We start from the raw sequence: 115,343 nt of genomic DNA, 5'->3' as shown, positions 1-115,343 counted from the left end.
TTTCCAACATAGATTTATTTTACCTCAATCCTTTTTTTCAGCTGGATTACCAGTACACCAAAGAAAACTGTATAGCCTAGCACAACCAAGGCAGAAAGAATATTAAATTCATGGTGTTCCAAATAAGTAGAGACGACCTGCATCAGTTGATAGGTTGGAGTCAGCTTTCCAAGGGATTGGAGCCATTCTGGGAAGGAATCCAAGGGGAACCACAGTCCACCTAGAACAGCCAAAGCAATATAGGCAATATTTCCAACAACCGTCATCAGTTGAGCACTGGGTAGCAAGCTCACCAAGACCCCCATGCTGATAAAGACCACGCTTCCGATCAGCAAAATAGCACCAATTACCATCCAGTCAAGCCAAGGCAGAGTCACTCCACGGACAAAATGACCAACTGAAAAGACAACTGTAATTGATAACAAGAAAGTCAGTAGGGTACTGAACAGTTTTGATACATAATATTCTACCATAGATACGGGAGAATGTTGAATCAATTTTTGCCAGTTGTTTGTCTTATCAGACTCGAGTGTGCTTGGGATACTGAAAAAAGCACTTGACATGATACTAAAGAGCGTCATGGCAAAAAGATAGGCTTGAAGAGCAATTTCTGGAATATCTGATCCTGACATCATACCAGAAAAAATAAGGTAAAACACACTTGGGAGTCCGATGGATAGCAAGTAGTAGACGGCTTGCCGTTTCATCAGAATGATTTCCACTTTCATGAGACTTGTCATATTTTTCATCGTCAATCTCCTTTAGTCTTGAGTCGTTTCGAAAATACTGTCTAAGAGAGTTCGATTGCGAACTTCAATTTCTTCAATCGTGCAGCCCTGATCTTGCAAGACTTTCCATACCTGGCTGGCTTCTTTGGTGGTGAAAGAAAGAGCATTTTGCTTGATTTCAATCTCTTGAACCTGGTCCAAAGTGCTGATAACTTCCTGATAAGTTAGAGGTACCGTAAAGTGTTTTTCTTGTTCTTCACCACGCATGGCATAAGGCGTCGTATCGCGAATCAATTCTCCCTTATGGAGGACCAAAATGCGGTCCGCCGTATGCTCCACCTCTTCGATATAGTGAGAAGAGTAGACAATGGTGACACCATTTTTCTTTAACTGATTGACAATTTCCCAAAAATGCTGACGTGTCGAGGTATCCATGGCAGCAGTTGGTTCGTCCAAAAATAGAATTTTCGGACGACCTATTAGTGCCAACACGAAAGAGAACAAACGTTTTTGCCCACCAGACAACTTGCCCGCTAGCTGATTTTTCTGTTTGTCCGAAAATCTCAGCAAGTCATCAATTTCTTGATTGGAGAGACTGTTTGGATAGATTGATTGAAAGAAGGATAAGAGTTCTTTCACTTTCAAGTCTTGAACCACCGTATTTTCTTGAGGTAAGATAGAAATAAGCTGCTTTAATCGAGGATCTGTTGGTGCAAAGCCTTGAATAGCTATCTGACCTGAGCTCACGAACTTGTCGCCCAAGAGGCAATCAATCAAGGTCGTCTTACCTGCTCCGTTAGGTCCGATCAAGGCGACACATTCACCATCGTTGATTTCAAAGGAGATGTTCCGCAAGATCTCCTTGTCTTTTATTTTCTTACTCAATTTCTCAACTTTAATCACAGTCATGAGATTCTCCTTTCAACCACTTCATTCCCATAGGGAAAACGACAAAAATCATAAATCCAAAACCCCAAGCACCACGAATAAATTGGCGAAGCAAGGTTTGGTCAAACCACCCAGTAAACATTTCCACTAACCATACCAAGAGTGACAGGCCGATAAAGAAATAGATGATTGCTTTTTTCATTCCTCAAACTCCTTTTTCACATCTCTGACTAATTTCAAACCCTCTCTGACAAGCCAAGACATCATTCCAAAGCCAGCAAATAGCTCCCAAGGAAAATGATAGAAACCCTCGTCCAATCCTGAAAACATGAGATAGGTCATAACTCCTGCTGCTACTAAGCTCACTGCGACAATCATTTTATTTTTCATTTCTTCTTCCTCCATTTCATACTTCAATTATAGTCTTTTGAAGTTAGCGGAGCTAGATGCTTCTGTCACTAGGAAATATGACAAATGTCATAAAAAAAGAAAGCTGTAAAATCAACTTTCTTTTTTATCTATTAAATTTTATTCCACACTGAAAAGATATGGATATACAGGTTGTTGACCTTGGTGAATCTCTACTTCAACATCTTCAAATTCTTCTGCGATTTCTTGGGCAATTTCATTGGCAAGTTCTTCGCTTCCGTCTTCACCGACATAGAAAGTCACGATTTCACTATCTTCGTTCAACATATGTTTCAATGTTTCTGTCAAGGTTTGGTGCATGTCAGGATTTGACACAAGGATTTTCCCATCGACCATACCAAGATTGTCATTTTCATGAATCTCTAAGCCATCAATCGTTGTATCACGAACGGCTGTTGTTACACTACCGCTGATAACATCACCAAGGGCTGCAGTCATACGTTCTTTGTTTTCTTCGATTGATTTGCTTGGATCAAAGGCAAGAAGACTGGTCAACCCTTGAGGAATTGTGCGTGCTTCTACCACAACAGCAGGTTGTTCAAGCACTTCAGCCGCAGATTGAGCTGCCATAAAGATATTTTTGTTGTTTGGCAAGAAGATAATGTTGCGAGCATTGACCTGTTCAACAGCCTTGATAAAGTCTTCTGTTGAAGGGTTCATTGTCTGACCACCTTCGATGACATAATCCACACCTTGGGCACGGAAGATATCTGCTAAACCTTGACCAGCTACTACTGCGATAAGGGCATACTCTTTTGTTTCAACAGGCTTGTTGCCTTGAGTTGCTTCTTTTTCAACTTGCGCTTCGTGTTGATTACGCATGTTGTCCACTTTTACTTTGATCAAGCTACCATATTTGAGACCTTCTTGCATGACAAGACCTGGATCTTCTGTATGGACGTGAACTTTGACGATTTCATCATCATTGACAACAAGGAGCGAGTCACCGAGTTCATTCAAGTAGTTACGGAATTCATCGTAGTCAAAGTCCTTAGAATAAGTTGGACCTTGTTTGAGAGCTACCATAATCTCTGTACAGTAACCAAAGGTAATATCCTCAGTTGCAACATGTCCAGCCACAGACTTATGGTGCTCTGCATTGATCATTTCACTCATGTTAGCAGGAGTCGCTACAAAGTCTTCAGAAGCACTGTATTCACCAGTAAGAGCTGAAAGGAATCCTTCGTAGATGAAGACCAAACCTTGACCACCTGAGTCTACCACACCAACTTCCTTAAGGACTGGAAGCATTTCTGGTGTCTTAGCCAAAGCTGCTTTTGCACCTTCCAAGGCTGCACGCATGACCTCAACAGCATCATCTGTCTCCTCGGCTTTTTTCTTAGCCCCAATAGCCGCTCCACGAGAAACAGTCAAAATGGTCCCTTCAACTGGTTTCATAACCGCTTTATAAGCTACTTCGACACCGGATTGGAAGGCAAGAGCCAAGTCTTGACCTGTTAATTCATCTTTTTCCTTGATAGCCTGAGAGAAGCCACGGAAGAGCTGAGAAGTGATAACCCCTGAGTTCCCACGCGCACCCATCAAGAGACCTTTAGCAAGAATGCTCGCTACTTCTCCAACTGTAGAAGCAGGCTTGTCTGCTACTTCTTTCGCACCATTTTCAATGGTCATTCCCATGTTTGTCCCAGTATCTCCATCTGGAACTGGAAAGACGTTCAATGAATTGACATATTCTGCTTGCTTATTCAAACGAGTTGATGCAGCCTGCACCATCTCTTGGAATAAACTGGTAGTAATTTTTGACACGATTATTCTCCTACAACTTTGATATTTTGAATGTAGACATTCACAGTCTGAGCAGTAATTCCTAGTTGATTTTCTAGACTAAAACGAACACGCTCTTGAATGTTTTTTGACACTTCGCTTATCTTTATTCCGTAGCTCAACACGGTATAAACATCAACTGCGATGCTACCATCTTCGGCTGCCTTCACGACAACACCCTTAGAATAATTTTCCTTACCAAGGAGGGCTTGGAAATTGTCTTTGAGGGCATTTTTACTAGCCATACCGACCACTCCAAAAATCTCAGTTGCGGCACCACCTACTACGGTTGCAATCACTTCATCTGTCAGTTCGATTTGACCATCTTTTGTATTAATTTTTACAGTCATTTTTTTTACCTCAACTAGTTGATACTCTATTTTATCATATTTCAGCCCAAGTGTAAAAGCAGAATGCTGTATCGGCGGATATTTACTCTATTTTTCAAATGGTTTTATCTCTAGAGCAAAAGAAAAAGACCTAAGCGGTCTTTTCATTTTTATTAAACGCGTTCAACTTTACCTGATTTCAAAGCACGAGCTGAAGCCCAAACTTTTTTAGGTTTACCATCGATAAGAACAGTAACTTTTTGAAGGTTTGGTTTTACGGCACGTTTTGTTTGGTTCATCGCGTGTGAACGGTTGTTTCCTGATACAGTCTTACGACCTGTAAAGTAACATACTTTAGCCATTGTGTTTTCCTCCTATTAGATCTAATATAGCGGATGTGCTAGCACCACATACCGTACTATGTTATCACACTTTCTCTATTTTGGCAAGGAAATTAGGAGACTTTTTTTATTTAACGTAAACAACTCCAAGTTTACCAAAGGCTACTTCTCCACGGATAATCAAGGTTTTGTTTGTTGGCGCTACAGGAGCGTCTGCCTTAGCTGCACCAAAGGAGGTTTCTACTTTCAAATCTACACGCCAGTGTTGTGGGACATAGACTGTTGCATTACCAAAAGCCACTTCGATATTCAAAGTAGCAAAATCACCTAACATCTCTGCGTTATCATAGTAGATTTTTGCATCTCCAAAAGCGACTTCAACTTGGTCATCTACAATATCTTGATCTTGCTTATAGAAAGTACCGCTTCCAAATACGACTTCCTTATCCGTAATGACTGTTTTTTCTCCATTGTACCACCATTTTTTTTCATGCCAGAACTTACTTGAATGTGTCAGATAACCAACACCGAGTACTACCAAGATGCTAGCCCAGATGAGAGAATGATTTGTAACTGGCAACAAGTCATAAGCGTAATTTGCAATGATGAGCGCCAGTAAACCTGTAAAAACTGCCGAAGTTAGATGGCGTCTAAGGATGGACTCAATGGACTTATAAGCAAAAAAAACAATTCCTAGCAAAGGCCATATCTTACCATCCAAAGAAGGAATGCCAAAATTTCCTTGCAGCAAGATCCAGGCTGCTAAAATCAATAAAACAATACCAAATGCTTTCTTTTTCATGTCTTTTACCTCATGTTTCTTAGATTTTCTTTTAGGAGGGATTGGTAATGCCGTGAGACATGAACCTCCTTGTGCGTCTGATAAAAGGAAATGGTGCCCGTTCCTGAAAAGGACTTGTCCACCGAGTATATCTGACGGATGTTTGTGATCGTTGACTTGGACACTCGACTAAAATAGCGAGGTAAGATGGACTCCAACTCATAGAGTTTGAGACGTACCTCATAGGCTTCCTTCTGGGTATGAGCGTAAATCTTGCTCCCTTCTGTTTCAAAGAAGAGAATTTCTGACAGGTCTAGATAATATTCACCTGTCCCCTTGTAAAAAGTCAACCTCGGAGCCTTTGACTCTTGCAAAAGTCGTTGCAAATCTGCAATTTCATCTGTCAAAGTGGGTGTCTTGATGACAATTTCAGTCTCCTCTAAATTGTCGTCAATCTCAATTCGTAACTTCATCACATCTCCTTTCTGACTCTACTATATCAAAGCTAAGTTAGGAATACAAGGGTAAAAAAGCAAGTGGTCAATATGAAGCAGTAAGTGGTTGTAGGACCAGTCTAACTTACATGTCAGAATAGGAAGAAAAGGAACCCCCACAACAGACCGCAGACATAGCCAACCAAGACGTCCTTTGGATAATGCACACCACCTAATACTCGGACCAAGGCTAAGACTCCTGAGCAAATAAGCAAGATCATTCCGATCAAAGTCCAAGCATGGAAATAGGCCATGGAGATGATAGTTGCCGAAAAGACATGACGACTAGGCATAGACTGTCCCGAACTATCCTTTTCAAGCAGGGGACGGATATCCCAAGTTTCGTAGGGGCGTGGGTGATTGATTTTCTTACGAAAAAGAGACAAGATCACAAAACCTGATGCAGGAATAAGCACATAAACCTCAACTTGCTGACCCAGTCCTAGTTTCAGGTAAGTGGTGACTAGCAAAATCAGATAGACCAAGGGCATGGCGACTGTCATCAAGCGATTAAAACTGCGTAACAGAAATAGAAGGGTGGGATGGCTGGTGAGCCTGGAGTTGATATTTCGATACCATTCTTGATAATTTTTCATTAAATTTCTCATTCATTACCTTGTTTTTGTCTACAGGTGAGACGTTTGTCTTCTAGTATAGTCCAGAAAAAGAAGGCCGTCAAGCCTTCTTTTGTTTTATTCTTCTGCTTCGTCTTCTGTAAATTGACTATTGTACAAGTCAGCGTAGAAGCCACCTTGCGCCATCAGCTCCTCATGGTTTCCTTGTTCGATGATATTGCCATCTTTCATGACAAGAATCAAATCTGCATTACGGATAGTTGACAAGCGGTGGGCGATGACAAAGGAAGTTCTACCCTCCATCAAACGGTCCATGGCTTTCTGAATCAATTCCTCTGTACGTGTGTCAACTGAGGATGTCGCTTCATCCAAAATCAAGAGCGGTGCGTCCTTCAGCAAAGCACGAGCAATGGTTAAGAGTTGTTTTTGTCCGACAGACAAGGTCACTGTATCGTCCAAGATAGTGTCATAACCGTCTGGCAAAGTCATGATAAAGTGGTGGATTCCCACAGCCTTGCTGGCTTCCATCATCCGCTCATCGCTGATGCCTGTTTGATTGTAGATGAGATTATCTCGAATGGTTCCTTCAAAGAGCCAAGTATCTTGCAAGACCATTGAAAAGGCATCGTGTACTTCTGAGCGCTTCATATCCTTGGTATCGACACCATCGATACGGATACTTCCCTTATCAATCTCATAGAACTTCATCAAAAGATTGACAATGGTTGTCTTACCAGCTCCAGTCGGTCCAACGATTGCGACCTTTTGACCTGCATGAGCTGTTGCAGAAAAGTCATGGATGATGGTGCGCTCTGGTGTATAACCAAAGGACACATGATCAAAGACCACTTCCCCTTTCATGTCAGTCAATTGTCTTTCCTTATGGGATTCATCCTGCATCTCAGCTTCACCTAGAAATTCAAAGACACGTCCCATGGCTGCACTGGCTTGTTGCAAGCTGGTAATCCCTTGGGCAATCTGTGACAGGGGTTGGGAGAAGGTCCGTACGTAAACCATAAAGGCTACAATAATCCCTATAGTGATATGCCCTTCTAGAGCAAGCGCGGCCCCAACGATGATGACCAAAACATAGCTAAAATTCCCAACAAAGAACATGGCTGGCATCATGATACCAGAGATAAACTGAGATTTCCAGATGCTGTCGTGCAAGTTCTGATTCAAACCTGCAAATTTCGCTTTAGAGGTGTCTACTGCGTTGTAGCTCGTTACAACATTGTGTCCCGAATACATTTCTTCTACATAACCATTGACAGCCGCCAAGTTGTTTTGCTGAGCTCTAAAGTACCCTTGTGACTTAGCCATAATTACGGAAACTGCCGCAAAACCAACAAGCGTAGAAACAACCGTTACCAGAGCTAAAATCCAGTTCATGCTAAACATGGTCACCAAAACAGCAATCAACAAGAAGCTAGCTGAGAGTACTGTTCCCAAACTTTGATTGAGAGATTGAGCGGCCGTATCAACGTCATTGGTCACGCGCGAAAGGGTATCTCCTTGAGAATGACGATCAAAATAGCCAAGGGGCAAACGATTGATTTTTTCAGCAATTGCCGTCCGCAAGCGTTTTGAAAAATGTTGGATACTTGTTGAAAAGATATAGGCCTGTGTATAGTTAAGGATAGCACCAAGTACATAGAGAATCACTAAAAAGCTAGCAATACTTGAAACAGCCTCTAGGTCAATTCCCGTCATCAAACCATCTGAGATTAAGTTGGTGATTTCTTTTATCTTAGTCGGTCCATAAACCGTGATGATGCTTGAACATACAGCTGCTACAACCGCTACTAGTAGGGGAAGTTGGAGACCTGCTAGAAAAGGTTTAGAGTGTTTCCAAAAAGACATTTTCTTATTTTCCATGTTCCAATTCCTCCTTCGATAGTTGTGAGTAGGCAATTTCTTGGTAGACTTCATTGGTAGCTAGAAGTTCCTTGTGGGTGCCTTGCCCCACGACTTTACCTTGATCCAATACTAAGATCAGGTCGGCATCCATGATGGTAGAAATCCGCTGTGCTACGATGAGCTTGGTCATAGATTTTGTTTTCTCTGCTAGCTCTTGGCGCAAGATCCGGTCTGTCTTGTAGTCCAAGGCTGAGAAAGAGTCATCAAAGATAAGAATCTCTGGCTTACGAGCCAAGGCACGCGCAATGGCCAAACGCTGTCTTTGACCTCCTGAGAAGTTGGTTCCGCCTTGGGCTACTTCAGAGGCCAGACCTGCTTCCTTATCCTCGATAAAGTTTTTAGACTGGGCTAATTCCAGAGCTTGCCACATAGCAGCTTCGCTTAGAGGAGTTTCTTTGCTCTTACCAAAATCTAGATTGCCCTTAACATCTCCTGAGAAGAGGACTGCTTTCTGCGGAATATAGCCAACCTTATTGCGCAAGTCTACCAAGTCGTAATCTTGCACATTAACACCATCTACTAGAATTTCTCCCGCGGATACATCGTAAAAACGAGGTAGTAGGTTGACCAGAGTAGATTTACCAGAACCAGTTGAACCGATAAAGGCCACAGTTTGACCCGCTTCTGCTTTGAAAGTGACATGTTCCACGACTGCTTCAGAGTTTTTAGAGTAGCGGAAAGTCACATCATGAAATTCCACTTGTCCTTGAACTGAAGGGTCCACTGTCTGTGCATGACTAGGATTTTCAATAGAAGAATGCAAATCCAATACTTGATTGATACGTCCTGCAGAAACCAAGGTACGAGGAAGAACGATAAAGAGTGCTCCCATGAGAAGGAAGCCCATCACGACCTGCATAGCATAGGACATGAAGACCACCATATCACTAAAGAGTGGCAGACGTTCTGCCAAACTTGCATCGTTGATGATATAGGCACCAATCCAGTAAATGGCTAAGGTCAAACCGCTGGAAATCGCCATCATAATAGGGTTCATAATCGCCATCAATCGATTGACAAAGAGATTGAGACGAGTCACCTCATCATTGGCTTCTTCAAATTTCTTATCTTGGTAATCCTCGGCATTATAAGCACGAACAACCCGAATCCCAGTCAAACTTTCGCGAGTGATGCTATTGAGTTTATCTGTCAATTTTTGAATGACAGATTGTTTTGGAAAAGCTAGAGTAATGAGAACAGTGGTCATCAAGACATTGACAATGACGGCCACCACTACTGCCCAGAGCCAGTATTCCGACTTCCCAAGGATTTTTCCAATGGCCCAGATGGCCATGATAGGCCCACGAGTCACTACCTGTAAGCCCATAGTAAAGAGCATCTGAACCTGCGTAATATCATTGGTCGTTCGAGTCAAAAGACTGGGGATTGAAAAACGTTTGATTTCCGTTTGCGAAAAATCTAGAACACGATTAAAAATATCTCTTCGCAAGTGAGTCGTGTAAGACGCTGCAACACGAGAAGCAAAAAATCCAACTGTTACAGAAGACAGAAAGGCTAGGAGAGATAAGCCCATCATCTTAGCAGCAGGAGACCATAGTTGTCCTAACTCCGTACCCGGTGTTCCAATCAATTCTGTTATTTCTGAAATATAGGTCGGCACTTCTAACTCGAGATAGACCGAGAAACAAGTGAAAAGAACAGTGAGTAGGATCATCCCCCACTCTTTTCCTGTAATACGTTTAGCAAGTTTCTTCATTCTCTCCTCCTATCTTCTCAACATTTTCTTGCAACTGACAGAGGACCTTTTCAAAGATTGCCAAGTCTGACTTTGAAACACCCTCTAGCAGACTCTGATTGATCCGATCAAAAAAGGCCTTAACTTCTTGCATCTGCGAACGCGATTTATCCGTCAAGCGAACAAACTTTGCCCGCTTATCACTCGGGCTGGCCTCTAGTTCAACCAAACCATTTTGTACCATGCGCTTGACTAGATTACTCGCAACAGATTTAGTAATATTGAGTTCCTGCTCGATATCCTTAATTAAGACCAGATTTTCAGACTGTTCTTGGCAATCTAAAAAACGCAGAACCTGCCCCTGCGGTCCACCCATAAATTCAAGGCCACATCGCTTGGCTTCTTTCTGTATCATCAGATGAGCCTGGTATCCAAAACGTTTAAACATCAACATCGGCTTGTCCATGATTGCTCCTTTCTCACGATTAAATATAGTTCTCTGGAGAACTAATTACGTTTCCATGAGAACTATTTTATCACTTTCAGAAGAGATGTCAAGAAAAAAGTTTCCTAGAGAACTATTTTAGTCTGAATTGACATTGGAGAATATTTTCTCTATAATAAGCACTAGCTACCGTGGATAGGAATCCATTCACTTGATGAAGGGAGAAAACGTTCAAATGAAACCAGAAGAACAAAAAGTTTTAGGGATTTTAGCAACCATTTTTGGAGCCATCGCACTTTTAGGATCTTGGATCCCGTTTATTAACTATCTATCGTTTTTCATCGCTATTGTCGCGTTGATCTTAGGTATTATCGGACTTATTGCCAATCTCAAAAAACGGAAAACAATGGCCATTATCGGAACATCCCTCGCAGTTGCTTCTGTTGTACTTTTCTTTACGACCCAAATGTTGTATGCTAATGTCTACAAAGAGTTTGTCAAAGAGTTTAACCGTTCCTATAGAGAAGCTAGCTCCTCAATGGAACGCGACTTGACAGATGATACCATTGATTCACTCCCCGAAGATGAGGAAGAAGACGATACCTTCACTTGGACACAAGAACAGTTCGACGCTTTAATTGAAGGTGACCTTGATAACAAAGGAAAAGGTGGTACCAACTACAAGGATATTATCAAAAAACACGGACTGCCAGACTCCGAGTTTGATTCCACTATTGAGGGCTACGACACAAAGAAAATTACCTATATTGGCATTGATGATAGAATCAAGACCGTTACTCTAACCTTTGTAAAACAGGATAATGGTCAACTCTTACTAGTTCATAAAATAGCTGTAGGCCTAGGAGAAAGCCAGCAGCAAAGAGATTCTGGAACCAGAATCTAATCTCAAATATAAAAAGCGAACAGCTAGCAAGTCTGTTCGCTTTTTTATTAGAATCCATCGACATTCGTGTAAATCTTTTGGACGTCCTCATCATCCTCAAGAACGCTGTAAAGTTTTTCAAAGGTTTCCAAATCTTCACCTGACAGCTCAACTTCTGACTGAGGAATCATTTCCAGTTCAGTAACTTGGAATTCTTCGACACCTGACTCACGAAGGGCAACGATAGCCTTGTGAAGGTCAGTTGGAGCTGTGTAAACAGTGATTGTTCCTTCTTCCGCTTCTACATCATCCACATCAATATCTGCTTCAAGCAACAATTCAAAGATAGCATCCGCATCATCACCAGCAAATACGATCACACCCTTGTTGTCAAAGAGGTAAGAAACCGAACCTGAAGCTCCCATGTTTCCGCCATTTTTACCAAAAGCAGCACGAACGTTCGCAGCTGTACGGTTGACGTTTGAAGTCAAGGTATCCACAATCAGCATAGAACCATTTGGTCCAAATCCTTCGTAACGTCCTTCTGTAAAGGTTTCGTCTGTGTTTCCTTTTGCCTTATCGATAGCCTTATCAATAACGTGTTTTGGCACCTGCGCTTGTTTAGCACGATCGATAACGAATTTCAAAGCAGTGTTTGATTCTGGATCTGGTTCCCCTTTTTTAGCTGCTACATAGATTTCTACACCAAATTTTGCATATACTTTAGAGTTAGCTCCATCTTTAGCCGTTTTCTTGGCTACGATATTGGCCCATTTACGTCCCATTAGGAATCTCCTTTTTTCACATTTTAATCTTTCTTATTATAACACAAGTCTAGCTGATTTTCACTAGAGGAAATGGATTTTCTTTTGCAAAGCAAGCTAGGCTTTCCCTCCGACTGCCACGATTTTCTTGCCTTCTTTTATCCAAGGGTGTCGGGAAAGGGAGAAGCAAAGTTGGACAGTCATCACAACCCAGAGTAGCGGTTCACAGAGAATAACACCTGTATAGCCGGTCCAAGGAATAATCCAAGCTACGAAAATAATTTTCCCAAACAACTCGATAAAGCTAGATATAAGTGGCAAAAGTTTTTGCCCTAGTCCCTGCAAGCTATTTCTATAAATCAATAAAAGACTTAAAAATGGATAAAATACAGAACTGATACGTAAGTACAAGGTCCCGTTTTCTACCAAGTAGCTGTCTGTCGAACTCGCCAAGAAAGAAACTAGGCTAGGACTGGCAAAAAATAGGAAAATACAGGCAAAGGCTGCCCAAGACATACTCAAATAGCTCCCTAAACGAAGGCCTTGAACAATACGTTCGGGACGTTTCGCCCCAAAGTTTTGAGAGATAAAAGTCGTCATCGATGCTGAAATAGCTGTCATTGGCAGCAAGGCAAAGGCCATGATTCGCCGTGCTGCCGTTTGAGCACTGATAATGACTGCACCAAAACTATTGACAGAGGATTGCAAAATGACACTTCCGATAGAGACGATTGACCCCATCAGACCCATGGCTAACCCCTGCTCCAAGAGATCCACATAGAGAGCCTTATTCCATTTGAAATGTTTGAGACCCGGAAGAAGCTCTGGAACACTCTTACGAATATAAAAATAACAGAGAATAGCTGACAGACCTTGCGAGATAATAGTGGCAAGACCAGCAGACTGAACACCCAGATGCAGTTGCGTAATAAAATACAAATCCAAGATCACATTAACGATAGCTGAGAAGATAAGAAAAGCAAGAGCCGCAAGGCTATCCCCAATCGAGCGCAGTAAGCCTGCAAAAAGATTGTAAGCAAAACTAACCCCTACACAGGTAACAATCATGGAGATGTACTCGTAGGATTGAGGAAGGATTTCTACAGGTGTCTCTAAATACTGCAAGAGTGGATAAAGACCAAAGAAGCCCATCAGCATGACAAGAGCACTCAGGATGGCACCCAGAAGCCAAGTTGCCGCAACAGCCTCTTTAATCTTAGCAAAATTACGAGCCCCATAATAGCGAGCAATGACAATCCCCATGCCATTGCCAACACCAAGCGTAAAGCCTATAATCAAGTCAAAAACGGCCGTTGTCGCTCCTACTGCTGCTAAGGATTCTTGTCCAAGGAACCGCCCTACAATCAAGACGTCAGCTGTATTATATAGTTGTTGAAAGATATTGGACAACAGAATTGGAAGGGCAAAGCTCAAAAGTGAGGGAAGAATGGGGCCATGAATCAGGTCCACTGTTTGTTTTTTATTCATAAAGATATTATATCAGCTTTCCAGAGGACCGACAAGATTCTTTAACGAATACCGAAATCAATTGCTTACAGAGAGACAATTTGCTATAATCAAGAAAAGGAGGTCATTTATGAGTTTGACCAGTCAATTAATAACCGATGTGTTTCCAGATCTTGATAAAGTTGAAAAGCTAAATAACGAAGCTTTCCCCGAGGAAGAACGGGTCCCCCTTTCTGAGTTTTTGCGCTATCAGGACCGAGATGACGCCCACTTTTTTGCTTTTTATAACGAAGAAGAATTTGTTGGCTTTGCTTTTGCCATCTCCAACCAAAAGGCCTTCTATATTAGCTTTTTTGCCATCATGCCTCACTTAAGAAGTCATGGGTATGGGAAGGAAATTATCGACAAACTAACTGATTTTTACCAGCGAACCATGTTGCTTGAAGTAGAGCGACTGGATGAAGAATGCGATAACTTGGAACAAAGAAAAGCTCGTATGAGCTTCTATCAACAAAATGGCTTCAAAACAGCTAACGCTTTTCTAGAGTATGATGGCTTGAGTTTTGAAATTCTCTACCGCGGTGACCATTTCGACGAGGAAGCCTATCGCGACATCTTCCAAAAATTACAAGATGAACATTATTTTGACTTTCACATCAAATACAGGCGCTTTAGTGATCATTAGTTGTTTCAAGGAAGAGAAATCTAGAGAGTTTTCTCACGATAAAAACGCATAATACCAAGGTTCTGAATACCTGATATTATGCGTTTTTATGATTTTGAAAACTTTCCCTAGTTTTATCTTTAATCTTCAATTTCGATTTCAAGTCCATCACCTAGGTCAAGCGTCACTTCTTGGTTAGGTGCCAAATCTTCAGCGACAGAAGTAGGAGTGGATCCCTCTTCATCTTCAATCAAACCATATTGAACACGAACCTGATGGTCAATCTCATCAAAAATCTCTGGGTGATCTGCCAAGTATTTCTTAGCATTCTCCGATCCTTGCCCGATTTTTTCACCCTTGTAAGAGTACCATGCTCCTGCTTTTTGGATGATATCGAGATCACTTGCGATCTTCAAGAGTTCACCAGTCTTAGAAATCCCTTCTCCGTACATGATTTCAACGAAGGCTTCCTTAAATGGTGGAGCCACCTTGTTTTTCACGACCTTGATCTTGGTTTCTTTACCGACATTGGTATCTTTTTGGTCACCAGTTCCTTTGATTTGTGTGCTTCCACGAACATCCAAACGGACTGAAGCGTAGAATTTCAGAGCACGTCCACCAGGTGTTGTTTCTGGATTTCCAAACATAACCCCAACTTTTTCACGCAACTGGTTGATAAAGATGGCAATTGTTTTGGTTTTATTGATAGAAGCACCAAGTTTACGCATGGCCTGGCTCATCATACGAGCCTGCAAACCAACGTGGCTATCTCCAATATCCCCATCAATTTCTGCACGAGGTACAAGGGCCGCAACTGAGTCGATAACGACAAGGTCAACTGCACCTGAGTCAATCAATTTTCCAGCAATTTCAAGACCTTGCTCTCCTGAGTCTGGTTGTGACAAGAGCAATTCGTCAATGTTCACACCAAGGGCTGCAGCATAGGCTGGGTCAAGAGCATGTTCCGCATCGATAAAGGCTGCAATACCACCTTCTTTCTGTGCTTGCGCGACAGCATGAAGGGCAACCGTTGTCTTACCAGAAGACTCTGGTCCATAGATTTCGATGATGCGTCCCTTAGGATAACCACCTGAACCAAGAGCAATGTCAAGAGCCAAGGACCCTGAACTCATGACTTGCACTTTTTGCTCCGCGCGCTCACCCAAACGCATGATTGATCCCTTACCAAAGTCTTTCTCAATCAATTTAAGAGCATCGTTCAAGGCTTTTTCACGATCCGCTCCAAACTTTTTTGAAATTTCATCTAATTTTTTTGGTTTTTTCGCCATTCTGTTCTCCTATATTCTACTGGTCCTTAGACCTATCTACTATTATATCAAAATTTAGTCACTTAATAAAGCCTTACGAGCTAGGTTAAAGGCATGCATAACCGCGATGTGACGTACATCTGCTCGACTCCGTCCTGCGATATTAGCCTTGATCACCTCTGTCCCTTTTGCATGTGCCAGTCCAATAAAAACTGTGCCGGCGGGATGCCCCTCTAGGCTATCTGGCCCAGCTACACCTGTCAGACTGACTCCATAATCAGACTGAGTCTTGAGCCGTGCCTGCTCTGCCATTTTTCGAGCCGTAAACTCAGAAACGACCCCGTGTTCTTTTAGCTCTTGCTCGGAAATATCCAACATCTTGGACTTTTCTTCTAGGCTGTAGGTGACAAACCCTCCATTAAAGATAGCTGAAACACCTGAAAAGTCTGCTAAAGTAGCCTGAAAGAGACCTGCCGTCAAGCTTTCTGCCGCAGTAATGCTTTTCTGTCTCTTCTTTAGCTCTTCTACAACGACACTTGCGAGGCTGGTTTCTTCCCCATATCCATAACAGATGTCGCGCAGAGAAATTCCCTCAAAAGTCTGGCGATCCAAGATTTGATTTTCTAAGATATCCAGTACTTGATCAGCCTTTTCTTGACTAACTGCTTTTGTAGACAGGCGCAAAGTCACTTCTCCCGTCTTGGCATAAGGAGCCAAGGTCGGATCCGTTTGCTGGTCAATCAAGTCCGCCAAAATGGTCACCAACTGACTCTCACCAATTCCAAAGAAACGAAGCACTCGGGAATATAGTTTGGTGCCTGTCATCAGCTTGGGTAAAAGTTGATTTAAGACCATGGGTTTCAACTCACTTGGCGGTCCCGGAAGGACCACGTAGGCTACGCCATCCACTTCTAAGATTCCTCCAACAGCCAATCCTGTTTCGTTTGGTAGTGGAGTCGACCCTGCTACAAGTTGAGCTTGTCTTTCATTATTTGGTGTTCTCGCATAGTCTGGTCTCTGAGCAAAAAAGACATCCAACTTTGCCTGCGACTGAGGATCGAAGGCTAATTCTTTCCCTAAAAATTTAGCTAGAGTTTGTTTGGTCAAATCATCCTCAGTTGGTCCCAAGCCCCCTGTCAAAATCACAAGATTACTACGTTGGCTCGCAATCTCAAGCAAGGACAAAAGACGAGCTTCATTGTCTCCGACAGCTGTTTGGAAGTAGACATCTACCCCAATTTCGGCTAGCTTCTCTGATAAAAACTGAGCATTGGTATTGACGATTTGCCCTGTTAAAATTTCTGTTCCAACAGCAATAATTTCTGCTTTCATATTTCCTCCTACTTATCTATTCGAATTCTTTTTGAAAAAATCGCAGGAAATTTCCCACGATTTGATTCTTTTCTTATTCTGCTTCTTCGTTTGAAGCGTTAGTACTGGTTGAAGGCGCTGTCCGACCAAAGGCTGTTTCGTACAGTACCGCATTGGTTTCCAATTCTGTCACTGGCTCTTTACCTAGTGAACGACGCAAGAGATTTTGCATCTCGAGCATATGTTCTGAAGTGACAATCTGATAAGAAATTCCCTGTAGCTCAGCATCTTCCCCACGCAATTGATGCGTTTCGATATTCTTGAAAGAATCTTGATAGCCGAGCAATTGTGGAATACTCTTGGCTGAAAGATCTACGTTGGTCTGCATATTGTTGCTCAATGCTTTGAGGATGCCTTGATAGTGGCTCACACTGTTTAGGCTCAAAACTTTCTCAACGATTTTTTGAATGACTTCACGTTGACGTTTTTGACGACCATAGTCTCCTTCAGGGTCTTGGTAACGCATCCGTGAATAAACCAACGCTTCCTCACCATTCAAGGTTTGTTCTCCAACACCGATGGAGATCTTATTAAACTCTTCTTGGTCAGTTATGGAAATTGGGAAACCAAGTGTATTGTTGACGGTGATTCCACCAACTGCATCCACCAATTGTTGAAGGCCTTGCATGTTGACCATTACATAGCGGTCAATGTGGATATTCATCATCTTTTGAATAGTAGAAATTGCAAGCTCCGCACCGCCATTGGCATAGGCCGCATTGAGTTTGGCTTCCTGAACTTGGCCATTTCCACTCTCGATCTTGGTCAGAATATCCCGTTCCAAACTCATCATAGTGGTTTTCTTTGTTTTTGGATTAACCGTCAAGAGAATCATGGAATCACTATTCCCTGCCCACAGATCTGTACGTTCCGAATTTCCCGTATCTACCCCCATTAGGAGAATCGTTAGAGGCTCAGTTGCTTCGATAACGTTGGTTTCTTCACCGATTTTTTTGTAAGTTTTTTGACTCAGGGTTGCAGTTCCCTGCTGATAGATTGTGTAGGCATAAATTCCTACACCTACAACTGTTACGGCCAGGAAACCTAGCACCATTCCAATTAATTTTTTGATCATCTCGTTATTTATCTATCAATTTGCCCATCAGACAAACATCTAAAAATATCCCTTCTGCTAAATAGGCTCCTCTTTCTTGCAAGCCTTCTGTGATAAATCCCATTTTTGAATAGAGGTGGATAGCAGCCTCGTTTCGTTTTTGTACACTGAGTTGCAAGCGGCGCAAGACACCACTGGCTTTAGCCCACTCGATGCCTTCTTCTAGAAGTATTGTAGCCAAGCCTTGGTTCCAAAATTTCTTGCGAACTGCTAGAAAAACATCTCCAATATGCCGAACTCTTAAATGTTGATCCGATGTGATATTTAAGATACCTGCAATCTCATCATTCAGTAAGGCGAGAAGAGTAATTTGATTCTCCGATGCAACTTGTTTTTCGATAAAAAGAGCCATTTCAGACGCTGTCATCATGATACCATTTTCATCTAGGCTAGTGAGGTCTGTTTCTTGACCGACACAATCTAAAAATGCAATCAAAGCTGTAGCATCTGAAGTCTCTGCCTCACGAATGCACAACTCATACTCCATCATGAAGCTCCTTGATGAGTTGTTCAGCCCGAGGGCCATGAGCCGTAAAATGAAGACAACGACCCTCTGCTTCTTTCAAAATTTCCAATTCCAAATAGGAATCTGGTAAATCCTCACCCAAAAGATGCCCCCACTCAATAACAGTCACACCGCCACCAAAGAGAAACTCATCCAAATCAATAGAATCAGCGTCCCCTTCGATACGGTAGACATCCAAATGGTAAAGTGGCAGACGCCCTTCATACTCTCTCACGATAGTATAAGTTGGACTTTTAATCATCTGACGGATATCCAAACCCTTAGCAAGGCCTTTTGTAAAGGTTGTTTTACCCGCACCCAACTCTCCCGTCAAGATCAGAACATCGTCTTTTTGAAGCAAATGACCTAATCTTTCTCCGAGAGCTAGAAGCTCTTTTTCATTTTTTGTGTACATGCTACTATTATACCAAAAAGTTTCCTTTTGTGTGAATTTTCTTTATAGACTTACTATGCTAAATTTACAGTTTTCCTTGCCTTTCTTAGAAAAAGGTAAAAATACAAATAACAAATAAAACATCGCGAATCACATGTCCATAAAATGAAATTTCCCTTTGCACGGATTTTGGAAAGAGGAAACGCGCACATAAAAAACCGAGACCGATATAAAGGAGAATGGAGGAGATTGTTACGGGATTTCTCAAGAAAATAATCGTGCCTAAAACGGAAATCACAACCGTTCTCTTCTTGTTCAGATGGTTGTCCATATCCCGAATATATTTATCAAAAGGTAAGAAAATCCATAGATCTACTCCCAGCAAGAAAAAGAATGAAGGCAAAAAGAGGTCAACCAGATCCTGCTGCAATTTGCTAGTAGTTTGGATGCTTTCTGTGAGAACCAGACAGGTTGCCAGAAGATTGACTACTAAAAGAAGGCTATAAACAAGGCTTACTTTCTTTTGAACACGCAAAATACTATGACTTTTCTGACCCAAGGTATGGAAGTAATTAATCCCGGCACAAAAGCCTGAAACTCCCACTATGAGAATTAAAAAATAGACATTTCCTTCTCTTAAAGATAAAAATGATTCCTTCCACAATAAACAACTTCCAAATAAAATTTGAGCGACAGCTAATAATAATAAAACACGAATTGATTTCATCATTTCCTTTTCTTCCTCCGTATAAGAAATTATACTCTGACAGGATTAGAAAATGATAAATGACTTCCAAAATGTCACATTCCGACGCTGAACGGTACAAAAAACAGTTCCGTCATTCACAGAACTGTTCTCTTCTAATCTAATCCCTAAACCAGAGAGCGATTTCTCGTTTAGCTGACTCTTCTGAATCTGATCCATGTACCACGTTTTGAATGGCTTGATTTTCTCCTGCCGCCTTAGCAAAATCTCCCCGGATGGTTCCTGGTAGTGCCTCTTCTGGACGAGTGGCCCCCATCATGTCACGCCAGCTTTCAATTACCTTGGGACCTGAAATGATTCCAACAATTATTGGGCCTGAGGTCATAAATTGACGGATAGGAGGATAAAAACTTTTTTCAACTAAGTCGCGATAGTGTTGGTCAATCAAATCTTCTGAAACTGTTGAACGTAACTCTAATTTTTTGAGTTTGAAACCACGTCGCTCAATTCTTTTCAAAACCTCGCCAACTAGACCTCTCTTCACACCATCTGGCTTAATGATAAAGAATGTTTGTTCCATATAAATCCCCTTGTCATTTTAGTTCTTCTATTCTACCACACTTTATGGAAAAATTGGAAAATTTTCTGAAACAAAGAAAAGAGAACCCGGAGGTTCTCTTATTTGCTTTTATTCTACAGTTTCTTCAGATTGGATTTCCACAGTTTCATCTACTGGAGTAAGTTCTGCCTCTTCTTGTTCAGGAGCCAGATATTCTGCGTCATTGATTGCCTGTGGTTCAAGGTTACGGTAGCGAGCCATACCAGTACCTGCTGGGATGATCTTACCGATGATAACATTTTCCTTAAGTCCAAGGAGATGGTCTTTCTTACCACGGATGGCTGCATCTGTAAGGACACGAGTTGTTTCCTGGAAGGAAGCCGCTGACAAGAAACTGTTTGTCTCAAGCGAGGCTTTGGTGATTCCCATAAGGACTGGGCGACCTGTCGCTGGGACTCCACCGGCGATAAGGACATCTTTGTTCGCATCTGTAAAATCGTTGATGTCTAAAAGGGTACCCATGAGAAGATCTGTATCACCTGGATCCATGACACGGACTTTACGGATCATTTGACGAACCATAACCTCGATGTGTTTGTCACCGATTTCTACCCCTTGGCTACGGTAAACTTTTTGGACTTCACCGAGAAGGTAAGTTTCAACTGACAAGACATCACGAACAGCAAGGAGATGTTTTGGTTGGATAGAACCCTCTGTCAATGCTGCACCACGAGAAACTTGGTCTCCAACTTCAACACGCATACGTGCTGTAAATGGAACGACATATTCTCCTTCGCCAGTTTCACCCTTAACAAAGACTTTCTTCGTACGAGTTGACGCGTCTTCTTCGATGGCTGTAACTTGTCCTTTGACCTCTGTAATAACCGCTTCCCCTTTTGGATTGCGGGCTTCAAAGATTTCTTGGACACGAGGAAGACCTTGAGTGATATCGGTATTTGAGGCAACCCCACCCGTGTGGAAAGTACGCATGGTAAGCTGTGTCCCAGGTTCCCCGATAGATTGGGCAGCGATTGTACCAACTGCTTCCCCAACTTCAACCGCATCACCAGTCGCCAAGTTGATACCGTAACAGTGACGGCAGACTCCATGACGAGTGTTACATGTAAATACGGAACGGATAGTCACCTCTTCCACACCAGCATTGACAATCTCGCGCGCCTTGTCTTCTGTGATTAACTCATTTGGACCAATGATAACTTCGCCAGTTTCTGGGTGTTTAACAGTTTTCTTCGTGTAACGACCGTTGAGACGTTCTTCGAGTGACTCGATCATCTCTTTTCCTTCTGCGATAGAGCGGATTAAGAGACCACGGTCTGTTCCACAGTCGTCCTCACGGATGATAACATCTTGGGCAACGTCGACCAAACGACGAGTAAGATAACCTGAGTCGGCTGTCTTAAGGGCCGTATCGGTCATACCTTTACGGGCACCGTGAGTTGAGAAGAACATTTCGAGTACTGACAAACCTTCGCGGAAGTTTGAAAGGATTGGCAATTCCATGATACGTCCGTTCGGAGCGGCCATCAGACCACGCATACCGGCAAGTTGTGAGAAGTTCGAGATGTTACCACGGGCTCCTGAGTCCATCATCATAACGATTGGATTCTTCGGATCTTGGTTGTCGACCAAGCGTTTTTCCAATTTCTCACGAGCTGCACGCCATTCAGCTGTAACGGCATTGTAACGTTCATCATCAGTGATCAAACCACGACGGAACTGTTTTGTGATTTGCTCTACACGCTTATGAGATTCTTCGATGATTTCAGCCTTGTCTTCAACCACTGGGATATCAGCAATCCCCACTGTCAATCCAGCAAGTGTTGAATGATGGTAACCTAAGTTTTTCAATCGGTCCAAGAATGCAGAGGTTTCTGTTGTACGGAAACGTTTGAAAATCTCAGCGATGATATTTCCAAGGTTTTTCTTCTTGAATGGAGGATTGAGTTCAAGGTTGCGAATTGCTTCCTTGATATCGCCACCTAGTGGCAAGAAGTACTTAGCTGGGAGTCCTTCTGTCAAGTTCGCATTATTCGGTTCTTGCAAGTAAGGCAGACCCTCTGGCATGATGTCGTTGAAGAGGATTTTACCAACTGTTGTCAGCAAGACCTTGTGTTTTTGCTCTTCTGTCCATGGTTTGTTGAGGCTGTCTGTCGCGATACCAACACGTGAGTGGAGGTGAACATAACCATTACGGTAAGCCATAACAGCTTCATCACGGTCTTTGAAAACCATTCCTTCACCTTCACGACCAGCTTCTTCCATGGTCAAGTAGTAGTTCCCCAAAACCATATCCTGAGATGGAGTAACAACTGGTTTACCATCTTTCGGATTCAAGATGTGCTCAGCAGCAAGCATCAAGATACGAGCTTCTGCTTGAGCTTCTTCTGAAAGCGGTACGTGGATGGCCATTTGGTCCCCGTCAAAGTCGGCATTGTAGGCTTCACAGACAAGTGGGTGCAAGCGGAGGGCCTTACCATCAATCAAGACTGGCTCGAAAGCTTGGATACCCAAACGGTGAAGGGTCGGTGCGCGGTTCAAAAGCACTGGGTGTTCTTTGATTACTTCTTCAAGGATATCCCAGATACGTTCGTCTCCGCGTTCCACCAAGCGTTTAGCTGCTTTGACGTTTTGCACGATATCACGAGCGACGATTTCACGCATGACGAATGGTTTAAAGAGCTCAATAGCCATTTCACGTGGCACACCACATTGGTACATCTTAAGAGTTGGACCAACGGCGATAACGGAACGTCCTGAGAAGTCAACACGTTTACCGAGCAAGTTCTGACGGAAGCGTCCTTGTTTCCCTTTGAGCATGTGGCTCAATGATTTCAGTGGACGGCTACCTGGTCCTGTGATCGGACGACCACGACGACCATTGTCAATCAAAGCATCAACCGCTTCTTGAAGCATACGCTTCTCATTCTGAACGATGATACCTGGTGCATTCAACTCAAGCAAACGAGCCAAACGGTTGTTACGGTTGATAACACGGCGGTAAAGGTCGTTCAAGTCAGATGAGGCAAAACGGCCACCATCCAACTGCAACATTGGACGAAGATCTGGTGGAATAACTGGAAGGATGTTGAGAACCATCCATTCAGGTTTGTTTCCAGACTTGTAAAAGGCATCCAAAACATCCAAACGACGGATGGCTTTGACACGTTTTTGTCCAGTAGCTGTTTTCAACTCTTCTTTGAGTTCAGCAATTTCTTTTTCAAGATCTACTTGTTTCAAAAGGTCTTGGATGGCTTCGGCACCCATCTTGGCAACGAATGATCCATAACCATATTCACGCAAGCGCTCACGGTATTCGCGCTCTGTCATGATAGACTTGTGCTCAAGTGGTGTATCCTTAGGATCAATCACCACATAAGCCGCAAAGTAGATCACTTCCTCGAGGGCACGAGGGCTCATATCAAGGGTCAACCCCATACGGCTTGGAATCCCCTTGAAATACCAGATGTGAGATACAGGAGCTTTCAACTCGATGTGTCCCATACGCTCACGACGAACTTTTGTACGCGTTACTTCAACCCCACAACGGTCACAAACAATCCCTCTGTAACGAATGCGTTTATACTTACCACAAGCACATTCCCAGTCTTTTGTAGGACCAAAGATGACTTCGTCAAAGAGTCCTTCACGTTCTGGTTTCAACGTACGGTAATTGATTGTTTCAGGTTTTTTGACTTCTCCATAAGACCATGAACGGACTTTGCTTGGAGAAGCTAGGGTGATTTGCATACTTTTAAAACGATTTACATCAACCACTATTTCTTCCCTTTCTATTCTAAGTGAACTGCTTATTCTTGTTCAGCAGTTTCTTCTGTTGCTTCCGCTTTTGCTTCTTTCTCAGCTTCTTCAGCTTCAAAGGCTGCTTTAGCCTCTTGAGCTGCTTTTTCGCGGGCTTTTTCAAGGTCATCTACGTGGATGACATCTTCGTCCATTCCTTCATCCAAGTCGCGAAGTTCCACTTCTTGGTCATCTTCGTCAAGGACACGCATGTCAAGACCAAGAGATTGCAATTCTTTCACAAGAACTCGGAATGATTCTGGAACACCTGGTTTTGGAATTGGTTTTCCTTTTGTAATAGCTTCATAAGCTCTCAAACGTCCGTTGATATCGTCAGATTTGTAAGTCAAGATTTCTTGAAGGACATTTGACGCACCGTAGGCTTCAAGGGCCCAAACCTCCATCTCACCGAAACGTTGTCCACCAAACTGAGCTTTACCTCCAAGTGGCTGTTGAGTAACGGTTGAGTAAGGTCCGACTGAACGCGCGTGCAATTTATCATCAACCATGTGGTGGAGTTTGATCATGTACATGACACCAACTGATACACGGTTGTCAAACGGCTCACCTGTACGTCCGTCGTATAGGATTGTCTTAGCATCGCTATCCATACCTGCTTCTTTAACAGTGTCCCAAAGGTCTTCAGAACTTGCTCCGTCAAAGACTGGTGTTGCGATGTGGATACCAAGAGTACGGGCTGCCATACCAAGGTGGAGTTCCATAACCTGACCGATATTCATACGTGATGGCACCCCAAGTGGGTTCAACATGATATCGACTGGAGTTCCGTCTGGAAGGTAAGGCATGTCTTCTACAGGGACGATACGAGAGACAACCCCTTTGTTTCCGTGACGTCCGGCCATCTTATCTCCGACCTTGATCTTACGTTTTTGAGCGATGTAGACACGAACCAGCATGTTAACTCCTGATTGCAACTCATCTCCATTTGCACGTGTAAAGATCTTAACATCACGAACGACACCATCGGCACCGTGTGGTACACGAAGAGAAGTATCACGCACTTCACGAGACTTGTCTCCAAAGATAGCGTGCAAGAGACGTTCTTCAGCTGAAAGGTCTTTTTCACCTTTAGGCGTTACTTTACCTACAAGAATATCCCCTTCTTTAACCTCGGCACCAATACGGATAATCCCCATTTCGTCAAGGTTTTTAAGGGCATCTTCACCAACGTTTGGAATCTCACGAGTAATTTCTTCAGGCCCAAGCTTTGTATCGCGCGTTTCTGATTCGTATTCTTCAAGGTGGACAGATGTGTAGACATCGTCTTTGACCAAGCGTTCGCTCATGATAACGGCATCCTCGAAGTTGTAACCTTCCCATGTCATGTAGGCAACGATTGGGTTTTGTCCAAGCGCCATTTCCCCTTTTTCCATAGAAGGTCCGTCAGCGATAAAGTCGCCTTTTTCAACGACATCCCCAACTTTAACAAGCGTGCGTTGGTTGTAGGCAGTACCTGAGTTTGAACGACGGAATTTTTGGATGTGGTAGACATCCAATGAACCATCTTCACGACGTACTTCTACCTTGTCCGCATCTGCGTAGGTAACTTTACCGTCATGCTGAGCAATAACTGCAGCTCCAGAGTCATGAGCTGCTTGGTATTCCATACCAGTACCAACGTAAGGTGCTTTTGGATCAATCAATGGCACAGCCTGACGTTGCATGTTGGCACCCATGAGGGCACGGTTGGAGTCATCGTTTTCCAAGAATGGAATACATGCAGTCGCAACGGCAACTACCTGTTTTGGTGACACATCCATGTAGTCAACCACTTCTGCTGGATACTCTTGGTTGACCCCTTGGTGACGTCCCATGACGACTTTCTCAGCAAAAGTACCATCTTCGTTCAATTTTGAATTAGCCTGTGCTACAGTAAATTCATCTTCTTCATCGGCTGTCAACCAAACGATTTCGTTTGTGACTACACCAGTTTCACGGTCAACCTTACGGTATGGTGTTTGAACAAATCCATACTTGTTCAAGTGTCCGTATGATGACAAGTTATTGATCAAACCGATGTTAGGTCCTTCAGGTGTTTCAATTGGACACATACGACCATAGTGAGTATAGTGCACGTCACGTACTTCATATCCAGCACGGTCACGAGTCAAACCACCAGGTCCTAAGGCTGACAAACGACGTTTGTGAGACAACTCAGAAAGCGGGTTGTGTTGGTCCATGAACTGGGACAATTGTGAGGAACCAAAGAATTCTTTGATCGCAGCTGTCACAGGGCGGATGTTGATAATTTGTTGCGGTGTCAAAACTTCATTATCCTGAACAGACATACGTTCACGGACATTACGTTCCATACGAGAAAGTCCAAGACGTACTTGGTTTGCAAGCAATTCACCAACTGCACGGATACGACGGTTTCCAAGGTGGTCGATATCATCCACACGTCCGATACCTTCTGCCAAGTTGAGGAAGTAGCTCATCTCTGCAAGGATATCCGCAGGAGTTACAACACGAACCTTGTCGTCTGGATTGGCATTTCCGATGATGGTTACGACACGGTCTGGATCCGTTGGGGCAACAACCTTGAATTTTTGAAGGACAACTGGTTCTGTCAAAACAGCTGCATCGTTCGGAATATAAACGATCTTGTTCAAGTCGCCATCCAAATGACTCTCGATACTTTCAATCACACTGCGAGTCATAACGGTACCAGCTTCTACCAAGATTTCACCAGTTTCAGGGTCTACCAATGGCTCCGCAATGGTTTGGTTGAGCAAGCGTGTTTTGATGTTCAATTTTTTATTAATCTTGTATCGACCAACAGCTGCCAAATCGTAGCGACGTGGATCAAAGAAACGAGCTACAAGCAAGCTACGTGAACTTTCAGCAGTCTTAGGCTCACCTGGACGAAGGCGTTCGTAGATTTCTTTCAAGGCTTCGTCTGTACGAGAGTCCATTGGATTCTTGTGGATATCTTTTTCAACGGTGTTGCGAACCAATTCGCTGTCACCAAAGATATCAAAGATTTCATCATCACCTGAGAAACCAAGCGCACGAACCAAGGTCGTAAATGGAATCTTACGAGTACGGTCGATACGAGTATAAGCGATGTCTTTTGAGTCGCTTTCAAGTTCCAACCAAGCTCCACGGTTAGGGATAACAGTAGAACCGTAACCCACTTTACCATTCTTGTCTACTTTATCGTTAAAGTAAACACCTGGTGAGCGGACCAACTGAGAAACGATAATACGTTCACCACCATTGATGATGAAAGTACCCATTTCGGTCATGATTGGGAAATCACCAAAGAAGACTTCTTGAGTCTTGATTTCGCCTGTTTCTTTATTAATCAAGCGGAAGGTTACAAAAATGGGTGCTGAGTAGCTAGCATCGTGGATACGAGCTTCTTCGAGCGTGTATTTTGGTTCCTTGATTTCATAGCCAACAAATTCCAACTCCATTGTGTCTGTGAAGTTTGAAATTGGCAATACATCTTCAAACACTTCCTTAAGTCCGTGATCTAGGAAATCTTTGAATGAATCCGTTTGAATTTCAATCAAATTTGGTAAGTCAAGAACTTCTTTGATTCTTGAAAAACTACGACGGGTACGATGTTTCCCGTATTGAACGTCATGTCCTGCCAAGATGATTCTCCTTTGTAAATAAATTCCAAGCCTTGTCAATCAGGCTTTTCTAATCGTCATATGGTTTTTAAAACCCCTATCACCGTGTCCCTTTGACGAATTTTCAGAATCTTTAAATCTTTGTTACAAACACTCGAAAACCTGAAAAAAAGCACAAAAAGAGCAGCTAAATCTGACTTTTTCAGAAGATTTAACTGCTGTGAGCCTTGTCTGGACAATATTTCAGACAAAACCTACGACAAATGATTATTCATATTATACCTTATTTAGCTAGACTTTTCAAGGTTTTTTTACTATTTTTTAAACAATCTTTTCCTATATATTATTTTAAAATTTTAAGAGAATGAAGCATTATATTTTCTCTCAAAAATTAGGAAAACGCTTGCACTAATGTTTACCTCGTGCTATACTGATAAGGAACAACTACACAAGGAGAATTGTGATGAAAAAGATCCCATCTCAAACTGAGAAAAAAATGATTTACGGTATCCGTTCCTTGAAGAACGGAACTGGTTCTGTCCTTATTGGTGCAAGCATTATCCTGCTTTCTGCTGCAATGCCAACTATTTCGGCTAACGAAAACCTTCCTCAAACTCAGGAAAATACCAGCGCTGTGACCAAGGCCCCTACTGAGACTGAAACGAGTCAAACTCAAAAGGAAACGCCTATTTCTGAACAAAAGAATGCAAACGCTTCCCTCAATTCTAAAAAGGAAGCTCCAGCTGCGGAAACTACTACAGCACCAGAAACACCTAAAACAGAAAATGCTACTACAAGCCAAGCTAACAGCAAGGAAGAGAAAGTAAATGCCAGCACTTCGACACCAACTTCAGATCAAAAACCACAAGCTGATACATCCTCTGAAGAACCCATCGCAGACAACCACTTCCGCATCCATGTAAAAAAACTCCCTGAAGAAAACAAAGAATCTCAAGGTCTTTGGACTTGGGATGATGTTGAAAAGCCGTCTGAAAACTGGCCCAATGGTGCCAAGTCCTTTAAGGATGCCAAGAAAGATGACTATGGCTATTATCTAGATGTCAAACTCAAAAATGAGCAAGCCAAGAAAGTCAGCTTCCTTATCAACAATACCAAAGGGGATAACCTGACAGGGGACCGTTCAGTAGAGCGCCTCTCTCCAAAAATGAATGAGGCCTGGCTAGATGAAAACTACAAGGTATACAACTATCGTCCTCAGCCAGCGGGAACTGTCCGTGTCAACTACTACCGTACCGACGGGAACTATGACAAAAAATCTCTTTGGTATTGGGGCGATGTTAAAAACCCAAGCAGCGGAGAATGGCCTGACGGTACTGACTTTACCGCAACTGGAAAATATGGCCGTTACATTGATATCCCACTCAATGAAGCTGCGAGAGAATTTGGATTTTTATTACTAGACGAAAGCAAGAAAGGCGATGATGTGAAAATCAGAAAAGAAGATTATAAATTCACTGATCTAAAAAATCACAGTCAGATTTTCCTCAAAGATGATGACGAAACCATCTACACTAACCCCTACTATGTGCACGATATCCGCATGACTGGTGCCCAACACGTGGCTAAGTCTCGTATCGAAAGCAGCTTTTCTACCCTAGTTGGAGCTAAGAAAGACGATATCCTCAAACACTCCAGCATCACTGATTACCAAGGGAATAAAGTAGATATCACAGACGTGGAAGTGGATGAGGCAGGTAAAAAAGCGACCTATATCGGCGACTTCTCTGACACTCAACACCCGTACACTGTCAGCTACAATTCAGACCGATTTACCACACGTTCAAGCTGGCGCCTCAAGGATGAGTCCTACAGTTACGACGGTCCACTCGGCGCAACTCTAAAAGAAGATGGCAAGCGTGTTGATCTCACCCTCTGGTCTCCAAGTGCTGATAAGGTTTCCGTTGTCGTCTATGACAAGAAAGACCCTGAAAAGGTAGTCGGAACTGTCGCCCTTGAAAAAGGAGAAAAAGGAACCTGGAAACAAACTCTGGACACAAACTCTGGTCTCGGTATCAGCAACTATACTGGCTACTACTACCACTACCAGATCGAGCGCCAAGGTAAAACCGTTCTCGTTCTTGACCCTTATGCCAAGTCACTAGCAGCTTGGAACAGTGACCTAGCAAAAACAGATGTCGCTCATAAGGTCGCTAAAGCTGCCTTTGTCGACCCATCCAAACTAGGACCGCGAGACTTGACCTATGGGAAGATTCGCAACTTCAAATCGCGTGAAGATGCCGTCATCTATGAAGCTCATGTACGTGACTTCACTTCGGATCCTGCCATCGCAAAAGACTTGACCAAGCCATTTGGTACCTTTGAAGCCTTTATAGAAAAATTGGACTATCTCAAAGACTTGGGTGTGACCCACATCCAGCTCCTTCCAGTCTTGTCTTACTACTTTGTCAATGAATTGAAGAACCAAGGACGTTTGTCTGCCTACGCTTCAAGCAACAGCAACTACAACTGGGGATATGACCCTCAAAACTACTTCTCCTTGACTGGTATGTACTCAAGCGATCCTAAGGATCCAGAAAAACGTATCGCAGAATTCAAAAACCTCATCAACGAAATCCACAAACGTGGCATGGGGGCTATCTTGGATGTGGTCTACAACCATACTGCCAAGGTTGACATTTTTGAGGATATTGAGCCAAACTACTATCACTTTATGGACGCAGACGGAACTCCACGTACTAGCTTCGGTGGCGGTCGTTTGGGAACTACCCACTACATGTCTAAACGTGTCTTGGTAGACTCTATCAAGTATCTGGTTGAAACTTACAAAGTAGATGGTTTCCGCTTTGATATGATGGGTGACCACGATGCGGCTTCTATCGAAGAAGCGTACAAAGCTGCACGCGCCCTCAATCCAAATCTTATCATGTTAGGTGAAGGCTGGAGAACCTATACTGGTGATGAAAATACGCCTGTACAACCTGCTGACCAAGATTGGATGAAGAAAACAGATACTGTCGCTGTCTTTTCAGACGACATCCGCAACAACCTCAAGTCTGGCTATCCAAACGAAGGTCAACCTGCCTTTATCACAGGTGGCAAACGCGATATCAATACCATCTTTAAAAATCTGATTGCCCAACCAACTAACTTTGAGGCTGACAATCCTGGAGATGTTATCCAGTATATCGCAGCCCATGATAACTTGACCCTCTTTGACATCATTGCCCAGTCTATCAAAAAAGATCCAAGCAAGGCTGAGAACTATGCTGAAATCCATCGTCGTTTGCGACTTGGAAACCTCATGGTCTTGACCGCTCAAGGAACTCCCTTTATCCACTCTGGTCAGGAATATGGACGTACCAAACAATTCCTTGATCCAGCCTATAAGACTCCTGTTCCTGAAGATAAGGTTCCAAACAAGTCTCACTTGTTGCGCGACAAGGACGGCAAGCCATTTGTCTATCCTTACTTTATCCATGACTCTTACGACTCTAGTGATGCTGTCAACAAGTTTGATTGGACCAAGGCAACAGATGGTAAAGCTTTCCCTGAAAATGTCAAGAGCCGTAACTACATGAAAGGTTTGATTGCCCTTCGTCAATCGACAGACGCCTTCCGACTCAAGAGTCTACAAGATATCAAAGAGCGCGTCCACCTCATTACTGTTCCAGGACAAAATGGCGTTGAAAAAGAAGATGTGACCATCGGCTACCAAATCACTGCTCCAAATGGAGATATCTACGCTGTCTTTGTCAATGCGGATGATAAGGCTCGTGAATTTACTCTAGGAACTGCATTTGCTCACTTGAGAAAGGCTGAAGTCCTGGCAGATGAAAATCAAGCCGGACCAGTAGGAATCGCTAATCCTCAAGGTCTCGAATGGACTGAAAAAGGCTTGAAATTGAACGCTCTCACTGCCGTTGTTCTCCGCTTGTCTCAAGGTGGTGCTATTGTCGCCCCAGTTGTGGAAGAAAAACCAGAATTTGATCTTTCTAGCTTGGAAGTTGAACCAGAACAAGGCCAAGCTCAAGACCTAGCAGCCAATCCTGAAACTCAAGAAACTGCTGCAGAGGCTCACTCTCAGAACCTCCTTCCAAACACAGGAACTGAGAGCAAATCCCTCCTTGCCCTTGCTGGATTCAGCATCCTTGCCCTTCTCGGACTTGGATGGTTGATAAAAAACAAGAAAAAGAACTAACACTCAATGAAAATCAAAGGGTAAACTAGGAAGCTAGCCACAGGCTGCTCAAAGCACAGCTTTGAGGTTGTTGATAAGGCAAAGCTGACCTGATTTAAAGAGATTTTCAAAGAATATAACCTAGCCCTCCTATAAAGAAAACACCCCATGATTAGAAGACTCTTCTAGTCAATGGGGTGTTGTTTTTATGATACACTTATCTATCAAATCATATATTCTACGCTATAGGTGGCATCTGATAAGATACGAGCCAGGAACTGCTTGGTTCGTTCTTCTTGTGGACGACTAAAGAAATCGTGGGGATTGTTCTCCTCTACGATACGGCCTCCATCCATGAAAACAACGTGGTTAGCGACATCCCTAGCAAATCCCATTTCATGCGTGACGACCACCATGGTCACACCTTCTCCCGCCAACTGTTTCAGAACATCCAAAACATCTCCAACCAACTCAGGATCTAGTGCAGATGTTGGTTCATCTAGCAAAATGACCTCGGGCTTGACGGCAATAGCACGCGCAATTCCTATTCGTTGTTGTTGTCCTCCAGATAGTTGTGAAGGGTAGTAGTCCTTATAAGCAAGTAAACCAACTTTTTCCAAGGCAGATTCTGCACGTTTGAGCGCTTCTTCCTTTGGAACTTTACGAGCCACGATTAGCCCTTCTAGAATATTTTCCAGAGCAGTTTTATTTGCAAAAAGATTGTAGTGTTGAAAAACAAAGGCTGTTTTTTGGCGAATTTCTAGAATGTCTTTCTTGCTTAATTTGGCTAAGTCATAAGTCTTTCCTGCCAAGATCAAACGGCCACTGTCAGCTTTTTCTAAGTGGTTGAGACAACGGAGAAAGGTCGTTTTCCCCGAACCTGATGGTCCTAAAATGACGACTACATCCCCTTGGTTGACCTGGAGATTGACATCCTCCAGCACCTGCCTCTCACCAAATGTTTTTGCAATATGTTCTACTTGTAACATCCTGTCCTCCTATACAAAACGCGCGCTAGATGCTTTCGCTCTCTTTTCTTTTTTCTCATAGCCTTTTTCTAATACAGAAAAGCCCCACTGAATCAAACCACAGATCAAAATATACTGCAAAAAGATCACAAAATAAGACTCAAAATACTGGTAGCCATAGGACGCTTCCACACGAGCAATAGCGGTGATATCCTTGATAGTCATAACAAAGACCAGGGAGGTCCCTTTGACGATATTGATCACCAGATTGGCCAAGTTAGGCAAGGCTGAGCGCAAGGCTTGAGGAAAAACAATCCTTAGATAGGCCTGGGTCGTAGTCAAGCCAATCGCATGCGCTGCCTCCAGTTGTCCCTTGTCCACCGTCAAGATCGCTGAACGCAAAATCTCCGATAAACTCCCGACTGTCATCAAACTATAAATGATAAAAGCATAATAGAGAGGATCAAGTTTGAAAATATCAAAGTCACTTCCTATGCTTTTGAGAAATTGATTCAGCAAACTTGGAAACAAACTATAAAAGAAGAGAATCAATAAAATCGGAGGAGTCGCTCGGATAAACGCCAGATAGACCAGAGAAAAACTCCTCACCCCTCGAACCTTGTAAATCTGCCCCAAGGCCAAAAATAGAGCCGGTAAAAAGCTTAAGACCATAGCCACAATCATGATAACCAAGGTGATTGGCACACCCTTCAAGGTCTCTAGAAAGGTCTTTACAATATAGTCTATATCCATTTCTTACCTCCCTTTTGTTTCCAAAGACATCTCAAGCAAACGACTCAAGCTAGAAATAACTAAGGCAATCCCCCAATAAAGAAGCGCAACTGCCGTATAGGTTTCCAGCGAGTAGTTCCCTAAATTGCGACTGATCAAGAGATTGCCTGCACCCATAACATCAACGAAACCAATCGTATAGGCCAAGGCAGCATCCCGCATGAGATTGAGAATAGCGGTCGTTATATTGGGAAGAGCAACCTGAAAAGCTTGGGGAAAAATGATTCTCCAAAAAGTCTGACTTGGAGTCAAACCAATACTAAGCCCGGCCTCTGTCTGCCCCTTTGGAATAGCTTGATAGGCCGCCTTGAAGACCTCGGCAACAATAGCCGCAAACAAGAGAATCATCGTCAGGAGAACAAAAATAGTTTTAGACCAGTTGTTGATATCCAAACCAAGCCACCATTTCAGAAATTCTGGCAAGCCATAAAAGACTAGAAAAAGCAAGACAATCGGCGGTGTACAACGAAGGGTGAAAATATAGCCTTTGGAAATCGCTGCAAAACTCTTGTCTTCTCCTACTTGTGCCCAGGCCAAGAGACCTCCAAAAAGCGAACCAAGAAGAGTGGTAAAAAAGAGAATGGACAAGGTCATAGGAAGTGCCTGCCATAAGGTCGGCAAAAACTGAAAGACCTTGGAAAAATCATAAGAAACCATGCAAAACCCTTTCTAGTCTTGGAATTTCTGGTCTAGTCTTTGTCTACGTAACTAAAGACATCTTCTTTAAAGTATTGCTGAGATAGCTTAGTAAGCGTGCCATCTTCTTTCAAGTCTTTGATTGCTTTTTCGTATTCTTTAGCAAATTTCTCACCCTTTTCATCACGGTGAATCAAGGGATAAGTTGGAATGCCCTTATATGGGAACCAGCTGAGTTTGTCCGCATATTGGTGGTAAGGGCCATCTTCTGCGGTAACTGCTTTTTCAAAGGACAGTTTGATATCAAAGAAGGCGTCATAACGTCCTTCCAAGACCCAGGCATAGGCATCTGCCACTTTAAAAGATTCAGCTGCTGTCAACTCAATAGGTGCATTCTGATGTTTTTCATTATAGCTGGTGATAACATTCCATTGAGCATTCTGTGGAGAGATGGGAACCAATTTCCCTTTATTCTTAGCAAAGTCATCAATGGTTTTGTATTTCTGTTCATCTTCTTTTCTGACAGTAAATCCGATGATGCTCGCTCCGACTGGTTCAGATGGAATGACAAACTTTTTAGCTCGTTCATCTGTGTACCAAGCTCCCTTGGTTCCAATGTCATACTTACCTGATTCCAGACCAATCAAGAGGTCGTCATCACTGGTACCCGTATATTCAAATTTATAGTTTGCCAACTTCTCATCAACAGCCTTCAAAACAGCTACTTCATAACCATCTGATTCCCCTTTTTCATTGACAAAATCATATGGCACATAGTTTTGTGTATGGGCAACCTTCAAGGTTATGACTTCAGCAGACGAAGCCGTTTCTCCCTCCTTGGCTGGAGCGCCAGCTAAACTTCTCCCGATAATCGTTGCCCCAATTACTGCAACAACTGCTACACCACCGATAATCCATGCTTTTTTACTCATTTTTTTCTCCTTTAGTTTTCAAGCGCTTCTCTCACCCACTGGATACGTTCAACTGCGATATCACTTGGAATGGTACAATCTGCCCCAAGTACCAAGCCCTGTTCCCCAGCTTCTGCAACTAGTTTCTTTGCCTCAGCCTGAATGGCATCCTTGCTACCAGTATACAGCAAGCCTGTTTTGCCATTTTCGAATCCTCCAAGAACCGTACGTCCCTTGAAAATCTCACGACCTTCCTTGAGAGTGATTCCCTCTGGTCCTACAGCCCAGTTAAAGACTTGGGCTGGATAATCTGCAAAAAGATGAATATCATTTCGCGCCCCCTCGTAGCCACAGATATGAAGAACAGTGACGCCACCAACAGCACTAGCCGCTTCTAGAATAGTTATCTCGCTAGGTGCAATGGCAACTTGATAATCTGCTGCCGACACTCGTTGATCTTGGATGCTTTGCACGCTGAGATAGATCCCATCTGCACCAGCCTCTTCGATGACAGCTCGGCTGAGACTAGCAATATCTTCTGCAATCACATCCAACACCTTCTTCAGGGCTTTAGGATCTTCCACCAAAAAATCTGCAATAAGATCATCCCCACCAGACACTTCCCCCAGCAGCCACTTGAGATAGGTCACAGGAGCAAAAATATTGTAAATCGCAACGATATCTTCTGTGAACTCTTGCTTGATTTTCTGAACCAAGTCCACCTGCTCTTTTATCCAAGCGTGATCTGGTCCGAGTGGTTGAATGGTCGCCAATTCTTGAAGTGATTTTCCTTTGGCAATCGCTGGATTTAGATAAGCAAAGTAGCCATCACTCATGAGTTTGATAAAGTCCGGCTGAACTTCTCGGATAAAGCGTTTATGGCCCTCGATATTCTTCTCGATAATGGCTGGATTTGAGAAACCGTGTAGCCATTCGTCTTCGGATGTGAAATGGTGCCAAAAACCAACTGGCACACGATCAACCTTTTCACCTCTAAATGCTTTTAAAACCCATTCTTTTTTTTCTGACATTCTTATTCTCCATTTCTTACTTTTTCAACTAATAAACTGCTTGCGATATCATTCGAGCGTAGAAAGGGGAGACTGGACTTGGAAAAATCCTGAACTCCACGACATCTCTCTCCATTTTTGCAGTGCCCATTTTTTACGACACTTATGGCGATCAAGGCCAGCAAACCGACAACTGCAATGAAGATGCCCCATCTTTTACTTTTCATAGCTCCTCCTTTTAGAGAACCGCTGCCTGCCGAATCCAGTCCAATCTCTCTAAGTCAAAGTCATCTGGAACAGTACAGTCAGCTCCCAGAAGAATACCTTTACTACCCGCTTCAGCCAGCAACCGCCTTGTTTCATTTTGCAATTCCGCCTTGGAACCTTGATAAAGCAAGCTTTTCTTGCCATTTTCAAATCCACCTAAAACAGCCTTGCCTCGAAACAACTCCTGACCCTGTGTCAAACTAACATCCTCATGGTGGGTCGCCCAGTTGACAACTTGCGCTGGATAGTCCTTAAATATCGTCACATCATTGCTCGCACCTTCAAAACCACAGATATGGAGGATATTGGTCCCACCAACCTGATTGGCTGCCTCCAAACCTGCTATATTGCTCGGTTCGATATAGGTTTGATAGAGTGCTGGTGTGATGCGCTCATCTTGAATTTCCTGGGTGCTGAGATAAATCCCGTCAACACCGCCTTGCTGGATGATTTTCTGAGTTAGAATAGCAATATCTCCTGCAATCACATCTAGAATCGCTCTGAATTGCTCAGGATTTTCAAGTAATAGATCAGCCACTTCCCTATCTCCTCGAGAAGTTTCTGTACGAAACCAGCGCTTGAGGTAGGAGATCGGTGAAAAGATATTGTAGAAAGAAGCAATCTCTTCGGTAAAGGTCTCTCGAATCGCTTGTACCACTTCCACCTGTTGCTGAATCCATGGGTGTTCCTCACCAATCGACTCAATAGAAGTCAGCTCCTGAATGCTTAAAATCTTAGGATTATAGACATTACTTGGATAAAGGAAAAAACCGTCGCTCATAATTTTGACAAAATCAGGACGAATCCTTTCCACATAGTTGCGATGCCCATCAACACTCTTTTGAAAGATACGTGGATTATTTAATCCCTGCCCCTTTTCTTCGAGTGTTACAAAATGAAACCAAAATCCGACAGGAACTCTTTCCACTTCATCACCTCGAATCGCTCTAAAGACTAGATCTCTTTTACTTGCCATACCTTTCTCCTTCCATTTGGATTGAAACCATCTTACCACTCCTTTTCCCCTTTTCCCAATATATATTGACTATCAACTCGATTAGAAATTTTTATATCTATAAAGAAAAAAATCCCTGAAAAGCTTGATGTTACTAGCCTTTCAAAGATTCTCTTTATTTTTATCTATTTTTCAAAAAGGAACTGATATAGATTTTCTATCAAGCCGATTGAATTTTTTTATATACAACTTCATTCCCAAATTAAGTACATAATTTTATCCTAATACCGAATTACTACTGAAAAATTTCTTTTCTCTCGATATTTCCTTGCACAAATCCCATGAAAACGCTACAATATTAATAGACTATTATTAGGAGGATGGGATTATGAAAATATCCAAAGTTACCATTACAATTGCTTCTACACTTGCTTCCGTCATTTTACTGACTGGCTGTGGCACAAATTCGGCAAATTCACAGACAACACAAAGTAGTACATCTGATAATCAGGTTACCATGACCTATGATCAGTTGCGTTCAAGAGAGAACACTATGTCAACTCTTTGGTATCAAAAAGCAGCTGAAACCAAGGCACTCTATCTACAAGGCTATAATGTCGCTACTGATCGTTTGAAAGAACTACTTAAAACACAGACAGATAAACCCTACTCTATCGTTTTGGACTTGGACGAAACAGTATTAGACAACAGTCCTTATCAAGCTCAAAATGTCAAAGACGGAACAGCATTTACCCCAGAAAACTGGGATGTCTGGGTAAAAAAAGCCGCAGCCAAGGCTGTACCAGGTGCTAAAGACTTTCTCCAATTTGCAGACCAAAACGGTGTCCAAATTTACTATGTATCTGACCGCACGATAGATCAGGTAGATGATACGATCAAAAACCTAGAAAATGAAGGAATCCCTGTACAAAGCCGCGATCATCTCATGTTCTTAGAAAAAGGCGTCAAATCTAAAGAAGGTCGTAGACAAGCAGTCCAAGAAAAAACCAACTTAGTCATGCTACTAGGGGACAATCTTGTGGACTTTGCAGAGTTTTCAAAGACCTCTGAAACTGAGCGCGACCAAAAATTAGAGGAATTACAAAAAGAGTTTGGTGAGAAATTCATCATTTTCCCTAACCCAATGTATGGATCATGGGAAAGCACTGTTTACAATGGTAATAAATTGGATGCCAAGGGTCAAACTGAAGAGCGCCAAAAAAACTTACAAGGTTTTGATAAATAAAATAAGGGAGCTATCTACCAGTTTACACCAACCACAAGATATCGTATTTGCGAGAATAGCGAAAAAAGACGACTTCCAAGCGGAAATCGTCTTTTTTACTATTTTATCTTGTACTTGGTATAAACTAGTATATATTCCGCTAGATAGTATGCTCTATCGCTTGTACCACTTCCACCTGTTGCTGAATCCATGGGTGTTCCTCACCAATCGACTCAACTGATTGAATTTTTTTATAACTCCTCTTTCATAGAAAAGTAAGCACGTATTTTCGGCGCCACTTGTGTGCCGAAGAGTTCAATAGCTCTCAGAACTTGATCATGAGGCATAGAACCAAGCGGTAGATGGAGCATGAAACGGTCCAAACCTAAATCCTCAATCATGCGAATCAATTTTTCTGCGACCTGGTCTGGATTTCCCACAAACATGGCACCATTTGGACCAACTTGCTCCAAATATTGCTCATAGGTCAACTCCTGCCAGTGTGGACGGTCCTTAGAAATCGCATCCACCACTTGCTTGGTCGGATGGAAATAATCTTTGACAGCCTGCTCGCCATCTTCAGCAATCCAGCCCCAAGAATGAGCCCCCACTTTCAGGTCTTTATCCGCATGACCGGCTTCCCTACCAATCTCACGATAAGCTTGAATCAGCTTTTTAAAATAACGCGGATTACCACCGATAATGGCATAGACAATCGGCAGCCCTGCCCGAGCAATCTTCACTGTTGATTCGACATGGCCACCTGTCGCCACCCACAATGGCAATTTGTCCTGAACTGGACGGGGATAGACTTCTTTTCCAGCAATGCTTTGGGTCAATTGCCCCTGCCAGTTCACTTTGGTGCTTTCATTTGCCATCTGAAGCAGATCTAACTTTTCATCAAAGAGAGCTTCATAGTCTTTCAAGTCATAGCCAAACAGTGGGAAAGACTCGGTGAATGAACCACGCCCTGCCATAATCTCTACACGTCCATTTGACACCGCATCAATGGTGGCATATTGTTGGAACAAGCGAATCGGATCCATACTCGAGAGAATGCTGACCGCACTAGTCAAACGAATCTTCTTGGTATTAACAGCACCAGCTGCAAGGACAATCTCTGGCGCCGATACCGCAAAGTCCTCCCGATGATGCTCCCCAATCCCGTACACATCCAAACCAACCTTATCAGCCAACTCAATTTCTGCCACCAACTGACGAATGCGTTCATCATGACTGTAAATCTGCCCGGTCGCTTCTAGAGCTGTTGTTTCACCAAATGTTGAAATTCCTAATTCTACCATCCTGTTTCCTCGCTATCTCTTTTAGTTTTAGGGTATTTTATCACTAATTAGTTTTATTTTCAATAAATTTGCTCATTATAAAAAGTCTAGATGAACTAGACTTTCTTAGTTTATTCTACTGTTACCGACTTGGCAAGATTACGAGGTTTGTCCACATCAAGACCACGGTGCAGGGTCGCAAAGTAAGCGACCAATTGTGTTGGTACGACCATTGAGATTGGTGAGAGGTAAGGGTGGACGGTCGTAAGGACAATATCGTCTGTATCTTTAGCAACATTTTCCTCTGCGATAGTGAGAACCTTGGCGCCACGGGCTGCGACCTCTTGGATATTTCCACGAGTATGGTTGGCAAGGACTGGGTCTGACAAGAGGGCCAAGACAGGTGTCCCCTCTTCAATCAAGGCAATGGTTCCGTGCTTGAGTTCTCCTGCCGCAAAGCCTTCACATTGGATGTAAGAAATCTCTTTAAGCTTGAGACTGGCTTCCATGGCTACATAGTAGTCTTGACCACGTCCGATGTAAAAGGCATTGCGAGTGGTTTCAAGAAGGTCACGAACCTTGGCATCAATGGTTTCTTTTTCTGAAAGAGTTGATTCGATAGACTGAGCTACGATTGACAACTCATGAACCAGGTCAAAGGCTTTCGCTTTGGCATTGCCGTTTGCTTCTCCGACTGCTTTTGCAAGGAAAGCAAGGGCTGCGATTTGCGCTGTATAGGCCTTGGTTGATGCCACAGCAATTTCAGGACCCGCGTGAAGAAGCATAGTATGGTTAGCTTCACGAGAAAGAGTTGAACCTGGCACGTTTGTCACTGTCAAGCTTGGGATACCCATTTCATTAGCCTTGACCAAAACTTGACGGCTATCCGCTGTTTCACCAGACTGGCTGATAAAGATGAAGAGCGGTTTCTTGCTGATAAGTGGCATACCATAGCCCCACTCAGATGAGATTCCAAGTTCAACTGGCGTATCTGTCAATTCTTCTAGCATCTTCTTAGAAGCAAATCCTGCATGGTAAGATGTTCCAGCTGCAAGGATGTAGATGCGGTCTGCATCTTGAACAGCCTTGATGATAGCTGGGTCTACGACTACTTGACCAGCCTCATCTGTGTAGGCTTGGATGAGCTTACGCATAACTGTTGGTTGCTCGTCGATTTCCTTGAGCATGTAGTAAGGGTAAGTTCCCTTACCGATATCTGACAAGTCAAGCTCAGCAGTATAGCTAGCACGCTCACGGCGATTGCCATCATAGTCTTGCACTTCGACGCTATCAGCCTTGACGATTACCAACTCTTGGTCATGAATTTCCATGTATTGATTGGTCTCACGAATCATAGCCATAGCATCTGAGCAGACCATATTATAACCTTCTCCAAGACCAATCAAAAGTGGAGATTTGTTCTTAGCAACATAGATGACATCTGGATTTTCAGAGTCAATCAAGGCAAAGGCATAAGAACCACGAATGATGTGAAGGGCTTTTTTGAAGGCTTCAAGAACTGAAAGACCATCTTCTTCAACAAATTTCCCAATCAAGTGAACAGCGATTTCCGTATCGGTTTGCCCCTTGAAGTGGTGACCTGCAAGGTATTCTTCCTTGATTTCAAGGTAGTTTTCAATCACTCCATTGTGCACCAAGACAAAACGTCCAGTCTCAGAGCGGTGTGGGTGAGCATTGTCTTCCGTTGGTTTCCCGTGAGTCGCCCAACGCGTATGACCGATACCAGTTGTTCCCTCAACACCAGCTGTCTTAGCAGACAATTCTGCGATACGACCGACAGCCTTGACTAGATGATTTTCAGCACCACCTAGGACAAAAATCCCCGCAGAATCATAGCCACGGTATTCAAGCTTTTCAAGCCCTTGAATCAAAATATCAGTTGCATTTGCGTTTCCAACAACACCAACAATTCCACACATAGTATATACGACACAGACCAGCTGTGCTTTCCCCTTAAATTGGTATAGTCTGATTTCCCTTTTACAGAATCAGCAAAGACAGTATATACTTGTTTTTCTCACTTGTCAAGAATAAAAATTGGTATAGTTTTTCTATCTGGTGTTTTATCAAGATTTCACTTAATACCTGACAAGTCAGCATCAATTACTTATAATAAAAAGAGGAGGTATTTGCCATGTGGTTTTTCTTCGCACTTTTATCAGCTATCTTTGCAGCCTTAACGTCAATTTTAGCTAAGATTGGGATTGAGGGAGTTCCATCCAATCTAGCAACTGCTATTCGTACAGTCGTCGTCATTCTTATGGCCTGGGCCATGGTTTTCTTGACCAACAGTCAGACCGAAATTGTCAACATCAGTAGAAAAAGTTGGCTCTTTCTCATCTTATCTGGTTTAGCCACTGGCGCCTCTTGGCTCTGCTACTACAAGGCCCTACAGATGGGCAATGCGACTGAGGTATCTGCTGTCGATAAATTCAGTCTCGTCATTACCCTTGTTCTAGCCTTTTTCTTTCTACAAGATATCCTGACGTTTAAAACAATTGTTGGCTGTATCCTGATTACGATCGGAACCTTGGTGATGATATTGTAATAAAAAGTGAGATGAACACCATCTCACTTTTTTTATTCTTAAAATCCATTATGGTCGCTAAGTTCTTTGAACCAGTGGCCTGATTTCTTCAGGCGACGTTCCTGTGTTTCCAAGTCAAGCTCAACCAGACCATAGCGATTTTTATAGCTGTTGAGCCATGACCAGCAATCGATAAAAGTCCAGATCAAGTAGCCTTTACAGTTGGCACCATCTTCAATCGCACGATGTAGTTCACGCAGATGTCCTTTTATAAAGTCAATACGATAGTCATCTTGAATCATCCCATCTTGACGGAATTTTTCTTCCCCTTCAACACCCATGCCATTTTCGGTCAGCATCCACTCAATATTACCATAATTTTTCTTGATATTTTGAGCGATATCATAAATCCCCTGCTCGTAGATTTCCCAACCGCGGTGAGGATTAATTTTACGTCCCGGCATGACATAAGGTTCGTAGAAATGCTCTGGCAAAAGAGGGCTGTCTGGATGTTTAGCAAAACGCGGCGCCATAACACGCAAAGGTTGGTAGTAGTTGACTCCAAGGAAGTCCACAGTATGATCGCGAATGAGCTCCAACTCTTCAGCTGTAGAATCCGGCAGCAAATCTTGCTCTGCTAAAATCTCTACTAACTCTTCTGGATAAGCTCCCAAGACAGACGGGTCTAGGAAAGATTGTGCTTGGAAGAGATCCGCAATGCGAGCAGCCTTGACATCCGCGGGGTGCTGGCTACGTGGGTAAGCTGGTGTCAAGTTAAGGACAATCCCAATCTTAGGATCAGGCAAAATCTCATGACAGGCCTTAACCGCAAGACTGCTAGCCAATTGCGTATGATAAGCAACCTTAACCGCCGCCTTAGCATCTACCTTGTGAGGATAATGGGCATCATAAAAATAACCAAATTCTACAGGAACGATGGGTTCATTGAAGGTAATCCATTGGTCCACCAAGTCACCATAAGTCTCAAAACAAAAACGAGCATAGTCTTCATAAGCCTTGACGGTTGTCTTATTTTCCCAACCATCCCCATCTTCTTGGAGGGCAAAAGGCAGGTCAAAGTGATAGAGATTGACTAAGAGACGAATTCCCTTGGCCTTAATGGCTTCAAAGACCTGACGATAAAAAGCCACCCCTTGTGGATTGACCTCTCCACGGCCTTGTGGGAAAATGCGAGACCACTGGATAGAAGTTCGGAAGGCTGTGTGACCAGTCTCTACCAGAAGCTCAATATCCTTTTCCCAGTTTTCATAGAAAGTCGATGTTTTGTCGGGTCCAATCCCATTGTAGTAGCGGTTTGGCTCCACCTGATACCAATAATCCCAGAGATTATCTCCCTTGCCATCATCTGGCACTCGTCCTTCTGTCTGTGGTCCAGAAGTGGAGGAACCCCAAACAAAATCCTTTGGAAATTTTAGCATTGTTATACCTCTTCGTTTACTCATTTTTCCCATTATACAGAAAAAACAAGGTAAAAACTAGTTACATTTTTGCCTTGTTTTTCTTCTGATTATAGTTTTTATTTCTTACTAAGGATTTCAAGCGTTTCGAGCAAGTTGTCTGCGTGAACTTCGATGGTGTCACCAGTCGCCTTAATCTTAACTTCTACAATGCCATCGGCTGCTTTCTTCCCAACAGTAATGCGAATCGGCAACCCAATCAAGTCGCTGTCGCTAAACTTCACTCCGACACGTTCGTTACGGTCATCTGTCAAGACTTCGTAACCAGCTTCCATCAAGTTGGATTCAAGTTTTTCTGTCAAGGCTTGCGCTTCTTCATCTTTGACATTGACAGTGATCAAGTGCACATCAAATGGTGCCAATTCTTTAGGGAAGTTAACCCCCCAAGCGTAACGGTATTCACCTTTTGGCGTTTTGTTAACAAAGAGGCGAGCGTGTTGCTCTATAACGGCTGAGAGGAGACGGCTAACACCAATACCGTAACATCCCATGATGATTGGCACAGCACGACCATTTTCATCCAAGACATCTGCTCCCATGCTTGCTGAGTAACGAGTTCCGAGTTTGAAGATGTGCCCAATTTCGATACCACGCGCAAAGTTAAGAACACCTTGTCCGTCTGGTGAAATTTCACCCTCACGAACTTCGCGAATGTCTACATATTCTGCAGTAAAGTCACGACCTGGGTTCACACCCGTCAAGTGGTAACCATCTTCGTTAGCCCCCACAACAGCATTGCGAACATCTTGCACCTTGCGGTCTGCAATGATTTTCACATTTTCTGGCAAACCAACTGGTCCTAGTGAACCAAAGTCTGCTGGGACGACACTTGCGACTTCTTCCTCGCTCGCAACATCAAAGAAATCTGCTCCCAAGTGATTTTTCAACTTGACTTCGTTAAGCTGGTCATTTCCAACTAGAAGGGCTGCAACAAGCTCCCCATCTGCCGTGTAGAAGAGGGTTTTGATGGTTTGCTCTTCTGGCACGTTAAGGAAGGCTGCCACTTCATCGATTGATTTAACATCTGGTGTTGCAACACGAGTCACTTCTTCTTCGGTAACAACACGGTTGCTTGGTTTGTACTCGTTTGTTGCCATTTCTAAGTTAGCTGCATATCCAGACTCACTTGAGTAAGCAATGGTATCCTCACCAGAAACCATCCATTTGAGCAATTCTGACTTGATTTCTTCTTGCACTTCTGCAGGAATTTCATCAAATGAGGCAACTGATTTGTCTAAAACAACCCAGCGGTCGAGGTCTGTACGGGCTGGTGTGATGGCCATAAATTCTTGGCTATCCTTACCACCCATGGCGCCACCATCACCGATGATGGCCTTGAAGTCCAAGCCACTACGAGTGAAAATACGTTCGTAGGCTGCCTTGTACTCATCATAAGTCACATCCAAACTATCGTAATTAGCATGGAAACTATAACCATCTTTCATGATAAACTCACGTGTACGGAGAAGTCCGTTACGTGGACGTTTTTCATCACGGTATTTCGGTTGGATTTGGTAAAGGTTAAGTGGCAATTGCTTGTAAGATTTCACAGAGTCACGAACAATAGCTGTAAAAGTTTCTTCGTGTGTCGGACCTAGGATAAAGTCTGACTTTTCACGATTTTTCAGTTTATAAAGGTCTTCACCATAGGTTTCATAACGACCTGATTCGCGCCAGAGATCGGCACTGAGAAGGGCAGGAGCCAACATCTCAACAGCACCAATCTTATCAAACTCTTGGCGCATGATATTCTTAGCCTTTTCAATCACACGGTTAGCGAGTGGTAGGTAAGAATAAACACCAGCAGAAACTTGACGAACATAACCAGCACGCAACATAAGGGCGTGGCTGATAACTTGAGCATCGCTTGGCATTTCGCGAAGCGTTGGGATTAGCATTTTACTTTGTTTCATAATATTCCTCGATTATCTAAAAGAAGAGTCGCATAATGTCATTCCAGGTCACAGCTAGCATCAAGACAACCATGATAACTACACCAGCCATGGTGACATAGGTTTCAATTTCTTGTTTAAGGGGTTTCCGGCGGATAGCCTCTAGGATATTGAGCACAATCTTTCCACCATCCAAAGCCGGGATAGGAATCAAGTTAAAAATCCCGATATTGATGGAAATCATAGCTAGGAAGTAGAGGACATTCTCAAGACCATTTTTAGCAGCATCACTACTTGCCTTAAAGATGGCAACGGGACCACCGAGTTTGTTCAAATCTGGATGGAAAATCAAGTTTTTCAGAGCCGAAAGGATGCGAAGCCCAGAGTCAGCAGCTGTCGTAAATCCACCAACAAACATGGATAGAAAGTCTGACTTGACCCCTGGTTGAACCCCGAGAATGTAACGTCCTTGATTTTCTTCTGGAGTCACCGTGACTTGTTTTTCACTACCATTTTCGGAAATGGTCACATCCAAGGTCGGAGCGGTCTTGTCCTTGGTATCTGCCTCCACAGCCTGGGTTAAGTCTTGCCAATTTTTAACCTCATGCGAGCCAACCTTGGTAATTTGAGCGATCTCAGCTACGCCCACCTTAGCCAAAGCTCCCTCTGGCATGACATGAAAGAGATTGGTCTGAGTATCTCTAACACCGCCTTGCAAAAAGATCAAGATCCAAAAAACAACAACACCTAAGATAAAGTTATTCATAGGACCTGCAAAGTTGGTGATGAGCTTGCCCCAGATGGAAGCATTTTGGTACTGTACATCCAGAGGAGCGATACGCACTTCGGTTCCATCTGCCTCAACAACTGTTGCATCGTGATCCACTACAAAGGTCTTTTCTTCTTCCAGGACCAAACCCTTGATAAAGAGCTTATCTTCAAAATCAAACTGGGTTACCTGCATAGGAAGAGCCGTTTGATCCAGTTTCTTCCCTGATAGATTGATCCGTTTAACCTTACCATCCTCTGCAAGTGTTAAACTGACCGGGGTTCCTGTCTTGATCTCCGTCGCATCATCACCCCAACCAGCCATACGAACATACCCTCCTAAAGGAAGGATCCGAATGGTATAAGCAGTGCCGTCCTTACCAATATGGGCAAAAATCTTGGGGCCCATACCAATAGCAAACTCACGGACTAAAATGCCTGATTTCTTGGCAAAATAAAAATGTCCAAACTCATGCACCACCACGATAATCCCAAAAACGAGGATAAAGGTTAGCAATCCAATCATTCAATCTTCCTTTCTTTAAAACAGGCCAAATAAGTGCATCATTGGAAATACAATCAGCATGCTGTCAAAGCGATCCAACACACCGCCATGTCCAGGGATAAATTTTCCAGAATCCTTGACACCAAAATGGCGTTTCATGGCACTCTCAATCAAGTCACCAAACTGACCTGCCACACTGAAGAAGGCGGCAAAAAGACTCATCCTATAAATTCCATAGGGAAGAGCAACTGTACTGTCCACTAGCATGAAGAGTACTGTTATCAGTACCGCACCTAGAATACCCCCAACAAAGCCCTCAATACTCTTATTAGGAGAAACTCTCGGAGCTAACTTATGCTTGCCAAAATTCACCCCCGTCAGATAAGCTGCACTATCTGTCGCCCAAACGATAAAGAGAGCCAGAAGAACCTTATCAAATCCAGCTATACGAGCATCTAGTAAGGCATTGAAGCCAAAACCAACATAAAAACTCACAGCAATCGGAAAGGCAGCATCTTCAATCGTATAGCTTTTACTGAAAACTGTCGTCCCTAACATAATTGTAATCAAAACACTGTAGGCAACCACATTCCCATCAACAGGCAAAAAAGTTAGGTAATTTTCTAAGGGGACTGTGAGGGCAAAGGTCGCAAAGAGGGTCAAGGCGCCCTCGATGGTCATGGTCTTTAGCCCCTTCATGTGCAGGAGTTCATGAACAGCCAGCATAGCTATCAATCCAATTCCTATCTGCAACAAGAGCCCGCCAACAAACAAGACGGGAAGGAAGATAACCAGAGCCAGTCCAGCAAATAGTGTTCTCTCTTGTAAATCCTTGGTCATATTTTCTCCTAAACTCCTCCAAATCGGCGATGACGACGATTATAGGCAAGAATTGCTTCCTGTAGAGCTTCCTCGTCAAAATCAGGCCACAAGGTATCCGTAAAATAGAGCTCACTATACGCCCCCTGCCATGGAAGGAAATTGCTCAAGCGTAATTCTCCACTGGTACGAATAATCAAATCTGGATCTCGCACATCCTTAGGCAAATGTTGGGTGAAGAGATAGTTGCCAATCAATTCCTCTGTGATATCACCTAGATTGATTTTCGCATCTAATACATCCTGAGAAATCAGCTTAACAGCCTGTGTAATCTCTGCACGTCCACCATAGTTAAGGGCAAAATTAAGAATCAAACCCGTATTGTTCTTGGTCAATTCCTCTGCTTTTGTCAAAGCTTCAAAAGTCGGCTTAGGCAGACGGTCCATCTCCCCAATCATTTGAATTTTAACGTTATTTGCATGCAATTCAGGAACATAGTTATCATAAAACTCGACTGGTAAGTTCATGATAAACTTGACTTCCTGATCTGGACGTGTCCAGTTCTCCGTTGAAAAAGCATAGACCGTAATAACCTTAACGCCCAGTTTGTTGGCTGCCTTGGTCACCTTTTGAAGGGATTCCATCCCTGCCTTGTGTCCGAAAACCCGTGGTTGCATCCGTTTTTTAGCCCAGCGGCCATTCCCATCCATGATGATGCCAATATGATTAGGAACCTGTCTTGGAACCTCAACTTCTACAGCTTTATCTTTCTTAAAAAATCCAAACATAATCTTATTCCCATTCAAAAATCTATCGTTTTATTATACCATACTTCCCTATTTTCTTCTATTGCTAAGTTACTATCATTACTTGTAAGTAACAAAAAATAAGCCACCTGATTGGGCGACTTAATTTTATAGGGAGATTATTATGAAAAAGTTTTAGGAGTTTAAGTTAAGTTCCTCTTAACTTATGAACCTAGTATACCGTCCCTAACTTAAATTTTTCTTAAGTTTTTTGAGAAAGTTAGATTTTTCCATTTTTCTTGCCAATTTTTCTTGGACAAGCGTTCTTGATAGAGCTTCATTCGGTCTTCATTCTCTAAGAAATGAGGAGTTGGGGAAACTTGAAACTTTAAAATATCCTCTAAACCATAGGGCGCAAAGAGCTCTAAAGTTGCGTCGGCATGCAAGCGAAGCCCTATCGCCGTACAGCGTTCGGGATATTTACTCATAGCATCACGAGAACTCGTGTAAGGCGCAGTGTGGGGACTGTGCTGGTGCATATAGACTTGATTTTTCAACTCCCACTGGTACTGAGGAAAATCTTCTCTCAGCTTTTTCTCTAGAGATACTGTTTCCTCATAAGAAACATCTAGATCAAAGAAAATCACATCCACATCCGTCTCACTGTCAAAAGGCGATTTGTCTGACAAGAGATTCCAGATAAAATTTCTGACAGAACCCGCTGCCAACCAAGAGTCTTTCAATCCAAGGTTACGGATGATGATCAGAATAGCCGTCATATCAGGATTTTTTCTAACACTATCTAGGATTTCTTGCTTATTTTTCACTATACTCATAGCCCAAATGCTCGTAGGCCTTAGCCGTTGCAACCCGTCCAGACCGTGTCCGCATGATAAAGCCTTTCTGGATCAGGTAAGGTTCGTACATGTCCTCCACCGTCTCACGCTCCTCGGCAATATTAACAGAAAGGGTTCCCAGCCCGACTGGACCACCACCGTACATCTCAATCATGGTACGAAGGATTTTCTGGTCCACATAGTCTAATCCTTCACGGTCTACATCTAGCATGGTCAAGGCCTTATCAGTAATGACATCATCGATTAATCCATCCCCCATAATCTGGGCAAAATCGCGCACGCGCTTAAGGAGACGATTGGCGATACGAGGAGTTCCTCGACTACGCAAGGCCAGCTCAGCAGCCGCCTCGTGGGTGATTTCCATCTCAAAAATATCTGCCGTCCGCTCAACAATCTCTGTCAAGTCAGCGTGGGCATAGTATTCCATATGACCTGTAATCCCAAAACGTGCCCGTAGAGGATTTGAAAGCATCCCCGCCCTTGTCGTTGCACCAATCAAGGTGAATGGTGGCAAGTCCAAATGAACACTGCGACTGCCTTCACCAGCACCAATCATGATATCAATGTAGAAGTCTTCCATGGCACTATAAAGCACCTCTTCCACCGACATGGGCAAGCGATGAATCTCGTCAATAAAGAGAACGTCTCCAGGCTCCAAATCATTCAAAATCGCTACCAAGTCACCCGCTTTTTCAATGACAGGACCAGACGTTTGCTTGAGATTGACTCCCAGTTCATTGGCAATAACAAAGGCCATGGTCGTTTTCCCCAAACCTGGAGGCCCAAATAAGAGTACATGGTCCAGTGCTTCATCCCGCATTTTGGCAGCTTCGATAAAGATTTGTAGCTGGTCCTTGACCTTGTCCTGCCCAATATATTCACGTAAAAACTGAGGACGGAGGGTACGTTCTACCAACTCCTCATCCCCCATGATTTCATTATCTAAAATTCTACTCATGGCTCTATTATATCAAAAATCCAGCCTACAAACAAAAAAGCCACCTGATTGGGTGACTTCTTTAGGGAGATTATTATGAAAAAGAAAAGTTTAGGATTTCATTAAATAAAGGGTACTCAATGAAAATCGAAATCAGACTAGGCAGATAGACGCAAGCATAACTATGGTTAGCTAAGTCGACTCTAACGAAGGTTGATGAGATTTTCGAAGAGTATTAGGAGGTCTTTATTTAATGATTATATAATACACAAGGAGACTTAAAATTCCCTTAATTTTTAAATCCATTACTAACAATTTTCTTGAACAGCTGTTTGACCTGCAATACGTCCAAAAGTAAAGATATCCGTAAGCGAATTTCCTCCTAGACGGTTACCTGCATGGAGTCCACCTGCGACTTCTCCGGCAGCATACAAACCAGGAATAATCTGACCGTTTTCGTTCAAAACGTGTGTTGAAGTATCAATCTTGAGTCCACCCATTGTATGGTGAACGGCCGGTTTTCTCGGTGTTGCGTAAAATGGCGCAACCTCACACTTGAGATCAAAACTACCTTTATTAAACTCAGGATCAAAACCTGCATCTACATAGGAATTGTAATTCTTAATCGTTTCCACTAGAACTTGTGGATCCATACCAATCTGAACCGCCAACTCTTCTATCGTATCTGCACGATAGAGAGTTCCTGCCTTGACTTGGGCATCGATTTTTTCTTGGCTAGTATTGTAGGCTGTTGCCTTGATGCGGTCATCCGCAATCAAGTAGAACAAGCCTCCATTATCAATCGCCGCTTGAGATAGCTTGTCTCGGCTACCGTACTCATCTACAAATCGCTTCCCTTGAGTATTTACCATGATGAAGTTAGCTGGAGGAACTTGAAGTCCTGAGAAGAGAGCTCCTGTCACTGGATCGGATACTGGCATCATTTGACTAAAGCCCATACCTACCAAATCTGCACCTACACTTTGACCTAAAAGAATACCATCCCCTGTTACAGCTGGTGTATTAGATGTGGCAATATCATCTGCAATTTCAGTCCAGTAGGTATTGTATTTTTGTAGCATCTTGGTATTGGCACCAAATCCTCCAGAAGCTAGAACAACAGCATCTGAATTGACAATGATGGTTTGACCGTTTCGGCCTTCTGCTCTGACACCCTTGACAGCTCCGTCTTTTACAAGCAATTCTTTAACTGGAGAGTCAGTCAAGATTTTGCCTCCATTTTCTAGAACATATTTTTGTAAGACGGATATAAAGGCATACCCCATTGGTTGAACCGGCTTATGACCACGACGCCAAAGGGCTCCAACTGGCATTGTCACTTCGCTACGAACAAATTCAACACCAATGTCTTCCAACCAACGAACAGACTCTAGGGCCCGTTCGGTTAAAACAGATACTAAATCGTATTGGCCATGAATTTCATTTCCTTGTAAATCTTTTCGTTTCCCACCGATATAGGTTTGGATACGGTAAAGTAATGTAGAGTCAAACAAATAGTTTGGATTCTGCAAATACTGCTCAACCTCAACTTTCAAGGCTCTAAAGTCCTCTAGATATTCTGGGTCAATCGTTGATTCATCTATCGCAATCAATTCTTGAAGCGTATGTGCCTCACCTGGATGAGCTGCGAAGGTTCCTTGCCATGCTGGATCTGGTGCATTCATTGGACCACCTGCACGAACAGTATTTCCTCCAATTGCAGGAAATTTCTCAACAACAATTGGCTTCTTACCCGCTTGTAAGACTGCTGCAGCCGCAGCTAAACCAGCTCCTCCACCTCCGACGATGACAACGTCTGCCTGATAGGTCTTATCTTCTTTATCTAGGGCAGATGCTGCTTTTGAACGCTTGCGTAAAACATCTGGATTTGCACCAGCTTGTTTGACTGCACGCGCAACTCCATCTAAAACACCATTTGAAGTCACAGAAGCTCCTGACACCGCATCGACATTTAATGTTTGCCCCTCAATGATTTCTGCTGGAATACGGGTAAAGACGACATCTGCGATTCCTGAAGATTCTCCAGAAGAATCGATTTCAATTTTTTCAATACGGCCTTCAGAAACTGTGACATCCATCGGCAATTTACCATTATGGCCTTCAGTTGTAACATGGTAAGTCCCCGGTTCAAAGCGGACTTCTTCAGGAAGATTTAGTTGGTTTGCAACAGATACAAAGCGAAGGAAGCGATAAAAACAACTATCTAGGAAATCAACGGTTCGCTCATCAATCAAATCTCCATTATCATCAAATGCTCGATGCGCTCGACCAAGTAAAAACTCACTACCTGGCATAACTGTTGCATTTACCCCAGGAGCATCCAGAATCTGACGAAGATGAAGTTGTGCACGTGAAGAACCTTGAATATCGTAAGAAGCTCCGACAATCATTGTCGGCTTTCCGTCTAGTGGATGAATGTTAAAAGATAACCACTCGAGCAAGCTATTCAAACTTGATGGAATCGTATGATTGTGCTCGGGTGTCGAGATAATGACACCATCAGCTTCTGAAATAGCTTGATTAAACTTCTGAATAATAGGTGTATCTGTTTGATCATCTGTTTCATTGAACATTGGTACATCTGTTATCTCTAAAATCTCAATATCCGCTTTCTGAGCAAAATGTCTTTTCATAAATTGCAACAGGTTGCGATTATAGGATTTTTTTGCATTAGTCCCAACAATAGCTACTAATTTCATGGATTGTTCTCCTTTCTTGAAATACCTATGCTTTCAACCATTCTTCCCAAATGAAAGATTTCTTACGATTTGTATCTTCTGGTTTGACTAAAGCTTTTGTTAATTCAACAAAATTTTGAAACTCTGAAAAATGTTCTTCTAGTTCTGCAACCTTTTCAGGATTGTTCAAATGACACTCATCATCTAGGACTTGCTCAGAATGACCTAGAAAGAACTTCGTACCAGGCATAACTCTCGCTTTAAGCTCCGGCGCATCTAAAATCTGACGTAAATGTGCCTGCGCTCTAGATGTTCCTAGCAAGCCAAGAGAAGCACCGACAATCATAGTTGGTTTGTTAACCAAAGCACGACTGGTATAAGCAATCCACTCCAAAGCAGAGGCCAAAGGAGCTGGTATCGTGTGGTCGTACTCAGGTGTTGAAATAATCACACCATCTGCGGCAAGAATTTTTTCTGAAAAAGCTTGAACTTCAGCTGGCGCTTGCTTGTCCTCAGGTTCGTTAAATGCTGGCAATTGTTTGATTTCCAATACCTCAATGTCGGCTTTATCCGAAAAGTGCTTTTGCATAAATTTCAAGAGTTTCCGATTGGTTGAGCGATCTGAATTGGTTCCAACGATAGCAACTAGTTTCATCTTGGTACCCCTTTCATTTATTTAATCTACTTTCATTATACTACTTTAGAAAATCTTGTAAATCCTTGATAATAAAGACCGTGTTATTCTATCAGATTATCGTACTTTAGTACAAGTTCGTGAAAAAATTAACAAAATATCTTCTTAAACTATTGACCAGCTTCCTTAACTATGATATAGTCTTGGTGAAAAAATATACATTTAAGGAGGATGTTTTTATGAAAGAGACATTCAATCGTTGGAGGATTTTAGTCGCGTCTACAGCCATTCTTCTTTGCACAGGTGCCGTCTATTCCTTTTCTGTTTTTGCCGGACCACTTAGCAGTTCAACAGGCTGGTCCATGTCTGATATTATGTTAGCATTTGCTATCAACTCTGCAATCGGCCCTATCCCCATGATTCTCGGAGGTTATTTAGTTGACAAAGGTTATGTAAAATGGACCATCCCCCTCGGCGCTCTCCTATTTGCTAGCGGATTTTACTTAACCGGCTATGCCAATTCACCAGCCATGCTTTATTTGACTTATGGATTAATGGCTGGGCTTGGTCAAGGTTTTGCCTATTCGGGTGCCCTCTCCAATTCACTTCGCCTCTTCCCTGATAAACGTAGCTTAGCCTCTGGAATTCTGACAGGTGGCATGGGATTTGCCGCAGTCATCGCTTCCCCAGTCGCGAGCAATCTCATTCAACAACAAGATGCCTTCTTTGCTTTTCGTACAATTGGGCTAGTCTATATAGTTGTTATCATCTGTGCAATTTTCTTTATCAAGGCAGCTCCAATTGGCTACCAACCAGCAGGCTGGAAAGCTCCAGTACAAACTAAGCAAGGATCTACTAATAAAAACTGGAAACAAATGCTACAAAGTCCTCTGTTTTACATTATCATTAGCATGTTCTTTGTTGGTGCCTTTTCTGGTTTGATGATTGCCTCTCAGGCATCACCAATCGGTCAATCAATGTTTGGACTCTCTGCAGGCACTGCAGCTCTCTATGTCTCTCTTTATTCAATCGCAAACTCTAGTGGTCGTTTTATCTGGGGATCACTTTCTGATAAAATCGGCCGTTCAAAGACCTTATTGATTATTTATTCTGTCATTGTCCTAGCTTTATTCTCCCTAACAATCGTTCCTGGTCAATTCGGGTTTACCATAGGAATTATTGGGCTTGGTATCTGCTTTGGTGGTGTTATGGGGGGTTTTCCCATCTATCGTCATGGAAAATTACGGTCCTGCAAATCAAGGGGTCAACTACGGTATCGTCTTCACTGGATATTCTTTAGCAGCATTTTTTGCTCCCAGAGTCGCTGTTCAAATGGCAATGGCTAATGATGGAAATTATAGTGTAGCTTTTTATGTGGCTATCGCTCTCGCAGCTGTTGGGCTTCTCCTTAACCTCCTCTATATGAAGAAAAAAGGCTAAAAAAAGAGAACTTCCTAGATAAGGAAGTTTTTTTGGTATAATAAAAGTAGTAATAGTACATTGGGAGGATTTACCATGGCAGACCGTTCACGTTTCTTACGAGATAACCCATCTGACTTCCCATATGATTTTGAAAAACAAATCTTATCCAAAACATCTCCTGACACAATCTATCATTGTCATCCTGAGCTAGAGATTATTTATGTTACAAAGGGTTCTGCCATCGTTCATATCAACTCTGAACGCTTTGAAAGTCGTGAAGGAGATATTTTTCTTATCCAACCGACCTCTCTCCATGCTATCTATTCTCACAAAGATCAAGAACTATTTTCTACCAGCTTTCGAATTCATCTAGATTATCTTGGGAGAAGTCAAATTGACAGCTTTAGCCAACGCTATATCCAACCCCTCCACTCTGGTCACTTTTGCCTTACTCCTCAAATATCACCAGGCGATAAGGCCTATGATCAAATTCAATCCTGCCTTCTTTCCCTCTTTTCTATCCTTGAAGAAAAAGGCATATACTACGATCTACTCATAAAATCTAAACTATACGAATTGCTTCATCTTCTCTTTAAGTATAGATACGTCAATCGACACTATACAGATGATACCTACCAAAAATACCAAAAACTAAAAGAAGTGATTTGCTACCTTGAACAGCATTACTCAGAACCCATTCATATTGAGCAACTAGCTGCAACATTTGGATATAGTAAAAATCACTTTATGAGTATTTTCAAGCAACATACTGGAGCCAGTTGTATGGACTACCTGCTCCAGTTACGTCTTGAAAAATCCTGTGAGAAACTCGTCCAAACCAACCTCAGCATTCAAGAAATTGCAAGCCAGGTTGGTTTCACCAACCTTTCAAACTTCAACCGTCAATTTAAGCAACACTATCACCTAACACCTAGACAGTATCGAAATCAACAACTTAAAAAGAAAACATAATTCTTTCTCCTTAGTCTTTTCTAAGGAGTTTTTTCAAACAAAAAAGCCACCTGATTGGGTGACTTCTTTAGGAGATTATGATGAAAAAGAAAAGTTTAGGATTTCATTAAATAAAGTTAGGAGGTCTTTATTTAATGATTATATAATACAGGAAAAGGCTTAAACTTTACTTAAGAAAAAATAATTTTTTTATCTTTTTCGATCCACCCAAATCATTCCTGTACAATCATAAGTAGATAAGGTTTCAAATCCCAGAGAACGATAGAATCCCAAGGTTTTTTCTGTCTGTTCGGTCACTAGTTGGACTTGATAGGCATCTTTGAAGTCACCTAAAGCCTCTTTCATCAAGTCGCTACCAATCCCTTGGCGCTGATAGCTAGGCAAAACGATCAAATCCTGGACAAAAATCGATGAAAAACCATCTCCGACCAAACGGACCAAGCCCACCACGGCATCGCCATCAAGTGCCAGATAAATCGCTAATGAGTGAGACAAGGCTTTCTTCAACATCTGAGGTTGATGGGTATAATTTGTCCATCCAACTGCCTGATAGAGATGCAAAACATCCTCTAGCTTGACAATTTCTTGCCTTCTAATAGTCATCATCTCAATACCTCTCAGAATTCTCTTAAGCTCTTGTACTGCCGTCCATTTTTATCAAAATTTTCAGGAGCCAGCCATGCTTCCAAACGAGCTTTGACTTGAGGCCAGTCCTTATCAATCATAGAGAGCCAATCCGTATCCCTCGTACGCCCCTTATAAACGACTGCCTGACGGAAGGTTCCTTCATAGACAAAGCCCAAACGCTCCGCAGCTCGTCTTGATGGGATATTTAGAGAATCACATTTCCATTCGTAGCGACGATAGTTAAGCTCCTCAAAAACATATCGCGCTAGGAGATACTGAGCCTCTGTCCCTATACGTGTTCCCCTGAGCTCTGGAGAAAAAGTGACGGCACCCACTTCTATTACTCGGTTATTCTGGTCAATGCGCATGAGAGAAAAAGTTCCCAAGGCCTTACCAGTTGCCTTGTCTACAATCGCATAGTAAAAGCGATCCTTACGAGCCAACATCTGATTTAAAAGGCTAACCAGTTCCTCCATATCTGCCACTGGTTCCTGAAAGAGGTAGGTCCACATCTCCCGAGGAGTACCTGGACCATAAACAGCTAATAAATCCTCCGCATGCTTTTCCACCGAAAGAGCCTCTATCCGAGCGTAGCGCCCTTCTAAGAAATCAATGGAAGGCAATTCTCCTGGAGTATAACCTTCCATTGACTCACCAATTATCTGACCATATTCATTTACTGGCATCGTTTTTCTCCTTGCTTTACGCTGAAAATACTATATCATAATTTGCTCTATATGGAAACTAGCACTCTCCTCAAACCTCATCCTCAACACTACATTAGTGATTCGTTTTCTTTCTTTTATCTTCTAAGGCCTGATTAATTCGTTGGGTGAGCTTGTGAGTTTGCCAGATCTGGTACAACCATATCAGTCCATAAATTAATAAGAAAAAGAACCAAAGCAAGGGACTCAACAAGGCTGAACCCCAGCCAAAAAATAGGTAGGTCAATACTAAAATAGTAGCTGTCGCTAACAAATGAACTCCTACACGCATACTATAAGCAAGAAACTCTAGCCTTTCAAGGATTAAGGTCAATACCCCCATAATTCCGCTCATCAAAAACAAAGCTAGAATATTTTTTGTCGTTGGTGTGGGATAGGTAATACCTGAATAAAACTGAGCCAATAACACCAAACTCAAATAAACAAAGGAGGCCGTACGCATTCCCGATACAAAATAAGCAATCAATCGCTTCATGATTTTCTCCTATAAACCTAGATAATCCATTAAGGACTTAACGTATTTCCGACTCACACTCGATTTGATACCCCGAGTCATCTTAGCCATCATGTTCCCTGAAAAGCTATCCGATAATGACTCTAGATGGTCAATGTTTATAATTGAATGACGTGATATCTGTATAAAGTTACGTCGGTTAACCCGATTCTGAAAGTTTGTCAATGTTTCCTTAGTTTTATAAATCCCATCTACCGTATAAATGGTCAACAAATTTTTATCGATATCTGCTAGAATAAGATCCTCAATTTTCACCATAACCAGATGATCATCCGTTCGAATAGGAATGACCACCTGATTAGTCGTTGAAAATTGTTCTAAATACTCCATGACCTCTCTTGCTTGGTCGGTTAACTGAGCTGCCTGAATTAAAATGTGTGGGTCTTTTTCTGAAAACTCTGTCTTCATTTCAAAACGAATCTTCATTTTCTCTCCAATACATCTTTATTTTCTCTTGCTAAACACTTTAACAAATAACATCCAAAGAAGAATAGCGACGAGACTGATAATAACCACTATAAAGTATGTTTCTTCCTTTGTCAATAGTTCTTGCCAGTTGATTTGGATTCCCATTTTTTCTTGAAATTCCTGTAACAGACTGTTATTTCCTGAAAATGCGGTCTCTAACCGCTCTTTCATCAAGACTTGTCGATAGAGAGAGGCAATATAAGTTGCAGGGGTACATTTCATGAAAAGCTGTGCAGAATCAGGTAATACTCCAATGGGGATATAAGTTCCTACTAAAAATCCAGAGGCAGTTCCCACTATCGTTGCCAGTTTGCCAAGGCTATCTACAGATTGAAAACGGTAAATCAAGAGAACATTTACCAAACTTGAAATCAGACTGCTTAATAACATAATCAAAGCGATTTCCGGTAAATGGCTGATAACTGGACTTTCTTTAAAATAAAGGCTCATAACAGCAAACATAAACACCTGCATGACAAAAGAAATGATAATACTGCTGATTAGATAGGACGCCTGTAAGCCCCAGCTACCTAAATCTGTCAAGAAGAGATCTTGATCTACTTGATTTTCACGATCCTGTACCATTTGTGTAAGAGCCGTAAAACTGGTTGTAATCCCAGTCACAGCCAAGGTCCCACCCATCAGCCAGTTGTTTAAAAGGTTCGTATTATCAGGGAGTTGAGACCAAGCATCCGTTAAGTTCTTCTGCAAAAAAATGATATAAAGGAGGAAGGAAATCAATGCCCCCAATAATGAGAAAAATACTCCCGAACGATTACGAAAATATAAGATAAAATTCCGTTTCAATAAAGCTAACATTAGCGAACCTCTCTTCCTGTAAGTGCAATAAAGGCATCATCCATAGTACCCGGACGAAACTCAAAAGAATCAATTTCTTCTCGAACTTTTGTCAAATATTCAATGGCCTCCTGTGACGTCCTTGGATAAAAAAGATATTCCATCTCATTTTCTTCCTCGACTGTCATTCCAGTCTGTAGCAATTTTTCTAGATCCTTCATTTCCTTAAAACGAATTTTTAGAATATTAGATGCATACTGACTTTTAATAGCAGTCGCAGAACCTTGCGCAATCACTTTCCCATGATCAACGATATAGATCTGATCCGCTTCATCTGCTTCATCCAGATAATGAGTCGTTAAGATAATAGTCATCCCTTCATCCTTTTGTAGTCGATACAGTAGATCCCAGATGGATTTGCGAGTTTGAATATCAAGACCTGTCGTTGGTTCATCCAAGAAAAGAATATCTGGTCGCGAAAGAAGAGCACGCGCAATATCAACCCGACGTTTTTGCCCACCTGACAAAGTCCCATATAGTTGTTTCTGGAAAGCAGTCAAACTCAATTGATGAATCAAATCATCCACACGACTTGCCGCAATCTCCTTATACTGTTGAGCACGAATCGTGAGATTTTCCCTAACCGTCAACATCTCATCCAGTACACTAGCTTGAAAAACAACTCCGATTTTCGTATTTGGCGCATATCGAATCTGACCTTGTGTCGGCTTTTTCAAACCGATTAACATGGAAATGGTGGTTGATTTCCCTGCACCATTGGGTCCCAAAATAGCATTGAAACTTCCTTTTTCAAACTCTAACTGAATATCATCGACAGCCATATGATTGCCGTACCGTTTAGTCAAATGTTTCGCTTGTAAAATCATATTTTTTCCTCCTCTTAACCACACTAGTTTAACAAAAAGAATGAAAGAAAAATCGACTTTTGAGATAAGCAGTTAAAATGAAAGGCCAAGTGGTAAAATAATGGGGGTTAAATTAAAGTAGAGCAGACTGCAACCGTTTTTCTCCTATCGAATCACTAGAGGAAGTTTAAAATCACTTACAACCACACATTATATTTTTAAACATGTGCTATAAAAGAGGTGTTTTATAGCATCCGGCAGAAAAATCCAAGAGTCAATAGTATTGTTCTCGCTAAACCAAACAATAAAAAATGAATCAGAAATCATAGCACACACTCCCTTCTAGTAAAATGAAAATGCTGAATGGGGCAGGATTAAATTTGAAGTAAGCAAGTATGGTCCTGAATTTGAAACTGCCATTAACGATAAGTCTATCTATTAGGAAAGAAATCTTCAATACAAGCAAAAACAGCTCTTGTTATCCAAGAAGAGCTGTTCTATTTTATGAAAGAGAGAGTCACTAGTGACCCTTGTGCTTCTCTCTACGTTTTTGATGTTTGCGTTCAAATTTCTCTTGCTTGAGCAATTGCTTTTGGAGACTGGACTGTTGTTTTGAATGCTTTTTTCGTTCCTCGTACTGCAACTGTAAAAGCTCTTGTGACTTAGAAGAAACTTTCTGCTTCACCTGTTTCTTTACAGCTCGCTGCAGACGCTTCGGATTCTTAATCTTCACATGCTGTTTAACTGTCGCCTCTGGACTAAAAGATAACCGAGCAAACTGAGTCTGTAAAAGTCTCAAAATTTCATCCTCTTTTGGTTCCTGACCAAATGTCACACGACAAACTTGATAAGTTCCCTCATACTCTTGTTCAAACAATCCATGCCAAAATCCATCTTTAAAATAAACTGTCAAGCCAATTGAAACGATTTCCACGACAGCACCTCCTTAAATCTATCCCTAAGAATGGACAACCAAGGAGGAAGGTTACTGATAGGCTTGCCTACGTCTGGACTACCAACCAGAACTGTGTTTTTATCTTAGTTGGGACTATTATAGCATAATCCAATTTAAAAATCCTCCAGATTCTACTCTGAAGGATTCCTATCTTATTTCACAACGATATTAACGAGTTTGGTTGGCTTCAATAGTCCAGTGGACTATTGAAGGTGGCAGATAGGGCTAATAAACTCGTTATTTAACGACGATATTAACGAGTTTGTTAGGTACCGCAATCACCTTCACGATTTCCTTACCGTCAATCTCCGCTTTAACTTTTTCATCCGCTAGAGCGATTTCTTGCAATTCTTCACGTGACAGGTCTTTAGCGACCATCAATTTGGCACGGACTTTACCTTTGATTTGGACGACGATTTCGATTTCATCTTCAACTAATTTGCTTTCGTCCCATGTTGGCCAAGCCACGTAAGAGATGGACTCACCTGTTGCTGCAACAGTTTGCCAGAGTTCTTCTGCCAAGTGAGGTGCAAATGGGGCGATCAATTGGATAAAGCCTTTGGCGTAGTCCACATAGAGTTTGTCTTCCTTATTAGCAGCGTTGACAAAGACCATAAGTTGGGCAATGGCTGTATTGAATTTCATGGACTCGATTTGCTCAGTGACAGATTTAACTGTTTCATTGTAAACCTTGTCAAGAGCACCATTGTTTTCCGCAGTGATTTCTTTACTTGTAATCAAACGATAAACACGGTCTAAGAATTTACGGCTGCCTTCTAACCCTTCTTCGCTCCAAGCGATAGATGCATCCAGCGGCCCCATGAACATTTCATAAACACGAAGGGTATCGGCACCGTATTGTTCCACCACATCGTCTGGGTTGACAACGTTCTTGAGCGATTTAGACATCTTAGCTGGCGCTTGCTCCAACTCTTCTCCTGTTTCCACATGGAAGAAAGAACCGTCACGTTTTTCAACCTTATCAGTCGCTACAAGAGCTCCACGGTGGTCACGGTAGCTTGTTCCCAAAATCATTCCTTGGTTAAAGAGTTTTTGGAATGGTTCCTTAGTCGGAACAACACCGAGGTCATAGAGGAATTTGTGCCAGAAACGAGCATAAAGCAAGTGAAGTACAGCATGCTCTGCACCACCCACATAGATATCTACTGGCAACCATTGTTTGAGGAGGTCCTCATCAGCCAATTTTTCTGTGTTATGTGGGTCGATATAGCGGAGGTAGTACCAACTCGAACCTGCCCATTGTGGCATGGTGTTGGTTTCACGACGACCTTTGACGCCATCTTCACGAGTTACTTCCAACCAGTCAGTCAAGTTAGCCAATGGACTCTCCCCAGTACCTGAAGGGCGAATGTCCTTGGTTACAGGCAAGACAAGTGGCAATTCATTTTCAGGGACAGCTGTTGAAGTTCCATCTTCCCAATGAATGATTGGAATTGGCTCACCCCAGTAACGTTGACGGCTAAAGAGCCAATCACGGAGACGGTAAGTCACCTTCTCTTGTCCACAACCTTTCTCTTCCAACCAAGCCACAATCTTAGCAATAGCGTCTTCTTTGTTAAGGCCATCTAGGAAGTCTGAATTGACATGAAGACCATCTTCTGTGTAGGCAGCTTCTGCTACGTTTCCACCTTCAAGTACTTCTACGATTGGGAGGTCAAATTGTTTGGCAAATTCCCAGTCACGTTGGTCGTGGGCTGGAACAGCCATTACTGCACCTGTACCATAGCTCGCAAGAACATAGTCGGCAATCCAGATTGGAATTTCCTTGCCATTGACAGGGTTGATGGCATAAGCGCCCGTCCAAACCCCTGTTTTTTCCTTGGCAAGGTCTGTACGAGCCAAGTCAGACTTGAGACTAGCTTGGTGTTTGTAGTCCGCTACAGCCTCAGCTTGTTCAGCTGTTGTGATGGCATCTACCAAGTCATGCTCAGGAGCCAAGACTGTGAAGGTCGCACCGAAAAGCGTATCAGGACGAGTAGTAAAGACGGTAAATTCCTTGTCAGTCCCTTTCACTTTAAAAGTGACATTAGCACCAGTTGATTTCCCAATCCAGTTACGTTGCATTTCCTTGATAGACTCTGGCCAATCCAACTCATCCAAGTCATTAAGCAAGCGCTCTGCATAGGCCGTGATTTTAAGCATCCATTGGCGCATCGGTTTGCGGACAACTGGATAGCCTCCACGCTCAGACGTTCCGTCAGGAAGGACTTCTTCGTTTGCGATAGCTGTTCCCAACTCTTCAACCCAGTTTACAGGCACTTCGGCTTCATAGGCCAAGCCTTTTTCGTAAAGCTTAGTGAAAATCCATTGCGTCCACTTATAGTAGTTTGGATCTGTTGTGTTGACTTCACGGTCCCAGTCGTAAGAGAATCCAAGCGCATTGATTTGGCGTTTAAAGTTGGCAATGTTTTCCGCTGTAAAGTCAGCTGGGTCATTCCCCGTATCCATAGCATACTGCTCAGCTGGCAAACCAAAGGCATCCCATCCCATTGGGTGAAGGACGTTGTATCCTTGCGCACGTTTGTAACGGCTGAGGATATCCGTTGCTGTATAACCTTCTGGGTGTCCTACGTGCAATCCAGCTCCTGAAGGATATGGGAACATATCGAGAGCATAAAACTTCGGTTTTGATGCATCTGTTCCTGTCTTAAATGTATGATGTTCTGCCCAGTAGCCCTGCCACTTAGGCTCAATTTCTTTATGATTGTAAAAACTCATGGTCTCTCTCCAATTTTATGATGTTACTATTATACCATTTTTAGGGGAATTTGAAAGACGAGAAATGTTCTTTTAGACTTGGATAACAAGAAATACTGAGTCGCAAATCCACCTTATTTAACAGGAAAAAAATTAGCTCCTAATCGGAGCTAACTTCTATCAATTTTTTATTTCTTCCATCTTCTCACGTCCTAGCTCTCGATAACTACGGTCACCAACAACCTCAACGCTAAACTGACCGTCCTCATATTCAAGAATCGTCACGCTACCATTATCGAGGCCATGCGGATGCATACCATTAATCAAATAAACAATGGTCCCAATGGTCATTCCATGGCTTACGACGAGAGCATTGCCCCCACCTTGTTCTTCCATTTCTTTGGCAATCGCTTCAAAGCCTTCCTTGATTCGACCACTGAGTTTTTCCCAACCTTCAGCCCAGCCTGCAGTATCAACCTCAACTAGACCTTCTGCTAGCTCCGCATAGGACAACTGATGAACATGGTCTACATTGAAAATTCTCGGAATCAAGCCCATAAAGAGGTCCCCATCATAGGCCCCATCAAAACTACCAAAGCACCACTCTCTGATGCGCTTGTCCATGCGGTAAGGGATTTTTCCCTCCAAACCAAGTTCTTCTAGGATAATTCCCATAGTTTGAATGGTGCGCCCTGAATCACTGGAATAAGCGCGGTCAAATTGTAAACCAGACTCTCTCAAGCCAATTCCCAGTTCATGGATTCCCAACTCACCTTCTGCGGTTAGAGGCGTATCACTCCATCCTTGTGCACGTCCAATCGTGTTAAACATCGTTTTCCCATGACGGACCAAGTACAATCTTACTTTAGACATTTTCTATCCTCCATTTCTTCTATTATATCATGGATCAAAGAAATATTCGGCTTTCAAAAGCAAAGCCAACATTTGTAAATTATCCAAAAGAAAAGCTACCCTCATGGTAGCTTCCCTAGGAGATTATTATGAAAAAGTTTAGGATTTCTATTAAATAAAGTTAGGAGGTCTTTATTTAATGATTATAGTATACACCGTCATCCTTAAACTCAACTTAAATCCTCTCACTTTTTATTAATTTTTAAAACTATGGATTGGCGCAGGAATTTGGCCACCGCGAGAGATGAAATCAACAGACGAAGCCCCGTTAACTTTCATCACTGGAGCTGTTCCTAGCAAGCCACCAAACTCAATCATATCGCCTTCTTTGCCTTTTGGAATAATACGGACAGCCGTTGTTTTCATGTTAATAACACCGATGGCCGCCTCATCCGCAATCATAGCTGCAATGGTTTCAGCAGGCGTATCTTCTGGAATGGCAATCATATCCAGTCCAACAGAACAGATAGCTGTCATGGCTTCTAGTTTCTCTAAATTCAGAGAGCCATTTTGCACCGCAGCAATCATCCCCTCATCTTCAGAAACGGGGATAAAAGCACCTGACAAGCCACCGACTTGGTTACAAGCCATCACTCCACCCTTCTTAACTTGGTCATTCAAAAGAGCGAGGGCAGCCGTCGTCCCATGCGTACCAACTGTTTCTAATCCCATTTCCTCAAGGACACGTGCCACAGAGTCTCCAACTGCAGGAGTTGGTGCCAAACTTAGGTCTACAATCCCAAAGTCAACTTCAAGGCGTTCGCTCGCCATTTGACCGACCAGCTGACCGATACGAGTAATCTTGAAGGCTGTTTTCTTGACTGTTTCCGCTACTACATCAAAACTCTGACCACGAACTTTCTCCAAGGCGCGTTTGACAACACCAGGACCTGAAACCCCGACATTGATGATAACATCTGCTTCCCCAACACCATGGAAGGCCCCTGCCATAAAAGGATTGTCCTCAACAGCGTTAGCAAATACGACCAACTTAGCCGCTCCCATATCTGATAAGTTCGCTGTCTCCTTGATGATACGTCCCATATCTGCAACCGCAGTCATGTTGATACCTGACTTGGTTGAGCCAATATTAACAGACGAACAAACCTTGTCTGTCTCAGCTAGAGCGCGTGGGATAGAATTGATGAGAATTTCATCTCCTTTTTGGTAGCCTTTTTGTACCAAAGCTGAGAATCCACCGATAAAGTCAACACCAATCTCCTTGGCAGCCTTGTCAAGAGCCTTTGCCAAAACGACATAGTCCGTCGCATCAGTCGCAGCACCAATCAAGGAAATCGGAGTCACCGATACCCGTTTATTGACAATAGGAATACCAAGTTCTGCAGCAATTTCATCTCCTACAGCCACTAGATTTGCAGCTTTAGTAGTAATTTTTTGGTAAATTTTTTCAGCAGCACGTTCAATATCTGGATCAATACAGTCCAAAAGGGAAATCCCCATGGTGATGGTTCTGATATCGAAGTTCTGCTCTTCGATCATGGCAATGGTTTCCGTAACTTGTCTAATATCCATGATAACCTCCTAGATATTGTACATAGCATCAAAAATCGCTGCACTTTGGATATTGATTTTCACATTCAAGGTCTGACCGAAAGTTTCAAACTCATTTCGAAGATAAGTGAAATCCTGTTTTTCGTCACTAGAAGCGACCGCCATCATAGTAAAGTATTCATCCAACACCGTCTGAGAAATATCGTCAATATTCAAACCCAACTCTGCAATCTTAGTAGACACGCCTGCAACGATCCCAGCCTTGTCCTTACCAACCACTGTAATAATAGCCTTCATTCTTATACCCCATTTCTACGATTATTAGAAAACCTGAACGTTTTTGATTTTCTTTTTTCCTAGTATAGCATATTTCCGAAAAAAATACTAAAAAACGCCTGCTTACGAAGTTGTTCTTAAGAAAAAAACAATTTCGTAAACAAGCGTCTACCCTATCAAATGATGATGAGTGTTCCCGCTAGGACCGAAGTCCCAGCGGTAGACCAGAGCTAGACTAAGAGCACAAGACTCCATCATCATAACACTCAACAAAATTGATGATTTTATACTAATTCGATGATTGCCATTGGCGCAGCATCACCACGACGTGGTTCAGTTTTAAGGATACGAGTGTATCCACCGTTACGTTCAGCATAACGAGGTGCGATTTCTGAGAACAATTTTTGAAGTGCTGTAGTAGAAGTGTACTTATCAGTTGCTTCATCATAGTTTTCAGATGCGATTTCATTACGTACGAAAGCAGCTGCTTGACGACGTGCATGCAAATCACCACGTTTACCTAGAGTAATCATTTTTTCAACAGTTTTACGGATTTCTTTAGCACGAGCTTCAGTTGTCACGATTGATTCGTTGATCAAAAGGTCAGTTGTCAAATCGCGAAGCATTGCTTTACGTTGTGAGCTAGTGCGTCCTAGTTTACGGTAAGCCATGTATTCCTCCTTTATTTATCTTTTAATCCAAGACCCAAGTCAATGAGTTTGAGTTTCACTTCTTCCAAACTCTTGCGTCCAAGATTTCGTACTTTCATCATCTCTGCTTCAGATTTTTCTGTCAAATCATGCACAGTGTTGATACCGGCACGTTTCAAACAGTTGTATGAACGCACAGACAAGTCCAGTTCCTCAATCGTACGATCCAAAATACGGTCATCCGATTCAGTATCAGCTTCTTTCATCACTTCTGCAGATTTAGCAATCTCTGTAAGATTTGTAAACAAATCAAGATGTTCTGTCAAGATACGTGCTGAAAGCCCTAAAGCATCTTCTGGAATAATTGTTCCATTTGTCAAGATTTCAAGGGTTAATTTGTCAAAGCCATCATTGCTACCTACACGAGCAGGTTCAACTTGATAGTTGACTTTTGTAACTGGTGTATAAATAGAATCTACAGCAAGTGTTCCAACTGGTGCATTATCTTTTTTGTTTTCATCAGCAGGTACATATCCACGACCACTGTTAACAGTCATTGTCGCTTTTAGAGAAGAACCTTCACCGATTGTAAAGAGATAATGATCTGGATTTACAATTTCAATATCACTATCAGTCAAAATATCTCCAGCTGTAATTTCAGCAGGACCTTCAACGTCAAGCTCAATGATTTTTTCGTCTTCAACGTATGATTTCACTGCAATTCCTTTAATGTTCAGAATGATTTGCATCACGTCTTCACGAACACCTGGAACTGTGTCAAACTCATGCAAGACACCTTCAATGTTGATAGATGTCACTGCTGCTCCTGGTAGAGAAGCTAGTAGTACACGACGAAGAGAGTTACCAAGAGTTGTACCGTAGCCACGTTCAAGTGGTTCGATTACAAACTTGCCATAATCTTTATTTTCATCAATTTTTGTTATATTTGGTTTTTCAAACTCAATCATTTAGTTACTCCCTCTTAAACGAAAAGCAGTGTAATGCGATGATTATACACGGCGACGTTTTGGAGGACGAGCACCATTGTGTGGCACTGGAGTCACATCACGAATTGCTGTTACTTCAAGACCAGCGGCAGCAAGCGCACGAATAGCTGACTCACGACCAGAACCTGGACCTTTTACAGTAACTTCAACTGATTTAAGACCGTGTTCTTGTGCAGATTTAGCAGCAGCTTCAGAAGCCATTTGAGCAGCGAATGGTGTAGATTTACGAGAACCTTTGAAACCAAGAGCACCAGCTGATGACCAAGCAATTGCATTACCATGCACATCAGTAATCATAACAATAGTGTTATTAAATGTAGCGTGAATATGAGCAATACCAGATTCGATATTCTTTTTCACACGACGTTTACGTGTTGGTTTAGCCAAGACTTTTACCTCCTATATTATTTTTTCTTACCAGCAATCGCAACAGCTTTACCTTTACGAGTGCGAGCGTTGTTTTTAGTGTTTTGTCCACGGACAGGAAGTCCACGACGGTGACGAATACCACGGTATGAACCGATTTCCATCAAACGTTTAATGTTCAAGTTTACTTCACGACGAAGGTCACCTTCAACTTTGATTGCATCCACTTCACGACGGATAGCATCTTCTTGATCTGATGTAAGGTCACGTACACGAACATCTTCTGAGATTCCAGCAGCAGCCAAAATTTTCTTAGATGTTGAAAGTCCGATACCATAAACGTAAGTCAATGAGATTACTACGCGTTTGTCATTTGGAATGTCAACTCCAGCAATACGAGCCATGTTTTCTCCTTTCTATCTTATCCTTGACGTTGTTTGTGTTTTGGATTTGCTGGGCAAATTACCATAACACGACCATTACGACGAATTACTTTACAGTATTCGCAAATTGGTTTGACCGATGGTCTTACTTTCATTTCTTATCCCTCCAAGTTTTTCGATTATTTAAAGCGGTAAGTGATACGTCCACGTGTCAAGTCATATGGACTCATCTCGACAGTAACACGATCTCCCGCTAAAATACGAATATAGTTTTTACGAATTTTACCAGAAACTGTTGCTAAAATCTGATGTCCATTTTCAAGTTCAACCGTAAACATTGCGTTCGGCATTGTATCGACTACTTTGCCTTCAACTTCAATCACATCGTCTTTTGCCACGCAAAAGCACCTCCATAAATTTCGATTCGATGCCTCAAGACACAGAGGCAACAATTATAAGTCAGACTATTTCAGTATAACATTTGTCGCGATTTTTTGCAAGCATGAAAAACGCTTTATTTCAAATTTGTCAATACTTTTTCGATGTCTTTGAACACATCATTGATATCTTGATTTCCTTCGATATCATGAACTAAACCTTTAGCACGATAGTGAGCAATGATTGGTTCACCTTGTGCAATATTCACATCCAAACGACGCTTAACTGTCTCAGGTTTATCATCTTCGCGTTGGTAGTAATCCTCTTCTTTGTAGTCAACTGGTGGATTGAAAACTTTGTGGAAAGTTTCACCTGTTTTGCGGTGAATGATACGGCCACTCAAGCGTTCCAAGAGACAGTCTGGATTCACTTCGATGTTGATTACTCCTTCAAGTTCAATACCAAGTTCAGCCAATGTTTCATCCAAGGCATGGGCTTGTTCAATCGTACGTGGGTAACCATCTAACAAGAAACCTGTTTCTTTGATATCGTCCTGTGAAAGGCGTTCTTTAACAATACCATTTGTAACTTCGTCTGGGACCAACTCACCTTTGTCAATGTATGACTTTGCGAGTACACCCATTTCAGTTTGATTAGCCATTGCAGCACGGAACATATCGCCTGTTGAGATATGTGCAACATGGAATTTCTCCACAATTTTAGCTGCTTGCGTTCCCTTACCTGCTCCAGGTAAGCCCATAATCAAAAGATTCATGATAGGATCTCCTTATTTTGTATTTAAATAGAAGCAGAAATCTATTTCAACCCCTATTTAAAAACAAAATAGAAGAGAGGAGATAAAAATCTGACAAAGTCTTCGATTTTTACACTCCACTCTCTGAGCAATAGTCAATTTTATTTCCTATTACAACTATTCTGTTGTGTCTAAGAAACCAACATACTTACGTTTCAATAGATACCCTTCCAATTGTTTAATTCCTTCAATACCTGTCGAGATAATGATTAGTAGACTTGTTCCCCCAAAAGCAACAACTTCTGAAAGGCCAAATACATCTTTAGCTACGATAGGTAAGATAGAAATAACACCTAGGAAGAGAGAGCCGACGGTAGCAAGACGACGAAGAAGTTTCGACATGTATTCTTCTGTCCCTTTACCAGGACGGACCCCATGAATGTAGGCTCCACTCTTTTGCAAGTTTTCTGCTGCCTTCTCTGGATTGATCTGTACAAACGTATAGAAGAATGTAAAGAGAATGATCAACAAGGCATACATAGCAACACCTGTTGGAGATGTTGTAGATAACATTTCCTGTGCCGTACGTACCCAAGCCCAATCATGACCTGTAGCACTCAAAAATTGAAGGATAGCTGCAGGTGCTGCTGTAATGGAACTTGCAAAGATAACTGGGATAACCCCTGCTGGGTTTACCTTCAAAGGGAGGTATGAACTTGATGGGGCTCCTTGAGCAACTTTTGTATATTGGATTGGGATTTTATATTCTGCCTGTTGAACATATGTTGTAAAGTAAACAATCAACAAGACAGCGATAATCAAAATAACAACAAAGATAATAGATGAAGTCAATCGGCTACTTGGGATATTGACAAAGTAGTCAACATAGATACCCTTAATCATCTCAGGAATTGAAGCGACAATACCTGCAAAGATGATCATAGAAACACCGTTACCATATCCTTTATCTGTAATTTGTTCCCCAAGCCAAGTTACAATCATACTACCTGCTGTTAGGATGATCCCAATGGTAACAAAGACTTGTGGAGTTAAATCTGTCGTTAATAATTTCGCTCCAGATAGAGTATTAAACCCTGCTGTAATCCCAATAGATTGGACAAATGCAAGTACCAGTGCAATATAACGAGTAGCCTGGTTTAGTTTTCTCCGTCCTACTTCCCCTTGTTTGCCCCATTCTACAAACTTCGGTAAAATATCCATTTGTAGCAATTGAACAACGATAGAAGCAGTGATGTACGGACTTACACCAAGTGCAAAAACGGAGAAGTTCTTCATGGCATTCCCTGAAACAAGACTAAGCATGTTTAAGAAAGATAAACCACTAAGAGCTTCTAAACTTTTTGCATTCACCCCTGGAACAGTAATACTTGTCCCAATACGGAAAACAAGAATGATAAAAATTGTAAAGAGAATTTTTGATCGAACTTGTTTAACCTTGAGAGCTTCTTTTAATAATTTAAAAAACATGGGTCACCTCTCTTAGATGACTTCTACAGAACCACCTTTAGCAGTGATAGCTTCCTCAGCTGATTTAGAGAATTTAGCTGCTTTAACAGTCAATTTCTTAGTCAATTCACCGTTACCAAGAATTTTAACGCCTGATTTTTCAGCTTTCACAATTCCTGATTCGATAAGCACAACTGGAGTCACTTCAGCACCATCTTCAAAGACGTTCAATTGGTCAAGGTTTACAATTGCGTATTCTTTAGCGTTGACGTTAGTGAATCCACGTTTTGGAAGACGACGGAACAATGGAGTTTGTCCACCTTCAAAACCAAGGCGAACTCCGCCACCGCTACGAGCTTTTTGACCTTTTTGACCGCGACCAGATGTTTTACCGTTACCTGATGAAGTACCACGACCAACACGGTTACGTACTTTACGAGAACCTTCTGCAGGTTTCAATTCATGAAGTTTCATTTTTATTTTCTCCTCTTTTGTAAAATGCTAGCGCCGATAAGGGAGAAAAGGTTGTCTCCCTTATCAACTCGCCTATACGATGTCATCATAGATGACTATATCCAGTTTTAGGGGATGGTATACTGCACATCCCCTAAAAATCATTAGTTTACTTCTTCAACTGTTACCAAGTGAGATACTGCAGTGATCATACCACGGATAGCAGCGTTGTCTTCTTTGATAACAGAGCTGTTCAATTTGCCAAGTCCAAGTGCTACAACAGTTTTACGTTGTGATGGAATGCGTCCGATTGGAGACTTAGTCAAAGTAATTTTAATTTGAGCCATTTTATCCCCTTTCTTATGCCAAATCAGAAACTGAAATACCACGAAGGGCAGCAACTTCTTCAGCGCGTTTCAATTGTTTCAAACCTTCAACAGTTGCGCGAACAATGTTGATTGGAGTGTTAGAACCAAGTGATTTAGATGTAATATCTGCCACACCTGCCAATTCCACAACGGCACGAACCGCACCACCAGCGGCAACTCCAGAACCTTCTACAGCAGGTTTCAACAATACTTTAGCTCCACCGAATTCTGAAAGAACTTCGTGTGGGATTGTTGTTCCAACCATAGGAACTTCAATCAAGTTTTTCTTAGCATCTTCTACTGCTTTGCGGATTGCTTCTGGAACTTCTTGAGCTTTACCAGTACCAAATCCTACACGACCGTTGTGGTCACCGACAACAACAAGAGCTGCGAAACGAAGACGACGTCCACCTTTAACAACTTTTGTAACACGGTTGACAGCAACTACGCGTTCTTCTAATTCAACTGCATTGTCTTTAAATGCCATTTTCTAGTGTCCTCCTATTAGAATTTCAATCCGTTTTCACGAGCTGCATCAGCCAAAGCTTTCACACGTCCGTGATATAGATATCCACCGCGGTCGAACACCACTTCTGAAATACCTTTAGCGTTTGCACGTTCTGCAACGAGTTTACCGACAGCAACGGCTTGTTCAGTTTTAGTTCCTTTTGAAACTTCTTTGTCAAGAGTTGAAGCACTTGCGAGCGTTACACCCGCTACGTCATCAATCACTTGAGCGTAGATGCCTGTATTAGAACGGAATACGTTCAAACGTGGGCGATCAGCAGTTCCAGAGAGTTTTCCGCGAACGCGACGGTGGCGTTTTTGACGGAGTTTGTTTTTATCTGGTTTAGAAATCACAGTTTTCACCTCTTTAGTTTTAAATCGCGTGCTATGCACAAAGTTGGAAAATAGGTTGGTGGTTGAAAATCAACAACTCAACATTATTTACCTGTTTTACCTTCTTTAAGACGAACGTACTCTCCAACGTAACGAATACCTTTACCTTTGTAAGGTTCTGGTGAACGAAGGCTACGTACGTAAGCAGCTGTTTGCCCAACCACTTCTTTTGAAATTCCGCTAACAACAATTGTTGTTGGGTTTGGAAGTTCAAAAGTAATCCCTTCTGGAGCTTCAACTTCATCTGGATGAGATTTACCAACAGCCAAAACAAGTTTTGATCCTTGAAGTTGTGCACGGTAACCAACCCCACGCATTTCAAGTTCTTTCTTAAATCCTTCTGATACACCAATTACCATGTTATTCAAAAGGGCACGAGTAGTTCCGTGGATAGTTTTCATTTCTTTTGAATCGTTTGGACGGTGAAGAGTTACTTCAGTACCTTCCACGCGAATTTCAATATCTTTTGAGAACTTACGAGTAAGTTCTCCTTTAGGTCCTTTTACAGTTACTACGTTGTCATTGTTAGTGACTTCAACACCAGCAGGCAACACGATAACTTTATTACCAATACGTGACATGTTTATTTTCTCCTGTTAAATTGTCAGGCCTTGACGGCCAGTTTTCACGGGGGGCATTCGGATTAGAGCAAACCTAGTTTCTTTCGAAAAGCTTTGACAAACTCCTGATATTCTGTCAATACATCAATAGCCGCAGGACTATAACCAATTTCACATAAAAGAGATACAAGGTCATCTTTTGACAATTCAGCCAAAGCGTCTTCTGCAACAATAAGTTTTTCATTCAATTCAGTAGCTTTCATCTTTTTCTCCTAAACTAATTTACTCTCTATTTAGCTGATCAGTAAATCAGCTAAATTGAACACGAGCTATGGTCTGTGTGAAAAAGACAAATCTTCCTAGAGTGTTAACACTTTTTGTCAGATTTCCTATTATCACATTGCCCATGACGCTCTTTGTATCTAGATTTTACCAAACGTAAGCGATAACTTCTCCACCAACGTTCTTTTGGCGAGCTTCTTTATCAGTAAGCAAACCTTCAGAAGTTGAAAGGATAGCAATTCCAAGTCCGTTAAGAACTTTTGGAAGATCTTCACGTTTTTTGTAGACACGAAGTCCTGGTTTAGAAACACGTTTCAAGTTAGTGATAACTTTTTCACCGTTTGGTCCGTATTTAAGGAATACACGGATGATGCCTTGTTTGTCATCTTCGATGATTTCAACGTTTTTTACAAAACCTTCGCGTTTAAGGATTTCAGCAATCCCTTTTTTGATGTTTGATGCAGGTACTTCAAGTACTTCGTGTTTCGCTTGGTTAGCGTTACGAATACGAGTTAGGAAGTCTGCGATTGGGTCAGTCATAACCATTTTGTTTTTCTCCTCTTACTAGTAGTTTGCAAGTTGCACTTGCTAGTTAATGATTGAGCTGGGCTCAGATAGTATTGACACATTCAAATGAGAGAACTCTTATTTGAACACGAGCTACAACCTGTGCAAAAAAGATAAATTTGTTTTGGAGCATCGCTCCCTCACCAAATTTCCTATTTTCGCTGTGGTTGTTACGCTCTTTGTATCATGATATTACCAAGATGCTTTTGTTACACCAGGAATTTGTCCTTTGTAAGCTAATTCACGGAAGCAAACACGGCAAAGTTTAAATTTGCGGTAAACTGAATGTGGACGACCACATTTTTCACAACGAGTATAAGCTTGAGTAGAGAACTTCGCTGGACGTTTGTTCTTAGCAATCATTGATTTTTTAGCCATTAGATTTACCTCCTATATTATTTTGCAAAAGGCATTCCAAGGCCTGTAAGCAATGCGCGTGACTCTTCGTCAGTGTTAGCAGTTGTTACGATAACGATGTCAAGACCACGAGTTTTGTCAACGTCATCAAAGTTGATTTCTGGGAAGATCAATTGTTCTTTCACACCAAGAGTGTAGTTTCCGCGTCCATCAAATGATTTTGTTGGAACACCGTGGAAGTCACGCACACGTGGAAGTGAAACTGAAACCAATTTATCCAAGAATTCGTACATACGTTCCCCACGAAGGGTAACTTTTGCACCGATCGCTACACCTTCACGAAGACGGAAGCCGGCGATTGATTTTTTAGCTTTAGTGATAAGTGGTTTTTGACCTGAGATAAGCGCCAATTCTTCAGCAGCTTTTTCAAGGCTTTTAGCGTTTGATACAGCTTCACCAACACCCATGTTCAAAACGATCTTATCTACTTTAGGCACAGCCATCACTGATGAGTAGTTGAATTGTTCTGTCAAAGCAGGAACTACTTCATTAAGATATTTTTCTTTTAAACGATTTGCCATTATACTTCTCCTTTCCTTCGTGATTAATCAAGCACTTCGCCTGATTTTTTGTTGTAGCGAACTTTTTTACCGTCTACAAATTTGTAACCAACACGACCAGCTACACCATTTTTGTCCAATACTTGAACGTTTGATACGTGGATAGCTGCTTCTTTCTCGATGATACCACCTTGAGGAAGCTCGTTAGTTGGACGTTGGTGTTTCTTAACGATGTTAACACCTTCAACGATAACTTTGTTTACTTTTGGAAGGGCAGTAAGGACAACAGCTTCTGTTCCCTTATCTTTACCAGCGATTACGCGAACTTTGTCGCCTTTTTTTACAAACATTAGGTTTCTCCTTGATTTTTCTTACGCCCACAAGGGCACCCTAGCTTGAAGCTAGGGGACTAGTTTGTTTCTAAAAATTAAAGTACTTCTGGAGCAAGTGACACGATCTTCATGAAGCCACCTTCACGCAATTCACGTGCAACTGGGCCAAAGATACGTGTTCCGCGAGGAGTTTTGTCATCACGGATGATAACAGCTGCATTTTCGTCAAACTTGATGTATGAACCATCAGCGCGACGAGCACCTGATTTAGTACGAACGATAACAGCTTTTACAACGTCACCTTTTTTAACCGCACCACCAGGAGTAGCTTGTTTTACAGATGCCACAATGACATCACCGATGTTCGCAAATTTACGTTTAGAACCACCAAGAACTTTGATAGTCAAGATTTCGCGTGCACCGCTGTTGTCTGCGACTTTCAAACGAGTTTCTGTTTGAATCATTTCAGTTTTCTCCTTTCAGGCTTGATTAGATGATAACCGCTTCTTCAACAACTTCTACAAGACGGAAACGTTTTGTAGCTGAAAGCGGGCGAGTTTCCATGATACGTACGATATCGCCTTCTTTGGCAACATTGTTTTCATCATGTGCTTTGTATTTTTTAGAGTAGTTAATACGTTTACCATAGACTGGGTGGTTACGTTTTGTTTCAACTACAACTGTGATTGTCTTGTCCATTTTGTCAGATACAACACGTCCAACAAGAACTTTACGATTATTGCGTTCCATTGAAATTTCTCCTTCCCTAGTCTATTATTTCGCTTCAGATTGAACTGTTTTGATACGAGCGATTTGTTTTTTAACTTCTTTCAAGCGAGCTGTTTGTTCCAATTGACCAGTAGCAGCTTGGAAACGAAGTTCAAACAATTCTTTTTTCAATTCGTTTTCGCGCTTCGCGAGTTCTTCTTGAGAAAGACCACGAAGTTCTTTAACAAATTCTTTTACTTCATTAAGTTTCATGCCTTCTCCTTATTCTGCTTCACGTTTTACGAATTTAGTTTTAACTGGCAATTTGTGGCTAGCAAGACGAAGCGCTTCACGTGCAATCTCTTCAGATACACCAGCGATTTCGAACATCACTTTACCACGTTTAACTGGTGCTACCCAACCTTCAGGTGCCCCTTTACCAGATCCCATACGCACACCGATAGCTTTAGCAGTGTATGATTTGTGTGGGAAGATTTTAATCCAAACTTTACCACCACGTTTCATGTAACGAGTCATGGCAATACGAGCAGCTTCGATTTGGCGGTTAGTGATCCAGTGGCTAGTTGTAGCTTGAAGACCGTATTCACCGAATGCTACTTCTTTTCCACCTTTTGCTTCACCGCGCATTTTTCCACGGAATTCACGACGGTGTTTAACACGTTTAGGTACTAACATTGGTTATTTACCTCCTTTAGTGTTTTTACGAGCTGGAAGAACTTCACCACGGTAGATCCATACTTTAACACCAAGTTTACCGTATGTAGTATCTGCTTCTTCCCAAGCGTAATCGATATCTGCACGAAGTGTGTGGAGTGGAACAGTTCCTTCTGAGTATCCTTCAGCACGGGCAATATCTGCACCGTTCAAACGACCTGATACTTGAGTTTTGATTCCTTTAGCTCCAGCACGCATTGCGCGTTGGATTGCTTGTTTTTGTGCACGACGGAAAGCAACACGTTGCTCCAATTGACGAGCAATTCCTTCACCTACAAGGTGAGCATCCAAATCAGGTTGTTTGATTTCGATGATGTTGATGTGTACTTGTTTTCCAGTCAATTTGTTAAGTTTTGCACGGAGTGCGTCAACGTTAGCGCCACCTTTACCGATAACCATACCTGGTTTAGCAGTGTGAAGTGAAACGTTAACTTTGTTCACTGCGCGTTCGATTTCGATAGTTGAAACTGCTGCGTCAGCAAGTTCTTTTTGAACGAATTTACGGATTGCAAGATCTTCATGAAGGTAATCCGCGTATTCTTTTTCAGCATACCATTTGGCATCCCAATCACGGATGATGCCGACACGCATACCAATTGGATGTACTTTTTGACCCACGATGTTACCTCCTTATTTTTCTGCAACAGCTACAGTGATGTGAGCTGTACGTTTGTTGATTGGTGAAGCTGAACCTTTCGCACGTGGACGGAAACGTTTCATAGTTGGTCCTTCGTTTGCGAATGCTTCAGATACTACCAAGTTAGCTTTATCCAAACCAAAGTTGTTTTCAGCGTTAGCTACAGCTGAATTCAAAACTTTCAAGATGATTTCAGCAGCTTTGTTTGGAGTGAATGTCAAGATTGCAATAGCGTCGGCTACGCTTTTACCACGAATATTGTCAAGAACAAGACGTGATTTACGAGGTGAAACACGTACTGTACGAGCCATTGCTTTAGCTGAAGTAATTTCTGCCATTTATGTTCTCCTTATTTTCTACGTGTTTTCTTGTCGTCTGCAGCGTGACCTTTGTAAGTACGTGTTGGTGCAAATTCACCAAGTTTGTGACCTACCATGTCTTCTTGGATGTAAACAGGTACGTGTTTACGTCCGTCATAAACTGCAATAGTGTAACCAATGAAACTTGGGAAGATCGTTGAACGACGTGACCAAGTTTTGATAACTTTTTTCTTTTCGTCGTTAGCTTGAGCTTCAACTTTTTTCATCAAATGCTCATCGACGAAAGGTCCTTTTTTAAGACTGCGTCCCATTTTTATGTTTTCTCCTTTAAATATTGTACCACAGCGGCTTGCGCTCACATGGAGCGCTACCGAGCTGGCGGATTTCCTAGTTGCTTAAGCGACTAGTTTACTATTATTTCTCGTTGCGACGACGAACGATAAGTTTGTCAGATTTCGCTTTCTTGTTACGAGTTTTAAGACCAAGAGCAGGTTTGCCCCATGGAGTAGATGGCGCTTTACGACCAACTGGTGCTTTACCTTCACCACCACCGTGTGGGTGATCGTTAGGGTTCATTACAGAACCACGAACCGTTGGGCGGATACCTTTCCAACGGCTACGTCCTGCTTTACCAAGGTTTACAAGTCCATGTTGTTCGTTTCCGACAACACCAACTGTAGCACGACAAGTTCCAAGAATCATACGAACTTCGCCAGATTGAAGACGAACAAGAACGTATTTACCTTCTTGACCCAATACTTGAGCAGAAGCTCCAGCCGCACGGACCAATTCTCCACCACGGCCTGGTTTCAATTCGATGTTGTGGATCAAAGTACCAACTGGGATGTTAGCAAGCGGAAGAGCGTTTCCGACTTTGATATCTGCTTCAGGACCTGAAACGATACGTTGACCAACTTCAAGACCTTTTGGAGCGATGATGTATGCTTTCACACCGTCAGTGTAGTGTACAAGAGCGATGTTTGCAGAACGGTTTGGATCGTACTCGATAGTTTTAACAACTGCTTCAACGTTGTCTTTGTTACGTTTGAAGTCAACCAAACGGTAGAAACGTTTGTGCCCACCACCTTGGTGACGAACAGTGATACGACCGTTGTTGTTACGACCAGCCTTGTTCTTCAAAGCAACAAGCAATGATTTTTCAGGAGTGCTTGTTGTGATTTCAGCGAAATCCAAAGAAGTCATATTACGGCGACCGTTTGTTGTTGGTTTATAAACACGAATTCCCACGATATTTCCTCCTTAGATTATTCAGCTTCAGCAGCAAACAACTCGATTGCTTTTGAATCAGCTGTAAGAGTGATGATAGCTTTTTTAGTTTTGTTAGTAAAACCAGTGTAACGTCCAACACGTTTAGCTTTAGGTTTTACGTTGATTGTGTTGACATTTGCAACTTTAACACCTTCAAAAGCAGCTTCAACAGCTTGCTTAATCAAAAGTTTGTGTGCACGAGTGTCAACTTCAAATACATACTTTCCTGCTTCAAGTTGAGCCATTGAGCTTTCAGTGATAACAGGTTTTTTGATAACATCATACAAATTCATTATGCAAGAACCTCCTCGATTTTAGAGATAGCTGCTTGAGTAACAAGAAGTTTGTCACTATTTGCGATGTCAAGAACACTTGCAGTTGTAGCGGTCGCAACTTTCACGTTTGGAAGGTTACGAGCTGAAAGAGCTGCGAATTCGTTTCCTTCTTCAAGAATAACAAGGACTTTAGAATCGATGCTCAAAGCTGCAAGAACTTTTGCAAATTCAGCAGTTTTTGGAGCTGTAAATTCAAGAGAATCAACGGCTACAAATTTGTTTTCAGCAACTTTTTCTGAGTAAACAGATTTAAGCGCAAGGCGACGAACTTTTTGAGGAAGTTTGTACGCATAGCTACGTGGAGTTGGTCCGAAGACAGTTCCACCACCACGCCATTGTGGAGAGCGGATAGAACCTTGACGAGCACGTCCAGTTCCTTTTTGACGCCATGGTTTGCGTCCGCCACCTGAAACAGCTGAGCGATTTTTGACTGCGTGAGTTCCTTGACGAAGGCTAGCACGTTGGCTGATGATCACATCAAACACAACAGATTGGTTTGGTTCAATACCAAAGATTGCATCGTTAAGAACAACTTCGCCAGCTTGTTTACCAGTTTGGTCGAATAATGTTACATTTGCCATTTTGACTGTATTCCCCTTTCCTTATTATTTACCAGCTTTAACTGCTGACTTGATAGTGATAAGAGATTTCTTAGCACCTGGTACGTTACCTTTGATAAGGATAACGTTCTTTTCTGGAACAACTTGTACAACTTCAAGGTTTTGAATTGTCACGCGGTCGCCACCCATACGTCCTGCAAGGTTTTTACCTTTGAACACGCGGTTAGGTGCAACAGGTCCCATAGAACCTGGACGACGGTGGTAACGAGAACCATGAGCCATTGGTCCACGTGATTGTCCGTGGCGTTTGATAACACCTTGGAAACCTTTACCTTTAGAAGTACCAGTTACGTCAACAACGTCTCCAGCTGCGAATGTTTCAACTGTGATTTCAGTACCAACTTCCAAGCCTTCAACGTTTTTGAATTCACGAATGAAGCGCTTAGGAGCCGTGTTAGCTTTCGCTACATGTCCTTTAGCAGGTTTGTTGCTCAATACTTCGCGTTTGTCATCAAAACCAACTTGGATAGCGTTGTATCCGTCTGTTTCAACAGTTTTAACTTGAAGAACAACGTTTGGAGTTGCTTCAATAACTGTTACAGGGATCAATTCGCCAGCTTCAGTGAAGATTTGAGTCATTCCCACTTTTTTCCCTAAGATTCCTTTTGTCATGAGAAAATAGTTCCTTTTCTATATTTTTTATTCAAAAAGTTTTTAACGAGCGTTTTTCATGCTCAAGGTTTCAAACTTTGGATTAAAGCTTGATTTCTACGTTTACACCACTTGGAAGATCCAATTTCATCAACGCATCAACTGTTTTTTGAGTTGGGTTAACGATATCGATCAAACGTTTGTGTGTACGCATTTCAAATTGTTCGCGAGAGTCTTTGTATTTGTGAGTCGCACGAATGATTGTGTAGAGGCTACGTTCAGTCGGAAGTGGGATTGGACCCGCAACTTGTGCACCTGTACGAGTAGCTGATTCTACGATTTTTGCAGCCGCTGTGTCAAGCGTACGGTGTTCGTAAGCTTTCAAACGGATACGGATTTTTTTGTTTGCCATCTTTTTCTCCTTTTCGTCTATTTAAGATAATAGGCTAGCTCCACAAGAAAACCGACGCGCGTTGCGTGGCAATGCAACCGAGCGTGTCGCAACCTCTTGCATCAAAGCTAAGGCTGTATTTTACAGCACCATAATAGAATAACACAAAGCCCCTGCGATTGCAAGGGATTTGTTAGGTTTTTTTCGTTTTTTTGGGATGAAACTGTTTTCTATTTTTATCTTTCCGAGATTACGGATTTATATCTATAAAAAACTGTCTTTTCTTCTATACAATACGAGTCATTTTGACCTTGAATTTATCTTCTGATTGATCTACTAAGATATCTGCTTTAGACTCGGCTTCTCTATAGTAACACAGATACTGCTCCCGTCTCATCTGATGGCTAGCTAATACAAAAGATGCATCGCGATTTCTCATAGTTGTATCTCGAGCTAAGCGCCTCTTTAATTCGGTCTCCTCATCCGTGTAGAAACAGATAGTTTTGTCAAAGAGTTCCTTAGGTAGAAAACCCACAGACATCCCTTCAACAATCAGAATCGGTTTGGCTCCAGATAAGATCTCGCTAGCCTTCCACGGTTCATCGATTGTTAAGACATCCATACCTGCCTGCAAGGCGAGAATATCTCTCTGCAAACTTGCCAGTTCATGCGCCGCTGGCAGACAAGCTGTTACCTTTTGATCAGGTGCTTGCTTTGGTATTACCAGGTGACGTTCTGAAGTGATATAGGGATCTGTTTCTAGTAAATTTACTGTAGTAGAATCTAGGGCCTGATATAATTCCTGAGCGAAGGTTGACTTGCCTGAAGCTCCATGACCGTAAATCCCCAGCGTCCTAACCCTTCCCGTTTCAATCTCTGAAACCAGTTGTTCTATCAGGTCTTTTTTCTTCATTCTCTCTTCACCTGTTCATAGCTTTCTTTTCCGTCATTAAGCTTGTCCCAAATCACCACTTGCCCACTTTTGAGAGATTTTTGCACATCGATAATCCGTTGATTAGAGGAACCTCGAAACTGGAGCATGAGATTGCGCTTGCTTTTATCATACCGTCCATCGACAAGGATGTCAATCAGCGATAAGAGTTCCAGTTTATCTGGAGTCTCCAGCATCATTTCTTCCCACGTGTAGCCCGTCCAGGACCAGATGTCTTTGTCTGGCAATTCCTTTCGAATGCGTTTAACGAGTGGTAAGAGAATACCCGTATTAAGAAAGGGCTCTCCTCCTAGCAAGGTCAAGCCTTGAACATAAGGTTGGGCAAGATCTTCCATGATCTGTTCTTCTAACTCTGGCGTATAGGGAATGCCTGCGTTGAAAGACCAAGTCGCAACATTATAGCACCCTTCGCAGTGAAACATGCAACCTGATACATAGAGAGAATTGCGCACACCTTCTCCATCGACAAAGTTAAAGGCCTTGTAATCAATGATCCGCCCTTTACTAAGCTCCTCACTTTTCCATTCACCTGGTTTTGGTGTATTCCATGTCATCCTTTTACTCCAAATCTATCCAGTAACGTTCTACGCCATTGCGAACATCTTCAAACACTCCGCCATTTGATACAATCACCGCCCTACTAGCAGGATTTCCCGTACTACAGGTCACAAGTGCTTGTTTAATATTCTTCTCCTTGACAACTTGCAAGCCTTGTCGGAGAGCTTCTTTGGCATAACCCTTGCCTCTTTCAGAGGGACGGATGGAATAGCCGATATGTCCGCCTTCTTCCAATAAGAAGTCATTGAGCCGCAATCGGATATTGAGAAATCCTACAGCTTGACCATCTATCGAAAAAGCGACTAACTGAATATCAGGCACCCACCCTTCAGACAAATTAATTCCCATTTCATGATCCTGATTGTTTTTTAACCACTCTTCATAAACAAAATTCTCAGCATCCCAAAATCCGCCATCATGGGCTGATTGAGTCTGTTCAAACTCTGCCATCATCTCTAAAACAGCTTCCTTATCCGCCAATATCGGTCTGCGTAGTTCCATATTCCCCTCCCACCTAAGAGAAAAGTGAGAGCAGACTCTCACTTTTATTTTTTCTTGTTCTTGTTTAAAAACTGTTCTCTGAGGTTGAGCAAGCGTTCTTTTTTACCTGTTCCACCTTTCGAGTGTTTCTCGTGATAACGGGTCACTTGTGCGCGTCCCTTATCGTCTAATTGGTATTTCCCCATTCCGTCTCTTTCTAGTTTGTTACTTTATGTCCAGGTGTCTTAATGGTTGAACCATTCATATGTTTCACACGCGCAGCGATTTCCTTGTGGCGTCCATTAACCATCGGACGCGCTTGAGGATTTCCCAGATAACCACACGTACGTTTGACCACATCTACTGTTTTAGGGTCGCTATTGCCACAGTTTGGACAAGCAAATCCTCGCTCAGTCGGTTCAAAATCCCCTTCAAAGTCACACTTGTAGCAACGATCAATCGGAGTATTGGTCCCTAGATAGCCGACACGGTCATAGGCATAGTCCCAAACAGCTTCCAAGGCTTTAGGGTTTTGTTGAAGAACTGGATACTCACAATAATGGATGAAACCACCTGACGCACCTGCTTCTGGATAAACTTTCTCAAAGTCTAATTTTTCAAACGGTGTTGGATTTTTACGAACATCGTAGTGGAAAGAGTTGGTGTAGTATTCCTTGTCCGTGATGTCCGGAATAGAGCCGAACTTCTCTGTATCCAAGCGACAGAAGCGGTCTGTCAGACTTTCAGACGGTGTGGAGTAGATAGAGAAATGGTAACCATATTGGTCAGACCACTCTTCCACACGACGTTTCATATCGCGAATGATATCCAATGTGAATTCCTTGGCTTCAGGATTGCTTTCCCAGCTATTTCCAAAGAAGACTGTAGCCACTTCATACAAACCGATGTAGCCCAGCGAAACTGTCGCGCGGCGATTCTTAAAGAGTTGATCTACACTTTCTTCTTTTCCGAGACGGCGACCGAAGGCTCCGTACTGATAAAGGATAGGGGCATTCGCTGGTGTTGCTTCCTTGGTCCGTTCAACACGGTAAACCAGAGCATCTTCTGCGATATTCATCCGCTCATTGAAGATTTCCCAGAACTTATTCATGTCGCCCTCAGACTCAAGGGCAATGCGAGGAAGGTTGACCGTCACAACACCTAAATTCATCCGACCAGAATTGACTTCTACGCCATTCTCATCCTTCCATCCTTGAAGGAAAGAACGGCAGCCCATAGGTACCTTGAAAGAACCAGTCAACTCGATAATCTTATCATAGGATAAGACATCCGGGTACATCCGTTTGGTTGCACACTCGAGGGCCAACTGTTTGATGTCATAGTTTGGAGTTCCTTCTTCCAAGTTAAGGCCTCTTTTAAGCGTAAAGATGAGTTTAGGGAAGATGGCTGTGCGGTGTTCTGAACCAAGCCCCTTGATACGAATGGTCAAGATAGCTTTTTGAATTTCCCGTTCAAAACGACTAGTTCCCAGACCAAAACCTAGTGAAGTAAAAGGTGTTTGTCCATTTGAAGTGAAGAGGGTGTTGATTTCATACTCAAGAGATTGCATGGCATCATAGATGTCTTTTTGGGTTTTCTTCCAAGCATAATCATCCCGTTTTTCAGGCAAGACCCATTCTTCCGCATCTTTGAGGTGCTTTTGGTAATTCTTCTCTGCATAAGGTGCCAAGACTTCATCGATACGGTCAGCTGAACAGCCCCCGTACTGGCTAGAAGCAACGTTGGCAATGATTTGTGAAATCTGAGCGGTCGCAGTCTGGATAGACTTGGGACTCTCTACCTCTGCATTACCAATTTTAAAGCCATTTTCCAACATGCCTTTAAAATCAATCAAACAGCAGTTGGTCATAGGTGTATAGGGACTATAGTCCAAATCATGATAGTGGATATCCCCTTTTTGGTGAGCATTGGCTACGTGCTTAGGAAGCATTTGCAATCCGATTGATTTCCCCACAATCCCTGCTGTCAAATCACGTTGAGTGTTAAAGACATCGCTGTCTTTATTGGCATTTTCATTGACAACTGCCTGATCTTTATTGAGAAGTTTATGAATGCTAAAGTTGATATCTGTCGCTTTTGAGCGCTCAAAATCCCTCTGTGTCCGATAAGTGATATACTCTTCAGCCAAGGCATATTCTTTGGCTTCGAGAAGTTCATGTTCTACGATATTCTGAATCTCATAAATCTTCACACCTTTAGGGAAACGACTATGAATTTCGGTAACGATTCTTTCAACTAGACCATTTAGGCGTTTTTCTACTAGAGGCGTAACGTCCATAACCTTTTCCGCCGCCTTGTGGAGAGCCTTGTCAATCTTGTCTACATCAAATACTACACGTCTACCATCTCGTTTTTCAACGAACAAGGTGGGAACGGTTGCAAGCTTTTCTTCTAATACAATCATATCCATGCTCCTTTCTAAAATGTTGTTCTATGAAGTATTATACCACTCTAAAAATAAAAATCAACATCTTGTGTTAAAAATCCCGATTTTTTTAAAATTCCACAAGATATTGATTTTGTTATTTGAATTTATAAAGCTTCAACTCGCTAGTATCTGTCTGAACAAGCTCATAGTTTTCACTGAGCCAGCTCTCTACATCTGACCACAAGGCAACTTTTTGATTGACCATAATCATCTTCGGTTCATTCTCTTTCAGGTCATTCATCAGTTTGGTTTTATTTTCGTCACTTGCAGTATAAAGTGTTGGCGTCACTAGAGAGGTCGGTGCCAAGCGTTCGCTTGTACGATAGAAATCTGGACGATCATCCCATGCATAGACACGATCTTCAGAACTCGTTTGTTGCTTGACTACGCTAGCAAGTCGCTCTCTCTCCTGATAAGTCACCGGGTGCGAAAGGTAGCGACTCGCGATAGGGAGAACAATGAGGTAGACAAGGGCAATCAGTGGTAGATAGAAATTTCCTTTGAGGAAAGAGGCTTTGTTCTCACGTCTTCTTCTACGACGACTGCCTCCATCAGAAACATTCTCTTTGATCCCTGTCAGAAGGAGCAAAGTCAAGAAAGGAAGAAGAGCAACGAGATGAGTACCGTTGACAGGTTCTTTTGAGAAAATCAAGAGCCCCAAAGAAAGCAATAAGCCCAAACTAGCAGCAATTGATAGGGAATACTGCTTAGCTGGTTTTGACTGGAATAAACCAGAAAAGAGCAAAGTAAGGGAACCTAGCCCAATGGCAAGTAAGCCATAGAAGGCTGCATTTTCAAGCAAATGTGCATTTGAAAAGAGGCTAAGAGTATTTACCGGATACAAGGTCTGGCTAATGGCATCCCCAAAACTACCTGTTAATACTGTATAGTACCCTAAAGGATAGAATAAGAGTGAGAACCCTAAGGCTGACGCAAAAAATTGATATAAACCATGAACAAAGTGACCTTTTCCTAAGTTAAAGCCGATGATGCCCAAGGCTAGTGTAGCTGCAAATAAGGCTGTTGGGATTGGCGCAAGGAAGAAAGCAAGTGCAAGGCTCATACCAACACGTAAAAATCCTTTGTCATCGTTTGGATAAGCTAGATAGTTCGTAACAATGCTAAGTGAATAAAATAGGAAAGGCAGGGCTAGCAAGAGAGCATAGCCACCACCAAAAGCGAGACCTGCTACCAACAAATTAAACACAAACACAAGCTGCTTGGCTTCTTCTACACGGCCTGTAAGAGTATCCGCAGATTTAAAAAGAAAAACACCTGCTCCAAATAAGGCCAACCACTCAACCAAAGCAATCAGAATACTGCCTTGTGAAAGATAGGTAAGCAGGTAATAGAGCAATCCCTCCGTCCCAAAATAATCGGTATACATTTGACCATTTTGATGCAAGGCCCAACCGGTATAAAGATCCTGAGTTTGTTGCGGGCTTACTAAACCAAAAATAAGGGGGATAACCACAGAAATAGCTGTAGCCACTAAACTCCAAAGCAAGATACTAAAAAAGGGAATCGGAGCTCCTTCTCGCTTTTCTGGAACGGACCAGTCTTGGTAATGAGATTCTTCTTGTTTCTCATCTATTTTCCCGTATACATTCATTCAATTTCTCCTCTAAGTTTATCTGTTTTAGTATATCAAAATCTTACAGGAATGTCAGCTTGGGATTGATATTTGCTGAATTTCTTATCCAATATCGCAAAGCGTTCGATTTCACGAAAACGGTGAAATAGACTATTTCTATACTCTCTGATAAAATCATCATCTTCTAGATTAAGCATGGTTTTCTCCTTTACTTATCTATTCGTAAGAAGACAAAAAAGATCCAGCCTTGGGCAAGATCTTGATGGATAGTTAGAGCATAGGCGCAAACAACTGGACAATTTCCTTGATCAAGCTTTGATACCAGCTTGTTTTGATGGTGTGGGGATAAATTTCTTGAGAAACTTTAAAAATCTCTTCGAAGTCTCTTTCAATATCGATGATGGACTGCGTCCTATAAAGCAAGACGGCATTTTCATAGTGGTGAAGCAAACTCCGATAGTCAAAATTGATGGTTCCCACAGTAGCTGCCTCTCCATCGACAAGCATTTGCTTGCTATGAAGGAATCCCGGGCTATACTCATAAATTCGAACCCCTGCAGATAACAAGTCTGGATAGGCTCCTCGAGTAACTAACTGAATAACCTTCTTATCTGGGATACACGGCGTCACAATTCGCACATCTACCCCTCTCAGAGCTGCATTTTTGATACTTTCTGTTAAATCATAGTCAGCAATCAGATAGGGAGTCGTGATGTAGACGTAATCCGTAGCTTGATTGATAAGATTTTGATAGACCGTTTTTCCAACCTGGGCTCGGTAGATGGGTTTTGGCCCGCTACTGTAGGGAATACAGAGCCCCATCCCATCTTTTGGTTGATTTTCGAGATGGTATTGGTCAAAGTCGCTAATTTCCCCACGGTTGATATACCAGGTTGATAAAAAGAGTCTAGTAAAAGCCTTAACCGCCGATCCATCTACGCGAATACCGCTATCTTTCCAATAACCAAAGCGTTCGATATGGTTGATATACTCATCTGCCAGATTGACACCACCTGTATAGGCAATTTGACCATCGATAATCATGATTTTACGGTGGTCACGGTTGTTATAGGCAACGGTTAAGCGCGGAATCACCTTATTAAATTTATGGGCTTCAATCCCTCGACCGCGAAGATGAATGGTATAATCACCAGGCAAGGTTGCCATACAACCAATATCATCATAAAGGAGCTTCACTTCTACCCCTTGAGCCGCCTTTTCTTCCAAAATTTTCAAAATACTATTCCACATCAAACCTTCTTCGATGATATAGTATTCGAGAAAGATAAACTTCTCCGCTTTCTTGAGGTCCTCTAGCATCTGGCGCCACATGCTTTCCCCTGAAGGGAAAAAATGGGTATCCGTTCGATTATAGACATCTGCATTCGTGTCCATGCTGAGGAGCGATTTGATAACCCCATAAGCCGACTTGTCCTGCTCTTTTAACTCCAAACGGAGAGCTCTGCTATTGTCCTCTCTATCAACCATTGATTGGAGCTGCTTTAGCTGCTTCATTTCTTTTTTAGATAAACGACGCTCTCCAAACATGATATAGAGTAAGGGGCCAAACACTGGCACAAAGGCTACTAACAACCATGTCACCTTACTCTCAGGATTCATAGATCGATTAACAATCGATACAATGGTCGCTAAGCTCACTAAAATGACTAGGATAATCCAGATAATCGGTGCCATCTGCCCTAGATAGAGAAATAAACCAAAGACGATAAACAACTCTGCCAACATGATGGTAATGCTAAAACCATATTTGGACATGAGTAGCTGCATTTTTCTAGCTGTCATACATCTCCTTCCTTTTCTAACATTCTCCCTCACCGCTTGATAAACTAATCTTTCTACTAGTATACCTCAGTTCAGGGGTAGATAGCAACCGTTTACCTTTGCTCATGCTCCAACCGTTCCGTGTTTGGATAATTGTTACAATTTCAGAGCCAACATATTGACCGTCATACCAGCTGCAGTCCCCATAAGGTAGACGACATCTCCCTCCTTGATAAGTCCATGCTCCAAAGAATAAGCTAAGCCAAACGGTACAGAGACTGACACCATATTTCCATAGTCAGTGACGAGATTGAGGTACTGATCCTCGGCCACACCTAGTTTTTCCATGACCAGAGGAAGAGCACGACTTGCTTGGTGAGGAATGATATAGTCCACGTCTGCCAAGGCTAGCCGTGTTTTTTCTTGAAACTCTTCAAACATGACTGGGATCTTGCGAGCAGACAAGAGGAGGATTTTCTTCCCCTTCATGTCAAACATATAGTTGGTCTTAGTCGCTTCAGAGTACTCTTTTGGTTGAAAAGAAGTCAGACCTCCACGAATCTCCGTATCGTGAGCTCCTTCCGACCAAGTACGTTGGAGACTAGCAATGACCCCTTTTTCCTGATGACTTTTTTGGAAAATAAAGGCTGCCGCCCCATCACTAAAGAGTTCAAAACTTTCTTTTTGCTTGGGATTGAGCCCTAAACTACCAACCTCACTGGATACAATCAAGACACGACCGTATTCGCCCGCCTCAATCAAGTGGGACATAGTCGATAGAGCAGAAATAAAGCTGGTACAGGTCGTATTGATGTCCATTGCTGGAATTGAGAGTCCTTTTGCCACGCGCTCATGAATCAAGGCAGCCGTACAAGGAATAGGCTGAACACCAACTGCACTAGCTGATACAAGGCAATCGATATCTTTAATATCCAAATTTGCATGTTCAAGTGCACGGTGGATAGCTCCTTCTGCCAAGTCGAGTTGCGTTTCTTCATTTTCAACTACACGATAACGGGTTTGGTCTTTAAATTGAACTGTATGCTTTGGAAGGCAAATGCCATAACCTGCGATTTCTACATGTCTTTTTACTTCTGTCATTGTCTTTCTTCCTTTCATAAACGTTGGATACGTTTGAGTTTACGACTAGTATCCCAGTGATAATCTGAAAATTGGATTTGAGGAACTATGAACTCTTTTTGCTGGGCCAAGAGTTGGAACTGTGCCAAAATTGCTGTCTCTACGTCCTCATCTCGTCGGCTTAAACAAACTTCCACTAATTTCTCGGAATGTTGCTTAACTTGGTAATCTCCTACATTCTCCACAAAGAGGATGCAACGTCTGATAAAGTCTGGATAGATCGTTACCTGCCCCCCATCCAGTCCTTCAAAATAGAAGATGTCGTCAGAGCGTCCTTCGACCTTGTCAATCCGTGTATAGTAGGAGCCACAGGGACAAGGCTCCGGATTTTCAACCAAGATATCATTGAGCTGGTAGCGATAAACAGGCTGACTGCTTCGCTTAAAGTCCGTAATCACTGGATAAAAACGGCGGTCATCCAGATACCGCTTTTCCACAAAGATAATGTCTTCGTTGAGATGCAGATTACCAACTGAGCAAGTGCAGGCTAGGAAACCTTCAGTTGCCTGATAAACTTGGTCAATGATGGACAGAGAAAAGGCCTCTGCGATGCGTTCCCTATCACTATCTTCCAAGATTTCCGCCACCGAAACGATTTTTTGTGGGTGAATAGCTAACTCTCCATCCTTGAGGCGCTTGCTCAATTCAATCAACATAGAGGCTGGCGCCACCACAATAGTTGGTTGGTAGCTATTGAGACGCTCTATATGCTCATCTGTATGTTTGAAAATATCAAAATACTCTAGACGAATGAGCGCCGTATTGATGGTCTGATAGAGTTCATTATCGGCTCTCAGGAAAAAGGCGATGCGGTGTCCAAAAAGCTGACCCTTGGGCAACATCTTTGCCAAGATAGCTCCCGCCCACATACTTCGCTCTTTCTCTGTTGTGATAAAGAGGCCCCGATGTCCAGATGTCCCTGAAGACAGACCGACTGCTACTTCGCCTTTAAGTTCACTGAAATCACGGGTTTTCTCACTTTCAATAGCTAAGGATAAGGCTTCTTCACGATCCACTCCTTGGGTGTTGAGTTCGTTGAAATGTTCCATCATAAAAGCTTTGTCCATATGGTCAAAGTCGCTAGGCACCCCATTTTTAAAGTAGGGAGACTCTCGCTTTAAAAAATCCATATAGTTGGCTAATTGCTTTTTCTGATAGCTCTCTACAGCCTCTCGAGATTTGAAGTTATGAAGCCAACGAGTTTGGATAAAGGTTTTAAGAAAGGTTATTTTTTTCATATAAGATTGACTCTATCCTTTCCACAGGGTCATGACTAACAAGCACCTCAATACTGTCCTTTAAGACTTCCTCTAGAAACTCTGTCCCCTTGATATAGTCCACCTTGTTATCTTGAACCAAGGAAGGAATCAGATGCATCTGTTTGGTGTAAGGCAAAAGGTCAATTCCCCAACAAAGATCTGCTGCAATGAGGAGGTTAAAGTCTGGAAGATACAGACAGGCTTGCCCCCTAGCATGCCCGTCAACAGAAGCAACTAGGATACTGCCATCTCCAAAAAGATCACAAATCGGACGATAGGGAAAGGTTGAATCTTGCTGGTCAGCTCTGATAATGGTTAGATTTTTTTCAAAAGAAGTTGGTAGAAATTCCTTGAAAATCAGGTCTTTCAACTTGGGTTTTTGATAAACTTCATACACTTCTTTTGTCAGGATAAAGGTTGCATGAGGAAAGAAGCTAGCTCCTCCCAGATGATCTGGATGTAAATGAGATAGAAGGACATAGTTAATTTCTTCTGGTTTGATTCCCTTCGCTTCTAGCAAATATGAAATCTGGTCCTTTTCCGTCATTTGAACAGGTGTTCCTAGACGATAAAAACCATAGCGAAGCTTCGTCTTAATATCATAGTGATAGCCAGTATCATATAGCAAATAGCCCTTGTCTCTGTGTTTAATCAGAAAGACACCAGCTGGAAAGGTCATCTTTTTATTCTTGACTCCCTTGAATAGCAAACCTGTATAGCTAGTACAGTAGCCTGCTGGGAAATAATCAATGCTTTCGATAATCTTGGACATATTGTTCAATCCCTTCCGAAATACTGATTTGAGGGCGATACCCCAAGTCTAGCTCCGCCTTGCTGATGTCCAGCGTCTGGCTATACCGCAGCAAATAATAGGTATAGCGTGTCAGAGCCGGCTCACCTTTAAGTTTCAAGGTCTTATAAAGAAACTCTAAACTACTGGCAATAACTGAAATAAGAGGAGCTGGCACTTTTCTGTATGTTATCGGATAGCCCAGTCCTCTCAGGGTTTCTTCTATCAAATCCTTAAAGGCTCTTGGTTCCCCATTGGTAATATTATAGACTTCGCCACTAGCTTGAGGAGCCTCTAGAGCCAAGCGAATTGCCAGAGCGACATTTTCCACACAGGTCATATCCATGAGCTGACGACCGTCCCCTATCAAGGGAATACCAATCTTCTGACTGAGTTTGAGAACTCGGGGCAAAATACTGGTATCCCCAATCCCAAAAAGCCCACGAGGTCGTAAGATAATGCTCGGAACATCGGGATAATCCTTAAACAGCCTCTCCGAAGCCAGCTTACTACGAATGTAGTTGTTCAGATTATTTTCCTGAGGTGCATCGCTTTCTTTGATAGCTAGCTGATCTCGAGGAGCAGCATAGATGCTCGGCGATGATACATAAACCAAACGCTGAATCCCCGCCTCCCGACAAGCATCCAGAACATACTTGGTTCCCAAGACATTTGTCTGGTAGAAGTCCTCCCAAGGTCCCCAAACGGTAGAAAGAGCACCCGCATGCACAACCATGTCCATCTCTTGACAAGCCTGAGCTAAGTCCTCTTGTTTGGTCAAATCTCCCTGAAAAAATGCCACAGTAGAAGTTTCTAAAGACTGACCCATCTTGCGATTGCGTCCAAAAGCGCGTACCTGATAGCTCGACTGACTGAGCTCTTCAACAACATACTTACCTAGAAAGCCCGTAGCACCTGTTACCAATACTTTCTTCATTTTTTACTTCTCCTTGTCCCCTAAGAGTCGATGTATTTCGCTCTTCAGAATCTCTGTTGGCTGATAGATTTGAGCTGCGCGACTGAGTTTGTTCAAGTCTGACCAATCATCTCTATCCAACAACTCATCAAAAGCGCGTCCAATCGCTTCTGTATCCTCTCGTTTAGCAGTCAGGGCAATCCCTGCCTCTAAGCCACGAACCGCATAGTCATACTGATCATAGTCATGGGGGAGAATCAAGGCAGGCTTGCCATAGATGATACATTGGTAAAAAATGCCCGCACCGCCATGATGAATCACATAGTCCATCTGGGGAATGTATTCCTTATAGGGAAGATAAGATACCACAGAAACATTGTCCATGAGCTCCTCACATCGGAAGTCTTGTCCACCAAACCCCAGAGTCACAAAGAAGTGGCAATCTGGATGTACTTCTGCCAATTGTTGTGTCTGATAGAGGAGATTGTCTTTGGCCCATGCTAGCTGAGTGCCGCAGGATACAAGGATCTTCTTATAACCTGCATAAGGAGACAAATCGAGGGGATAATTTTCTGCCCTCTCAATCGAAGAGCCAAAAGGTCCCACCCAAAGATAGTGCTCTGGAAAACCACTTTTCAGCTCCAACTCTTTCATCCCAATTCCCAAGATGGAATAGGGTGAATAAATGGTTTCCTGATTTTTCTTATTGTAGAGCTTAAAATCATAACGTTTCAACCGTCCTCTCAATAAAAAGGTTACGATTCGTTTCCCTAAACGAGTCCCTTTTCTTCCCAGCCATTGCTGGACAGATTGGAACGATGTCTTTGGACTGCCCATTCCTCCAAAGAAACAAGGCGGCCCATCTGTCGTTTCAATGGCAAACTGTGTCGCCATAGTGGTAATCCAAGGAATATTCAACTGCTCCGCTACAAGTCCTCCAGAGAGGGTTATAAAGTCCGCAATCACAATATCAGGTCGATTTTCCTGCCACTCTTGGACTAGTTGGTCAGACACCACATTGATCAAATCAAGACTAGCTGACAACTGTCGATAAGCAGAAATAAGGTTTAACTGCCCTTCATTGTTGGCTACACGCTCAAACTCATCTACACAATTTTCTAAAATGGGAATCACCCGGAAGCCCATCTCCTCTGCGACAGCTTTTCGTTGCGGTCCTGTAAATAATCGAATCTCATACAAGGGATCCTTCAACAAGGGTGCGAGTAAATTCAGGGTCGGGAATAGATGCCCACTTAAGGGCACTACAACCACATCAATTTTGATTTTTCTCATATGTCTAGGATAGCAAATTTTTAAAAAAAGAACTACCAAAATGATAGTTCTTTCCAGCATTATTTAGCTTCTTTTTCACTTTATGAATCAGAAGAGTTCTTTGTATAGTGCAATAGTTTCTTCTAAGGTTGGCATAAATGGATTTCCAGGTGCACAGGCATCGATCAAAGCATTCTTAGAAAGGTAGTCAAAGTCAAAGTCTTTTTCTTGGATACCGAGTTCAGTTAGTTTCTTCGGAATACCTACTGTTTCAGACAGTTTCTCAATTTCAGCAATAGCATAGTCAGCACATTCTTGGTCTGTTTTCCCTTCAACATGGAGTCCCAAGGCCTTGGCCACATTGCGAAAAGCTTCTGGTACACGCTTGGCATTTTCACGCTCTACAACTGGAAGAAGCATGGCACAGCAGACACCATGTGGCAAGTTATATACCGCACCGAGTTGGTGAGCCATAGAATGAACATATCCCAAACCAGCATTGTTAAAGCTCATACCACCGAGGAAGATGGCATTGACCATCGCCTCACGCGCTTCGATATCTTGGCCATTTGCCACAGCACGAGGAAGATACTCCTTGATGAGTTCAATAGCTCCGATAGAGAGTTTCTTAGTCACATTATAAGCACCTGGTGTTACCAAGGCTTCGACAGCGTGAGTAAGAGCATCCATACCTGTCGCCGCTGTCAATCCTTTCGGTTTTGAAAGCATAAGTTCTGGATCATTGACAGAGATGAGGGCGAGGCTGTTCTTATCAACCATTACCATCTTGACCTTGCGTTCTTCGTCAGTAATGACATAGTTAATCGTAATTTCTGCAGAAGTTCCAGCTGTTGTATTGATCGCAACCACTGGCAAGCCTTTTTTAGCAGACTTGTGGAGACCCTCATAGTCTTGAGGTTTTCCACCATTTGTAGCGATGATAGAGATACAACTAGCCGCATCCTGAGGAGACCCACCACCAAGACTAATGATAAAGTCACATCCATGCTCTTTCAGGGCAGCCACTCCGTCTGTCACGTTCTTGCAAGTCGGATTTGGCTCCACATCGCTAAAGATCACATATTCGATCCCTTCAGCATCTAGTGGTTTTAGAACCTTAGGTAAAATATCGCTGCCCTCGATGAACTTGTCTGTCACCAAAAGGGCCTTCTTATACCCCAGTTCCTTGATATACGGACCTACTTCATTTACAACACCTTTACCAATAAGGTTAACTGATGGAACGTAAAATGTAGCCATATGCTTTTCCTCCTGCGCCTCTGCGCTATTTGATTATTTACCATAAGTATACGACCTTATAAGAAGTTTTACAAATATTTGTAAGCGTTTTAAGTAAAAAGTTAGTAAAGAACGGCCAGCTACTTTTCCAAGAAAAAAAGCTCCAAAAAGATAGCTTTCATCTCATTGGAACTTTTACTTAATCATTATTGCTTCGTTAAGACTACTCGGTCAGCTGCCTCTCGGTCCATGTCATCGATAATCATTTGATTACCATTAACCGCATAAATTTTAATATCATCTCCGATAATGACACGTTGATTTTCTGGCTCAAAGGTGACTTGCTTAATTTCCTTATCTCCACCTGGTTCGACCTCAGTCCATGTACCAGTTTTGCCTGTTACAACAAGAGTGATCTGGTCGTTCTCATCTTTTCCAGTATAGGTACCATCAATATTAGTCGGTTGAGCTGCCGCAGCGGTGTCCTGGCTTGAGGACGCCTGTGGTTGACTAGCACTGGTAACCGCACTAGAAGATGATTCTTGTTGAGTAGATGATTGTTGAGCAGATGGCTGGGTAGATGCTTGTTCCTTAGGTCCACAAGCTGCTAAAAGACTAAGAATTGCTAAAGAAGCAATAGAAAGTGTGAATGTTTTCGTTTTCATAGCGACTTCCTTTCTTTTGTGCTAATGTATTTCTGAAATCGTTTGCGAGTTTTCCTATCCCCAGTATAGCAACTTAAGTCTAGAAGGTCAACTAATCTCATGATCTCCCACCAAACCCGCTCGTACTTCCGAGATAAAATAGAGAGAGCCCGTCACAAAAAGCAAGTCCTGATTGTTGGCATTTTCTTCAAATTCGCTGATAAAATCGCGATAAGAGTCAACCAGTTTATAACCAGAAACATCGCTTTCTTCTAGAGATCCTTGGTAGTCAAAGCCTGTTACCTTAAGTTCCACCTGAGGCAACTGCTCTGTTAGATAGGCTAACATCCCTTGGTAATCCTTGCGTTTAAGAGCGCCAAAAAGGACATGAACCTGGTATCCTTGCTGGATTTCCCCCTGGATAAACTCGACCAAACGAGTTAAAGCTGGAAGATTGTGAGCCCCATCTAGGTAAATCTGCGGGCGAATCCGTTCTAATCGACCCGCCCAGTGTGTCTCCTTCAAAGCCTGTCTGACAAGCTCTTCTTCGACTTTTTCCTCTCTTGACGTCATAAACAGAAGAAAAGTTTGTAAAGCCAAGGAAGCATTTTCTTGCTGATAAGCACCTTCCAACCCGATTTCAAGCTGGGAAAAGCTTGCTAGTTTACTTGAAAAATTCCCAGCTTTCAAAGTGAAGTCTCGCCCAGCTTGATAAAGTTCAACATCTAACTCTCTTGCTCTTTTTTGACAGACAAGCTCAGCTTCTGGAGCGAGCTTAGCAATGACCGCCTTCTTTCCAGCCTTGAAAATACCGGCTTTCTGCTCGGCTATTTCCTCCAGACTATCGCCCAAGGTCTCCTGATGATCTAGACCAATCGAAGTAATAACTGCAATCTCGCCTGTTACGACATTAGTCGTGTCAAGCAAACCACCAATTCCCACCTCTAGCAGGACTAGATCCACTCCCTGCTCTTTAAAGTAAAGCAAAGCAATCAGGGTCAACAACTCAAAGAAAGACAATTGATCATGTGTTTCTAAGAGAGTTTTTTCCATCTCCTTGACTTGGTTAGCTATACGGACAAAGTCTTCACCAGCGATTGGTTGCCCATTAATACAGATTCGATCATGGAGACTGATGATATGAGGAGAGGTGAAAGTACCAACTTTTTTACCATGAGCAACAAACAACTCTCTCATAAAGGCAATAGTTGATCCTTTACCGTTAGTCCCTGTTACGTGGATAATCGGATAAGTCTTCTCAGGATTCCCCAGCAAATCCACAGCTCGCTGCATTCGTCCAAGACCAGATCTAAAGTTTAAACCAATCCGACTATGAAGCCATTCTTCTACTTCAAACATACATGTCTCCTTAACAAAAGTCCAATCAACTACCACATCAAAGTATGATTACAAATAAAAAGCGAGGTTGGGACTAAAATCCCGACCTCTTACCTGGTTAGCTAATCACTAGCTACTATGAATTTCAACGTGGGCTAAAAACGCCCCCCGGACTTACTGACGGTCTTTATTTTTAGCGTAAGGGTAAAAATGTTCACTGAACAAACCAGTTCTCTCTTATTTTAAGGAACTGGGCTAAAAATATCCCCCGGACATTCCTGCGTTTCTAATTTCTGGCGCAGAACTAAAAATGTCCCCCGGACATTTTTACTCTTCCATAAAGCTGTTGAAGACTTCTTCAATCATGTTCCATTCGTCTTCTGAGTCTTCTGGGATTGGTTGCAATTCGCCTTCTGTTCCGTCTTCATTTTCGATGAATGAGTAAGCTTGGATTTCAACTTCACCATTTTCATCTTCTTCTGCATTAACTGGCACTAGCAGAACATAGTTTTTACCAAATTCTTCTTTCCCATCGATGGTCAAAAGAATTTCAAACAAGGTTTCATTTCCTTGCTCATCTACTAGTGTAATCAATTCACGTTCTTCGTGGTCATGGTTGTGATCGTGTGACATAGTTTCTCCTCTGTCTTAAAATTTTCTATCTAAATAATTTTGCAAAATCAGCTGAGCAGCCAACTTATCAATAACTTTCTTGCGTTTGTTACGGCTGATATCTGCTTGTTCAATCAACATACGTTCCGCAGCAACGGTCGTCAAGCGCTCATCCTGATAGTCTACTGGCAAACCAAAGAGTTCTTCTAATTTTGCTCCGTAAGCTTGACTGGCTTCTACTCGCGGACCGCTGGTATTGTTCATGTTTTTTGGCAAACCTACTACAAAGCGTTCTACCTTATAGCTGTCAACCAATTCCTTGATACGGTCAAAACCAAACTGGCCTTGATCCTCATTGATTTGGATGATTTCAAGTCCCTGAGCGGTGAAGCCTAGGGGATCGCTAATAGCCACCCCTACTGTTTTTGAACCGACGTCCAATCCCATAATTCTCATAGATTATAGATCGACTCCTTGTCCTTTAAGGTAGTAGCGTACCAGTTCTTCAACAATTTCATCACGCTCATACTTACGGATTTGATTTCGTGCATTGTTGTAACGAGGAACGTAGGCAGGGTCTCCACTCAATACATAACCGACGATCTGGTTAATCGGATTGTAGCCCTTGTCATTCAAAGAAGCATAAACATCTGTCAACGTTTCGCTAATTTCTTTCTTATTGGAATCATCCAATTTAAACCGTACAGTTTCTTCAGTAAATCCCATTCTAACACCCTCTTTCTTTAGAATAGTACTATTATAGCACATTCCCTGACGTTCTACAAATAAGTCAGTCTATTAATTTGGATTTTCTATTGTTCTGTCGCCCCATTTGCCACTCTGTCTGCAATATATTGGCTAGGTTCGTTTTTTAAGAGATTTTCAAGACCTATATTTTTTAAATATTCGATCTGAGATGCCTTTTTGACATCCAATACTTGAAAATCATAAGTCGTTGTTGTCTGGATTTCGGTCTCGCTGAGTAGCTTGGTTTCCAGTGTAAATCCTGCTAGTTTGCGTGCCTCTTGGATGGTCTCATCCTTCTCTTCAGCTTCTTGAAGCGCTTTTTGCGTCTCCTCTAGGCCATTTTCAGAGATAAAGTTCTTGAGTTCATCCCCGACAGGTCGTTTTTGCTGAATGGTCAAGGTCAAAAATTGATTACCTTTATAGGTAATAGTCTGAATCTGCTGCGTTCCATTTTCTGACTTCGGCATCAATAAGGTCTTGGTAACAACCGTATTCTTTTCGGCATTGTCCAAAACGGGAAGGTTTGATTGGATGGGGTCAGATGCTGTTGTAGAAGCAGCAGGGGTTTCCTTTTTTTGCCCACATCCCGCAAGCAAAAAGAGGAGAGCAAAACTAGCAATTAGTAACTTTTTCATAATTCCTCACATGATTTTAAAACAAAAGAGCAAACAAGGCCAGGAGTCACTCCCAGCCTTGATGTTTTATAGAGCTGCACGTAGACGTGCTTCTGCATTTTCTACATTACGGACAGAGCGTGGCAAGAAGGCACGGATATCATCTTCTTTATAGCCGACTTGCAGGCGCTTCTCATCAACGAGAATCGGACTCTTTAAGATCCGTGGTGTTTCCATGATTAAGTTGAGCACTTCATTGACACTCAAATCCTCGATGTCAACTCCAAGTGCCTTAGCGTAGCGGTTTTTTGACGAAACGATACTGGCAATTCCATTATCTGTTTTCGTGAGAATATCTAATAACTCTTCTCTTGTAATTCCTTCTTTACCGAGATTTTGTTCTTTATAACTTAACTGGTGGGCATTGAGCCAGGTTTTCGCTTTTTTACAGCTAGTACAACTTGAGACTGTATAAATTTTGATCATGTACCTACCCCTTTCGCTACATGTTACTATCAGTTTAGTCTATTATACCATAAAAAGCATCCGACTTGCGACCTATTTTTAAAAAAATTTAACTTTTTTCGCGATTTTCGTACTTTTTTCTTGACAAATTCAATTTATAACCAACTTCTAAATTTTTTGATATAGATTCGTTTCACAACTGTAACACTTATCATATAAAGAATAATTATCAAAAGCAAAAAGAGGAAATAAATTGGTTTCAAAGGGGTTAAATGAAGCAGGCCAGCAATTGAAGAATAGGGAAGGAAGGTCACAAAACTGGCTGCTAGCAAGGTTGTCCCAAGAACCAACCATGACGGACGGCTTTGTAAGAAAGGGAGTTTTGCTGAACGAAGCATATGGATGACCATGGTTTGGGACCACATGGATTCAATGAACCAACCTGTCTGGAACAGGATGATAAAGCCCGTTGCAGACTCTGCTCCGTGAACATAAGCATGACCTGTCGTCATTGGGACAATGACAAAATAGAGCAAGATAAAGGTCAAAATATCAAAGGCAGACGAAATCGGACCCATCCAAATCATAAAGCGAGTAATAGACTTGGCTTCCCACTTATGAGGATGTTTCAAAAAGTCTTCATCCACATTATCAAATGGCAAGGCAATGCAAGAAAGGTCGTAGACGAGGTTTAACACAATCAAGTGAATCGGAGCCATAGGAAGGAAAGGTAAAAAGATACCAGACACTAAGAGTGACAGAATATTCCCGAAATTAGAGCTGACCGTCATCTTGATATATTTGGTCATGTTGGCATAGACTTTGCGTCCTTCAACCAGACCTTTTTCAAGCACCATCAGATCCTTATCCAGCAAAATGACATCAGCTGTCTCTTTGGCAATATCTACTGCTGTATCAACAGAAATCCCCACATCGGCTACTTTCATAGATGGGGCATCATTGATCCCATCTCCCATATAGCCGACACAATGTCCATTAGATTTGATTTGTAAAATGATTCGTGCTTTTTGGTCCGGAGAGAGTTTGGCAAAGACGGTCACATGTTCAACTGCTTGGGACAACTCTTCGTCCGTCATGGCATCAATATCAGAACCCAACAAGATTTGATCAACGTCTAAACCAACTTTTTCGCATACTGCTTGGGTTACCTTCTCATTATCCCCAGTCAAGATCTTGGTTTGAACACCATACTCTAATAAAGCTTGGATAGCAGGGGCTGCAGATGGTTTTGGTGGATCTAGGAAGGCAAGATATCCTGTTAGAATCATCTCCTTTTCATCTTCAACAGAGTAAGCAAAACCTTCCTTTAAGCCTGTTTTATAAGCGACTCCCAAGACTCGTAAGCCCTGTTGATTGAGTTGGTCCACTTCTTTTAAGATTTCCACTCGGATATCATCCGTCAGAGGGCTAATCTGACCTTGATATTCCACATGGGTTGAAATCGCAAGCATTTCCTCTAGGGCACCCTTGGTTACCAAACTAACAACTTCGTTCTCATCCTTGACGATGACACTCATCCGTCTGCGTTCAAAATCAAAGGGCAATTCATCTATTTTTTGAAAGGTTTGATCTAGATTTTGCAAGAGTGCGTGTTCTTTAGCTTCTTTTTCCGTACGTTTAATGATCGCTCTGTCCATTAAATTTTTCAAACCAGTTTGAAAATAGGAATTGAGATAGGCACGTCTCAACACAGATAAATCCAAATCTCCATGTATATCCAAAGGATATTCAAGGACAATTTCGTCTTGGGTAAGTGTTCCGGTTTTATCCGTACACAGGATATCAATAGCACCTAGATCTTGTATGGCATTGAGTTTTTTGATGACAACTTTTTCCTTGGCCATGATAATGGAGCCTTTTGCTAGACTGGCCGTGATGATCATGGGAAGCATCTCAGGTGTAAGCCCGACTCCTACGCTCAAAGCAAATACGCCAGCCTCTAACCAATCTCCATCCGTCAAGCCATTGGAAAGAAATACGATGGGAACCATGACCAACATCAAACGGATTAAGAGCCAAGAGATACTGTTCATATCCCGTTCGAAAGAGGTGGGCTCGTCATAAGTATTGAGAGTCTGCTCTATTTCCCCCATCATGGTGTCATCACCGACCGCTAGAATCAAAGCCTTGGCGCTTCCTGATATCACGTTGGTTCCCATGAAGGCGAGCGCTTCTGCTTCTAGCAGACTATCAAAATTTGACTGACTCATTTTTGACAAAGCCAATTTTTCAACCGAATCACTTTCGCCCGTCAAACCAGACTGTTGAACAAAGAAATCACGTGATTCAATTAAAAGGAGGTCTGCTGGAATCATATCCCCAGCACTCAACTTGACCATATCTCCAACGACTAAATCCTCAATCGCGACCTCTAAACTCTGGCCTTCGCGAATAACCGTGGCTGTATTCACAATCATTTTTGAAAGATTGGTCGCAGCTTTGTCACTTCGCAGTTCTTGGACAAATCGAATGCCACCAGAAATGAGGACTAGGACAACGATGATGATAGAGGTCGTCGGATCTTCTTGTCCAGGCTTCGCCAACCAGACGTTGGTCACCATGGAGATCATAGCGATGACCAGGAGGATGATTGTAAATGGATTGATAATAGATTCGTAAATTTTTTTGAGGATACTGTCTTCCTGACCCTTGGTGATGGTGTTTTCACCATATAAATCACGATTCTTTTCTATCTGTTCCTCAGTTAAGCCTGTTAGACTTGTCTTGTAAAAAGATAGAGTTTCGTTTAAAGGTGTATGAATAGCTGCTGCTAATCTTTCTTTTGTAGTTTTCATTGGTTTCTCCTATCCGTATGAATGATGTGTTTCATACACAGAGACCAATCACTTTATAAGGGCAGAACGACACAAATCAGCGATTGGCTGTGTATGTGCGGTTCTGGGTGGTCGTCAATTTGCATCGTCTGTCTCCTTTCCCTGTTCTAAAACAGTAGAAAATCCTGCCATAAAATAGCAGGATTAAAAAACTAATTATCTGTTTTTCGTTCAAGCTTTAACTCCATAGGGCAATGAAATGAGCTTAGTCTTGGCCTTCACGACCAGGACTGTTGACCAACGAGTAGTGTCTCCACTGCTTTGCGGTAGTCATCCGTATCCCTATGGTAGCCTCACCTACCGTTTTCGTCTATCAGTATAAACCTTTAAAATATAAAAGTCAACGATTTATCTCATTTTTTAGATAACAATCAATTCTTTTGGAGCAAGTGTCAATAACTCACAACCCTTATCTGTAATTAGGATATCATCTTCAATACGAACCCCGTATTTACCTTCAATATAAATGCCCGGTTCATCAGTCAAGACCATACCAGATTTAATGACTTCTTTGGAAGTTTGGCTAAAGTAGGGTTCTTCGTGGATGTCCAGTCCGATACCGTGTCCGATACCATGTGTAAAGTATTCTCCATAGCCTGCTTCCACAATGATATCACGAGGGATTTTGTCAAAGTCACGGAAACCTAGACCTGCCTTGGCTTGGTCAATCAGAGCTTGGTTGGCTTTCAGGACAGTATTGTAAATCTCTGCCTGCTCGTCACTGACATGTCCTAGATAGATGGTCCGTGTCATATCGCTGACATAGTGGTCGTAGAGACAGCCGAAGTCCATGGTGATGGCTTCTCCCAGCTCTACTGGTTTGTGCATTGGATGGGCATGTGGTTTGGAAGAGTTGATACCACTGGCTAGAATCGTGTCAAAAGATAAGCCAAATGCTCCTAGCTCCCGCATACGGAAGTCAAGGAAGTTGGCAATCTCAATCTCGGTCTTTCCAGGTTTGATAAAGTCAAGCGCATCGCGGAAAGCTTGGTCTGAGATAGAACAAGCCTTGCGAATAGTCGCAATCTCCTTCTCATCCTTAATCATACGAAGAGCTTCAACAAACTGAGTCTGTGGCAATAAGTCGATTCCCGCAAAGGCAGCCTGCATACGGTGGTAATAAGAGACCGAAATCTCATCCTCAAAACCGATACGAGACAAGTCCATATCCTTGACAATGCCTGCAATGACAGTCAACTCATCACGGTCAGCCACAATCTCAAAACCTGTCACTTCTTGCTTGGCTGCAATGATATAGCGAGAGTCTGTCACCAAAATCTGACGGTCACGACTGATAAAAACAGTCCCGTTTGAGCCCCAAAAGCCAGTCAAATAATAGACGTTTTTAAGGTTGTTGATGATGATGCCATCTAGTTCTTTTTCTTGCATTTTAGCTAGAAATGCTTGCACGCGTTTATTCATGATGTAACTTTCCTTTCAAATAGTGTCCTGTGTAGCTGGCTTCATTGGCCGCTACTTCCTCTGGTGTTCCTGTTGCGATGATGGTTCCACCACCGACACCGCCCTCAGGTCCCAAATCAATAATATGGTCTGCCGTCTTGATGACATCCAGATTGTGCTCGATAACGAGGACGGTATTGCCATCGTCAACAAAGCGAGCCAAGACTTTAAGCAAGCGAGCGATATCCTCAGTATGAAGCCCTGTCGTCGGCTCATCCAGAATGTAGAAAGATTTTCCTGTCGAGCGTTTATGGAGTTCGCTAGCCAACTTCATACGCTGAGCTTCTCCTCCAGAAAGGGTAGTAGCCGGTTGCCCTAGCGTCACATAGCCCAGCCCCACATCCTTGATGGTCTGAAGTTTGCGTTGAATTTTGGGAATGTGTTGGAAGAATTCCACCGCATCATTAACCGTCATATCCAAAACCTGCGAGATATTTTTTTCCTTGTAGTGAACTTCAAGGGTTTCACTGTTGTAGCGGGTTCCGTGGCAGACTTCACAAGCCACGTAAACATCTGGTAAGAAGTGCATCTCAATCTTGATAATCCCGTCACCTGAGCAGGCTTCACAACGACCACCCTTGACGTTGAAACTGAAACGGCCCTTCTTGTAGCCTCGAATCTTGGCCTCATTTGTCTGGGCAAAGAGGTCACGGATGTCGTCAAAAACTCCTGTATAGGTAGCAGGGTTAGACCTTGGAGTCCGTCCGATAGGGCTCTGGTCAATGTCAATCAAGCGGTCTACATGCTCAATCCCTGTAATCGTCTTAAACTTACCAGGTTTGTCTGAATTGCGGTTTAGTTTCTGGGCAATGGCTTTTTTGAGGATGCTGTTGATTAAGGTCGACTTCCCTGAGCCTGACACCCCCGTCACTGCAATGAATTTTCCTAGTGGGAAGCGAGCGGTGATATTTTGCAAGTTGTTCTCACGCGCTCCCGTCACCTCGATAAAGCGACCATTTCCGGAACGGCGCTCTGCTGGCACTGGAATCGCTCTTTTTCCTGACAAGTACTGACCAGTGATAGATTTGCTGTTGCGAGCCACCTGCTTGGGCGTTCCTGCAGCAACAATCTCGCCACCAAAAACACCGGCACCCGGACCAACGTCAATCAGATAATCCGCCTCACGCATGGTATCTTCATCGTGTTCCACCACGATGAGAGTATTGCCCAAGTCACGCATCTTTTTTAGACTGGCAATCAGGCGGTCATTATCCCTCTGATGAAGACCGATTGACGGCTCATCCAATATATAGAGGACACCTGAGAGGTTGGATCCAATCTGGGTAGCCAAGCGAATACGCTGACTCTCCCCTCCTGATAGGGTTCCTGCCGAACGCGACAGAGTCAGATAGTTGAGTCCCACATTATTGAGGAAGGTCAAGCGATCCTTGATTTCCTTGAGAATGGGCCGAGCAATGATGGCTTCATTTTCAGACAAGGTCAGCTGACTCACCAACTCCAAATGGTCTGCGATAGACAGGTCTGAGATTTCTCCGATATGTGGCCCTTGCTCGCCACCCACACGGACAGACAAGGCCTGGTCATTGAGACGGTAGCCATGACAGGTTCCACAGGTCAGCTCATTCATGTAGAGGCGCATCTGGGTGCGCGTGTAGTCACTGTTAGTCTCATGGTAACGGCGCTTGATATTATTGACAACCCCCTCAAAAGGAATATCAATATCGCGCACACCGCCAAATTCATTTTCATAGTGAAAATGGAATTCCTTGCCATCCGAGCCGTAGAGAATCAAGTTCTTATCTTCTTCTGACAAGTCTTCAAATGACTTATCCATATCCACTCCAAAGGCTGTCATGGCTTGTTCCAGCATATTTGGATAGTAGTTGGAGGAGATAGGATTCCAAGGTGCCAAAGCCCCCTCACGTAGCGTTTTGCCGGCATCTGGCACTACCAAGTCAGTATCAACCTCCAGCTTGATGCCCAAACCGTCACACTCACTACAAGAGCCAAACGGAGCATTAAAGGAGAAGAGACGTGGCTCTAACTCTGGAACAGTAAAACCACAAACTGGACAGGCATAGTGCTCAGAGAATAGCAACTCCGAATCGTCCATAGTGTCGATAATCACATATCCTTCTGCGATACGAAGGGCAGCCTCGATTGAGTCAAAGAGACGGCTACGGATGCCCTCCTTGATGACAATACGGTCAACCACAACATCAATATTGTGTTGCTTGCTCTTGGACAGCTCTGGCACTTCGGTCACATCATAAACTTCCCCATCCACACGAACACGAACATAGCCGTCTTTCTGAACTTTTTCAATGACACTCTTATGTTGCCCTTTTTTCTTACGAATGACAGGAGCTAATATTTGCAGACGTTGGCGTTCTGGCAATTCCAAGACCTTATCCACGATTTGCTCTACAGAAGAAGCCTTGATAGCTCCATGCCCGTTGATACAGTAAGGCGTCCCCACACGTGCGTAGAGGAGACGCAGATAATCATTAATTTCAGTCGTGGTTCCCACGGTCGAGCGAGGGTTTTTGCTGGTGGTTTTCTGGTCGATGGAAATAGCTGGGCTGAGGCCATCAATGGCATCCACATCTGGTTTTTCCATATTGCCCAAGAATTGTCGAGCATAGGCTGATAGACTCTCTACATAGCGACGTTGTCCCTCAGCATAGAGGGTATCAAAGGCCAGGCTGGATTTCCCAGACCCTGACAAACCAGTCACAACAACCAGCTTGTCTCGCGGAATCTCCACATCAATATTTTTTAAGTTATGGGCACGTGCCCCATGAATCACAATTTTATCTTGCATCTTTGTTCTTTCTAGTCCATTATTGCTTTCCATTATACCAAAAAATGTGAAATTCTATTACCCAAAAAGCTGATTTTGTAGTATAATAGTACGGTGCAAAAAATGAATCACTGAATAGTAGGAAAGGACAGGGGATATGAAACAAGTTTTTCTCTCAACAACAACTGAATTTAAAGAGATCGACACGCTTGAACCGGGTACTTGGATCAACCTCGTCAATCCTACACAAAATGAATCGTTGGAAATTGCTAATGCCTTTGACATTGATATCGCCGACCTTCGAGCACCACTCGATGCGGAAGAAATGTCTCGTATTACCATCGAAGACGAGTATACTTTGATCATCGTGGACGTCCCCATCACAGAGGAGAGAAACAACCGCACCTACTACGTAACGATTCCGCTGGGGATTATCATCACCGAGGAAACCATTATCACTACCTGCTTGGAATCCCTCCCTGTTCTCGATGTCTTCATCAACCGCAAACTGCGTAACTTCTATACTTTCATGCGGTCACGCTTTATCTTTCAACTCCTTTATCGCAATGCTGAGCTTTACCTGACTGCCCTTCGTTCGATTGACCGTAAGAGTGAACAAATTGAAAGTCAACTTCACAAGTCCACTCGAAACGAAGAACTGATCGAGCTCATGGAATTGGAAAAGACCATCGTCTATTTCAAGGCCTCACTTAAGACAAATGAGCGCGTGATCAAGAAATTGACTAGCGCAACTAGCAATATCAAGAAATACCTAGAAGACGAAGACCTACTCGAAGACACCCTGATTGAAACCCAACAGGCCATCGAGATGGCAGATATCTATGGGAATGTCCTTCACTCTATGACAGAGACCTTTGCCTCCATCATTTCCAATAACCAGAACAACATCATGAAAACTCTGGCTCTCGTAACCATTGTCATGTCTATCCCAACCATGATCTTCTCAGCCTATGGGATGAACTTCAAGGATAATGAAATCCCTTTGAACGGTGAGCCTCACGCCTTCTGGTTAATCGTCTTTATCGCCTTTGCTATGAGTGTTTCGCTCACTCTCTATCTCATCCATAAAAAATGGTTCTAAGAGGAATCCCTATGTCTCAGATTGATTTACAAAAACTAACCAAGAAAAACCAAGAGTTTATCCACATCGCTACCCAACAATTCATCAAAGATGGTAAAACAGACGCTGAAATCAAGGCTGTCTTTGAGGAAGTCATTCCTAAAATCCTTGAAGAACAAGCCAAAGGAACGACCGCTCGTTCCCTCTATGGAGCTCCAACCCACTGGGCTCACAGCTTCACTGCCAAGGAGCAATATGAAAAAGAGCATCCAAAAGAAAATGACGATCCAAAACTCATGATTATGGACTCAGCCCTTTTCATCACCAGCCTCTTTGCATTGATTAGCGCCCTGACTACCTTCTTCTCTACAGATCAGGCTATTGGCTATGGGGTGATTACCCTCTTATTGGTTGGACTTGTAGGAGGACTTGCCTTCTACCTGATGTACTACTTTGTCTACCAGTATTATGGACCAGACACAGACCGTAGCCAGCGTCCTCCATTCTGGAAATCAATCCTCGTCATCCTGGCCTCTATGGTTCTCTGGTTGGTTGTCTTCTTTGCAACAAGCTTCCTACCAGCAAACCTCAATCCAGTCCTTGCTCCACTGCCTTTGGCTATCCTGGGAGCAGCCCTTCTCGCCCTTCGCTTCTATCTCAAGAAACGTTTCAATATCCGAAGTGCAAGCGCGGGCCCATCACGTTATTAAGAAAAGTGAAAAGCTATGGCATATAGTCAATCCTTAGCTCAGCAGATTCGAAAAATCCTAGCACTCAAACTTCCTCCCCAAATTTTCGAAGAAGAGCTAGAAGAAAAGAAGCTGTTTGGTGGTCTTGCCTTTATGATTCGTGGGAAAATGGTCCTTACAGTCAGTTCCAGAAAGGACGAGCTGGTTATGGTGAGAATTGGCAAAGAAATAGAAAAGCAAGTTCTACCCCGAACAGGAGCTCATACTACATTGATGAGAGGGAGACCTTATCATGGCTATATAGACCTAGATATAGAAGGTCAAAAAGAACTTCCTTACTGGATTGATTTAGCTCTCTCCTATAATCAAGAGTTGACCAAGTAACTCATATCTAGCGAGATTAGAAAAACGAAAAGCAACTGCATAGGCGGTTGCTTTTTCACTTGCTTTCTTAAGATCCAACAGAACTTCTGAGTCTCATTCTTGTAGTTTTCTCTCACCATTTGTGATAAAATAGGCTCAATCTATTTCTAGGAGGATGAGATATGGTTTCTACTATTGGTATCGTGAGCTTGTCTAGTGGCATTATCGGAGAAGACTTTGTCAAACACGAAGTGGAGCTAGGTGTCCAGCGTCTCAAGGATCTGGGACTCAACCCTATCTTTTTGCCTCATTCGCAAAAAGGATTAGACTTTATCAAGGACCATCCTGAGGCGCGTGCAGAGGATTTGATGCAGGCCTTTTCGGACGATAGCATCGACATGATCCTCTGCGCCATCGGTGGAGATGATACCTATCGCTTGCTACCTTATCTTTTTGAAAATGACCAACTACAAAAAGTTATCAAACAAAAGATTTTTCTTGGTTTCTCGGATACCACTATGAACCACCTTATGTTGCATAAACTAGGAATCAAGACTTTTTATGGACAATCCTTTCTAGCAGACATTTGTGAATTGGACAAGGAGATGTTATCCTATAGCCTTCACTACTTTAAAGAACTGATCGAGACTGGGAGAATCTCAGAAATCCGCCCTAGCAACCTTTGGTATGAAGAACGAACTGACTTTAGTCCCAAGGCTCTGGGAACAGCTCGTATCAGTCATGTAAATACAGGCTTTGACTTGTTACAAGGAAATGCTCAGTTTGAGGGAGAAATCCTCGGTGGTTGTCTTGAGTCCCTCTATGATATCTTTGACAATTCTCGATACGCAGACAGCACGGAGCTCTGCCAAAAATACAAACTCTTCCCTGACTTATCCGACTGGGAAGGAAAGATCCTCTTGCTAGAAACAAGTGAAGAAAAGCCTGAACCGGAAGACTTCAAAAGAATGTTACAGGCTTTGAAAGAAACTGGGGTATTTGAGGTCATCAGTGGACTCTTGGTCGGGAAACCTATGGATGAAACCTTCTATGACGACTATAAGGAGGCACTAATGGACATCATTGATAGCAATATCCCGATTGTCTATAATCTAAACGTTGGGCACGCCACACCAAGAGCTATTGTGCCCTTTGGCGTCTATGCTTATGTGGATGCAAAAGAGCAAGTCATTCGCTTTGACTATAACGAAAAATAAACAATTTCTCCATTTTTGTGCTTTTGTATTGATTTTCGTTACAATTTGTGTCTGAATTTATTGCATTTCGCTAATTTCTATGATATCTTTTTAAAGGAGGTATATATGACAAAACAAAAAATTAATCGAATTGTCGGTTCAATCGGGGCCTTTATTGGAATTATTGTATTTATCGCCTACATCCCACAAATTTTTGCCAATTTACAAGGCAACAAAGCTCAACCATTCCAGCCTTTATCCGCAGCAGTATCTTGTTTAATTTGGGTTATTTATGGATGGACAAAAGAACCTAAGAAGGATTGGATACTAATCATTCCAAATTCAGCTGGTGTTATTTTAGGTGGAATCACTTTTTTGACTTCACTTTAACAAATCTAATAGTATGTATAAAAAGCTGAGAGGAATTTCTCAGCTTTTTTATATATTCTCAGATAATTAAACGCCTGCACTCACTAATTTCCGTTTTTCCACTCACAATCATTCTCATGGTCATCAACCAGACCTGCAGCCTGAAGAAAAGATAAAACGGCAATTGGGCCTGTGAACTTGAAACCTTGTTTTTTTAGATCTTTAGCTAATTTTTCAGACAAGGCTGTTTTAGCAGGTGCTAGGTGATAGTCAGGAACATCATTCACGATCGTTTTCCCCTCAACAAAAGACCAAAGATAGGCATCAAAAGAGCCATATTCTGTCTGTAATCGTAGAAAGGCTTGGGCGTTAGCGCGTGTAGCAAAAATCTTGGCTCTATTTCGGATGATGGCTGGATTATCCAGCAAGTTTTCCAATTCGGTGTCGGTCATCTCTGCGACCGCTTGAATTTGATAGCCATGAAAGGCTTCTCGGAAAGCTTGGCGTTTGTTGAGCACCGTTTCCCAAGACAGGCCTGCCTGATAGGTTTCCATACACAACAACTCAAACAATGCTTGGTCATCATGGAGGGGCTGCCCCCACTCCTGGTCGTGGTAGGCGATGTAGAGCGGATTGGTCATCTTAACCCACGAACAGCGTTTTGTCATATTATTCTCCTATTTCACCAACATTTTAAGGGCCGACTTGATATAGTTCTCTGCTGTATCCGTCGTCCCTTCAAAGAATTTCTTGATTTTCTTAAGCTCGGTCGCCTTGTAGCCCAGTGCCAACATGGCTTCCATGGCTTCTTCCAGTTCTTGGTTTTCAATGCTTGCTTGCACTGCCACCTTAGCAGGAAGGTCATCACTAGCCACAACTACCTTGCCTTCCAAGTCCAGCACCATCTGCTGGGCTGTTTTCTTGCCAATTTTAGGAAACTTGGTCAAGTAGGTGATGTTCTTGCTTTCGATGGCTTGAACCAAGCCAACATTGTCATCAGCAGCGATAATAGCAAGAGCTGACACAGGCCCAATCCCAGATACCGAAATCAGACTGAGAAAGAGCTTTTTCTCATCTTCTGAGCGAAATCCATAAAGTAGATGGGCGTCCTCACGCACAACCTGATGCACATAAATTTGAGATTCTTGATTGACCTGTCCCGAGTAAGCATAGGGATTGGCTACATGCAGGATATAACCGATACCGTTGGTTTCAAGAACAATGTATTTGGCAGTAATTTTGGTAATGATTCCTTTTAAATATTCGTACATAGTTTTCCTTTTCTCTTATTTCGTTTATCTAGTATATCATATTTCCCCAAGACAGACTGCAACAAAAGGTGCACCCTCTGGTTGACAAATAGTACAGGAGATTGTATTCTCATTATAAGTAAAAATTGTTAGGATAGAGGTAGAAAAAGGAGGATAGAATCATGAAACTCGCAGAAAAACTATTTGAGCTTAGAAAGGAAAAAGGTTGGTCCCAGGAAAAGCTAGCAGAACAAATCAATGTTTCTCGGCAAAGCATCTCCAAATGGGAGTCTGGTCAAGTTCTTCCAGAAATCGAAAAAATCATTGAATTAAGCAAGATTTTCCAAGTGACAACTGACTATCTACTACTGGATGAAAACTCTGAAAAATCTTCCACGGCAGTGATTTTGGAGGAAGATAAGGACAAATACTATAGAGAAGTTAAATCCTTTGGCCTCTGGCAAGTGATTTATATTTTCGTCTTGGCTCTGGCTATCTATCTCTTTTTAGCTGGTTCTAGTTTCCCAGCCGAATTCACCGCCTGGATTTGGCTGACCTTCGTTCTCTTGATTGCGTCTGCAGTTGCTATCAACAAGGCTCTCAAAACCAAACAACGTTATCTTGATAAGGTGATTGATCCTGAGAATCCTTCAAACCAAGACGATTCTGCGAAATCTTGAATCACCTAGTTCAGTTTTCACAACACTTTTTATAGGACTGGTCTTGTCAAGCAAGTGTAAACCTCGTGTCAAGTTGCCCATACCCAATCAAAGTTCCCACCTTAGAAAAACTAAAAAGCCTTGTTCAAAAGGAACAAAGGCTTTTTGTGTTCTTAATATTTCCCCAACTCTCGGAGGCTGGTATGATTCTCCTGAATGCGTCGGAACATCTTTTCCATATCCGACTTGGTGAAATGCACCAAAACAGGGCGTCCGTGGGGACAGTTGTAAGGATTGTCACATTGAGAGAGCTGATAGAGGAGTTGTCTGGCTGAGTGGTCATCGATGCGATGGTTTGCCTTGATAGACCGCTTGCAGGACATCATAATAGCCAGCTCTGCTCGGTATTTCTTGATCGAAACTTCCTTGGTCAAGAGTAGCATATCACACATTTCATAGATGCCTGATTCGATTTCCTCTTCGGCCATCCAGATAGGATGCTCACGCAGGATAAATTGATTTTCTCCGTACTCTGCTAGAAAGACACCTACTTCCTCTAAGAGAGGCATTCTTTCCTTGAGACGAAGGGCATCATCCGCAGGAAATTCAAAGATATAGGGAACTAGGAGTTGTTGCTGGCTCTGGTCAACATTGCCAATACTTTCTCGGTATTCCTCGTATTTAACCCGTTCCTGAGCCGCATGTTGGTCTATGATGTAGAGCCCATCTCGCCCTTGGGCAAAGAGATACGTCCCGTGCATTTGTCCAAAAAATTCCAACTCTGGGAAGCTGGATGCTTCCTCTCGCTCCAGCTTATCATAAGCCTTATCAAGACTCGCTAGGTCTAACTCTGGGTGATCTAGCTGGTCGTAGTTAGCAGGCTTTCTCTCTGCAAAATGTAGTTTTGCTGGCTTGGTCAACTGGTCCAAGGTTTCCTGGGCAAATAAGGTCAAATCTTTCCCTTCCTCAGTCAATTCTACCTGATGATCAGCCACCTCAGCTTGACTGGGTTTTGAGAGTTCTGTTTTTTCATAGTAGAGCGTATTTTCTTTGAGTGGGAGAATGGTCTGCTCTACCTTTTGACGATTACGAACGGTCGACTTGGCAAGATTTTCTAAAGCATCAGGAATCAAGGCTTGTTCCTTGAGACTATTTGAAATAGCTTCTGAAACCAGCGCCATCAGTTCTCTTTCCTTAGAAATCCGCACTTCTTGTTTGGTTGGATGCACATTGACATCAGCTAGATAGGGGTCGATATGGATGTGAATGACAGCCAGTGGAAAACGCCCTACCATGAGTTTGCTTCCGTAACCGTCAAGAATAGCGCGATTTAGTAGAAAGTTCTTGATATAACGGCCATTGATGAAGAGGCTGATATAGTTGCGGTTGGCTCGGGTTAACTCAGGCAGAGACACAAAGCCTGAAATTTCAAAGTCTAGGTCAGAGTTCTCAATTTCAATCATCTTCTTAGCACTCGCCAAACCGTAAATCCCTGCGATGGCTTGTCGCAGTTGGCCAGTCCCTGCTGTCCGCGTCATTTCCTTGCCATCACTAATCAAACTGAAGGAAATCTCAGGATGGGCCAAGCCCAGACGGTTGACAATATCAATGATATGAGACAACTCCGCTTGCTGGCTCTTCATATACTTGAGACGAGCTGGTGTATTGAAAAAGAGTTCCTCCACACAAACTTTGGTTCCCACAGGACTAGTCGCTGGGATGACTTCCTCAACTTCACCCCCACGCGCAACGAGCTTGGTCCCATGACTCGCACCATCCACCGTCGTCAACAGAGTCAAGACACTGACAGAAGCGATAGAGGGCAGGGCTTCACCACGAAAACCAAGCGTCCGAATCCGAAAGAGGTCTGCCTGAGTTTTTATCTTACTGGTCGCATGGCGACGCAAGGCCAACTCCACCTCATCATGGGAAATTCCATGACCATTATCAGTGATTTGAATCTTCTTAAGACCAGCTTCCTCAATCTCAATGATAATCTGGCTAGAGCCAGCATCAATGGCATTTTCTACCAACTCTTTGACCACACTGGCAGGACGTTCAATGACCTCTCCTGCAGCTATCTGGTTTGCCAGCACCTCTGGCAATTCAATAATATGAGACATCTTTCAGCCCCTTTCTGTATCTATTTTCCTAGAAATTGATTAGTGCTATTATACCATATTTCAGATGTTACCAGAAAAAGCAAATACCACATAGACTCCAAATCTCTCCACATAGGCAAAAGCTCTTGCCATGGGTCGTAAAATAGTGTTTAATAAAGGTGTACAGGAAGTGATCACAACCTTGTATAACTGAAAAGGAGGGAAGTTTATGAAAGTAGAACTACAGATTAAGGAGACTTACGAGGAGGAAAAGCTGATTGTCCAAACTCCTCAGCCAACCGAAAAAGTCCAGAAAGTCGTCGAGTTCGCAGAAA

Annotated in this window: 124 protein-coding genes, 1 pseudogene and 1 riboswitch (2 of these 126 running past the window's edge); of the genes and pseudogenes, 14 read left to right on the top strand and 111 right to left on the bottom strand. The window is 42.6% G+C overall.

The genetic code is table 11. The features are described from left to right. The 14 genes from EKB01_RS04950 to EKB01_RS04885 all read right to left on the bottom strand — a co-directional run. Window positions 1-10: the beginning of a sensor histidine kinase gene (locus EKB01_RS04950; RefSeq protein ID WP_167265856.1), read on the bottom strand. Its footprint begins 1,088 nt before the window's first position; 10 of the gene's 1,098 nt are visible here — the first part of the coding sequence; the start codon lies at window positions 8-10; the stop codon falls past the left edge of the window. 4 nt (window positions 11-14) lie between these two features. Continuing rightward, on the bottom strand, window positions 15-749 hold the full coding sequence (locus EKB01_RS04945; protein WP_167265854.1) for an ABC transporter permease: 735 nt from the start codon (window positions 747-749) through the stop codon (window positions 15-17). A gap of 12 nt (window positions 750-761) precedes the next feature. After that, the gene (locus EKB01_RS04940; RefSeq protein ID WP_167265852.1) at window positions 762-1,637 is read right to left on the bottom strand and encodes an ABC transporter ATP-binding protein; all 876 of its coding nucleotides are present in this window, start codon (window positions 1,635-1,637) and stop codon (window positions 762-764) included. Next, complete coding sequence (locus tag EKB01_RS04935) at window positions 1,624-1,818, bottom strand: hypothetical protein (RefSeq protein WP_000709165.1); 195 nt, start codon at window positions 1,816-1,818, stop codon at window positions 1,624-1,626. Before EKB01_RS04935 ends, EKB01_RS04940 begins: the two co-directional genes overlap by 14 nt. Then, complete coding sequence (locus tag EKB01_RS04930; RefSeq protein WP_000390701.1) at window positions 1,815-2,021, bottom strand: hypothetical protein; 207 nt, start codon at window positions 2,019-2,021, stop codon at window positions 1,815-1,817. Before EKB01_RS04930 ends, EKB01_RS04935 begins: the two co-directional genes overlap by 4 nt. 123 nt (window positions 2,022-2,144) lie before the next feature. Beyond that, complete coding sequence (locus tag EKB01_RS04925; RefSeq protein ID WP_084849956.1) at window positions 2,145-3,812, bottom strand: DAK2 domain-containing protein; 1,668 nt, start codon at window positions 3,810-3,812, stop codon at window positions 2,145-2,147. Between the two features lie 2 nt (window positions 3,813-3,814). Further along, window positions 3,815-4,180: an Asp23/Gls24 family envelope stress response protein gene (locus tag EKB01_RS04920; protein ID WP_000216435.1), complete on the bottom strand. Its 366-nt coding sequence runs from the start codon at window positions 4,178-4,180 to the stop codon at window positions 3,815-3,817. A 152-nt stretch (window positions 4,181-4,332) separates the two neighbouring features. Then, complete coding sequence (gene rpmB, locus EKB01_RS04915; protein ID WP_001140948.1) at window positions 4,333-4,521, bottom strand: 50S ribosomal protein L28; 189 nt, start codon at window positions 4,519-4,521, stop codon at window positions 4,333-4,335. Between the two features lie 106 nt (window positions 4,522-4,627). After that, on the bottom strand, window positions 4,628-5,302 hold the full coding sequence (locus EKB01_RS04910; RefSeq protein WP_084849957.1) for a hypothetical protein: 675 nt from the start codon (window positions 5,300-5,302) through the stop codon (window positions 4,628-4,630). A gap of 5 nt (window positions 5,303-5,307) precedes the next feature. Next, a complete protein-coding gene (locus EKB01_RS04905; RefSeq protein WP_000776578.1) occupies window positions 5,308-5,754 on the bottom strand; it encodes a LytTR family DNA-binding domain-containing protein in 447 nt (148 codons plus the stop codon). A gap of 113 nt (window positions 5,755-5,867) precedes the next feature. Beyond that, window positions 5,868-6,371: a phosphatase PAP2 family protein gene (locus EKB01_RS04900; RefSeq protein WP_084849958.1), complete on the bottom strand. Its 504-nt coding sequence runs from the start codon at window positions 6,369-6,371 to the stop codon at window positions 5,868-5,870. 96 nt (window positions 6,372-6,467) lie between these two features. Beyond that, window positions 6,468-8,228 carry an ABC transporter ATP-binding protein gene (locus tag EKB01_RS04895; RefSeq protein ID WP_167265850.1) on the bottom strand — a complete coding sequence of 587 codons (1,761 nt, stop codon included), beginning with the start codon at window positions 8,226-8,228 and terminating at the stop codon, window positions 6,468-6,470. Next, a complete protein-coding gene (locus EKB01_RS04890; RefSeq protein WP_167265848.1) occupies window positions 8,218-9,987 on the bottom strand; it encodes an ABC transporter ATP-binding protein in 1,770 nt (589 codons plus the stop codon). The genes EKB01_RS04895 and EKB01_RS04890 overlap by 11 nt, the downstream gene beginning before the upstream one ends. Further along, complete coding sequence (locus tag EKB01_RS04885; RefSeq protein WP_167265846.1) at window positions 9,971-10,432, bottom strand: MarR family winged helix-turn-helix transcriptional regulator; 462 nt, start codon at window positions 10,430-10,432, stop codon at window positions 9,971-9,973. The genes EKB01_RS04890 and EKB01_RS04885 overlap by 17 nt, the downstream gene beginning before the upstream one ends. Window positions 10,433-10,625: 193 nt before the next feature. On the opposite strand from EKB01_RS04885, the gene EKB01_RS04880 reads away from it, so the two are divergent. After that, window positions 10,626-11,315 carry a DUF308 domain-containing protein gene (locus EKB01_RS04880; RefSeq protein WP_033585771.1) on the top strand — a complete coding sequence of 230 codons (690 nt, stop codon included), beginning with the start codon at window positions 10,626-10,628 and terminating at the stop codon, window positions 11,313-11,315. Between the two features lie 47 nt (window positions 11,316-11,362). Here EKB01_RS04880 and EKB01_RS04875 read toward each other — a convergent pair whose 3' ends face one another. Next, entirely contained in the window at window positions 11,363-12,079 is a 717-nt protein-coding gene (locus EKB01_RS04875; protein WP_033585772.1) for a YebC/PmpR family DNA-binding transcriptional regulator, read from the bottom strand. 96 nt (window positions 12,080-12,175) lie between these two features. After that, window positions 12,176-13,546 carry an MATE family efflux transporter gene (locus tag EKB01_RS04870; RefSeq protein ID WP_033585773.1) on the bottom strand — a complete coding sequence of 457 codons (1,371 nt, stop codon included), beginning with the start codon at window positions 13,544-13,546 and terminating at the stop codon, window positions 12,176-12,178. Window positions 13,547-13,655: 109 nt separating this feature from the next. Here EKB01_RS04870 and EKB01_RS04865 point away from each other — a divergent pair, with 109 nt between their 5' ends. After that, on the top strand, window positions 13,656-14,210 hold the full coding sequence (locus tag EKB01_RS04865) for a GNAT family N-acetyltransferase (RefSeq protein ID WP_000060287.1): 555 nt from the start codon (window positions 13,656-13,658) through the stop codon (window positions 14,208-14,210). A 119-nt stretch (window positions 14,211-14,329) separates the two neighbouring features. On the opposite strand, the gene recA is transcribed toward EKB01_RS04865, so the two are convergent. The 9 genes from recA to rpoB all read right to left on the bottom strand — a co-directional run bounded on the left by recA (window position 14,330) and on the right by rpoB (window position 27,545). Continuing rightward, entirely contained in the window at window positions 14,330-15,478 is a 1,149-nt protein-coding gene (recA, locus tag EKB01_RS04860) for a recombinase RecA (protein WP_033585774.1), read from the bottom strand. A 54-nt stretch (window positions 15,479-15,532) separates the two neighbouring features. Then, on the bottom strand, window positions 15,533-16,789 hold the full coding sequence (locus tag EKB01_RS04855; RefSeq protein ID WP_061588623.1) for a competence/damage-inducible protein A: 1,257 nt from the start codon (window positions 16,787-16,789) through the stop codon (window positions 15,533-15,535). 73 nt (window positions 16,790-16,862) lie between these two features. Continuing rightward, window positions 16,863-17,903, bottom strand: a complete 1,041-nt coding sequence (locus EKB01_RS04850) for an LCP family protein (RefSeq protein ID WP_167265844.1) — start codon at window positions 17,901-17,903, stop codon at window positions 16,863-16,865. Between the two features lie 4 nt (window positions 17,904-17,907). Beyond that, entirely contained in the window at window positions 17,908-18,429 is a 522-nt protein-coding gene (locus EKB01_RS04845; protein ID WP_021164629.1) for a GNAT family N-acetyltransferase, read from the bottom strand. Continuing rightward, a complete protein-coding gene (gene tsaE / locus EKB01_RS04840; protein WP_007520747.1) occupies window positions 18,419-18,862 on the bottom strand; it encodes a tRNA (adenosine(37)-N6)-threonylcarbamoyltransferase complex ATPase subunit type 1 TsaE in 444 nt (147 codons plus the stop codon). Before tsaE ends, EKB01_RS04845 begins: the two co-directional genes overlap by 11 nt. An 85-nt stretch (window positions 18,863-18,947) precedes the next feature. After that, on the bottom strand, window positions 18,948-19,571 hold the full coding sequence (locus EKB01_RS04835) for a hypothetical protein (RefSeq protein ID WP_007520749.1): 624 nt from the start codon (window positions 19,569-19,571) through the stop codon (window positions 18,948-18,950). Window positions 19,572-19,707: 136 nt separating this feature from the next. After that, a complete protein-coding gene (ndk, locus tag EKB01_RS04830) occupies window positions 19,708-20,127 on the bottom strand; it encodes a nucleoside-diphosphate kinase (RefSeq protein WP_007520750.1) in 420 nt (139 codons plus the stop codon). A gap of 108 nt (window positions 20,128-20,235) precedes the next feature. Next, a complete protein-coding gene (rpoC, locus tag EKB01_RS04825; protein WP_007520751.1) occupies window positions 20,236-23,901 on the bottom strand; it encodes a DNA-directed RNA polymerase subunit beta' in 3,666 nt (1,221 codons plus the stop codon). 32 nt (window positions 23,902-23,933) lie between these two features. Continuing rightward, a complete protein-coding gene (gene rpoB / locus EKB01_RS04820; RefSeq protein ID WP_109289622.1) occupies window positions 23,934-27,545 on the bottom strand; it encodes a DNA-directed RNA polymerase subunit beta in 3,612 nt (1,203 codons plus the stop codon). Between the two features lie 442 nt (window positions 27,546-27,987). Here rpoB and EKB01_RS04815 point away from each other — a divergent pair, with 442 nt between their 5' ends. After that, the gene (locus EKB01_RS04815; RefSeq protein WP_167265842.1) at window positions 27,988-31,704 is read left to right on the top strand and encodes a pullulanase; all 3,717 of its coding nucleotides are present in this window, start codon (window positions 27,988-27,990) and stop codon (window positions 31,702-31,704) included. 203 nt (window positions 31,705-31,907) lie between these two features. On the opposite strand, the gene EKB01_RS04810 is transcribed toward EKB01_RS04815, so the two are convergent. Genes EKB01_RS04810 through EKB01_RS04780 form a run of 7 tightly spaced genes read right to left on the bottom strand, consistent with a single transcriptional unit; the run spans window position 31,908 to window position 37,243 of the window. Then, on the bottom strand, window positions 31,908-32,672 hold the full coding sequence (locus tag EKB01_RS04810; protein ID WP_167265840.1) for an amino acid ABC transporter ATP-binding protein: 765 nt from the start codon (window positions 32,670-32,672) through the stop codon (window positions 31,908-31,910). Window positions 32,673-32,681: 9 nt separating this feature from the next. Then, window positions 32,682-33,404: an amino acid ABC transporter permease gene (locus tag EKB01_RS04805; RefSeq protein ID WP_167265838.1), complete on the bottom strand. Its 723-nt coding sequence runs from the start codon at window positions 33,402-33,404 to the stop codon at window positions 32,682-32,684. A 3-nt stretch (window positions 33,405-33,407) separates the two neighbouring features. Then, window positions 33,408-34,100: an amino acid ABC transporter permease gene (locus tag EKB01_RS04800; protein WP_125425088.1), complete on the bottom strand. Its 693-nt coding sequence runs from the start codon at window positions 34,098-34,100 to the stop codon at window positions 33,408-33,410. 32 nt (window positions 34,101-34,132) lie between these two features. After that, window positions 34,133-35,011: a transporter substrate-binding domain-containing protein gene (locus EKB01_RS04795; protein WP_167265836.1), complete on the bottom strand. Its 879-nt coding sequence runs from the start codon at window positions 35,009-35,011 to the stop codon at window positions 34,133-34,135. 11 nt (window positions 35,012-35,022) lie between these two features. Beyond that, entirely contained in the window at window positions 35,023-36,021 is a 999-nt protein-coding gene (locus EKB01_RS04790) for a uroporphyrinogen decarboxylase family protein (protein WP_167265834.1), read from the bottom strand. 2 nt (window positions 36,022-36,023) lie between these two features. Next, on the bottom strand, window positions 36,024-36,227 hold the full coding sequence (locus tag EKB01_RS04785; protein ID WP_000837735.1) for a hypothetical protein: 204 nt from the start codon (window positions 36,225-36,227) through the stop codon (window positions 36,024-36,026). A gap of 11 nt (window positions 36,228-36,238) precedes the next feature. Then, the gene (locus EKB01_RS04780) at window positions 36,239-37,243 is read right to left on the bottom strand and encodes a uroporphyrinogen decarboxylase family protein (RefSeq protein ID WP_208288062.1); all 1,005 of its coding nucleotides are present in this window, start codon (window positions 37,241-37,243) and stop codon (window positions 36,239-36,241) included. A gap of 367 nt (window positions 37,244-37,610) precedes the next feature. Here EKB01_RS04780 and EKB01_RS04775 point away from each other — a divergent pair, with 367 nt between their 5' ends. Further along, window positions 37,611-38,468, top strand: a complete 858-nt coding sequence (locus EKB01_RS04775) for a 5'-nucleotidase, lipoprotein e(P4) family (RefSeq protein ID WP_000703383.1) — start codon at window positions 37,611-37,613, stop codon at window positions 38,466-38,468. 230 nt (window positions 38,469-38,698) lie between these two features. Here the strand turns inward: EKB01_RS04775 and EKB01_RS04770 are convergent, their stop codons facing one another. Next, entirely contained in the window at window positions 38,699-39,751 is a 1,053-nt protein-coding gene (locus tag EKB01_RS04770; protein WP_167265830.1) for an LLM class flavin-dependent oxidoreductase, read from the bottom strand. Between the two features lie 110 nt (window positions 39,752-39,861). Next, window positions 39,862-41,670, bottom strand: coding sequence for a glutamine--fructose-6-phosphate transaminase (isomerizing) (gene glmS / locus EKB01_RS04765; RefSeq protein ID WP_167265828.1), 1,809 nt, complete (start codon window positions 41,668-41,670; stop codon window positions 39,862-39,864). Window positions 41,671-41,885: 215 nt separating this feature from the next. Here glmS and EKB01_RS04760 point away from each other — a divergent pair, with 215 nt between their 5' ends. Next, a complete protein-coding gene (locus tag EKB01_RS04760; protein ID WP_000264207.1) occupies window positions 41,886-42,299 on the top strand; it encodes an EamA family transporter in 414 nt (137 codons plus the stop codon). 38 nt (window positions 42,300-42,337) lie between these two features. On the opposite strand, the gene EKB01_RS04755 is transcribed toward EKB01_RS04760, so the two are convergent. From EKB01_RS04755 to EKB01_RS04715, 9 genes are all read right to left on the bottom strand, one after another. Then, window positions 42,338-43,717, bottom strand: a complete 1,380-nt coding sequence (locus EKB01_RS04755) for a glycoside hydrolase family 1 protein (RefSeq protein ID WP_084939376.1) — start codon at window positions 43,715-43,717, stop codon at window positions 42,338-42,340. A 98-nt stretch (window positions 43,718-43,815) separates the two neighbouring features. Then, window positions 43,816-45,669 (bottom strand): proline--tRNA ligase, encoded by a 1,854-nt coding sequence (locus tag EKB01_RS04750; RefSeq protein ID WP_167265826.1) that lies wholly within the window; start codon window positions 45,667-45,669, stop codon window positions 43,816-43,818. 16 nt (window positions 45,670-45,685) lie between these two features. Next, window positions 45,686-46,942, bottom strand: coding sequence for an RIP metalloprotease RseP (gene rseP / locus EKB01_RS04745; RefSeq protein ID WP_167265824.1), 1,257 nt, complete (start codon window positions 46,940-46,942; stop codon window positions 45,686-45,688). A gap of 15 nt (window positions 46,943-46,957) precedes the next feature. Continuing rightward, window positions 46,958-47,761, bottom strand: coding sequence for a phosphatidate cytidylyltransferase (locus EKB01_RS04740; RefSeq protein ID WP_167265822.1), 804 nt, complete (start codon window positions 47,759-47,761; stop codon window positions 46,958-46,960). An 8-nt stretch (window positions 47,762-47,769) separates the two neighbouring features. Beyond that, complete coding sequence (locus EKB01_RS04735; protein ID WP_167265820.1) at window positions 47,770-48,528, bottom strand: isoprenyl transferase; 759 nt, start codon at window positions 48,526-48,528, stop codon at window positions 47,770-47,772. Between the two features lie 209 nt (window positions 48,529-48,737). Further along, window positions 48,738-49,322, bottom strand: a complete 585-nt coding sequence (locus EKB01_RS04730) for a nucleotidyltransferase family protein (protein WP_167265818.1) — start codon at window positions 49,320-49,322, stop codon at window positions 48,738-48,740. Beyond that, window positions 49,303-50,301 (bottom strand): Holliday junction branch migration DNA helicase RuvB, encoded by a 999-nt coding sequence (gene ruvB, locus EKB01_RS04725; protein WP_279586242.1) that lies wholly within the window; start codon window positions 50,299-50,301, stop codon window positions 49,303-49,305. Before ruvB ends, EKB01_RS04730 begins: the two co-directional genes overlap by 20 nt. 287 nt (window positions 50,302-50,588) lie before the next feature. Then, complete coding sequence (locus EKB01_RS04720) at window positions 50,589-53,000, bottom strand: flavocytochrome c (RefSeq protein WP_167265816.1); 2,412 nt, start codon at window positions 52,998-53,000, stop codon at window positions 50,589-50,591. A 25-nt stretch (window positions 53,001-53,025) separates the two neighbouring features. Next, the gene (locus EKB01_RS04715) at window positions 53,026-53,634 is read right to left on the bottom strand and encodes an NADPH-dependent FMN reductase (protein WP_167265814.1); all 609 of its coding nucleotides are present in this window, start codon (window positions 53,632-53,634) and stop codon (window positions 53,026-53,028) included. A gap of 218 nt (window positions 53,635-53,852) precedes the next feature. Here EKB01_RS04715 and EKB01_RS04710 point away from each other — a divergent pair. Next, window positions 53,853-55,053 (top strand): annotated as a pseudogene (locus EKB01_RS04710) (OFA family MFS transporter). A 75-nt stretch (window positions 55,054-55,128) separates the two neighbouring features. Next, entirely contained in the window at window positions 55,129-56,007 is an 879-nt protein-coding gene (locus tag EKB01_RS04705; protein ID WP_000785201.1) for an AraC family transcriptional regulator, read from the top strand. A gap of 189 nt (window positions 56,008-56,196) precedes the next feature. Here EKB01_RS04705 and EKB01_RS04700 read toward each other — a convergent pair whose 3' ends face one another. The 65 genes from EKB01_RS04700 to uvrA all read right to left on the bottom strand — a co-directional run bounded on the left by EKB01_RS04700 (window position 56,197) and on the right by uvrA (window position 107,320). Then, entirely contained in the window at window positions 56,197-56,613 is a 417-nt protein-coding gene (locus tag EKB01_RS04700; protein WP_057488806.1) for a GNAT family N-acetyltransferase, read from the bottom strand. An 11-nt stretch (window positions 56,614-56,624) separates the two neighbouring features. Continuing rightward, window positions 56,625-57,320: a GNAT family protein gene (locus EKB01_RS04695; RefSeq protein ID WP_033605849.1), complete on the bottom strand. Its 696-nt coding sequence runs from the start codon at window positions 57,318-57,320 to the stop codon at window positions 56,625-56,627. 94 nt (window positions 57,321-57,414) lie between these two features. Further along, window positions 57,415-57,834 (bottom strand): DUF3021 domain-containing protein, encoded by a 420-nt coding sequence (locus EKB01_RS04690; RefSeq protein ID WP_000825488.1) that lies wholly within the window; start codon window positions 57,832-57,834, stop codon window positions 57,415-57,417. 9 nt (window positions 57,835-57,843) lie between these two features. Continuing rightward, the gene (locus EKB01_RS04685; protein ID WP_000701940.1) at window positions 57,844-58,299 is read right to left on the bottom strand and encodes a LytTR family DNA-binding domain-containing protein; all 456 of its coding nucleotides are present in this window, start codon (window positions 58,297-58,299) and stop codon (window positions 57,844-57,846) included. Between the two features lie 18 nt (window positions 58,300-58,317). Then, on the bottom strand, window positions 58,318-59,160 hold the full coding sequence (locus EKB01_RS04680) for an ABC transporter permease (protein ID WP_061418345.1): 843 nt from the start codon (window positions 59,158-59,160) through the stop codon (window positions 58,318-58,320). Next, window positions 59,160-60,026 carry an ABC transporter ATP-binding protein gene (locus EKB01_RS04675; RefSeq protein ID WP_109289607.1) on the bottom strand — a complete coding sequence of 289 codons (867 nt, stop codon included), beginning with the start codon at window positions 60,024-60,026 and terminating at the stop codon, window positions 59,160-59,162. The genes EKB01_RS04680 and EKB01_RS04675 overlap by 1 nt, the downstream gene beginning before the upstream one ends. 499 nt (window positions 60,027-60,525) lie before the next feature. Further along, a complete protein-coding gene (locus EKB01_RS04670) occupies window positions 60,526-60,939 on the bottom strand; it encodes a YjdF family protein (RefSeq protein ID WP_109289606.1) in 414 nt (137 codons plus the stop codon). 258 nt (window positions 60,940-61,197) lie between these two features. Next, the gene (gene leuS, locus EKB01_RS04665; protein WP_109289605.1) at window positions 61,198-63,699 is read right to left on the bottom strand and encodes a leucine--tRNA ligase; all 2,502 of its coding nucleotides are present in this window, start codon (window positions 63,697-63,699) and stop codon (window positions 61,198-61,200) included. 159 nt (window positions 63,700-63,858) lie between these two features. Continuing rightward, window positions 63,859-64,551, bottom strand: a complete 693-nt coding sequence (locus EKB01_RS04660; RefSeq protein WP_000049278.1) for a histidine phosphatase family protein — start codon at window positions 64,549-64,551, stop codon at window positions 63,859-63,861. Between the two features lie 234 nt (window positions 64,552-64,785). Beyond that, complete coding sequence (locus tag EKB01_RS04655; protein WP_167265812.1) at window positions 64,786-66,123, bottom strand: PFL family protein; 1,338 nt, start codon at window positions 66,121-66,123, stop codon at window positions 64,786-64,788. A gap of 9 nt (window positions 66,124-66,132) precedes the next feature. Continuing rightward, window positions 66,133-66,399, bottom strand: a complete 267-nt coding sequence (locus EKB01_RS04650) for an ACT domain-containing protein (RefSeq protein ID WP_167265810.1) — start codon at window positions 66,397-66,399, stop codon at window positions 66,133-66,135. Between the two features lie 263 nt (window positions 66,400-66,662). Beyond that, window positions 66,663-67,049, bottom strand: a complete 387-nt coding sequence (gene rplQ / locus EKB01_RS04645; RefSeq protein WP_000331493.1) for a 50S ribosomal protein L17 — start codon at window positions 67,047-67,049, stop codon at window positions 66,663-66,665. 11 nt (window positions 67,050-67,060) lie between these two features. Then, window positions 67,061-67,996, bottom strand: a complete 936-nt coding sequence (locus EKB01_RS04640) for a DNA-directed RNA polymerase subunit alpha (RefSeq protein WP_061853207.1) — start codon at window positions 67,994-67,996, stop codon at window positions 67,061-67,063. A 42-nt stretch (window positions 67,997-68,038) separates the two neighbouring features. After that, on the bottom strand, window positions 68,039-68,422 hold the full coding sequence (gene rpsK, locus EKB01_RS04635; RefSeq protein WP_001118385.1) for a 30S ribosomal protein S11: 384 nt from the start codon (window positions 68,420-68,422) through the stop codon (window positions 68,039-68,041). Window positions 68,423-68,439: 17 nt separating this feature from the next. Next, window positions 68,440-68,805 (bottom strand): 30S ribosomal protein S13, encoded by a 366-nt coding sequence (gene rpsM / locus EKB01_RS04630; protein WP_000090786.1) that lies wholly within the window; start codon window positions 68,803-68,805, stop codon window positions 68,440-68,442. Between the two features lie 17 nt (window positions 68,806-68,822). Then, the gene (rpmJ, locus tag EKB01_RS04625) at window positions 68,823-68,939 is read right to left on the bottom strand and encodes a 50S ribosomal protein L36 (protein WP_001808836.1); all 117 of its coding nucleotides are present in this window, start codon (window positions 68,937-68,939) and stop codon (window positions 68,823-68,825) included. A 24-nt stretch (window positions 68,940-68,963) separates the two neighbouring features. Next, window positions 68,964-69,182, bottom strand: coding sequence for a translation initiation factor IF-1 (infA, locus tag EKB01_RS04620; RefSeq protein WP_001029883.1), 219 nt, complete (start codon window positions 69,180-69,182; stop codon window positions 68,964-68,966). Window positions 69,183-69,298: 116 nt separating this feature from the next. Beyond that, a complete protein-coding gene (locus tag EKB01_RS04615) occupies window positions 69,299-69,937 on the bottom strand; it encodes an adenylate kinase (RefSeq protein WP_001050426.1) in 639 nt (212 codons plus the stop codon). A 156-nt stretch (window positions 69,938-70,093) separates the two neighbouring features. After that, window positions 70,094-71,404: a preprotein translocase subunit SecY gene (secY, locus tag EKB01_RS04610; RefSeq protein ID WP_000465390.1), complete on the bottom strand. Its 1,311-nt coding sequence runs from the start codon at window positions 71,402-71,404 to the stop codon at window positions 70,094-70,096. 12 nt (window positions 71,405-71,416) lie between these two features. After that, on the bottom strand, window positions 71,417-71,857 hold the full coding sequence (gene rplO / locus EKB01_RS04605; RefSeq protein WP_167265808.1) for a 50S ribosomal protein L15: 441 nt from the start codon (window positions 71,855-71,857) through the stop codon (window positions 71,417-71,419). Window positions 71,858-72,000: 143 nt separating this feature from the next. Further along, on the bottom strand, window positions 72,001-72,183 hold the full coding sequence (rpmD, locus tag EKB01_RS04600; RefSeq protein ID WP_000057241.1) for a 50S ribosomal protein L30: 183 nt from the start codon (window positions 72,181-72,183) through the stop codon (window positions 72,001-72,003). Window positions 72,184-72,196: 13 nt separating this feature from the next. Further along, window positions 72,197-72,691 carry a 30S ribosomal protein S5 gene (gene rpsE, locus EKB01_RS04595; RefSeq protein WP_000874204.1) on the bottom strand — a complete coding sequence of 165 codons (495 nt, stop codon included), beginning with the start codon at window positions 72,689-72,691 and terminating at the stop codon, window positions 72,197-72,199. Window positions 72,692-72,708: 17 nt separating this feature from the next. Then, the gene (gene rplR / locus EKB01_RS04590) at window positions 72,709-73,065 is read right to left on the bottom strand and encodes a 50S ribosomal protein L18 (protein WP_000624044.1); all 357 of its coding nucleotides are present in this window, start codon (window positions 73,063-73,065) and stop codon (window positions 72,709-72,711) included. Window positions 73,066-73,148: 83 nt separating this feature from the next. Then, a complete protein-coding gene (gene rplF, locus EKB01_RS04585; RefSeq protein WP_000086642.1) occupies window positions 73,149-73,685 on the bottom strand; it encodes a 50S ribosomal protein L6 in 537 nt (178 codons plus the stop codon). Between the two features lie 62 nt (window positions 73,686-73,747). Next, the gene (locus EKB01_RS04580) at window positions 73,748-73,927 is read right to left on the bottom strand and encodes a hypothetical protein (protein ID WP_000648250.1); all 180 of its coding nucleotides are present in this window, start codon (window positions 73,925-73,927) and stop codon (window positions 73,748-73,750) included. 166 nt (window positions 73,928-74,093) lie between these two features. After that, entirely contained in the window at window positions 74,094-74,492 is a 399-nt protein-coding gene (gene rpsH, locus EKB01_RS04575; RefSeq protein WP_000245504.1) for a 30S ribosomal protein S8, read from the bottom strand. 213 nt (window positions 74,493-74,705) lie between these two features. Beyond that, window positions 74,706-74,891, bottom strand: coding sequence for a type Z 30S ribosomal protein S14 (locus tag EKB01_RS04570; protein ID WP_001085697.1), 186 nt, complete (start codon window positions 74,889-74,891; stop codon window positions 74,706-74,708). Window positions 74,892-74,908: 17 nt separating this feature from the next. Next, on the bottom strand, window positions 74,909-75,451 hold the full coding sequence (gene rplE / locus EKB01_RS04565) for a 50S ribosomal protein L5 (protein ID WP_000013542.1): 543 nt from the start codon (window positions 75,449-75,451) through the stop codon (window positions 74,909-74,911). Between the two features lie 23 nt (window positions 75,452-75,474). Then, window positions 75,475-75,780, bottom strand: a complete 306-nt coding sequence (gene rplX / locus EKB01_RS04560; RefSeq protein WP_000497691.1) for a 50S ribosomal protein L24 — start codon at window positions 75,778-75,780, stop codon at window positions 75,475-75,477. A gap of 77 nt (window positions 75,781-75,857) precedes the next feature. Continuing rightward, a complete protein-coding gene (gene rplN / locus EKB01_RS04555) occupies window positions 75,858-76,226 on the bottom strand; it encodes a 50S ribosomal protein L14 (protein WP_000616547.1) in 369 nt (122 codons plus the stop codon). A gap of 25 nt (window positions 76,227-76,251) precedes the next feature. Continuing rightward, a complete protein-coding gene (gene rpsQ, locus EKB01_RS04550) occupies window positions 76,252-76,512 on the bottom strand; it encodes a 30S ribosomal protein S17 (protein ID WP_000440801.1) in 261 nt (86 codons plus the stop codon). A gap of 24 nt (window positions 76,513-76,536) precedes the next feature. Continuing rightward, entirely contained in the window at window positions 76,537-76,743 is a 207-nt protein-coding gene (gene rpmC, locus EKB01_RS04545; RefSeq protein WP_000772918.1) for a 50S ribosomal protein L29, read from the bottom strand. A gap of 9 nt (window positions 76,744-76,752) precedes the next feature. Further along, the gene (rplP, locus tag EKB01_RS04540; RefSeq protein ID WP_000960947.1) at window positions 76,753-77,166 is read right to left on the bottom strand and encodes a 50S ribosomal protein L16; all 414 of its coding nucleotides are present in this window, start codon (window positions 77,164-77,166) and stop codon (window positions 76,753-76,755) included. 3 nt (window positions 77,167-77,169) lie between these two features. Beyond that, window positions 77,170-77,823 (bottom strand): 30S ribosomal protein S3, encoded by a 654-nt coding sequence (rpsC, locus tag EKB01_RS04535; RefSeq protein WP_000529936.1) that lies wholly within the window; start codon window positions 77,821-77,823, stop codon window positions 77,170-77,172. A 12-nt stretch (window positions 77,824-77,835) separates the two neighbouring features. Continuing rightward, window positions 77,836-78,180, bottom strand: a complete 345-nt coding sequence (gene rplV / locus EKB01_RS04530; RefSeq protein ID WP_000818137.1) for a 50S ribosomal protein L22 — start codon at window positions 78,178-78,180, stop codon at window positions 77,836-77,838. Between the two features lie 11 nt (window positions 78,181-78,191). Next, window positions 78,192-78,473 (bottom strand): 30S ribosomal protein S19, encoded by a 282-nt coding sequence (rpsS, locus tag EKB01_RS04525; RefSeq protein WP_000533766.1) that lies wholly within the window; start codon window positions 78,471-78,473, stop codon window positions 78,192-78,194. 103 nt (window positions 78,474-78,576) lie between these two features. Beyond that, the gene (gene rplB, locus EKB01_RS04520; protein WP_000512905.1) at window positions 78,577-79,410 is read right to left on the bottom strand and encodes a 50S ribosomal protein L2; all 834 of its coding nucleotides are present in this window, start codon (window positions 79,408-79,410) and stop codon (window positions 78,577-78,579) included. 17 nt (window positions 79,411-79,427) lie between these two features. Further along, complete coding sequence (locus EKB01_RS04515) at window positions 79,428-79,724, bottom strand: 50S ribosomal protein L23 (RefSeq protein ID WP_001055347.1); 297 nt, start codon at window positions 79,722-79,724, stop codon at window positions 79,428-79,430. Then, window positions 79,724-80,347, bottom strand: a complete 624-nt coding sequence (gene rplD / locus EKB01_RS04510; RefSeq protein ID WP_000024550.1) for a 50S ribosomal protein L4 — start codon at window positions 80,345-80,347, stop codon at window positions 79,724-79,726. Before rplD ends, EKB01_RS04515 begins: the two co-directional genes overlap by 1 nt. 24 nt (window positions 80,348-80,371) lie before the next feature. Continuing rightward, window positions 80,372-80,998 (bottom strand): 50S ribosomal protein L3, encoded by a 627-nt coding sequence (gene rplC, locus EKB01_RS04505; RefSeq protein WP_000160200.1) that lies wholly within the window; start codon window positions 80,996-80,998, stop codon window positions 80,372-80,374. An 82-nt stretch (window positions 80,999-81,080) separates the two neighbouring features. Next, window positions 81,081-81,389: a 30S ribosomal protein S10 gene (rpsJ, locus tag EKB01_RS04500; RefSeq protein WP_001284513.1), complete on the bottom strand. Its 309-nt coding sequence runs from the start codon at window positions 81,387-81,389 to the stop codon at window positions 81,081-81,083. Window positions 81,390-81,654: 265 nt separating this feature from the next. Then, the gene (locus tag EKB01_RS04495) at window positions 81,655-82,281 is read right to left on the bottom strand and encodes a phosphoribulokinase (RefSeq protein ID WP_109289599.1); all 627 of its coding nucleotides are present in this window, start codon (window positions 82,279-82,281) and stop codon (window positions 81,655-81,657) included. Beyond that, a complete protein-coding gene (gene nrdG / locus EKB01_RS04490) occupies window positions 82,278-82,874 on the bottom strand; it encodes an anaerobic ribonucleoside-triphosphate reductase activating protein (protein ID WP_000220164.1) in 597 nt (198 codons plus the stop codon). The genes EKB01_RS04495 and nrdG overlap by 4 nt, the downstream gene beginning before the upstream one ends. Before the next feature lie 4 nt (window positions 82,875-82,878). After that, window positions 82,879-83,379 carry a GNAT family N-acetyltransferase gene (locus EKB01_RS04485; RefSeq protein ID WP_109289598.1) on the bottom strand — a complete coding sequence of 167 codons (501 nt, stop codon included), beginning with the start codon at window positions 83,377-83,379 and terminating at the stop codon, window positions 82,879-82,881. A 44-nt stretch (window positions 83,380-83,423) separates the two neighbouring features. Continuing rightward, window positions 83,424-83,564: a hypothetical protein gene (locus EKB01_RS04480; RefSeq protein ID WP_000521625.1), complete on the bottom strand. Its 141-nt coding sequence runs from the start codon at window positions 83,562-83,564 to the stop codon at window positions 83,424-83,426. Between the two features lie 11 nt (window positions 83,565-83,575). Then, entirely contained in the window at window positions 83,576-85,783 is a 2,208-nt protein-coding gene (gene nrdD, locus EKB01_RS04475; RefSeq protein ID WP_167265806.1) for an anaerobic ribonucleoside-triphosphate reductase, read from the bottom strand. Window positions 85,784-85,901: 118 nt separating this feature from the next. After that, complete coding sequence (locus EKB01_RS04470) at window positions 85,902-87,419, bottom strand: damage-inducible protein CinA (RefSeq protein ID WP_167265805.1); 1,518 nt, start codon at window positions 87,417-87,419, stop codon at window positions 85,902-85,904. A 35-nt stretch (window positions 87,420-87,454) separates the two neighbouring features. Beyond that, entirely contained in the window at window positions 87,455-87,598 is a 144-nt protein-coding gene (locus EKB01_RS04465) for a hypothetical protein (RefSeq protein ID WP_000933181.1), read from the bottom strand. A gap of 73 nt (window positions 87,599-87,671) precedes the next feature. After that, entirely contained in the window at window positions 87,672-89,204 is a 1,533-nt protein-coding gene (gene cls / locus EKB01_RS04460; RefSeq protein ID WP_167265804.1) for a cardiolipin synthase, read from the bottom strand. 135 nt (window positions 89,205-89,339) lie between these two features. After that, window positions 89,340-90,284, bottom strand: coding sequence for a 3-oxoacyl-[acyl-carrier-protein] synthase III C-terminal domain-containing protein (locus EKB01_RS04455; RefSeq protein ID WP_109289594.1), 945 nt, complete (start codon window positions 90,282-90,284; stop codon window positions 89,340-89,342). A 14-nt stretch (window positions 90,285-90,298) separates the two neighbouring features. Next, complete coding sequence (locus EKB01_RS04450) at window positions 90,299-91,561, bottom strand: F390 synthetase-related protein (protein WP_109289593.1); 1,263 nt, start codon at window positions 91,559-91,561, stop codon at window positions 90,299-90,301. After that, the gene (locus EKB01_RS04445; protein WP_000034628.1) at window positions 91,539-92,354 is read right to left on the bottom strand and encodes an MBL fold metallo-hydrolase; all 816 of its coding nucleotides are present in this window, start codon (window positions 92,352-92,354) and stop codon (window positions 91,539-91,541) included. Before EKB01_RS04445 ends, EKB01_RS04450 begins: the two co-directional genes overlap by 23 nt. Further along, window positions 92,329-93,309, bottom strand: a complete 981-nt coding sequence (locus EKB01_RS04440; protein WP_109289592.1) for an NAD(P)-dependent oxidoreductase — start codon at window positions 93,307-93,309, stop codon at window positions 92,329-92,331. The genes EKB01_RS04445 and EKB01_RS04440 overlap by 26 nt, the downstream gene beginning before the upstream one ends. Window positions 93,310-93,312: 3 nt before the next feature. Then, the gene (locus EKB01_RS04435; protein WP_109289828.1) at window positions 93,313-94,581 is read right to left on the bottom strand and encodes a nucleotide disphospho-sugar-binding domain-containing protein; all 1,269 of its coding nucleotides are present in this window, start codon (window positions 94,579-94,581) and stop codon (window positions 93,313-93,315) included. A gap of 87 nt (window positions 94,582-94,668) precedes the next feature. Continuing rightward, on the bottom strand, window positions 94,669-95,820 hold the full coding sequence (locus tag EKB01_RS04430; RefSeq protein WP_084852773.1) for an iron-containing alcohol dehydrogenase: 1,152 nt from the start codon (window positions 95,818-95,820) through the stop codon (window positions 94,669-94,671). A 185-nt stretch (window positions 95,821-96,005) separates the two neighbouring features. Beyond that, window positions 96,006-96,464 carry an SP_0198 family lipoprotein gene (locus tag EKB01_RS04425; RefSeq protein WP_033585840.1) on the bottom strand — a complete coding sequence of 153 codons (459 nt, stop codon included), beginning with the start codon at window positions 96,462-96,464 and terminating at the stop codon, window positions 96,006-96,008. A gap of 87 nt (window positions 96,465-96,551) precedes the next feature. Beyond that, a complete protein-coding gene (locus tag EKB01_RS04420; protein WP_033585839.1) occupies window positions 96,552-97,802 on the bottom strand; it encodes a folylpolyglutamate synthase/dihydrofolate synthase family protein in 1,251 nt (416 codons plus the stop codon). A 306-nt stretch (window positions 97,803-98,108) separates the two neighbouring features. Then, the gene (locus EKB01_RS04415) at window positions 98,109-98,414 is read right to left on the bottom strand and encodes a DUF1292 domain-containing protein (RefSeq protein ID WP_000017624.1); all 306 of its coding nucleotides are present in this window, start codon (window positions 98,412-98,414) and stop codon (window positions 98,109-98,111) included. A gap of 15 nt (window positions 98,415-98,429) precedes the next feature. Beyond that, window positions 98,430-98,849: a Holliday junction resolvase RuvX gene (gene ruvX / locus EKB01_RS04410; RefSeq protein ID WP_002876031.1), complete on the bottom strand. Its 420-nt coding sequence runs from the start codon at window positions 98,847-98,849 to the stop codon at window positions 98,430-98,432. A gap of 3 nt (window positions 98,850-98,852) precedes the next feature. After that, complete coding sequence (locus EKB01_RS04405; RefSeq protein ID WP_000507059.1) at window positions 98,853-99,119, bottom strand: IreB family regulatory phosphoprotein; 267 nt, start codon at window positions 99,117-99,119, stop codon at window positions 98,853-98,855. An 86-nt stretch (window positions 99,120-99,205) separates the two neighbouring features. After that, window positions 99,206-99,775 carry an SP0191 family lipoprotein gene (locus EKB01_RS04400; protein ID WP_007518958.1) on the bottom strand — a complete coding sequence of 190 codons (570 nt, stop codon included), beginning with the start codon at window positions 99,773-99,775 and terminating at the stop codon, window positions 99,206-99,208. A gap of 66 nt (window positions 99,776-99,841) precedes the next feature. After that, a complete protein-coding gene (spx, locus tag EKB01_RS04395) occupies window positions 99,842-100,240 on the bottom strand; it encodes a transcriptional regulator Spx (protein ID WP_000591165.1) in 399 nt (132 codons plus the stop codon). Between the two features lie 134 nt (window positions 100,241-100,374). Continuing rightward, on the bottom strand, window positions 100,375-103,035 hold the full coding sequence (gene mgtA / locus EKB01_RS04390; RefSeq protein ID WP_167265803.1) for a magnesium-translocating P-type ATPase: 2,661 nt from the start codon (window positions 103,033-103,035) through the stop codon (window positions 100,375-100,377). A 195-nt stretch (window positions 103,036-103,230) separates the two neighbouring features. Beyond that, a riboswitch (M-box (ykoK) riboswitch) is annotated at window positions 103,231-103,381 on the bottom strand. Between the two features lie 53 nt (window positions 103,382-103,434). Next, window positions 103,435-104,496, bottom strand: a complete 1,062-nt coding sequence (locus tag EKB01_RS04385; RefSeq protein WP_167265802.1) for a Xaa-Pro peptidase family protein — start codon at window positions 104,494-104,496, stop codon at window positions 103,435-103,437. Then, complete coding sequence (uvrA, locus tag EKB01_RS04380; RefSeq protein ID WP_167265801.1) at window positions 104,489-107,320, bottom strand: excinuclease ABC subunit UvrA; 2,832 nt, start codon at window positions 107,318-107,320, stop codon at window positions 104,489-104,491. The genes EKB01_RS04385 and uvrA overlap by 8 nt, the downstream gene beginning before the upstream one ends. A 136-nt stretch (window positions 107,321-107,456) precedes the next feature. Between uvrA and EKB01_RS04375 the strand changes: the two genes are divergently transcribed. From EKB01_RS04375 to EKB01_RS04355, 5 genes are all read left to right on the top strand, one after another. Next, the gene (locus EKB01_RS04375) at window positions 107,457-108,401 is read left to right on the top strand and encodes a magnesium transporter CorA family protein (protein WP_033585835.1); all 945 of its coding nucleotides are present in this window, start codon (window positions 107,457-107,459) and stop codon (window positions 108,399-108,401) included. A gap of 11 nt (window positions 108,402-108,412) precedes the next feature. Continuing rightward, a complete protein-coding gene (locus EKB01_RS04370) occupies window positions 108,413-109,090 on the top strand; it encodes a DUF1129 family protein (protein ID WP_167265799.1) in 678 nt (225 codons plus the stop codon). 15 nt (window positions 109,091-109,105) lie between these two features. After that, window positions 109,106-109,453: a TfoX/Sxy family protein gene (locus EKB01_RS04365; RefSeq protein ID WP_000331822.1), complete on the top strand. Its 348-nt coding sequence runs from the start codon at window positions 109,106-109,108 to the stop codon at window positions 109,451-109,453. A 161-nt stretch (window positions 109,454-109,614) separates the two neighbouring features. Next, a complete protein-coding gene (locus EKB01_RS04360) occupies window positions 109,615-110,649 on the top strand; it encodes a S66 peptidase family protein (RefSeq protein WP_033585833.1) in 1,035 nt (344 codons plus the stop codon). 105 nt (window positions 110,650-110,754) lie between these two features. Further along, window positions 110,755-111,018: a SemiSWEET family transporter gene (locus EKB01_RS04355; protein ID WP_033585832.1), complete on the top strand. Its 264-nt coding sequence runs from the start codon at window positions 110,755-110,757 to the stop codon at window positions 111,016-111,018. An 83-nt stretch (window positions 111,019-111,101) separates the two neighbouring features. Here EKB01_RS04355 and EKB01_RS04350 read toward each other — a convergent pair whose 3' ends face one another. Further along, complete coding sequence (locus EKB01_RS04350) at window positions 111,102-111,665, bottom strand: DNA-3-methyladenine glycosylase I (protein ID WP_033584807.1); 564 nt, start codon at window positions 111,663-111,665, stop codon at window positions 111,102-111,104. Between the two features lie 9 nt (window positions 111,666-111,674). After that, complete coding sequence (gene ruvA, locus EKB01_RS04345) at window positions 111,675-112,268, bottom strand: Holliday junction branch migration protein RuvA (protein WP_033584805.1); 594 nt, start codon at window positions 112,266-112,268, stop codon at window positions 111,675-111,677. A 161-nt stretch (window positions 112,269-112,429) separates the two neighbouring features. Here ruvA and EKB01_RS04340 point away from each other — a divergent pair, with 161 nt between their 5' ends. Further along, window positions 112,430-112,927, top strand: a complete 498-nt coding sequence (locus EKB01_RS04340; protein WP_033584803.1) for a helix-turn-helix transcriptional regulator — start codon at window positions 112,430-112,432, stop codon at window positions 112,925-112,927. A gap of 152 nt (window positions 112,928-113,079) precedes the next feature. On the opposite strand, the gene mutL is transcribed toward EKB01_RS04340, so the two are convergent. Beyond that, window positions 113,080-115,029, bottom strand: a complete 1,950-nt coding sequence (gene mutL / locus EKB01_RS04335; RefSeq protein ID WP_167265797.1) for a DNA mismatch repair endonuclease MutL — start codon at window positions 115,027-115,029, stop codon at window positions 113,080-113,082. Between the two features lie 208 nt (window positions 115,030-115,237). Between mutL and EKB01_RS04330 the strand changes: the two genes are divergently transcribed. Further along, window positions 115,238-115,343, top strand: the 5' portion of a protein-coding gene (locus EKB01_RS04330; protein ID WP_167265795.1) for a LytTR family DNA-binding domain-containing protein. The gene runs 335 nt beyond the window's last position; the window shows 106 of its 441 coding nt (coding positions 1-106); its start codon is at window positions 115,238-115,240; the stop codon falls past the right edge of the window.

It is taken from the genome of Streptococcus sp. CCUG 71758, from assembly GCF_011714815.1.
Lineage (GTDB): Bacteria > Bacillota > Bacilli > Lactobacillales > Streptococcaceae > Streptococcus > Streptococcus halitosis.
The sequence above is the reverse complement of the archived record's forward strand: the minus strand, read 5'-3'. Positions and strand labels throughout refer to the sequence as shown.

Bases quoted from the DNA above. Each gene is read 5' to 3' on its own strand.
- EKB01_RS04945 (WP_167265854.1), bottom strand. From the start codon at position 749: ATGAAAAATATGACAAGTCTCATGAAAGTGGAAATCATTCTGATGAAA.
- EKB01_RS04940 (WP_167265852.1), bottom strand. From the start codon at position 1,637: ATGACTGTGATTAAAGTTGAGAAATTGAGTAAGAAAATAAAAGACAAG.
- EKB01_RS04935 (WP_000709165.1), bottom strand. From the start codon at position 1,818: ATGAAAAAAGCAATCATCTATTTCTTTATCGGCCTGTCACTCTTGGTA.
- EKB01_RS04930 (WP_000390701.1), bottom strand. From the start codon at position 2,021: ATGGAGGAAGAAGAAATGAAAAATAAAATGATTGTCGCAGTGAGCTTA.
- EKB01_RS04920 (WP_000216435.1), bottom strand. From the start codon at position 4,180: ATGACTGTAAAAATTAATACAAAAGATGGTCAAATCGAACTGACAGAT.
- rpmB (WP_001140948.1), bottom strand. From the start codon at position 4,521: ATGGCTAAAGTATGTTACTTTACAGGTCGTAAGACTGTATCAGGAAAC.
- EKB01_RS04910 (WP_084849957.1), bottom strand. From the start codon at position 5,302: ATGAAAAAGAAAGCATTTGGTATTGTTTTATTGATTTTAGCAGCCTGG.
- EKB01_RS04905 (WP_000776578.1), bottom strand. From the start codon at position 5,754: ATGAAGTTACGAATTGAGATTGACGACAATTTAGAGGAGACTGAAATT.
- EKB01_RS04900 (WP_084849958.1), bottom strand. From the start codon at position 6,371: ATGAAAAATTATCAAGAATGGTATCGAAATATCAACTCCAGGCTCACC.
- EKB01_RS04895 (WP_167265850.1), bottom strand. From the start codon at position 8,228: ATGGAAAATAAGAAAATGTCTTTTTGGAAACACTCTAAACCTTTTCTA.
- EKB01_RS04890 (WP_167265848.1), bottom strand. From the start codon at position 9,987: ATGAAGAAACTTGCTAAACGTATTACAGGAAAAGAGTGGGGGATGATC.
- EKB01_RS04885 (WP_167265846.1), bottom strand. From the start codon at position 10,432: ATGGACAAGCCGATGTTGATGTTTAAACGTTTTGGATACCAGGCTCAT.
- EKB01_RS04880 (WP_033585771.1), top strand. From the start codon at position 10,626: ATGAAGGGAGAAAACGTTCAAATGAAACCAGAAGAACAAAAAGTTTTA.
- EKB01_RS04875 (WP_033585772.1), bottom strand. From the start codon at position 12,079: ATGGGACGTAAATGGGCCAATATCGTAGCCAAGAAAACGGCTAAAGAT.
- EKB01_RS04870 (WP_033585773.1), bottom strand. From the start codon at position 13,546: ATGAATAAAAAACAAACAGTGGACCTGATTCATGGCCCCATTCTTCCC.
- EKB01_RS04865 (WP_000060287.1), top strand. From the start codon at position 13,656: ATGAGTTTGACCAGTCAATTAATAACCGATGTGTTTCCAGATCTTGAT.
- recA (WP_033585774.1), bottom strand. From the start codon at position 15,478: ATGGCGAAAAAACCAAAAAAATTAGATGAAATTTCAAAAAAGTTTGGA.
- EKB01_RS04855 (WP_061588623.1), bottom strand. From the start codon at position 16,789: ATGAAAGCAGAAATTATTGCTGTTGGAACAGAAATTTTAACAGGGCAA.
- EKB01_RS04850 (WP_167265844.1), bottom strand. From the start codon at position 17,903: ATGATCAAAAAATTAATTGGAATGGTGCTAGGTTTCCTGGCCGTAACA.
- EKB01_RS04845 (WP_021164629.1), bottom strand. From the start codon at position 18,429: ATGGAGTATGAGTTGTGCATTCGTGAGGCAGAGACTTCAGATGCTACA.
- tsaE (WP_007520747.1), bottom strand. From the start codon at position 18,862: ATGTACACAAAAAATGAAAAAGAGCTTCTAGCTCTCGGAGAAAGATTA.
- EKB01_RS04835 (WP_007520749.1), bottom strand. From the start codon at position 19,571: ATGATGAAATCAATTCGTGTTTTATTATTATTAGCTGTCGCTCAAATT.
- ndk (WP_007520750.1), bottom strand. From the start codon at position 20,127: ATGGAACAAACATTCTTTATCATTAAGCCAGATGGTGTGAAGAGAGGT.
- EKB01_RS04815 (WP_167265842.1), top strand. From the start codon at position 27,988: ATGAAAAAGATCCCATCTCAAACTGAGAAAAAAATGATTTACGGTATC.
- EKB01_RS04810 (WP_167265840.1), bottom strand. From the start codon at position 32,672: ATGTTACAAGTAGAACATATTGCAAAAACATTTGGTGAGAGGCAGGTG.
- EKB01_RS04805 (WP_167265838.1), bottom strand. From the start codon at position 33,404: ATGGATATAGACTATATTGTAAAGACCTTTCTAGAGACCTTGAAGGGT.
- EKB01_RS04800 (WP_125425088.1), bottom strand. From the start codon at position 34,100: ATGGTTTCTTATGATTTTTCCAAGGTCTTTCAGTTTTTGCCGACCTTA.
- EKB01_RS04795 (WP_167265836.1), bottom strand. From the start codon at position 35,011: ATGAGTAAAAAAGCATGGATTATCGGTGGTGTAGCAGTTGTTGCAGTA.
- EKB01_RS04790 (WP_167265834.1), bottom strand. From the start codon at position 36,021: ATGTCAGAAAAAAAAGAATGGGTTTTAAAAGCATTTAGAGGTGAAAAG.
- EKB01_RS04785 (WP_000837735.1), bottom strand. From the start codon at position 36,227: ATGAAAAGTAAAAGATGGGGCATCTTCATTGCAGTTGTCGGTTTGCTG.
- EKB01_RS04780 (WP_208288062.1), bottom strand. From the start codon at position 37,243: ATGGCAAGTAAAAGAGATCTAGTCTTTAGAGCGATTCGAGGTGATGAA.
- EKB01_RS04775 (WP_000703383.1), top strand. From the start codon at position 37,611: ATGAAAATATCCAAAGTTACCATTACAATTGCTTCTACACTTGCTTCC.
- EKB01_RS04770 (WP_167265830.1), bottom strand. From the start codon at position 39,751: ATGGTAGAATTAGGAATTTCAACATTTGGTGAAACAACAGCTCTAGAA.
- glmS (WP_167265828.1), bottom strand. From the start codon at position 41,670: ATGTGTGGAATTGTTGGTGTTGTTGGAAACGCAAATGCAACTGATATT.
- EKB01_RS04760 (WP_000264207.1), top strand. From the start codon at position 41,886: ATGTGGTTTTTCTTCGCACTTTTATCAGCTATCTTTGCAGCCTTAACG.
- EKB01_RS04755 (WP_084939376.1), bottom strand. From the start codon at position 43,717: ATGCTAAAATTTCCAAAGGATTTTGTTTGGGGTTCCTCCACTTCTGGA.
- EKB01_RS04750 (WP_167265826.1), bottom strand. From the start codon at position 45,669: ATGAAACAAAGTAAAATGCTAATCCCAACGCTTCGCGAAATGCCAAGC.
- rseP (WP_167265824.1), bottom strand. From the start codon at position 46,942: ATGATTGGATTGCTAACCTTTATCCTCGTTTTTGGGATTATCGTGGTG.
- EKB01_RS04740 (WP_167265822.1), bottom strand. From the start codon at position 47,761: ATGACCAAGGATTTACAAGAGAGAACACTATTTGCTGGACTGGCTCTG.
- EKB01_RS04735 (WP_167265820.1), bottom strand. From the start codon at position 48,528: ATGTTTGGATTTTTTAAGAAAGATAAAGCTGTAGAAGTTGAGGTTCCA.
- EKB01_RS04730 (WP_167265818.1), bottom strand. From the start codon at position 49,322: ATGAGTATAGTGAAAAATAAGCAAGAAATCCTAGATAGTGTTAGAAAA.
- ruvB (WP_279586242.1), bottom strand. From the start codon at position 50,301: ATGAGTAGAATTTTAGATAATGAAATCATGGGGGATGAGGAGTTGGTA.
- EKB01_RS04720 (WP_167265816.1), bottom strand. From the start codon at position 53,000: ATGAAATTAGTAGCTATTGTTGGGACTAATGCAAAAAAATCCTATAAT.
- EKB01_RS04715 (WP_167265814.1), bottom strand. From the start codon at position 53,634: ATGAAACTAGTTGCTATCGTTGGAACCAATTCAGATCGCTCAACCAAT.
- EKB01_RS04705 (WP_000785201.1), top strand. From the start codon at position 55,129: ATGGCAGACCGTTCACGTTTCTTACGAGATAACCCATCTGACTTCCCA.
- EKB01_RS04700 (WP_057488806.1), bottom strand. From the start codon at position 56,613: ATGATGACTATTAGAAGGCAAGAAATTGTCAAGCTAGAGGATGTTTTG.
- EKB01_RS04695 (WP_033605849.1), bottom strand. From the start codon at position 57,320: ATGCCAGTAAATGAATATGGTCAGATAATTGGTGAGTCAATGGAAGGT.
- EKB01_RS04690 (WP_000825488.1), bottom strand. From the start codon at position 57,834: ATGAAGCGATTGATTGCTTATTTTGTATCGGGAATGCGTACGGCCTCC.
- EKB01_RS04685 (WP_000701940.1), bottom strand. From the start codon at position 58,299: ATGAAGATTCGTTTTGAAATGAAGACAGAGTTTTCAGAAAAAGACCCA.
- EKB01_RS04680 (WP_061418345.1), bottom strand. From the start codon at position 59,160: ATGTTAGCTTTATTGAAACGGAATTTTATCTTATATTTTCGTAATCGT.
- EKB01_RS04675 (WP_109289607.1), bottom strand. From the start codon at position 60,026: ATGATTTTACAAGCGAAACATTTGACTAAACGGTACGGCAATCATATG.
- leuS (WP_109289605.1), bottom strand. From the start codon at position 63,699: ATGAGTTTTTACAATCATAAAGAAATTGAGCCTAAGTGGCAGGGCTAC.
- EKB01_RS04660 (WP_000049278.1), bottom strand. From the start codon at position 64,551: ATGTCTAAAGTAAGATTGTACTTGGTCCGTCATGGGAAAACGATGTTT.
- EKB01_RS04655 (WP_167265812.1), bottom strand. From the start codon at position 66,123: ATGGATATTAGACAAGTTACGGAAACCATTGCCATGATCGAAGAGCAG.
- EKB01_RS04650 (WP_167265810.1), bottom strand. From the start codon at position 66,399: ATGAAGGCTATTATTACAGTGGTTGGTAAGGACAAGGCTGGGATCGTT.
- rplQ (WP_000331493.1), bottom strand. From the start codon at position 67,049: ATGGCTTACCGTAAACTAGGACGCACTAGCTCACAACGTAAAGCAATG.
- EKB01_RS04640 (WP_061853207.1), bottom strand. From the start codon at position 67,996: ATGATTGAGTTTGAAAAACCAAATATAACAAAAATTGATGAAAATAAA.
- rpsM (WP_000090786.1), bottom strand. From the start codon at position 68,805: ATGGCTCGTATTGCTGGAGTTGACATTCCAAATGACAAACGCGTAGTA.
- rpmJ (WP_001808836.1), bottom strand. From the start codon at position 68,939: ATGAAAGTAAGACCATCGGTCAAACCAATTTGCGAATACTGTAAAGTA.
- EKB01_RS04615 (WP_001050426.1), bottom strand. From the start codon at position 69,937: ATGAATCTTTTGATTATGGGCTTACCTGGAGCAGGTAAGGGAACGCAA.
- secY (WP_000465390.1), bottom strand. From the start codon at position 71,404: ATGTTTTTTAAATTATTAAAAGAAGCTCTCAAGGTTAAACAAGTTCGA.
- rplO (WP_167265808.1), bottom strand. From the start codon at position 71,857: ATGAAACTTCATGAATTGAAACCTGCAGAAGGTTCTCGTAAAGTACGT.
- rpmD (WP_000057241.1), bottom strand. From the start codon at position 72,183: ATGGCTCAAATTAAAATTACTTTGACTAAGTCTCCAATCGGACGCATT.
- rpsE (WP_000874204.1), bottom strand. From the start codon at position 72,691: ATGGCATTTAAAGACAATGCAGTTGAATTAGAAGAACGCGTAGTTGCT.
- rplF (WP_000086642.1), bottom strand. From the start codon at position 73,685: ATGTCACGTATTGGTAATAAAGTTATCGTGTTGCCTGCTGGTGTTGAA.
- EKB01_RS04580 (WP_000648250.1), bottom strand. From the start codon at position 73,927: ATGAAAGCTACTGAATTGAATGAAAAACTTATTGTTGCAGAAGACGCT.
- rpsH (WP_000245504.1), bottom strand. From the start codon at position 74,492: ATGGTTATGACTGACCCAATCGCAGACTTCCTAACTCGTATTCGTAAC.
- EKB01_RS04570 (WP_001085697.1), bottom strand. From the start codon at position 74,891: ATGGCTAAAAAATCAATGATTGCTAAGAACAAACGTCCAGCGAAGTTC.
- rplE (WP_000013542.1), bottom strand. From the start codon at position 75,451: ATGGCAAATCGTTTAAAAGAAAAATATCTTAATGAAGTAGTTCCTGCT.
- rplX (WP_000497691.1), bottom strand. From the start codon at position 75,780: ATGTTTGTAAAAAAAGGCGACAAAGTTCGCGTAATCGCTGGTAAAGAT.
- rplN (WP_000616547.1), bottom strand. From the start codon at position 76,226: ATGATTCAAACAGAAACTCGTTTGAAAGTCGCAGACAACAGCGGTGCA.
- rpsQ (WP_000440801.1), bottom strand. From the start codon at position 76,512: ATGGAACGCAATAATCGTAAAGTTCTTGTTGGACGTGTTGTATCTGAC.
- rpmC (WP_000772918.1), bottom strand. From the start codon at position 76,743: ATGAAACTTAATGAAGTAAAAGAATTTGTTAAAGAACTTCGTGGTCTT.
- rplP (WP_000960947.1), bottom strand. From the start codon at position 77,166: ATGTTAGTACCTAAACGTGTTAAACACCGTCGTGAATTCCGTGGAAAA.
- rplV (WP_000818137.1), bottom strand. From the start codon at position 78,180: ATGGCAGAAATTACTTCAGCTAAAGCAATGGCTCGTACAGTACGTGTT.
- rpsS (WP_000533766.1), bottom strand. From the start codon at position 78,473: ATGGGACGCAGTCTTAAAAAAGGACCTTTCGTCGATGAGCATTTGATG.
- EKB01_RS04515 (WP_001055347.1), bottom strand. From the start codon at position 79,724: ATGAATTTGTATGATGTTATCAAAAAACCTGTTATCACTGAAAGCTCA.
- rplD (WP_000024550.1), bottom strand. From the start codon at position 80,347: ATGGCAAATGTAACATTATTCGACCAAACTGGTAAACAAGCTGGCGAA.
- rplC (WP_000160200.1), bottom strand. From the start codon at position 80,998: ATGACAAAAGGAATCTTAGGGAAAAAAGTGGGAATGACTCAAATCTTC.
- rpsJ (WP_001284513.1), bottom strand. From the start codon at position 81,389: ATGGCAAACAAAAAAATCCGTATCCGTTTGAAAGCTTACGAACACCGT.
- EKB01_RS04495 (WP_109289599.1), bottom strand. From the start codon at position 82,281: ATGAAGAAAAAAGACCTGATAGAACAACTGGTTTCAGAGATTGAAACG.
- nrdG (WP_000220164.1), bottom strand. From the start codon at position 82,874: ATGACATGGAATACACCAAAACCAGGTGAATGGAAAAGTGAGGAGCTT.
- EKB01_RS04485 (WP_109289598.1), bottom strand. From the start codon at position 83,379: ATGGAACTACGCAGACCGATATTGGCGGATAAGGAAGCTGTTTTAGAG.
- EKB01_RS04480 (WP_000521625.1), bottom strand. From the start codon at position 83,564: ATGGGGAAATACCAATTAGACGATAAGGGACGCGCACAAGTGACCCGT.
- nrdD (WP_167265806.1), bottom strand. From the start codon at position 85,783: ATGATTGTATTAGAAGAAAAGCTTGCAACCGTTCCCACCTTGTTCGTT.
- EKB01_RS04470 (WP_167265805.1), bottom strand. From the start codon at position 87,419: ATGAATGTATACGGGAAAATAGATGAGAAACAAGAAGAATCTCATTAC.
- EKB01_RS04465 (WP_000933181.1), bottom strand. From the start codon at position 87,598: ATGCTTAATCTAGAAGATGATGATTTTATCAGAGAGTATAGAAATAGT.
- cls (WP_167265804.1), bottom strand. From the start codon at position 89,204: ATGACAGCTAGAAAAATGCAGCTACTCATGTCCAAATATGGTTTTAGC.
- EKB01_RS04455 (WP_109289594.1), bottom strand. From the start codon at position 90,284: ATGACAGAAGTAAAAAGACATGTAGAAATCGCAGGTTATGGCATTTGC.
- EKB01_RS04450 (WP_109289593.1), bottom strand. From the start codon at position 91,561: ATGAAAAAAATAACCTTTCTTAAAACCTTTATCCAAACTCGTTGGCTT.
- EKB01_RS04445 (WP_000034628.1), bottom strand. From the start codon at position 92,354: ATGTCCAAGATTATCGAAAGCATTGATTATTTCCCAGCAGGCTACTGT.
- EKB01_RS04440 (WP_109289592.1), bottom strand. From the start codon at position 93,309: ATGAAGAAAGTATTGGTAACAGGTGCTACGGGCTTTCTAGGTAAGTAT.
- EKB01_RS04435 (WP_109289828.1), bottom strand. From the start codon at position 94,581: ATGAGAAAAATCAAAATTGATGTGGTTGTAGTGCCCTTAAGTGGGCAT.
- EKB01_RS04430 (WP_084852773.1), bottom strand. From the start codon at position 95,820: ATGGCTACATTTTACGTTCCATCAGTTAACCTTATTGGTAAAGGTGTT.
- EKB01_RS04425 (WP_033585840.1), bottom strand. From the start codon at position 96,464: ATGAAAACGAAAACATTCACACTTTCTATTGCTTCTTTAGCAATTCTT.
- EKB01_RS04420 (WP_033585839.1), bottom strand. From the start codon at position 97,802: ATGTTTGAAGTAGAAGAATGGCTTCATAGTCGGATTGGTTTAAACTTT.
- EKB01_RS04415 (WP_000017624.1), bottom strand. From the start codon at position 98,414: ATGTCACACGATCACAACCATGACCACGAAGAACGTGAATTGATTACA.
- ruvX (WP_002876031.1), bottom strand. From the start codon at position 98,849: ATGAGAATTATGGGATTGGACGTCGGTTCAAAAACAGTAGGGGTGGCT.
- EKB01_RS04405 (WP_000507059.1), bottom strand. From the start codon at position 99,119: ATGGGATTTACTGAAGAAACTGTACGGTTTAAATTGGATGATTCCAAT.
- EKB01_RS04400 (WP_007518958.1), bottom strand. From the start codon at position 99,775: ATGAAAAAGTTACTAATTGCTAGTTTTGCTCTCCTCTTTTTGCTTGCG.
- spx (WP_000591165.1), bottom strand. From the start codon at position 100,240: ATGATCAAAATTTATACAGTCTCAAGTTGTACTAGCTGTAAAAAAGCG.
- mgtA (WP_167265803.1), bottom strand. From the start codon at position 103,035: ATGAAAACTACAAAAGAAAGATTAGCAGCAGCTATTCATACACCTTTA.
- EKB01_RS04385 (WP_167265802.1), bottom strand. From the start codon at position 104,496: ATGAATAAACGCGTGCAAGCATTTCTAGCTAAAATGCAAGAAAAAGAA.
- uvrA (WP_167265801.1), bottom strand. From the start codon at position 107,320: ATGCAAGATAAAATTGTGATTCATGGGGCACGTGCCCATAACTTAAAA.
- EKB01_RS04375 (WP_033585835.1), top strand. From the start codon at position 107,457: ATGAAACAAGTTTTTCTCTCAACAACAACTGAATTTAAAGAGATCGAC.
- EKB01_RS04370 (WP_167265799.1), top strand. From the start codon at position 108,413: ATGTCTCAGATTGATTTACAAAAACTAACCAAGAAAAACCAAGAGTTT.
- EKB01_RS04365 (WP_000331822.1), top strand. From the start codon at position 109,106: ATGGCATATAGTCAATCCTTAGCTCAGCAGATTCGAAAAATCCTAGCA.
- EKB01_RS04360 (WP_033585833.1), top strand. From the start codon at position 109,615: ATGGTTTCTACTATTGGTATCGTGAGCTTGTCTAGTGGCATTATCGGA.
- EKB01_RS04355 (WP_033585832.1), top strand. From the start codon at position 110,755: ATGACAAAACAAAAAATTAATCGAATTGTCGGTTCAATCGGGGCCTTT.
- EKB01_RS04350 (WP_033584807.1), bottom strand. From the start codon at position 111,665: ATGACAAAACGCTGTTCGTGGGTTAAGATGACCAATCCGCTCTACATC.
- ruvA (WP_033584805.1), bottom strand. From the start codon at position 112,268: ATGTACGAATATTTAAAAGGAATCATTACCAAAATTACTGCCAAATAC.
- EKB01_RS04340 (WP_033584803.1), top strand. From the start codon at position 112,430: ATGAAACTCGCAGAAAAACTATTTGAGCTTAGAAAGGAAAAAGGTTGG.
- mutL (WP_167265797.1), bottom strand. From the start codon at position 115,029: ATGTCTCATATTATTGAATTGCCAGAGGTGCTGGCAAACCAGATAGCT.